The organism is Mesotoga sp. H07pep.5.4, from assembly GCF_003664935.1.
Taxonomy (GTDB): domain Bacteria; phylum Thermotogota; class Thermotogae; order Petrotogales; family Kosmotogaceae; genus Mesotoga; species Mesotoga prima.
The window spans coordinates 230,685-311,461 of record NZ_JFHM01000007.1; the positions used below are offsets into that span (position 1 = coordinate 230,685).

Annotated in this window: 65 protein-coding genes, 1 pseudogene and 1 riboswitch (1 of these 67 only partly in view); of the genes and pseudogenes, 27 read left to right on the forward strand and 39 right to left on the reverse strand. The window is 46.5% G+C overall.

Translation table 11 applies throughout. From position 1 onward, the window contains the following. Window positions 1-1,773: the 5' portion of an ABC transporter ATP-binding protein gene (locus Y696_RS05595; protein ID WP_121509881.1), read on the reverse strand. Its footprint begins 171 nt before the window's first position; only the first 1,773 of its 1,944 coding nucleotides appear in the window; the start codon lies at window positions 1,771-1,773; its stop codon lies off the left edge, out of view. 2 nt (window positions 1,774-1,775) lie between these two features. Then, on the reverse strand, window positions 1,776-3,506 hold the full coding sequence (locus Y696_RS05600) for an ABC transporter ATP-binding protein (protein ID WP_121509882.1): 1,731 nt from the start codon (window positions 3,504-3,506) through the stop codon (window positions 1,776-1,778). A gap of 164 nt (window positions 3,507-3,670) precedes the next feature. On the opposite strand from Y696_RS05600, the gene Y696_RS05605 reads away from it, so the two are divergent. Beyond that, entirely contained in the window at window positions 3,671-5,017 is a 1,347-nt protein-coding gene (locus Y696_RS05605; RefSeq protein ID WP_121509883.1) for a patatin-like phospholipase family protein, read from the forward strand. Here Y696_RS05605 and Y696_RS05610 read toward each other — a convergent pair. From Y696_RS05610 to Y696_RS05625, 4 genes are all read right to left on the reverse strand, one after another. After that, a complete protein-coding gene (locus tag Y696_RS05610) occupies window positions 4,935-6,146 on the reverse strand; it encodes a hypothetical protein (RefSeq protein WP_121509884.1) in 1,212 nt (403 codons plus the stop codon). The genes Y696_RS05605 and Y696_RS05610 overlap by 83 nt on opposite strands. A 51-nt stretch (window positions 6,147-6,197) precedes the next feature. Then, window positions 6,198-7,319, reverse strand: coding sequence for a sugar phosphate nucleotidyltransferase (locus tag Y696_RS05615; RefSeq protein WP_121509885.1), 1,122 nt, complete (start codon window positions 7,317-7,319; stop codon window positions 6,198-6,200). An 11-nt stretch (window positions 7,320-7,330) separates the two neighbouring features. After that, a complete protein-coding gene (locus tag Y696_RS05620; protein WP_121509886.1) occupies window positions 7,331-7,813 on the reverse strand; it encodes a hypothetical protein in 483 nt (160 codons plus the stop codon). Between the two features lie 175 nt (window positions 7,814-7,988). After that, window positions 7,989-8,462, reverse strand: coding sequence for a pyridoxamine 5'-phosphate oxidase family protein (locus Y696_RS05625; protein ID WP_121509887.1), 474 nt, complete (start codon window positions 8,460-8,462; stop codon window positions 7,989-7,991). 694 nt (window positions 8,463-9,156) lie between these two features. Here Y696_RS05625 and Y696_RS05630 point away from each other — a divergent pair. The 10 genes from Y696_RS05630 to lysA all read left to right on the forward strand — a co-directional run bounded on the left by Y696_RS05630 (window position 9,157) and on the right by lysA (window position 21,458). Beyond that, window positions 9,157-11,010, forward strand: a complete 1,854-nt coding sequence (locus tag Y696_RS05630; RefSeq protein ID WP_121509888.1) for an InlB B-repeat-containing protein — start codon at window positions 9,157-9,159, stop codon at window positions 11,008-11,010. A 948-nt stretch (window positions 11,011-11,958) separates the two neighbouring features. Further along, window positions 11,959-13,767: a DUF2207 domain-containing protein gene (locus Y696_RS05640; RefSeq protein WP_121509890.1), complete on the forward strand. Its 1,809-nt coding sequence runs from the start codon at window positions 11,959-11,961 to the stop codon at window positions 13,765-13,767. Between the two features lie 140 nt (window positions 13,768-13,907). Continuing rightward, window positions 13,908-14,074: riboswitch (Lysine riboswitch) on the forward strand. 79 nt (window positions 14,075-14,153) lie between these two features. After that, entirely contained in the window at window positions 14,154-15,119 is a 966-nt protein-coding gene (locus tag Y696_RS05645) for an aspartate-semialdehyde dehydrogenase (protein WP_121509891.1), read from the forward strand. Next, window positions 15,119-15,835: a diaminopimelate epimerase gene (locus Y696_RS05650; RefSeq protein ID WP_121509892.1), complete on the forward strand. Its 717-nt coding sequence runs from the start codon at window positions 15,119-15,121 to the stop codon at window positions 15,833-15,835. The genes Y696_RS05645 and Y696_RS05650 overlap by 1 nt, the downstream gene beginning before the upstream one ends. Further along, window positions 15,805-16,686 carry a 4-hydroxy-tetrahydrodipicolinate synthase gene (gene dapA, locus Y696_RS05655; protein WP_121509893.1) on the forward strand — a complete coding sequence of 294 codons (882 nt, stop codon included), beginning with the start codon at window positions 15,805-15,807 and terminating at the stop codon, window positions 16,684-16,686. Before Y696_RS05650 ends, dapA begins: the two co-directional genes overlap by 31 nt. Then, window positions 16,683-17,330, forward strand: coding sequence for a 4-hydroxy-tetrahydrodipicolinate reductase (locus tag Y696_RS05660; RefSeq protein WP_121509894.1), 648 nt, complete (start codon window positions 16,683-16,685; stop codon window positions 17,328-17,330). The genes dapA and Y696_RS05660 overlap by 4 nt, the downstream gene beginning before the upstream one ends. Further along, the gene (gene dapD / locus Y696_RS05665; protein WP_121509895.1) at window positions 17,315-18,022 is read left to right on the forward strand and encodes a 2,3,4,5-tetrahydropyridine-2,6-dicarboxylate N-acetyltransferase; all 708 of its coding nucleotides are present in this window, start codon (window positions 17,315-17,317) and stop codon (window positions 18,020-18,022) included. The genes Y696_RS05660 and dapD overlap by 16 nt, the downstream gene beginning before the upstream one ends. After that, entirely contained in the window at window positions 18,023-19,222 is a 1,200-nt protein-coding gene (locus tag Y696_RS05670) for an aspartate kinase (RefSeq protein ID WP_121509896.1), read from the forward strand. A gap of 9 nt (window positions 19,223-19,231) precedes the next feature. Further along, window positions 19,232-20,329, forward strand: coding sequence for an aspartate aminotransferase family protein (locus tag Y696_RS05675; RefSeq protein WP_121509897.1), 1,098 nt, complete (start codon window positions 19,232-19,234; stop codon window positions 20,327-20,329). A 1-nt stretch (window position 20,330) separates the two neighbouring features. Continuing rightward, on the forward strand, window positions 20,331-21,458 hold the full coding sequence (lysA, locus tag Y696_RS05680) for a diaminopimelate decarboxylase (RefSeq protein WP_121509898.1): 1,128 nt from the start codon (window positions 20,331-20,333) through the stop codon (window positions 21,456-21,458). A 155-nt stretch (window positions 21,459-21,613) separates the two neighbouring features. Here lysA and Y696_RS05685 read toward each other — a convergent pair whose 3' ends face one another. The 6 genes and pseudogenes from Y696_RS05685 to Y696_RS05715 all read right to left on the reverse strand — a co-directional run bounded on the left by Y696_RS05685 (window position 21,614) and on the right by Y696_RS05715 (window position 29,732). Further along, on the reverse strand, window positions 21,614-22,615 hold the full coding sequence (locus tag Y696_RS05685) for an alpha/beta fold hydrolase (protein WP_121509899.1): 1,002 nt from the start codon (window positions 22,613-22,615) through the stop codon (window positions 21,614-21,616). A 1,190-nt stretch (window positions 22,616-23,805) separates the two neighbouring features. Next, window positions 23,806-25,680 carry an ABC transporter ATP-binding protein gene (locus Y696_RS05695; RefSeq protein ID WP_006486308.1) on the reverse strand — a complete coding sequence of 625 codons (1,875 nt, stop codon included), beginning with the start codon at window positions 25,678-25,680 and terminating at the stop codon, window positions 23,806-23,808. Continuing rightward, the gene (locus Y696_RS05700) at window positions 25,677-27,902 is read right to left on the reverse strand and encodes an ABC transporter ATP-binding protein (protein WP_121509901.1); all 2,226 of its coding nucleotides are present in this window, start codon (window positions 27,900-27,902) and stop codon (window positions 25,677-25,679) included. Before Y696_RS05700 ends, Y696_RS05695 begins: the two co-directional genes overlap by 4 nt. Beyond that, complete coding sequence (locus tag Y696_RS05705) at window positions 27,890-28,363, reverse strand: MarR family winged helix-turn-helix transcriptional regulator (RefSeq protein ID WP_121509902.1); 474 nt, start codon at window positions 28,361-28,363, stop codon at window positions 27,890-27,892. Before Y696_RS05705 ends, Y696_RS05700 begins: the two co-directional genes overlap by 13 nt. A gap of 649 nt (window positions 28,364-29,012) precedes the next feature. Then, window positions 29,013-29,450: pseudogene (locus Y696_RS05710) on the reverse strand (putative toxin-antitoxin system toxin component, PIN family). 9 nt (window positions 29,451-29,459) lie between these two features. Then, window positions 29,460-29,732 carry an AbrB/MazE/SpoVT family DNA-binding domain-containing protein gene (locus Y696_RS05715; RefSeq protein WP_121509903.1) on the reverse strand — a complete coding sequence of 91 codons (273 nt, stop codon included), beginning with the start codon at window positions 29,730-29,732 and terminating at the stop codon, window positions 29,460-29,462. A 276-nt stretch (window positions 29,733-30,008) separates the two neighbouring features. On the opposite strand from Y696_RS05715, the gene Y696_RS05720 reads away from it, so the two are divergent. The 4 genes from Y696_RS05720 to Y696_RS05730 all read left to right on the forward strand — a co-directional run bounded on the left by Y696_RS05720 (window position 30,009) and on the right by Y696_RS05730 (window position 32,442). Next, window positions 30,009-30,293, forward strand: a complete 285-nt coding sequence (locus tag Y696_RS05720) for a DUF6922 domain-containing protein (protein WP_121509904.1) — start codon at window positions 30,009-30,011, stop codon at window positions 30,291-30,293. Further along, on the forward strand, window positions 30,257-30,442 hold the full coding sequence (locus Y696_RS14255; RefSeq protein WP_259459857.1) for a hypothetical protein: 186 nt from the start codon (window positions 30,257-30,259) through the stop codon (window positions 30,440-30,442). The genes Y696_RS05720 and Y696_RS14255 overlap by 37 nt, the downstream gene beginning before the upstream one ends. A gap of 17 nt (window positions 30,443-30,459) precedes the next feature. Then, window positions 30,460-30,900, forward strand: a complete 441-nt coding sequence (locus tag Y696_RS05725) for a nucleotidyl transferase AbiEii/AbiGii toxin family protein (RefSeq protein ID WP_259459858.1) — start codon at window positions 30,460-30,462, stop codon at window positions 30,898-30,900. A 1,146-nt stretch (window positions 30,901-32,046) separates the two neighbouring features. Further along, window positions 32,047-32,442, forward strand: a complete 396-nt coding sequence (locus Y696_RS05730; RefSeq protein WP_121509905.1) for a hypothetical protein — start codon at window positions 32,047-32,049, stop codon at window positions 32,440-32,442. 1,119 nt (window positions 32,443-33,561) lie between these two features. On the opposite strand, the gene Y696_RS05740 is transcribed toward Y696_RS05730, so the two are convergent. Together Y696_RS05740 and Y696_RS05745 are read right to left on the reverse strand one after the other, a co-directional pair. Continuing rightward, window positions 33,562-34,578, reverse strand: coding sequence for an SDR family oxidoreductase (locus Y696_RS05740; RefSeq protein WP_121509907.1), 1,017 nt, complete (start codon window positions 34,576-34,578; stop codon window positions 33,562-33,564). Next, the gene (locus Y696_RS05745; RefSeq protein WP_099771745.1) at window positions 34,575-35,060 is read right to left on the reverse strand and encodes a MarR family winged helix-turn-helix transcriptional regulator; all 486 of its coding nucleotides are present in this window, start codon (window positions 35,058-35,060) and stop codon (window positions 34,575-34,577) included. Before Y696_RS05745 ends, Y696_RS05740 begins: the two co-directional genes overlap by 4 nt. A 121-nt stretch (window positions 35,061-35,181) precedes the next feature. Between Y696_RS05745 and Y696_RS05750 the strand changes: the two genes are divergently transcribed. Next, window positions 35,182-37,272, forward strand: a complete 2,091-nt coding sequence (locus Y696_RS05750) for an RND family transporter (RefSeq protein ID WP_121509908.1) — start codon at window positions 35,182-35,184, stop codon at window positions 37,270-37,272. A gap of 1,301 nt (window positions 37,273-38,573) precedes the next feature. Here the strand turns inward: Y696_RS05750 and Y696_RS05760 are convergent. Continuing rightward, the gene (locus tag Y696_RS05760; RefSeq protein ID WP_183084179.1) at window positions 38,574-39,680 is read right to left on the reverse strand and encodes an iron-containing alcohol dehydrogenase family protein; all 1,107 of its coding nucleotides are present in this window, start codon (window positions 39,678-39,680) and stop codon (window positions 38,574-38,576) included. A 303-nt stretch (window positions 39,681-39,983) separates the two neighbouring features. On the opposite strand from Y696_RS05760, the gene Y696_RS05765 reads away from it, so the two are divergent. Continuing rightward, a complete protein-coding gene (locus Y696_RS05765) occupies window positions 39,984-40,529 on the forward strand; it encodes a GNAT family N-acetyltransferase (RefSeq protein WP_183084180.1) in 546 nt (181 codons plus the stop codon). Between the two features lie 885 nt (window positions 40,530-41,414). Here the strand turns inward: Y696_RS05765 and Y696_RS05775 are convergent. From Y696_RS05775 to Y696_RS05785, 3 genes are all read right to left on the reverse strand, one after another. After that, on the reverse strand, window positions 41,415-41,597 hold the full coding sequence (locus tag Y696_RS05775) for a hypothetical protein (RefSeq protein ID WP_006486329.1): 183 nt from the start codon (window positions 41,595-41,597) through the stop codon (window positions 41,415-41,417). A gap of 844 nt (window positions 41,598-42,441) precedes the next feature. After that, window positions 42,442-43,458 (reverse strand): NAD-dependent epimerase/dehydratase family protein, encoded by a 1,017-nt coding sequence (locus Y696_RS05780; RefSeq protein ID WP_121509912.1) that lies wholly within the window; start codon window positions 43,456-43,458, stop codon window positions 42,442-42,444. A gap of 11 nt (window positions 43,459-43,469) precedes the next feature. Continuing rightward, complete coding sequence (locus Y696_RS05785) at window positions 43,470-43,940, reverse strand: MarR family winged helix-turn-helix transcriptional regulator (protein ID WP_121509913.1); 471 nt, start codon at window positions 43,938-43,940, stop codon at window positions 43,470-43,472. Between the two features lie 121 nt (window positions 43,941-44,061). On the opposite strand from Y696_RS05785, the gene Y696_RS05790 reads away from it, so the two are divergent. Then, window positions 44,062-46,149: an RND family transporter gene (locus Y696_RS05790; protein ID WP_121509914.1), complete on the forward strand. Its 2,088-nt coding sequence runs from the start codon at window positions 44,062-44,064 to the stop codon at window positions 46,147-46,149. Window positions 46,150-46,971: 822 nt separating this feature from the next. On the opposite strand, the gene Y696_RS05800 is transcribed toward Y696_RS05790, so the two are convergent. Together Y696_RS05800 and Y696_RS05805 are read right to left on the reverse strand one after the other, a co-directional pair. After that, on the reverse strand, window positions 46,972-47,409 hold the full coding sequence (locus Y696_RS05800; protein WP_121509916.1) for a putative toxin-antitoxin system toxin component, PIN family: 438 nt from the start codon (window positions 47,407-47,409) through the stop codon (window positions 46,972-46,974). A gap of 9 nt (window positions 47,410-47,418) precedes the next feature. After that, entirely contained in the window at window positions 47,419-47,691 is a 273-nt protein-coding gene (locus Y696_RS05805) for an AbrB/MazE/SpoVT family DNA-binding domain-containing protein (protein ID WP_006486317.1), read from the reverse strand. 273 nt (window positions 47,692-47,964) lie between these two features. On the opposite strand from Y696_RS05805, the gene Y696_RS05810 reads away from it, so the two are divergent. The 3 genes from Y696_RS05810 to Y696_RS14265 are packed head-to-tail and all read left to right on the forward strand — an operon-like array spanning window position 47,965 to window position 48,857. Then, a complete protein-coding gene (locus tag Y696_RS05810) occupies window positions 47,965-48,249 on the forward strand; it encodes a DUF6922 domain-containing protein (RefSeq protein WP_147431770.1) in 285 nt (94 codons plus the stop codon). Then, a complete protein-coding gene (locus Y696_RS14260) occupies window positions 48,213-48,491 on the forward strand; it encodes a hypothetical protein (protein WP_259459859.1) in 279 nt (92 codons plus the stop codon). Before Y696_RS05810 ends, Y696_RS14260 begins: the two co-directional genes overlap by 37 nt. A gap of 21 nt (window positions 48,492-48,512) precedes the next feature. Then, complete coding sequence (locus tag Y696_RS14265) at window positions 48,513-48,857, forward strand: nucleotidyl transferase AbiEii/AbiGii toxin family protein (RefSeq protein WP_259459860.1); 345 nt, start codon at window positions 48,513-48,515, stop codon at window positions 48,855-48,857. 1,084 nt (window positions 48,858-49,941) lie between these two features. Here Y696_RS14265 and Y696_RS05820 read toward each other — a convergent pair. Genes Y696_RS05820 through Y696_RS05845 form a run of 6 tightly spaced genes read right to left on the reverse strand, consistent with a single transcriptional unit; the run spans window position 49,942 to window position 57,472 of the window. Next, the gene (locus Y696_RS05820; RefSeq protein ID WP_121509918.1) at window positions 49,942-50,958 is read right to left on the reverse strand and encodes a glycoside hydrolase family 15 protein; all 1,017 of its coding nucleotides are present in this window, start codon (window positions 50,956-50,958) and stop codon (window positions 49,942-49,944) included. Then, a complete protein-coding gene (locus tag Y696_RS05825; RefSeq protein WP_121509919.1) occupies window positions 50,959-53,268 on the reverse strand; it encodes a TIM-barrel domain-containing protein in 2,310 nt (769 codons plus the stop codon). A 12-nt stretch (window positions 53,269-53,280) separates the two neighbouring features. Beyond that, entirely contained in the window at window positions 53,281-54,474 is a 1,194-nt protein-coding gene (locus Y696_RS05830) for an ROK family transcriptional regulator (protein WP_121509920.1), read from the reverse strand. 51 nt (window positions 54,475-54,525) lie between these two features. Further along, on the reverse strand, window positions 54,526-55,761 hold the full coding sequence (locus Y696_RS05835) for a sugar ABC transporter substrate-binding protein (RefSeq protein WP_121509921.1): 1,236 nt from the start codon (window positions 55,759-55,761) through the stop codon (window positions 54,526-54,528). Between the two features lie 15 nt (window positions 55,762-55,776). Further along, on the reverse strand, window positions 55,777-56,604 hold the full coding sequence (locus Y696_RS05840) for a carbohydrate ABC transporter permease (RefSeq protein ID WP_121509922.1): 828 nt from the start codon (window positions 56,602-56,604) through the stop codon (window positions 55,777-55,779). Beyond that, window positions 56,594-57,472: a carbohydrate ABC transporter permease gene (locus Y696_RS05845; RefSeq protein WP_121509923.1), complete on the reverse strand. Its 879-nt coding sequence runs from the start codon at window positions 57,470-57,472 to the stop codon at window positions 56,594-56,596. The genes Y696_RS05840 and Y696_RS05845 overlap by 11 nt, the downstream gene beginning before the upstream one ends. A 631-nt stretch (window positions 57,473-58,103) precedes the next feature. Here Y696_RS05845 and Y696_RS05850 point away from each other — a divergent pair. Then, window positions 58,104-60,299: a hypothetical protein gene (locus Y696_RS05850; RefSeq protein WP_121509924.1), complete on the forward strand. Its 2,196-nt coding sequence runs from the start codon at window positions 58,104-58,106 to the stop codon at window positions 60,297-60,299. Between the two features lie 169 nt (window positions 60,300-60,468). On the opposite strand, the gene Y696_RS05855 is transcribed toward Y696_RS05850, so the two are convergent. Continuing rightward, window positions 60,469-61,299 (reverse strand): serine O-acetyltransferase, encoded by an 831-nt coding sequence (locus tag Y696_RS05855; RefSeq protein WP_121509925.1) that lies wholly within the window; start codon window positions 61,297-61,299, stop codon window positions 60,469-60,471. 251 nt (window positions 61,300-61,550) lie between these two features. Between Y696_RS05855 and Y696_RS05860 the strand changes: the two genes are divergently transcribed. The 4 genes from Y696_RS05860 to Y696_RS05875 all read left to right on the forward strand — a co-directional run bounded on the left by Y696_RS05860 (window position 61,551) and on the right by Y696_RS05875 (window position 64,310). Next, window positions 61,551-62,105, forward strand: a complete 555-nt coding sequence (locus Y696_RS05860) for a hypothetical protein (RefSeq protein ID WP_006486335.1) — start codon at window positions 61,551-61,553, stop codon at window positions 62,103-62,105. 571 nt (window positions 62,106-62,676) lie between these two features. Continuing rightward, window positions 62,677-63,258 (forward strand): hypothetical protein, encoded by a 582-nt coding sequence (locus tag Y696_RS05865; RefSeq protein WP_259459861.1) that lies wholly within the window; start codon window positions 62,677-62,679, stop codon window positions 63,256-63,258. A 40-nt stretch (window positions 63,259-63,298) separates the two neighbouring features. Further along, on the forward strand, window positions 63,299-63,652 hold the full coding sequence (locus tag Y696_RS05870) for a VOC family protein (RefSeq protein WP_006486337.1): 354 nt from the start codon (window positions 63,299-63,301) through the stop codon (window positions 63,650-63,652). A gap of 382 nt (window positions 63,653-64,034) precedes the next feature. Continuing rightward, window positions 64,035-64,310 carry a hypothetical protein gene (locus Y696_RS05875; RefSeq protein ID WP_006486339.1) on the forward strand — a complete coding sequence of 92 codons (276 nt, stop codon included), beginning with the start codon at window positions 64,035-64,037 and terminating at the stop codon, window positions 64,308-64,310. An 843-nt stretch (window positions 64,311-65,153) separates the two neighbouring features. Here Y696_RS05875 and Y696_RS05880 read toward each other — a convergent pair. From Y696_RS05880 to Y696_RS05935, 12 genes are all read right to left on the reverse strand, one after another. Then, window positions 65,154-68,627 carry a metallophosphoesterase gene (locus Y696_RS05880; protein ID WP_121509926.1) on the reverse strand — a complete coding sequence of 1,158 codons (3,474 nt, stop codon included), beginning with the start codon at window positions 68,625-68,627 and terminating at the stop codon, window positions 65,154-65,156. A gap of 41 nt (window positions 68,628-68,668) precedes the next feature. Further along, a complete protein-coding gene (locus tag Y696_RS05885) occupies window positions 68,669-69,646 on the reverse strand; it encodes a Gfo/Idh/MocA family protein (protein ID WP_121509927.1) in 978 nt (325 codons plus the stop codon). Continuing rightward, entirely contained in the window at window positions 69,647-70,657 is a 1,011-nt protein-coding gene (locus Y696_RS05890) for a Gfo/Idh/MocA family protein (protein ID WP_121509928.1), read from the reverse strand. It abuts the gene before it with no gap. 21 nt (window positions 70,658-70,678) lie between these two features. Continuing rightward, window positions 70,679-71,443: a PHP domain-containing protein gene (locus Y696_RS05895; RefSeq protein WP_121509929.1), complete on the reverse strand. Its 765-nt coding sequence runs from the start codon at window positions 71,441-71,443 to the stop codon at window positions 70,679-70,681. Between the two features lie 10 nt (window positions 71,444-71,453). Continuing rightward, window positions 71,454-72,563, reverse strand: coding sequence for an alkaline phosphatase family protein (locus Y696_RS05900; RefSeq protein ID WP_121509930.1), 1,110 nt, complete (start codon window positions 72,561-72,563; stop codon window positions 71,454-71,456). After that, window positions 72,560-73,327 (reverse strand): endonuclease/exonuclease/phosphatase family protein, encoded by a 768-nt coding sequence (locus tag Y696_RS05905; protein WP_121509931.1) that lies wholly within the window; start codon window positions 73,325-73,327, stop codon window positions 72,560-72,562. Before Y696_RS05905 ends, Y696_RS05900 begins: the two co-directional genes overlap by 4 nt. Next, window positions 73,315-74,415: an alkaline phosphatase gene (locus tag Y696_RS05910; RefSeq protein ID WP_121509932.1), complete on the reverse strand. Its 1,101-nt coding sequence runs from the start codon at window positions 74,413-74,415 to the stop codon at window positions 73,315-73,317. The genes Y696_RS05905 and Y696_RS05910 overlap by 13 nt, the downstream gene beginning before the upstream one ends. Window positions 74,416-74,429: 14 nt before the next feature. Next, a complete protein-coding gene (locus tag Y696_RS05915) occupies window positions 74,430-75,266 on the reverse strand; it encodes a carbohydrate ABC transporter permease (protein WP_121509933.1) in 837 nt (278 codons plus the stop codon). A gap of 2 nt (window positions 75,267-75,268) precedes the next feature. Beyond that, the gene (locus Y696_RS05920) at window positions 75,269-76,519 is read right to left on the reverse strand and encodes a carbohydrate ABC transporter permease (protein ID WP_121509934.1); all 1,251 of its coding nucleotides are present in this window, start codon (window positions 76,517-76,519) and stop codon (window positions 75,269-75,271) included. A gap of 44 nt (window positions 76,520-76,563) precedes the next feature. Continuing rightward, entirely contained in the window at window positions 76,564-77,808 is a 1,245-nt protein-coding gene (locus Y696_RS05925) for an extracellular solute-binding protein (RefSeq protein ID WP_121509935.1), read from the reverse strand. Between the two features lie 12 nt (window positions 77,809-77,820). Next, window positions 77,821-78,960 carry an ROK family transcriptional regulator gene (locus Y696_RS05930; RefSeq protein WP_183084181.1) on the reverse strand — a complete coding sequence of 380 codons (1,140 nt, stop codon included), beginning with the start codon at window positions 78,958-78,960 and terminating at the stop codon, window positions 77,821-77,823. An 81-nt stretch (window positions 78,961-79,041) separates the two neighbouring features. After that, window positions 79,042-79,863, reverse strand: a complete 822-nt coding sequence (locus tag Y696_RS05935; protein ID WP_121509937.1) for a hypothetical protein — start codon at window positions 79,861-79,863, stop codon at window positions 79,042-79,044. Between the two features lie 772 nt (window positions 79,864-80,635). Between Y696_RS05935 and Y696_RS14470 the strand changes: the two genes are divergently transcribed. Further along, window positions 80,636-80,777: transposase (locus Y696_RS14470; protein ID WP_147431771.1), on the forward strand; the 142-nt coding region annotated here is incomplete at its 3' end.

An 80,777-nucleotide genomic window follows, 5' to 3' on the forward strand; every position in this document is an offset into this window, starting at 1 on the left:
CTTTTCCTTTGATATCCTCTCCATAGCCTTCTGAATGAGCGCCTCTGTTTCCGTGTCGACGTTTGCAGTGGCTTCATCGAGAACAAGAATATCAGCATTGAAAACTACAGCCCTTGCAAGAGCTATCAGCTGTCTTTCACCGGCCGAGAGCGTTCCGCCTCTCTCCAGAATAACTGTGTCGTACTTGTCTTGCAAACGCTCTATGAAATGGTGTGCATAAACGTACTTCGCCGCTTCGATCACTTTTTCCCTACTGACGGTCTTATCGAAGAGGCGTATGTTGTCGAGAATACTCCCGGAAAAGAGGAACACATCCTGGAGAACAACGCCGACTTTCTTTCGAAAACTCTGAAGGTTGTAATCGTAGATGTTCCTGCCATCTATCTTTATCTTCCCCGACTGAATCTTGTAAAGCCCTGTGAGGATACTTATTATTGAAGTCTTTCCTGCGCCGGTTTCTCCGACGAAGGCGATCTTTTCTTTTGGACGAACCGAAAAGCTTATATCTTTCAAAACTTTGTGCTCCCCGTCGTATGCGAAAGTTACATTTTCAAACTCTACCGCGCCTTCGAGTGATTTGACTCCTGACTCGTTCGAATTATATTTCTCTTCCTCTTCGTCCATCAACTTGAAGATCTTCTCTGCAGAGGCCATTGCATTCTGCACGATGTCGTACTTCTCTGCGATGTCTTGAAGTGGCCGAAAGAACATGTCGATATATGAGATGAAGGCTACCAGTACTCCGAAGGCGAGAGTATTTCCAATAATGCTCTTCACCCCGAACCAAATAACAATCGCTATCGTTACGTAGTAGAGGAGGTCAAGCAGCGGTCTGAAAATGGCGAAGACCCATAGCTGCTCCATCAGGCTCTTGAAATGGCTCTTATTGACGGTGTCGAACTCCTTCTTCTTCCTCTCTTCTTGATTGAAAAGCTGCGTTATGGACATCCCGGAGATGTGTTCGGCAAGGAATGCATTGATTATTGCGAGCCGGGTTCTTACCTTTCTATATGCGACTCTATCGAAATATCTAAAGACAAAGATCGCGCCGGCAATCACCGGGAGAATTGCCACCGTTATCAAGCCGAGATACGTCGAGAGGTTGAGCATTATTACGATTATTCCGCCTAGTAAGAGAACATCCTTCACCATAGATGTTATAACACTGGTGAAGAACTCCGCAAGATTCTGTGTATCGTTTGCCACCCTTGTGGCAAGCCTTCCGCTGGGGTTGGTATCGAAGAATCTCATAGGGACTCTGATCAGGTGTCGAAAGAGATCGACTCTAATTCCGTGCGTGATCTTCTGCCCCATGTAAGATGTCGCGTAGACCTGTCCATAATTGACGAAGAAAAGCGAAAAGAGAATGAGACTCATGAAAATTGCGATCTGTCCTATCCCATTGAGATCTTCAACTCTTAGTTCGGTCAGCTGCTTTTCGGTAATTGGATAAGTGGTCGTCCCATCGGTAACGCTATACATTCCGGACTCGTCCTGTTGAAGATAAAAGGTACCCTCTTCCGACTGGACAAAACTGTATGAATCGCCCTCCTCGACAACGACGAGAGAATACTGATTGTCCATGTAATCGTCTATTGCCTTTCTCATAAGCAGTGGAGGCAGTAGGTCGAGAGCCGTCGAGGCAGCGATCAAAACCAATGCGAGAATAAGAATAGGAACGTATGGCTTTGTGTACTTCCAAAGTCTAAAGACTACCCGCCAGTCTTCAACTTTGAGTTTTTCTTCTATTTCGCTATAAACGTTTTCTGCCACGACTATTCCTCCTCGAGCTTTTCTTCGAGCATCTGTCTCTCGTACATCCTCTGATACAACCCTCCGGCCTCTACGAGATCCGCGTGGGCTCCCTTTTCCACGATTCTTCCGTCATGGAGAACATATATCTCGTCGGAATCCACAACGGCCTTCAGCCTGTGGGAAATAACGATTATCGACCTGTTGATTTCGGATTCTTTAAGGGACTTCAGAATCTCAGCCTCTGTCTCGGTATCTACGGCGGAAAGACAGTCGTCAAGAATTACTAGAGGCGCCTCCTTAATCAGGGCTCTTGCAATCGAGATTCTCTGTTTTTGACCTCCGGAAAGCGTTACGCCTCTCTCTCCGACAATGGTTTTGTATCCCTTGCTAAAACCTTCAATATCTTCATGAATCGAGGCAACCTTAGCGTACCTTTCGACCTCTTCATCCGAGATCTCCATATTTCCGAATCGAATGTTGTTTCCTACTGTCTCTGAAAAGAGGAATGTCTCCTGTGGAACATACGCAACGTTGTCTCTAATCACTTCGGGTCTAAGATTGTTGATATCTACACCGTCGATAAAAAGCATCCCCTCTTCAACGGGATACAGCCTAGCTATAAGCTTTGCCATTGTCGATTTGCCGGATCCCGTCGTTCCTACTATGGCTATCTTGGAGTCCGGTTTAACTTCGAAATCAATGTTTTCCAGCGCCGGTCTTGTACCAGTGGGATAGGTGAAGGTCAGGTTCTTCATCACGACGTGGCCCTCAAAGCTCACAACTTCGATTGGATCGTTCGTAGTAATATTGTTCTCTTCTTCAAGGACTTCCATAAGCCTTCTGTAGGAGGCCCTTCCTCTCTGGATGATGTTTATAACCCATCCAAACGCGGTCATAGGCCAGACAAGCATTCCAAGATATGATGTGAATGTTATGTACTCTCCCAGAGTTATCTGCCCGAGTATTACCATTCGTCCACCAAACAGCGTGGCCAGTACAGAGCCCAGCATCGAGAGGGTCTGAGTCAAAGGGAAGAACATTCCCCAGACTTTGACTAGATTCATATTCTTGTCTACGTAGAGATTCGACTTTTCCGTGAGAGTCTCGTTCCTCAGGTCTTCTATACCGTAGCTCTTTATCAGGCGAACACCCGAAATCGATTCCTCTATCGTATCGGTTAGATCGGAAAAGGAAGCTTGAACCAGTTTGAATCTTTTATGGATCATCTTTCCGAAAAACGTCGAAACAACTGCGAGAGCTGGGAGAGGGGCAATCGAGATCCATGTCAAACTCCAGTTCGTGAATAGTCCCATGGCGATGATTGTGACTGTAACCAGAAAGACAGCATCTATGATCATTACAATGGCCGGGCCCATAGCCATTCGAACGGCGTTGACATCGTTTGTGAATCTGGCCATCAGGTCGCCTACTCTAGTCTTGTCGTAGAACGTCGGTGAAAGCGTAAGAAGTTTCTCGAAAAGGGTCTTCCGAGTATAGTATTCGAATCTCCGAGCCGCCCCCATTATGAATATGCGCCAGAGCAATCTAGTTATGAACAGCCCAAAAGCTACGCCTATCACGGCCAGTATCAATAGCCCGACGAGGTTAAGATCTTGGGCGCCACCCCTGATCTCATCTACAATCATTCCTATCACTCTTGGAGTAACCAACATGAGCAGATCGACAAGAATAAGAAAGATTGAACCATAGAGGTACCTTGGCCAGTTGTGTTTCAAGAAGTCTCTTATCAAAACAATCGCCTCTCAAGTCCGCTAAACTAACTTAATATCATACAACATTTCAGGGGAAAGTGCGATGAATTTCCGAAAAGCATTTCAAGAGTCTTTCCTCTCCAATGTATAATAATATCATCAATTCAGCTTTTCCGAATCCAAACCAACACCGGAGAAGGATTATGAGAAAGATTGTTGCCATTATGCTCTTGTTTGCCGTTGCAAGTACTGCCATGCCCGTTGCAGTCGTCTTTTCAGGTGGCGGAGGTAGAGGGGCGTACGAGATCGGGGTTTATGGAGCTCTGCTGGACCTAGGACAGGATATCGAGGGGATCTATGGGGCCTCTGTCGGGGCCTTGAATGCCGCCGGATTGATAAGCGAAGGATTTGAGGCGGCCAGAGACTTGTGGTGCAGTATGGATTATGTAGAGCTCATGAATGCCTCTCCGCAACTATATGAACTGATTCAGGGAAATATTACGCAGCTTGACACTCTTGAACTGGCATCTGCAATGAGGGCTCTTACTTCGAACAATGGCATTGATATAGAACCGTTGAGAAACAAGATGAAGGAGCTCATTGCTGAGGAAGAGGTAAGAGAGAGCGAGATTGAACTTGGAATAGTCCTCTACTCACTGAGTGAAATGAAGTCCTATGCTCTTTACAAAGCCTCCATACCAGAAGGAAAGCTTGTTGACTTTGTTCTGGCAAGCGCAAACTTCCCAGCCTTCACAAGAGAAGAGATAGATGGAGAGGTCTTCATAGACGGCGGTGTTTACTCGAATTTTCCACTCTTCATGGCGAAAGAAAGAGGCCACCGGAATGTCGTAGCCGTTGACCTCATTGGCATGTACTTCGGAGACTCTCTAGCTTACGTGAATATCTTTACCGACGGAATGGATGTGACGCTCATTCAACCTTCCGAACAGTTTGGAACAGTCATGACGTTCGATTCCGAAGTCTCGAAGAATTATCTTATTTGTGGTTATCTCGATACGATGAAGGCTTATGAAGTCTTACGGGGCGAAAAATACTTCATATTCGGGGACGACGATCCGTTGCGGGACCATTTCCTGTCCCTTGACAGTGAGTCTCGAATCGAAGCTCTGAAACTACTGGGACTTGACGGAGTAAAAGGCGAGTGCGCCGAGTACCATTACTACCGACAATTCATTCCCTGGCTGGAGAGTACGTTGAAAAGGCCATACATGAAAACAAGCGAGCTAGTCTCATCGGTTCTCGAAGAGATGGCTGACTTCCTTGAAGTCGAAAGGCTGATCGCCTACTCGCCTTCGGGTCTGCTGGGGGCGGTCCTGGCAGCATACAGAGCCGGTGACTTTCGAGATGAGCGAGATCTGGAATACCTCACTATTTACAGGAGGCTTCTCGTTTTCCTTGAGTATCTTCATTGGCAGAAGCCTTTTGAAGCGCAGAGTTCCGCTGAGTTCAGATCCTTTCAAGAACTCTTTCAGAGTTCCGTTGGCCTTTTGGAACATACCTACTTGCCGCGGGGCCATATATCTCACTGAGAGAAAGGGGCCTCTTCAACAGACTCTTTCCGTAAACGATGTAATGCTTGTATTCCCTTCCGCCGGCGCGCCTCGCATTGGCAATCATGGTTAAATTCATGGAACTGATTGAGGAACCTTCTATCTCCTTGAAACCCATGTTCTGTATGTTTCTGTAAGCCCTCAAAAACATCGCCGAAGGTACTCCCTTGTTTCTGAAATCGGGAACTACGAAGAGGATGGCTGCCCTCGCTCGTTCCAGTGACTTCCGCAGCCTGAGAAATTTGTACCAGCCAAATGGGAGGAGTCTTCCTTCGATCTCTCTAATAATCGGGCTGAAATCTGGAAGCGCAACGAAGAAGCCGATCGGTCTCTCTCCTGATCTTGCAATAATCACCATTCTTCGATCGGCCACCAACTTAAGCGTCTTTGCCATGTCATATAGCTCGTCGTATGTAGGGGGCAGTATATCTTCCTCCCAGTTTGGAATCGATTCCTCCATAATCTTCTGAAGATCGGCCGAAACTTCCCTTATTCTTCTGAAATTTGCCTCTTCCACTCTAAACTTGTAGCGATCCATGGCGATCTCTGTGAACTTTATCTCTCGCTCTGAGATAACGTTTGCGAGGTCATATTGGAAGCCAAGATACTTCAGATAGATCTCGAAACTGTCGAAGAAGCTTGCGTAATAAGGAGGATTGTATGGCATCAATACGGCAGGAGGGTCATCGAAGTAGTCAACCAGGAGTCCTCTGTAGTCATCTCCGTTCGTTGGAGAAACGGGTCCCTTCAGATAGTTCATTCCTTTGTTCCTCGCCCAACTTTCGGCAGTCCTCAGAAGCGCCTCGGCAACCTCCCTGTCGTCTACCGATTCGAATAATGTGAAGTAAGCGTGTTTTACTGACTTTTCGTTGTTCATTACCTGTTCTATTCCAACGGCGATTCTTCCCTTAACTTCGTTATCATCCTTCGCGATGAAAAAAACATGAGGGCCATTTGCGAGAAGCTGTGAACCTCTGCTTTTCAGTAGGGCCTTCATTTCATGGCTAAAAGGCGGGACCCAGAGCGGATAATCTCTGTACAAACTCTCTGGCAGATCAGTGAATTCTTTCCTATCCAGCCGGCTAGTGACTCTGACAATCTTCAACATGTGGCTACTCCTCAAAAAAACGTATGGACAATTGTAGCATGAGAAACCTCTCTACTTGTCAGCGGGATTGGCCTCCATAGTTCTAACGTCAGAGACATAGCGCTTCAGATTGGAGTCGGCTATCATTCCGCCCTTTCCATCGGACCCAACATAATACTCCGGTGTAATAAGAAGATTTTTCGCCTTGAAACCCGGCTTTATCCTGATGTAATCCCCAAGGAAGACATTGCTTAGTTCAACATCCTCATGGATCCTGCAATTTGCGCCTATCATTACCGGACCTTCCAGTTTCACGTTCTTCTCTATTACCGATCCCGGTCCAATATAAACCGGAGTTATTATCTTTGTCGTTTTTTCGAGGAGCGATCCTGTACCTCTCCAAAGGCCCTTGGTCACTTCTTTTCCAGAAGGTTTGAATCCCTTGATTACTCCCTCAAGCGCCTTCGCGAGTATTTCGAGATAATCTGAATTGCGCCCGATATCGTACCAGTCTATCTTTGTATCAAGGGAGAAAACCCTTTCCTTTTTCTGGACGAGAAGTGGCAGCAACTCTCCCCCTATGTCGAAGAACCGATTCTTTGGAATGTACTCTAAAACCTCAGGCTCAAAGATATATATCCCCGTATTTGCAAGGTTGGATTTTGCTTTCTCTGCGGGCGGTTTCTCCTGAAAGGACTCGACTCGGCCAGAAGAGTCAGATACGATTATCCCGTAGTTAGAAACCTTGTCCATCTGAACCTCTTTGGAGATAATTGTGGCAACTGATCTGCTGGCCTTATGAAACTCGAAGGCTTCGGCCAGATCAAAGTCGACTATCGCGTCACCGCAGAGTACCACGAACGTCTCATCGAAAAAACCCGACTCTTCCTGGATCTTTTTCAGCCCGCCGGCAGATCCTACCGGCTCAGGGACGAGCTGCCCCTTTTCAAAGTGACCTTCGAATGAATAACCAACCCTCACCCCGAATCTATATCCACTCCTCACATAATTCTGAAGAACGCCTGCAAGGTGCGAGACATTTATCATGATCTCCTTTACGTCATACTTCGAAAGGAGCTCCAATATGAATTCGATAACCGGTTTCTCAATGATCGGGAGCATCGGTTTCGGTAGCCTGTTTGTCAACGGTCTCAATCTCGTTCCGGCCCCGGCTGCTAAAATCATGGCCTTCATGTATCTTCCTCCTATCTTTTGATTGTTCTCAGATTCTTATAAACTACCAAACCTCCAACTCCGAGCAACACTATCCCAATGAAAATTCCCAGTACTGTGGGTGCAACCGATATAAGCAGGAACAGTATTGACAAAGCAGACAAGAAAGAAGCTGCCGTCAGAACACCTTTGTCTTTCTCTTCTCTTCCGAAGTAAGATTGAAAAAGACCCACAGCAGGTGCGGCGATAAACAGTGCCCAACCGCCTTCGGTAATGAAACCCGGGAAGATAACATTTAGACTTAGAATTACCGCTATCGTAATCAGTACTCCCGCCGGGACGAAGAGATTCCTGTCCCTTCCAGAGAAGGCTCTGTACTCCATGAATACTGCGGGAATCCATATGAGTAAAAGCCAGAGATTCAAAGTGAAGGATTTTACGAATATTGTGAAAATACCGAGAAGAACCATTATTGCCCCAATTATTATTCTAATAATTGTGTCCCTGTTCATCATCCATCGCCTCCAGAGAGATCATTCATCGGAATTATAACAAGAAGATGGCTTCTTTAGTCAGAAGAATCGAAATACTCGAAACTGCGCAATCCGATCAAATCCCCAACTAGCAGTTCTCGAATTTACCGAACATAATTTCAGCCAGAAGGTATCTTGCTAATCCTTAATAGAAAAACTATCCATTTGCGGACTTTCCCGTCAAATGAAGAACATCTATTCTGATAATGGAAGTGGCTTCCAGAGAGTTATTAATTTCGTTGATTGCTTCATGTACATAGTCGGACGAGTACTTTGAAACCAGCTTCAGCAGGGCTTCGATCTTCTCTTTGTCATTATCAACAATTGAAGCCTTTCCGAAAGCAATTGCGCTGCGGAAGTTCGTAGAGAAACGCTCAGGAATCACCTTCGCGTATTCGACCACACAAAAGGAAACATGGCTGTTTTGAAAAATGTTATCGAGTTTGTGCCCGGAAGAAGCACAGTGAATGAAAATCCTACCGTCTTCGTACACATAATTTACCGGCACCCCGTAAGGCATTCCATTCATATCGGCAGTCGAAAGAACTCCAAACGAACCCTTTTTGAGCATTTCTTGAGCCTCGTTTTCGGGAACCTGCTTCTCCGATCTCCTCATCTTTCTAAATTCCAAATACCTCACCCCTAGCCTATACTCTGTATTTTACCTCATGTTCGAAATGATCCGCTCATTTTGCTTTGAAGACTCTGGAAGGTCCTTGTCAGTCATTGTCTAACCTAAAAACCGCTGGACGCTTGCTAAAATACGCTGATCGCTGATGAAAATCACGTTGTCCGTCAACGGTCCACCGTCCTCCGAGAAGAAAAAAAGATCCCGAAACAAGTTCGGGATGACAATGTGTGCTCTTTCGGAAACGCCGCATTCAGTCATGCTCGTGCTCTGAAACCCTAGTGGGCTTCGTGAAACCGGCACATTGCGTCATTCTGAACTTGGTTCAGAATCTTTCTCCCAAAGTTCTATAGAACCCATTAGCTTATATGCGTACCCACGGTTTCTCAAAGACACTAATCCCAAAACAAGTTCGGGATGACAAACTGAGGGACTTTCATAATCCTATGCAGGACAATAGCCTTTCTATTATTACTCCATAACACCTTAAGAGCAAACCGTTTCCTTTCACCAGACCCGAGACCCCATGGACGATACCCCGTTCTTCTACTGGTTTAAGAAGGTGACTTTCATTTTGTTGGACGTTAAACTCCACTGATGTATAATCACTTTGTTAAGCAGTCATTTGCTGTGTCCTACATTTTCCAACCTCGATAAATTCCTATCAAGCACTCACCAATTTGAAGGGGGTGCTATAATGCGCCGAATATTTCTTTTTCTGATTGTGCTTTCTTTAGCAATCATCTTTTTTACGAGTTGTCCAGCACTAAAGTACGCTCTTACAATTCAGATAGGAGGTAGTGGAACTACGGATCCATCTGAAGGAGTCCATGAATATAACAAGAACCAAATAGTGACTATCAAAGCATTTCCCGAAGACGATTGGGAATTCGACTCCTGGGAAGGTGAAGTAACCTCGCCCGATTCAACTACAACGACCGTGACTATGGACAAGAGCAAGACTATCAAAGCCGTCTTCGTTCAGGATCAAATTGGCAGTATCATTGATAAGCTGGACCCGCTTATCCCGTTATCCTTTAGACATGGTGAAGAGCTTATTCCTCTGGTTCCGAACAATATCCAGAGGTTCCTGGATCTTCTTGAAGACGATGATCCTCTGAATCGATGGGCAGCTGCCTATGCTTTTCAGAGAAATCAGCTCGATCAGTCAACTCTCGATGATCTGGAGGATTATCTCGATGACGAAAATCTAACTATCAGGGCTCTCATTGCTGTTGCATTTCTGCTGACCGGTAATGAATCTGGAAAGTCTGTTTTAGAGAATCTTTTGATTGAGGATACTGTTATGATGTACAGTATCCCGCCTGTCTTGCTTTCTAACTTTGCCGAAGTTATCCTCAACGCTTACTACCCTGCCGAATATCCGTTAACGAGTTTTTCACCACAAACAACCACTATCTCTGGCGGACCCTGCGAATACACTGTCACTGTGAAGGTCGTTTTTCATGGTGCGGGAGCCTCGGAAACACAGGTTGAAGCATGGGAGACTGATGCCGAAGCAATTTGGAATGGGGTTGACGGTTCCCGTGAATGGGGAGACGGATGCTGTACTGTGAATTTCGAGTTTGACTTTTCCGTCCTCGCAGAAGGTGCACAGCCGCCTCACGACGCCCATGTTGTGGAAGTTAAGAAGGTCAACGGCAGCCATACCTCTTGGGTAGCTACTCCTCTGCCCACTCCCGGATCGACAGAAACCACGACGGGTGAGTGGGACAGTCTCGACACAGGTCCCGTTATTGCCCATGAAATAGGACACATGATGGGTCTAGATGACGAGTATCATAACGACGATGACGGGAACTACGTCAATGATAATCCCCAACCGGAGGGCAGCCCTCCCAGTATAATGGCTCAAACCTGGGGTGGAGCCCAGCCTCTAACTGAACACTTAGACGCAATAATGGAGGCCGCAGACATTGAATGCGACTGTGATTACACACTTACTATCGATCCGCCATATGATATCAATATCTCTCCCGGTTCTCATACAGTCACAGTTACCGTCGTAAAAGAAGATGGGAAGCCAGCCAAGAACTGTGATCTCACCCTGAACATTACGGGTCTCCACCCGAAATCAGATGTTAAGCTCAAGACAGGCGACGCTGGTAAATCACAGTACACCTACCAGTGCGTTAGGCTAGACCATACTGGAATAGACAACATCAACGTAACGGGAGAATGTGGAGCATTAGGAGATGCAATAAAGGAGTGGATAGCTCTATGGGACTTATTCCCATTTGGGATCACGCCCTTTGACGGCCAGGAGGATTTTCCTTATTCAATTCCAATGGCAATTGTCTTTGGTATTGAACCAGATCTCGCCCTTGACGCAGAGAACCTAGCATTCAACGTCTCAGTAATGATGGGAACAGAGACACTCTATTCCACGAAGACGCATCAAACAGAAATCGAAACTGCTCTGCTTCTCGAACCTGGCTGCGATTTTACTTTGGAGATTGTACCTGTTTCTCTCCCGGATACTGAAGGAACACCGACAGCAATCAACTTTTCGACCTCGCCTCTTGAGTGATTTGCATCATTATAAAAGAACCGCTGGAGGCTTGCTAAAATACGCTGATCGCTGTGAAGACAACGTTGTCCGTCAACGGTCCACCGTCCTCCGAGAAGAAAAAAAGATCCCGAAACAAGTTCGGGATGACAATGTGTGGTCATTTCGGAAATGCCGCATTCAGTCATGCTTGTGTTTTGAAACCCTAGTGGGCTTCGTGAAACCGGCACATTGCGTCATTCTGAACTTGGTTCAGAATCTTTCTCCCAAAGTTCTATAGAACCAGCTACCCGCAATTCATAACCACAGTATTTCTAAGCCTAGATCCCAAAACAAGTTCGTGATGACAGAGTGAGGGGCTTCCCAAACCCGCTGCACGGATAACTTCATCAGGTGCATAGAAAACCCGAATTGTTAAGCCGGTTCTGTTCACGAGACCCCATACCCCTTAATCGATACCCTGCCCTTCGCGTCTGAACTTGTTTCAGCATCCCGATCTAGGAACTGCTGTACGCTTGCTAAAATACGCTGAACGCTGTGAAGAGCCGTCCTTGGTCCTTCGTCCCAGATCATGGACCCGTCCTTCGCTGAGACCCAAGCCCAGATCCTGACCAGGAGCATTGTCAGGATGACGTGAAGGAAAAGCATGCTCTGAAGCGCTCCTGTTCAGGGCTCCTGCTTGTGGTTTTTCTGTTCAGGGTGATTCCCTAATTTCGCCGCACTGTCATCCCGTAGTGCTCCTATACGGGATCTCGTATCTTCAGTCTCGTCCTCTCTTTCTCTCTCTTCTCTCCCGTTCTCTCTCTCTTTCTCTTTTCTTCTCTCTCCTCTTCTCGCTCTTCCTACCTCTTCCCTCTTGCCTCTTACATCTTTTTTTTGAGCGATCGTAACTTCCTGACGGAGTCTACATAACTTGCACATGATTTTCTGTGTGATAGTGTACAATCCAACCAAGGGAGGTGGCCTTTTGTGAAGAAGATTGTTACCAGAGTGATTATTGGTTTAATTATTGGGCTGATCACGTGGGGGATCGTTGTCATCGTTTTCAGCGGTGGTATTTCAGATACTTTCTCATCAATCACTTCAATAGAGAAGGCAGATGTGCTCATGGAAATAGATGAAAATGGTCTTCTGACGGTCACGGAGACGATCGACTACGTTTTCAAGAAACCATATAGAGGTATTTATAGAGAGCTGCCTGCCGACAGGGCCGGAAGTCAATACAGCGAGATAGAAGTAACTGCAGTTGGAAAAGAGATCAAATACATCGAGTCGTTTGGTTCTCAGGACGCTCGATCTGTAAGGATTTGGTTTGTCCCGTATAACACGGGTGCCGTCTCTCCTGTGAAGGGAGAAGAAAGAGTAAGCATTACTTACAAATACACGGTAAGAAGAGCTGTAGAAGTCGGTACAGATATAGCTCAGATTTTCAGGAAGATATGGGGCGAAGATACTGCAAGCTGGGTCAAAGAAATCACAGCTACAATCGTCTTTCCTGAGAATCTTGAGATCCTTGAATTCTATACCCATCCCGTTGTTGAAGTGGATAGAGAAGGAAATACATATGAGCTAGAAGCCACAAATGTGCCTCCACTGACATATGTCGAGTTTAGAGCAGTGATTCCTAAAGATCAAGCGATGGCCATGAATATGAGAAATGTTGCTTTGGGCGGAGCCTTTGACAAGAATTACATAGACGGGGTCGAGAGCGAAGTCAGGCGAAAGATCCTCTTTGGAAAATGGATAATCCCGATCGCGATCGGTTTGCTGACACCCTTTGTTCTCATTTTTGCTCACAGAAAGCTTGGCAGGGAAATAGACGTTGGATATTACGCGGAATATGAACGAGATCTGCCGACACAACACGCGCCCGATGTTATAAACGCAGCGGTCAAGAACCTTGCCGGTATGGTAGACAACGACGGGATAGGATCTACAATAATGGAGCTTTATCGGAGGGAGTACATCGATTTCGAGAAGGGCAAAGGCGACAAGGTTGAGGGAATTGTGATAAAGAACCGCAACGTTTCAAAGCTTAGGCCTACGGAAGCTGCATTTCTAGAGTTTCTAGACAAGTATGACACAGAAAACGTATTCGATTTCTCCGCAGTGAAGAAGACGGTTACTAAGAAGCAATCGGAAGCAAGGATCTTCACAAGCGATTTCTCAAAGTACAAGACCAAAGTACACGACTCAGTCAAGGGGATGCATCTTATTGATCTGAAGGGAAACGCAATCGTCAAAGGTTATTCCATCGTTATGTTCGTAGTCTGTGTGATTCTCCTCGCCTTCTATTCAGGCGCCGATCTTGCGCCTTTGAGAATCTTCTCTCTTATCTTCTTCGGTGCAATCTGGGTCCTCAGCTGGATAATGATGGTCCTGCCGAAGGATGTATTTGGTCGATGGACAAGGGAGGGAAGGCTCTTCTATCTGAAGTGGCTCGGGCTTAAGAACTATCTCGAAGACTACTCTCTGCTCAATGAAAAGCCGCCTGAGTCGATCATCCTCTGGGAGGAGTATCTCGTCTATGCAACCGCTCTTGGAATAGCGGACACCGTTAGAAAGAACCTGAACAAGATTGTTCCAGAAGATGTCTGGAACGAGCAGAGCAGACATCCATACATGTATTATCCCGTTACTGCCTATGCTGTAAGCTCTTTTACGGGTGTTACCAGAGCAGCCTATTCCGCCTCGAGCAAAGGCTCCGGAGGCGGTGGAGGATTCAGTGGTGGAGGCTCCGGCGGTGGCGGAGGCGGAGGCGGTACTGGAGGCTTCTAGCAGTCTCCGCTTCTTGAGATCAAGGCTAAGCATATTGCGATTTTTGATGCCGCATCGGACTTAAATGAGATGATCACTTAACGATATGTTTTCATTACGGGAGTTGAGCACCAGACCAGCGTGATATAATCAATCGAAAGCTACCCAACGGAGGAGCATCCGAGATGAGTAGACGTCCATCAGGGAATCGGGACGGATCGAAAGGCGAGGGTGCCGAAGAAGGCGGAAGCCCCAGCGACCGACTTCTGGGCATACGGGAAATACCTGTATGACTGTCACGAAGAATGCGTGGAGAGCCGGTGGGTTGGAATAAGAGATTATTTCAAACCATTGAAGTGTTCCCGTTTTCTTCGGGAACACTTTTTCGTTATTCAGGAGGTGGTTTAGTGAGAATTGCAATAGTCGGCGCAACCGGGGAAGTTGGCCGAATGATGTTAAAAAAACTCGAAGAAGAGAACATTCCAGCAGAAGAGATCGTTCTCTACGCTTCCAGCAGAAGTGTGGGGAAGAAGTTCACCTTCAAAGACAAAACTTTAGAGGTCGCCGAGCTTCGCGAAGACTCTTTTGACAAAGGCTACGACTACGTGCTCTTCTCGGCAGGGGCGTCGGTCTCGAGGCATTATTCGCCAATAGCTGCAGAAAAAGGGGCTCTGGTGATCGACAATTCGTCGGCCTTCAGAAGCGATGCGGAGATTCCTCTCGTTGTGCCTGAAATCAACGGTTTTCTCGTTAAGGGATACAAAGGAATCATTGCAAACCCGAACTGCTCTACTATACAAATGGTCCTTTCTTTAAGTGGCATATACAGGAGATACGGAGTCAAGACGATAGTCGTCTCTACTTATCAGGCGGTATCGGGTGCAGGCAACAAAGGAGTCGCCGAACTCGAAAAGCAGGAGGCCGGCGAGATTGTCCCAACCGTCTTCGTCAGACAGATACATAGAAACGTCGTACCTGTAATAGGCGATTTACTTGAGACCGGTTTTTCAACCGAAGAGATGAAGATGGTCAATGAAACGCGAAAGATTTTCGGCGACGATTCAATTTCCGTCTGGCCTACGACTGTCCGGGTTCCCGTTGCGCACGGCCACTCGGAATCCATATTCGTCGAAACGATCGAGCCCTTTACGCTTGACGGCCTGAAAAGCGAGATTGAGCACTCTCAGAACGTTGTTTACAGCGAAGATCATTTGACCCCCCTCGAAGTTGCCGGTTCTGATCTCGTCTATGTATCACGACTCAGGACCTTCGATTCCAGCAGATTCCTTTTCTGGAACATAGCGGACAACATCCGCGTTGGTGCCGCAACAAACGCGGTCAGAATTATGAAAGCCCATATGGGAGGTGCTTAATGATGAAAGGAGCATACTACACCGCAACGGGAAACACCTTTCTTGTAGTCGACTCTAGAGAGAGAAAACTGAGCGATATGGAGAAACGCCTTCTTGTGCTGAAGTATGTAGATGGAAGAGACGGAGCTATCTTCGTCGAAAGAGAGTTCATGGACTACTACAACTGCGATGGAAACAGAGCCGCTTTTTGCGGGAATGGGGCGAGGACCTACGTTTATTTCATTCACGAGAAAGAGAAGCGCAATTTGGTAGAATTCTCCTCTCACGCGGGCAACGTTTTGGGTAAAGTGGACGATCTAGTCAGCGTACGAATGCCGTCTCCCAGGTTTCTCGGTACCTTTGAAGAGGAAGATTATTCTGGAGAGATAGTCGTCGTAGGCGTCCCGCATCTAGTTATCGAAGGAGACACAGATAAAGTAGATTGGAACGCTCTTCTACCTCTGAGACATCTTTACGATGCAAATATAAACATATTCACCGTTAAGAAAGAAGGAAGCCTCAGAATACGGACATTCGAACGGGGTGTTGAAGGCGAAACCGGTGCCTGCGGAAGTGGTGCCACCTCGGTAGCTTGGGTCTACTCGCGGAGAACTGGCTGTGACAAAGTCATTCTACAGGCAAATGGCGGGGACCTTACCGTGTCATTCAGAGATGGATCCGCCTATCTTGGAGGAGGTGTGGAGAAATGTTCAGAGGAACTGGAACTGCAGTTATAACGCCCTTTAAAGACGGAGCCGTTGATTTCGACGCATTCAGGCGATTCCTTCGTTTCCAGCTTGAGAACGGAATAGAGGCTTTGATAGTTCTCGGCACGACCGGCGAATCACCGACTATAAATGAATCGGAACGAACCAAACTGATAAGAATTGCAGTGGACGAGGCAGGCGGGAAAGTGCCCGTAATAGTGGGTACCGGGACGAATTCGACGGAGAAGACAATAAAGAGGTCGCTGAAGGCTTTTGACGAAGGTGCCGACGGCGTGCTTGTGGTTGTACCCTATTACAACAAACCAACACAAGAGGGCCTTTACAGACACTTTGGAGAGATAGCGACGCGAGTACAGGGACCAGTTATCATCTACAACGTACCGGGGAGGACAGGGGCAAACATCCTGCCGGACACGGTAATCAGATGTCTAGAGTTCAATAACATCGTTGGTGTAAAGGAGGCGAGCGGGGACCAGTATCAGGTCGATTACCTCATCTCCGCCTTGCGATCAAAGGAATCTGACTTCAAAGTCTGGTCCGGAAACGACGACCAGGCCTTCCATCTCTGTTGCAGCGGGGGTGACGGAGTGATCTCGGTAATCTCCAACGTTGCGCCGATGAAGACATCCGCCATGATTCATTCGATCCTAAAGGGCGATCTTCATATAGCTAGAGGGCTCCATCTGGAGCTTCTGCCTTTAATGAAGGCACTGTTCGTGGAGTCTAATCCTATTCCTGTAAAATACGCGCTCAGCCTTATGAACTACTGCCAAAACGAACTTCGTCTGCCACTTTACGAGCTTTCAGGAGGAAACCAAAAAGTTGTCCGGAAGGCTTTGCAGGAGAGTGGTGTCCTGTGAGATACGGATTGATCGGTTCCACGGGCCGTATGGGAAAAGAGATTATCGAGGTCTTTAAAGGACATGATCTTGTTCTCGAAGTTAATGATACAGGGATCTTCCGGCACGGCGAACCGGAAGTGATCGTGGATTTTTCAAATCGCGAAGTACTTAAGACTACGATCGAACTGGCCGCGCAGTTCGGGGCAGGTGTGGTGATCGGTACCACCGCTCTTAGTCAGTCAGACTTTGCAACTCTCAAGACACTTTCGGAGAAGGTGCCTGTGGTCCAGAGCTATAACTTCTCCACAGGGATTAATATACTGAAGATGATTCTCAGAGAGTTCTCGCCACTTCTCGAAGGCTTTGAGGCAGAGGTAATTGAAACCCACCACAGCGGGAAGAAGGACGCGCCTTCGGGAACGGCCTTGATGCTGAAAGACGCTACCGGGAGGGATCTTCCCATTCATTCGCTGAGAGTGGGTGGAGTTCCGGGGGATCATTCCATAGTATTTGCAAACGAAGGTGAGGTAATTGAGATAACTCACAGAGCGATCTCGAGAAAAGTTTTCGCCATTGGCGCACTGACCGCGGCTCGATTCTGCCTGGAGCATGAGAAGGGTTTCTACTCCTTTGAGGAGGTAATAAAATGGACTCAGAAATGATCATAAAGATGATTAGAGACGCAAAGAAGAAGACCCCTGCGGTCTGCTACTTATCGGGCGATTTGAGAGGGCTGAAACATGAGAATGTCCGATTTGTCGGCGGAAAGGATTTCGGGATTCTCTTCGGCGATCTGAAAGAGATAGAAGCTATCCTCGAGTTACATTCAGAGAGAATTTCGGCTCATTACATCGAAGTAAAAGCGCGGAACTCCGCTCTTCCCCTGGCCGATCTGACTAAATACCACGCAAGGATAGAACCGGGAGCGATTATACGTGATCTCGTAGAGATTGGTGACAATGCGGTGATTATGATGGGCGCCGTTCTGAATGTCGGAGCTGTAATCGGTGAGGCCACCATGATAGATATGAACGTCGTAATCGGAGGAAGGGCGATTATCGGAGCGAACTGCCATATAGGGGCTGGAGCAGTTGTTGCCGGAGTGGTCGAACCGCCCAGTGCCACTCCCGTTGTTATCGAAGACAACGTGCTTGTCGGGGCCAACGCGGTTATTCTTGAAGGCGTAAGAGTCGGCGATCATTCCGTAATAGCTGCTGGTGCCGTTGTCACAAAGGATATTCCACCCTATTCCGTTGCGGTGGGAATGCCTGCAACGGTAGTGAAGCGGTTCGACGAGAAGACGGCGAGCAAGACGAATCTCGTCAAAGAGCTGCGTGAGATACAGGAGAGCTAGATGATCGTACAAAAATACGGTGGTTCATCTGTAGCCGATGCCGAAAGAATAAGAAACGTCGCAAGAAGAATAAAGAAGAAGGTCGACGCAGGAGAAAAAGTGATCGTTGTCGTCTCTGCGATGGGAAAGACGACAAATGAGCTAATATCTCTAGCAGAATCGATATCCAAAAATCCCGATCGCAGAGAACTGGCGATGCTTCTTTCTACCGGGGAACAGGTTTCGGCTGCTCTACTCTCGATGACTCTAATAGAGATGGGAGTTAGATCTATCTCGCAAAACGCCATGCAACTGGAGATCTCAACGTTTGGCGATTTCGATAACGCGAGAATCGCCGATCTTAATCTCGATAAGATATACGCCGAGCTTGAGAAGCACGATGTGATTGTTGTCACTGGATTTCAGGGTGTAGATCCGGAAGGGAATTTAACAACGCTTGGGCGAGGCGGCTCAGACACTTCGGCAGTTGCAATTGCGGCCAAAGCCGGTGTTCAATGTGAAATACTCAGCGATGTCCCAGGTATTTTCACCTGTGATCCGAAGTTTCACAAGGATGCGAAAAAACTGGACTACTTAACATATGACGAAATGCTTGAACTGGCAGCCCTTGGGGCTAAAGTCCTCCATTCAAGGTCTGTGGAAATAGCAAAGAAGTATAACGTTGAAATCCTGTGTTTGTCTTCATTCAGCGAAGAAGGAGGTACGAGAGTGGTGAACAGGCTACCGGAATGGCTTGAACAGCCTGTAGTAACTGGAGCGACTATTGACACAAACCAGTTGAAGATCGCAATCAACAAACTTCCCGGAAATACGGACATCGTAAGCAAGATCTTCCAGGCGGTTGCTGGATCGAGTTTCAACGTAGACATGATCTCGATAGTGAACGATGATGGGTATATTCATCTGGCCTTCACTGTGCTTTCAGCAAGTCCCGCTGCAATAAAGAAGACGATAGAAAGCGTCCTGGTCGATGTAGACAACTGGGAGCTTACTATAGATGAGGACGTTGCGAAGATTTCCACCGTGGGAGTAGGCATGAGGTCGAGTGCAGGAGTCGCTGCTCGGTTCTTTTTAGCCCTTCAGAAGGCCGGCGCGAAAATAATAGCAACGACAACTTCCGAAATAAAGATCTCTGTGTTAGTTCCAAAATCTCAGGCAAGCAAGGCCTTGAAGGCCCTGCTCGACGAATTCGAACTGTGAGATGATGAGATGCTGTCAAACGTGTATTCGCCATTTCCATTGAAAATCCGCAGTGCGCATGGAATTAGAATCGAGACCGATAATGGAGAGTTTCTCGATACCTTTGCCGGAATAGGGGTTCTTGCTTTCGGGCACACGGATAGAAAGACTGTCGATGCCGTTACTTCAAAAGTTCAGCGGTTCTCCCACACATCGAATTACTTCCTCGACGAAGACGCGATTACCCTCAGCAAATGCATCCTGGACTTCTCGAATTCCGACGGAGAAGTTTACTTCACCAATTCAGGAACGGAAGCCACAGAGGCCGCTATCAAAGCTGTAAGAAGGCTTAGAAAGGGCAAGCTGATTTCGTTCGAGGGAAACTTCCACGGAAGAACGATGGGCGCTCTGTCCCTAACACACAGCGAGCGGCTTCGCAAACCCTTTGAACCGCTCCTTGCCGACGTTCGGTTCATTCCTAAGAGTGTTCAGGATTTTGAAAAGGTCGTATTGTCTGATGAAATTGCCGCGGTCTTCGTGGAGGTCATTCAGGGGAACAGCGGTGTACATCCATACCCACCCGAGCTTCTTCAAGCCATAGAGAAGCTAAGAAAAGAGCGAGGTTTCTTGCTCGTAGCAGACGAAATCCAGAGTGGCCTCTGCAGAACGGGAGAGTATTTCGGTTATCAGAACTACGCGATCGAGCCGGATATGATAATACTGGGAAAGGCTGTGGGAGGCGGACTACCCTTAGGGGCCGCCGTGTTCAGAGGCGTATCGCCCTTTTCGCCCGGAGATCACGGCTCCACATTTGCACCGAATCCAGTCAGTCTCGCAGCAGGGCTCTCCGTTTTGAGTAGAATGGACTCGGCTCTTCTTGAAAGTGTTAGAATATGTGGGGCCCATCTGAAGGAGAATCTGGAGAGACTTGCCTGGGCAAAAGAAGTGAGAGGCATTGGACTCATGATTGGCGTTTCAACGGAGAACCCTGAAAGGATTAAGAGCCTTGCCTTTGAAAGGAAGGTTCTTCTCAATGTCACGGCTGGAAGCATAAGGTTTCTTCCGTCGCTAAATATTACGGAAGAAGAGATAGACGAGATAACGGAGCGACTGGATTTTGGAGGATGAAATGATTGATTTTCAGAAACTTGCAAATGAGTTTGGAACACCTTTATACGTATATGATGCTGAAAAGATACGAAAGAAGATAAAAAAGGCGAAGACCGTTTTCGAGGGTCTCGATGCAGAGATAGTCTTCGCCCTTAAAGCCAACAACAATCCCGCACTTCTCAAGATCATGGCCGAGGAGGAAATCGGAGCCGACGTCGTCTCGAGAGGCGAACTTCTTGCGTCGAAGATGGCCGGAATGAAGCGAATTCTATGGAATGGCAACGGTAAGACTGACGAAGACATTACATATTTTGTGAATCAGGGACTCAACATTGTCTGCATCGACTCGCTTCAGGAGTTGCCGCTCTGGGATGGCGTGAATGTGATCAAGCTCTTGAGAGTGAACCCTGATGTAGATGCCCGTACTCACCCGCATATATCGACAGGCTTGAGGGCCCATAAATTCGGCGTGCCCATGGAAAAGGTCTCGGAAGTTGCCGACAGAATAGATGGAATACATCTTCACATAGGCTCTCAGATTACGGATGTTGAACCCTTCTTCGATGCCTATTCTAAGGCCCTCGATTGTGCAAAGCAATACGGATTCAAGTATATCGATCTTGGCGGAGGCTGGGGAATAGACTACGAAGGAAGAGAGCTTGACATAGAAAGACTTCAAAAAGGAATATCCGAAATCTTTGCAGGCTTCGACGGTAAACTGATAGCCGAACTGGGGAGATTCATCATAGGCCCGGCCGGCTATCTGGTCACCAAAGTGGTCAGCGTCAAGCCTTCGGAAAAGATATTTATTGTCACCGACGCTGGAATGAACGCCTTGATAAGACCAGTGCTGTATGATGCCCATCACAGAATTCAGGTCCTTGCAAGCACAAAAAAGACCGTCACTGCCGATGTGGTCGGTCCGCTGTGTGAAAGCGGTGACATCCTTGCCAGAGGTCGAAAGCTCGAAGTACCGATTCCCGGAACCGCAATAGTCTTGGAGAATGCCGGCGCATATGGATTCTCAATGGCAAACAACTACAACGGAATGCCCTTCCCTGCGGAGGTGCTCGTGGACGGAGAAGAGGTCAAGCTCATTCGCCGCAGACAGAGTATTGAGGAGCTATTCACTAACGTAAAGATGTGAAGATCGAAATCAGCCCTTTCGATAAATCGCTGAATCAAACGAAAGCTCGCGATTTATTGGGTAGAGACTCAGATAAAGAAAAGCAAAAAGAGGGACTGACTCATTTCTTTTGTCCCTCTTTTTTGGTGACTTATCGCGCTATCGAAGAACGATTTTTACAGTGTTTTGCTAAACCAATCTACAGTGGCTTCTATTAGCTGATTGAATGCGGTCATATCTCCGGTGAATATATTGAAGGTGTGGTCTGCGCCCTCAATTATAAGAACCTTCGATTTCTCATTTTTAGATGCATCGACGATTCTCTGTGCATTCACAGGATCGACTACTGTGTCTTCCGAACCATTGATAGCAAGTACCGGTGCACTTGAGTTAGAGAAGACCTGCAAGACGTCCGTTCCGTAGGCCTCATCGAACCACTGAAGTCCCAGTTTAAGAGGGCTTCTCCACTCAAAGGTCAGCTCATAGTAACCATTCTGCTTCGCAATTTCGTAAGCTTCTAAGCTTCCAACGCCTGACAGGTCAGGAGCGCCAGCCCAGCAGAGAACAGACTTGTAAGCGGGATTCTGTCCTGCCGCAAGCAAAGCGATCGTTCCACCCTGGCTCCAGCCCATTATCCCTGCCCGATGACCGTCCACTCTTGGAAGACTTGCCGCATAAGCGAAGGCGATATTCGTGTCGTCTATGGCTGAAGTGAAATTGTAGTTAATGTAGTCGGCAGTACTCTCGCCGTTCCCAATGAAGTCAAATCGAACACTCGCAATACCTGCCTTTGCGAGCGCTGGAGCTGCCAGCAGGTAACCACCACCGGCCTCGTTCTTATCAGAGCCTGTTCCATGAAGCATAACAACTAAAGGAAATGGACCGTCACCGTTGGGTATGCAGATAACAGCGGGAATCTCATGATCGATATTGGGAATCATGACGGATAATTCCGTATAGGCTGCGGGAATCTTCAAGACCGTTCCCACCTGAAGTGCAAACTCATCAGTGATTCCGTTAAGTTCGGCAATTTCCTTCCAGTCGACGCCATACGCCTTTGCGATCTCCCATAGAGTATCTCCCTTTACAACAGTGTACTCGCTTCCGGCTCCGAAAAGCATACCACCAAGAAGCACAATCAAAAGAACAACTAGAGAAGCTCTCCTCGTAACTTTCAACGCTCTCACCCCTCGAAAAAGATATGGTTTCATTTTTAGTATACACCCGCTTTGTTGCCGGACTGATAATAAGCTCCTCTTGAAAACGCTCCTGCAAGAAGAGAGAAGAAGAGAGAAAGAGAGGGAGAGAAAGTGAGAGAAGAGAGAGGGAGAGAAGAGGAAAATCTGCAGCGGGTCTCGGGTTTTGGGTCTAGGATATCGCAAGAGCAGAAGTGAGGCTCGCTGGCGCGAGGAAGTGATGCCCGTAGGATCATCCCGGGAAGTGAGGCCGACTGCGTCGGGAAGTGATGCTGGCGCTTACGCGCCAGGAGGCAAAATAGAGCCAGTCTGCTAACGCAGGCCAGTCAGGCTCCGCCTGGCCAGTCTCACCTTCGGCGAGGCCAGTTCCGACTTCGTCGGCCATAAAAGCCGGTCCTTAGTTACACAGTCAGCAGTGAACTGCCTTTCACAGCGACCAGCGGGTTTCGATTCTTAAGCGTACAGCAGTTCTTTGGGCGAGATCACGCACAGGAGCGCTGCGGGATGACAAAGTGAGTGGATTCAGGGCGAACTTTACGGGGTGGTAGCATGGGGAAATCACGGGATGACAATTTCAGATGATTGTGCAGTTCTCTTGTAGGGGCGAACGGCCGTTCGCCCGAAAAAGGTCCTGGTTGGAATTTCTGCCTTTTACGCGAAAAAAAGACATACTATAGGAGTCGGTCAGTCTCTATTTTTGCTGTTGTCCTCTCGTGAGCGAAGCGAACGTGTCAAATTCGATCTTTCTCGGCTGTTCAAAGCCTTCAGCGTCCAGCGGGTCTTCGTTCTTAAGCGCACAGCGGTTCCTAGATCGGGATGCTGAAACAAGTTCAGATGACGAAATGCGGCGTTCCCGAAGTGACCACTCATTGTCATCCCGAACTTGTTTCGGGATCTTGGTGTTGATCTTATCCAAGGACGGGTCTATGATCTTGGACGGGCGACGAAGGACGGGTCTTTCCAGCGCATAGCGGGTCTTCGTTCTTAAGCGCACAGCGGTTCTTAGAACGGGATGCTGAAACAAGTTCAGCTGACGCAATGTGGAGTTCTCTAGCAAAAATTGGGTACAGACTTTAAGAGATTTATCAGTCCCTATTTTCTCGCGAAGATAGAAAAAGGCGGGCTTAAGGCCCGCCATGTTCGTCGATGTTACGATTTTGTCTTTCTCTTGCTTATACAGCCTCCACGAAGTCGCTTTCAAACTGGCTGGCGTAAAGTTCTGCATAGAAGCCGCCTCGCTCAAGAAGTTCTTCGTGAGTTCCCTGTTCAACGATGTCGCCTTCGTTCATTACGAGTATGAGATCTGCATCTCTTATAGTTGAAAGTCTATGGGCTATGATGAAGCTGGTTCTGTCTTTCATCAAGTTTGCCATGGCTTGCTGTATCAGGGCTTCCGTTCTTGTGTCGACTGAGCTGGTCGCTTCGTCTAGTATAAGAACTTTCGGATCTGCCAGTATTGCCCGGGCAATGGTTATCAGCTGTTTTTGACCCTGCGAGATGTTCGTCTGCTCTTCGTTCAGTACGAGGTTGTATCCGTCCGGGAGGGTATGGATAAAGGAGTCAACGTGAGCCGCCTTAGCCGCTGCAAGAACTTCTTCATCGGTTGCGTCGAGCCTTCCGTATTTGATGTTGTCCCAGACACTGGCGTTGTAAAGCCAGGTGTCTTGGAGGACCATTCCGAAGTTTTCCCTCAGGTCGTGTCGGGTGTATTCTTTTATGTTATGTCCGTCCAGAAGTATCTCTCCGGAGTTGACATCATAGAAGCGCATCAGGAGTTTGACTATGGTCGTCTTTCCCGCTCCCGTGGGGCCGACGATGGCAATGTTGTGGCCCTTGTCAACTTCGCAGGAGAAATCTTTTATGATTATCTTTTCCGGGTCGTAGCCAAATCTGACGTTCTTGAACTCGACGTGGCCGTGATGATCGACTCCTCTGACAGGATCGGTTGTCTCGGCAACTTCCTCTTCTTCTTCCAAGAATTCGAAGACTCTCTCCGCTGCAGCTGCCGTCTGTTGGAAGACGTTCATGATATTTGCGATTTGCGCGATGGGCTGAGTGAACGACCTCACGTACTGTATAAAGGCCTGAATGTCGCCGACTGTGATCATCTTTCTGACGGCAAACCAGCCGCCCACTATGGTTATGAGGACGTATCCAAGGTTGCCGACGAATGTCATTATGGGCATCATCATGCCGGAAAGAAACTGTGATTTCCAGGCGGAGTCGTACAGTTCGGCGTTGAGCTTGTCGAAGGTTTGTATGCTTTTCGCCTCTCCATTGAAGGCCTTCACGACTACGTGACCTCCGTACATCTCCTCCACGTGGCCGTTTACCTTTCCGAGATACTGTTGCTGCTTCTTGAAGTATCTCTGGGATAGTCTGACGACGAAAGCGATGAGCCCCATAGAAACAGGCAGCATTAGCAAGGCTATAAGCGTTAGCTGCCAGCTTATCGAGAACATCATTATGGTGACGCCGACAACTGTCGTGACGGATGTTATGATCTGGCTCAGACTCTGGTTTAGCGTTCTACTTATGGTGTCGACATCGTTTGTTACCCTTGACAGGACGTCTCCCTGGGAACTCTTGTCAAAGTATTTCAGGGGAAGCCTGTTTATCTTCTGGGAGATTTCCTGCCTGAATTTGTATGTGACCTTCGCGGATATGCCCGACATTATCCATCCCTGGATGTACATAAACAGGGCGCTGAGCACGTACAGTCCAAGAAGAATAAACATTGTTCTGGCGATCGACTCGAAGTTTATTCCTTCGCCGGTCCCGGTGATTTTGGCCATGATTCCCTCGAATACTTCAGTCGTCACCGTCCCGAGTATCTTTGGACCCATTATGGAGAAGAGAGCGCCGGCCGCCGCAAAACAGAGCACTACGATTATCAAAACCTGGTACTTTCTAAGATATTGAACGAGTTTCTTCAGTGTCCCTCGAAGATCTTTGGCCTTCTCTCCTCCTCGCATCATGCCGGGCCCCACTGGACCGCCCTGACGACCTAGATGGCCTCTTCCGTGTTCTCTACTATCCTTGCTCATGCTAGTTCCGCCTCTGAAAGCTGTGATTGTGCAATTTCTCTGTAAATCTGACAGCTTTTCATCAGTTCGTGGTGTTTGCCGATTCCAACAAGGTTGCCCTCGTCAAGAACGAGTATCTGGTCGGCGTTCTTTATCGTTGCAATTCTCTGGCCAACAATTATCATCGTGCTGTCCCCCGTTTCCCTTTTGAGCTTTCTCCTCAGCGCTGCGTCAGTCTTGAAGTCGAGGGCCGAGAAGCTATCATCGAAGAGGAGTATCTTCGGCCTCTTAAGAAGCGCCCTGGCTATGGAGAGCCTCTGCTTCTGCCCTCCAGACACGTTTGTCCCGCCCTGGGAAATTGGCGAGTCAAACCCTTCTTCCTTCGCCCTTATGAATTCGAGGGCCTGGGCGATCTCCGCAGCCCTTTTGATTTCTTCATCAGAGGCATTCTCATTGGCGTATCTGAGGTTCGATTCAATAGTTCCGCTGAAGAGGATGCCCTTCTGGGGGACGTAGCCTATCTTTTCTCTAAGCTCATGTTGATTTACTTCCCGGATGTCAATTCCGTCCACCAGCACTTGACCGCCACAGACATCGTAGAACCTCGGTATCATGTTCAGAAGCGTAGATTTCCCCGAGCCGGTCGAGCCTATGATCGCCGTCGTCTGTCCCGGCAGGGCCGTGAAGCTTATGTCGTTCAGAATGTTTTTCTCGGCACCAGGGAAGCGGTAGCACACGTTCTTGAATTCGACAGTTCCCTTGAAATCACTACCAAATTTCTTCGGTTTTTTTGGGTCTTTTATCTGGGGGTCGACCTCGAGGATCTCGGAGATTCTGGCTGCTGAAACGGAGGCCCTTGGGATCATTATGAACATCATTGTAAACATGAGAAAGGCGAATATGATCAACATGGTGTACTGGATATAGGCCATCATATCTCCGACCTGCATGGTTGAGGCCTCTATCTGGTGCGCGCCCACCCAGACGATGAGGAGCATAGTACCGTTCATCACAAACATCATCGCCGGCATCATCACTACCATCACCCGGTGAACGAAGAGGTCGGTTCTTGTCAAGTCCTTGTTCACTGTGTCGAATCGCTCTTCTTCAAACTCCTGGGTGTTGAAGGCCCTGACGACCATGAGACCGGAAAGATGTTCCCTTGTAACCAGGTTCAGCCTGTCTATAAGCTTTTGTATCTTCTTGAATTTAGGCAGGGCTATGGCGAACACGATTCCAATCAGGCCTAGCATTATGATGACGGCAAGTGCAATAATCCAGGACATGGAAGTACTCTTCTCAAGAGCCCTTACGATTCCTCCGACACCGATGATCGGGGCGTAGAATGCCATCCTAATCAGAAGAACAATCACGAGCTGGATCTGGGTTATATCGTTTGTTGTTCTGGTTATGAGCGAAGCCGTAGAAAACCTGGCAAATTCGGAGTTTGAGAAGTTCTCGACCTTCTCGAAAACGTCTCTTCTCATCCTTCTGGCCGAGGCGGCTGCTATCTTCGAAGCGATGAAGGCAACCATGATTGTGGACAGTGTGCTCAGCAGAGTCACGAGAACCATGACCAAGCCCGTGCTGAGCACGTAGGCGCTCTGGAGCTTAGTAGTGTCCACGCCGAGCTCTTCGTAGATTTCCTTCACGACGAGCGCAGCCGACTGGCTGACGATGTTTTCACCCATGACTTCGACCATGCTGTCGATCTGATTTAGCATTTCGAGCCTCTGAGCCTCGGGCATCAGCCTCATAAGGAGGAATACGTTTGCCCCCTCGGGGATGTTGAAGCCCTCAGGGGGCGCGAAACTACCGTTTGACCCAGTCATTCCGTTCTTGACTCCGGAGTAAGCCATGAGGGCTTTGCCGAAGATCAGACTGAGGGCCTGCCGGTCTTCAATCTGTCCGGGTTTCAGGACATAGACATCTTTGCTCTCCAGCGCAGGATACTTTTTGAGGTTTTCTGCGTAAGTGGCGGAGTCTTTTGTTATGAGATCGTAGTGGCTCAGAGCTTTTTGCTTATCTTCTCCGCTCATGAACAGCGAGACGTTATCAAAAGCCTCTTTGCTAATGGCCTCCGGGACTGCGTCTTCGATACCGCCCTGCTGGATTCCGACATTTACGATATTCGACATGTAGTCTGGAAGGGCCAATTCCGCCATCGCCTGAACGAAGAGCAGAGCCACTGCAACAATGATGAAGACAGTGTAGGGTTTAAGGTACCGAATCAGTTTGAGCATCGGCTTCGTCCCCTCTCTCTGGGTTCTTGCGATTCTTCAAGTATCTTCTCCAGCTTTTCGAGCCCTCGAATGATGGAATCAACGTCTTCTTCTGTCATGGTTGACAATGCTTTTCTCATCTTTTGCGCAAAGGCATTGAGGCCTTTCTTAACTGGTTGGCGGTACTCGTCCGCAAGACTTATCATCACGATTCGTCTATCTTCTTCACTTCTCTTTCTTTGGACGATCTTCTTTTCGACGAGCCTGTCGATTATCCCAGACACCGTGCTATTTGAAAGATCGAGTTCTTTACTTATATCGCTTACCTTCATATCGCCACGTAGGTTCAGCACTCTCATAACAAGGATCTGTGATTGGGTCACGCCCATCTTTTTGAAATCACTTTCGAAATTCTGCTTTACAACCGACATTATCCTCTTGACGAGCGTCAGCATCTCTTGTATTCTAGAGCTTTCCTCCAACAAAACCACCTTCTATGCATATCATTCGAACTTTCGCATACGAATACTTAGACTTCGAATATTTCGCATACGAAATATATTGTACAGTAGAAACACAGATGTGTCTATGACGAAAAAAAGAGAAGTCGTAAACTTTGTGGAACAAGCCAGATTCTTTGCTCCTACAAAGTAATTTCTAGGGTCTGGCAGAAGCGAGATCCGTGCAGAGTCTGGAAAAGCAAGATCCGGTGCAGGAGCACTAAGGGCTGACAGTTGGAGAGTCTTGAACAGGTCGTTTTCAGGGCAGGCTTTACGAGATGACAATTTCAGATGATTGTGCAGTTCTCTTGTAGGGGCGAACGGCCGTTCGCCCGAAAAAGGTCCTGGTTGGAATCTCTGCCTTTTACGCGAAAAAAAGACATACTATAGGAGTCGGTCAGTCCCTATTTTCGCTTACAGCGTTCAGCGCTTCTTTTATCGGGATCCCGTTTTGATCCTCTCGGAGGACGGTGGATTGTTGACGGACAACGTTGTCTTCACAGCGATCAGCTTACTTAACAAGCGCATCTTGTAGTAATCAATGGGAGACTATTTTGAAGCGCAAAATTTTGAGACTGATTGTCTCATTCTTTCTGTATGAGTGACTAAAATTGTTGTGCCTGCCCTGTGGTTAGGAATCATTTTGAAAGGGCGCGAATGTTCTAAGAAATCCCGCAGGCGTAACTATTACAGTTCCTTCGAATTTCTCGACATCAAGCAGGTGATGATCTCCAGATACAATGTATTTTGCGCCTGCCTGAACCGCGCATGAGATGAACTTGGTATCATCCGGGTCTTCGATAGCGATTGCAATATCTTCAGATGAGTCAACTACTATCGAGCTATTCCTCAAGTAAGATACTAACCTGTTTAACTCATCTTCATTGATTCCGGTGATGCGTAACATTTTACCACGCGACAGGACATTAATAAGCTACTGAAGAGTCTCTTCAGAAAAAACTAGATCAAAAGCGCCCTCTCTCCAGAGATCAAGGATTTTTGCAGGAGAACCCTTGCTAGATATGATCGCAGATATTAGAACATTGGTGTCAAGTACGACTCTTTCCATTCCTTTGACTCACTTATCTCTTCTTGACTCCTCTAATGCTTCGCGGATTTCTTCTTCAATTTCTTTTTCAGTCAAAGACTCGGTATTGGTTCTCACTCTCTGAACTAACTGAAAAAAATCTGACTTTGCTCTCTCCTTGTTAATCACTGCAACAGGCGTAAGAACTATTCTTCCTTCTTCCACTTCAACCTGTACATAGTCGCCTTCCTTTAATCCAAGAGAGTCGAATATCTGTTTTGGTATCGTGACCTGTCTACTTCTTCCCGCTTTAACTAATTCCATATAATCACCCTTCATAATATTACTGTATTAGTATTATTATATCATCTGACAGTTGTACAGCGAAAACGTGACCCTAGGAACTAGTTAGCCCCTGCGTTTATCTTTCAATGACTAGCAATGAAAGAGAATAGAAATGCTGAAACAGCTTCAAATGACAAAGCGACGCTGTTCTGATTTTATCGATCGACATTTCCATGCTTTTGCACAGGTAACGCAGTTCAAGTAAGAATCAAGGTTTGTAAGACTTCAAATGATAGAATTGATATGGTGAAGTATATGGCTCTGAAGCTAAGGACCACGTGTTTCTGGGATGTGGATATCATGAAAATGGACAAGGAGAAGGACAAGTTCTTCATTATCTCGAGGATTCTGGAATATGGGACGATGGAGGATGTTGTAAGTCTTCTTTCTGAATATGATTCTGAAGAGATTGCTGAGGTTGTTAAAAGAAGCAGGATAATCGGTCTGGCTACTGCGAATTTCTGGAGTCTCATTCTGAATATTCCTAGATCGGAGATAACTAGATGCTTAGAACCGGAAGACTTTCATCTCAGACGGTAAATCTTCTAGATACTCTTCAAAATAAACTGCCGGATTTTTACCTTGCAGGCGATACAGCTCTGGCTATGTACTATGAACACCGTGTGAGTTTCGATCTGGATTTCTTCTCAGCTGAGTCTTACAGGCCTGAAGTGCTCTCGAGTATTTGAAGCAGTTTGGTGTTTCAGTGGAGAATGTGAGGCTTCAGACAGGTACCCTTGAAGCTGAGATTGAGGGTGTCCGTACAAGCTTTTTTGAATACCATTATGCGTTGGTTGAACCTTTGGACAAGTATAGGTCTCTGGATGTGGCTTCGGTAATCGAAATCGCCGACATGAAGCTTAGCGCTATCGCAGCAAGAGCAGAGAAGAAGGATTATTTCGATCTCGCGGAAATCCTGAAGAGAGAGCCCTCGAAGAAAGTTCTTCAAGCTTTTGTCAAGAAGTATGGTAGAGAAGTTGATCTTTACCATATAATAAGGGCTGTAACTTTTTTCGATGATGTGGAGAACTCGCCCGATCCATTAGGAGCAGCCTTCACCTGGAAAGAAGTGAAAGAATTCCTGGAAGCGAAAAACATAGAGCTATTCGATGTAGCGAAGAGCTTAGTTAGGCTGGATCAAGATTAAACATTTACTTAGCATGAGCTTTGTTTCTCGCATTCAGCGATCATTTCTTTGTTTCAGAACCAGGACCTTGCTCCTAGCTCAATAACGGCAGATCCAAGTACCATTTTGCTAATTGCAGGACGCAAGGTATAAAAAAAGTTTAGCTATTTCTTACATAGGCTCCGATTCGCTCCGTGGAGTCAAATATCTGGGGAAGTGAGGCTCTCTGGCGCGAGGAAGTGATGCAGCTTCGCAGTAAGCCTATCAGGTAAACAGTAAAACGTCCACCGTCCTCCGATAAGAACGAAAAGCCGGATCTTGGGTTTAGAAAGAGCGAGATCCCGTGCAGAGTCATCACGGGATGACAGAAGAGGCGCTCATTGGGGCAGGCTAATCATGGCAGGCTTTACGGGATGACAATTTCAGATGATTGTGCAGTTCTCTTGTAGGGGCGAACGGCCGTTCGCCCGAAAAAGGTCCTGGTTGGAATCTCTGCCTTTTACGCGAAAAAAAGACATACTATAGGAGTCGGTCAGTCTCTATTTTTGCTGTTGTCCTCTCGTGTGCGAAGCGAACATCTCAAATTCGATCTTTCTCGGCTGTTCAAGGTCTTCAGCGTACAGCAGTTCTCTGGGCGAGATCGCGCACAGGAGCACTACGGGATGACAAAGTGAGTTGATTTGGGGCAGGCTTTCCCTTCACGTCATCCTGACAATGCTCCTGGTCAGGATCTCTGCCCCTCGCGAAAAAGGGACGTAAGGAGAATCGTCAGTCCCTGTTTCCGCACTCGTCTCTATACAGCATACCGATTTATCGGATCTACCTTTTATCGAAGTTGCAAGCGCTTCACGTGCTCCGATTGTTACCGGGAACGCAAAACATTTTCCCAAGGATTTGGTGAGAGTGATTAGTCTGCGTCATTATTAAAGACTATTCATAAAAAGATTAGAAGCAGAAAGAGTATTATGAGTCTGTCATAATAACTCCCATTCGGAGTACTATAGTAACGTCAAGTTCTGAATGCGCGGTTTTCGATCCGTCTGTTTCTGAGAAACGCTTAGAGATTCTAGATGCGCAAGCTGGTTTATGAATTCAGTTCGTTGTCGTTTGAGTCACTTTGATTCTTATCCAAGTTGTATCATTACTCTTTCTAGCGAGGTGTCGAGTATGAAACGCGTAACTTTTATGCTCCTTATAGCGATTGCAGTTGTCATTTTGCTCAGCGCGTGTCCATCGGTTGCGAAAACCAGAAGTCTTGTAGGCACATGGAATCTTTCAGTAATCAAAAGTGAATCAGAAACCTTCACGGCGTTCATGCAGATCACCACCCACGAGAAGGGCAATCTCTCCGGCTATCTGGGGAACGACGAGAATTATGGCACAATCTCCGGTACGACTTCGAAGGACAACATCAGCTTTCTCTATTCAAGCTATGAGGGAGGAGAGACGATTCAATTCACAGGAAAATTCGATTCAGTTGGGATGACCGGTACCGCGACTGTTTGTATCAACAGCAGTTACAAGTCGGGACCTCATGACTGGACGGCCCAGAGAACGGAATAGCGAAAAAGAGTCGTTCTTCGAGCCTACGTGTCTAGATTCTTGGTTAGTTAAGGAGCGGAAGAGCCTTCCTTGGTCCTTCCAGGATCATGAACCCGTCCTTCGGAGGAGCGAGAAGTGGAGAGGGCTAGACGGACAACGCGCGAAAAGCGGGACAGACCATAGGAACATTTGGGAGCCTGTCTGCTAACGCAGGCCAGTCAGGCTCCGCTTGGCCAGTCTCGCCTTCGGCGAGGCCAGTTCCGACTTCGTCGGCCATAAAAGCCGGTCCTTAGTTACACAGTCAGCAGTGAACTGGCTTTCACAGCGACCAGCGGGTCTTCGTTCTTAAGCGCACAGCGATTCTTAGAACGATGCTGAAACAAGTTCAGACACGAAGAGCAGGGTATCGAGTGTAGGGTATCGGGTGTCGAGAAGAAAAAACTCACCGTCTAGGTATTTTCACGTGTCAATGCAGAGACAGTCATCCAGGTAGCGCCTTCAGGAGGTCCCACACATTGTCATCCCGAACTTGTTTCGGGATCCCGTTTTGATCCTCTCGAAGGACGGTGGACCGTTGACGGACAACGTTGTCATCACAGCGTTCAGCGTCTCCTGGAAGCGTCCCGTGGTTCTTAGAACGAGATGCTGAAACAAGTTCAGATGACTGAATGCGGCGTTTCGGAAGTGACCTCACATTGTCATCCCGAACTTGTTTCGGGATCTTGGTGTTGATCTTATCCAAGGACGGGTCCATGATCTTGGACGGGCGAAGGACCAAGGACGGCTCTTCACAGCGGTCAGCGTCTTCTAGCCAGCGTCCAGCGGTTCTTAGAACGAGATGCTGAAACAAGTTCAGCATGACTGAATGCGGCGTTTCGGAAGTGACCTCACATTGTCATCCCGAACTTGTTTCGGGATCTTGGTGTTGATCTTATCCAAGGACGGGTCCATGATCTTGGACGGGCGACGAAGGACGGTTTTTTACAGTGTCCAGCGGTTCTTAGAACGGGATGCTGAAACAAGTTCAGACGTGATGTGATGTTGTTAACTGGCGCGAATAATAGTAAGGAGCTTCTCTTTTCAGAATAAGTTCTCGTGCATTCTGTCGTAATCAAATTACTGTTGCCAGATGAAAAGGGTTTATGTCGGACGCTGAGAGTCTAGCTTTGACTGCAGTTTGATCGTGCCGTAACCGGATAGCCACTCGACGGCATCTCTGATTGATTCAGAGACTTTCCTTGGATTGTGGCCCAATACTTTAGAGGCTTTTTCGTGAGAATACTTGTAGTTCCTGGTGAGTGTATGGACCGTATACGGAGTGAAACAGGCCTTCGTTTTTGAGATCATGTAATAGAGTGTACTAAAGGCCGAAAGCAAATAGGCGCTAGTGCTTTTCAAGAAGGTGCCGATTCTCTTTTTGCCTGTTATCTGGTGGAGTATGTCCGTAAGCTCCTGTATCGAGACGCTCTCTCCGCCGATAATGTAGACTTCGCCTGGCTTTGCCTTCGCGGAGGCCTCAATTTCCGATCGGACCACATCACGGACATCGACGAAATCGAAGGATCCGTCGACGCCAACTCTAAGCCTACCGGAGGCGAAGAGCCTTATCATGTTGCCCATCTCTGAAAGCTTGTAATCGAATGGGCCTATGATTCCTGTCGGGCAGAGTACAACGGCGTTCAGGCCTTCTCTGGCGGCCGTCAATACATTCAGCACGGCTTCTGCCTTGGATTTACCGTAGACGCCGCTAGTACGCGCTGGGTTGAATGGGACGTTTTCATCTATCACGCTACCCGGTTCAAGCTCAGTAAAGGCATGTATCGAGCTTGTGTAGATCATCCTTTCGACTTTCTGCTTCTTGCATGCGCGGATTACGTTTTCTGTGCCGCCAACGTTAACGCTCAGAACGCGCTTTTTATCGGTAGGCATAATGGATATGAGCGCTGCCAAATGATAGACCGTGTCAATTCCTTCGCAGGCTTCTATCACAAAGTCTCTGTCTCGAATATCGCCTCGGAGGATCGTTACACCCTCCAGCTCTATCATAGAGGTATCTTCTCCAGGGAGAGCAACGGCCCTTACGCTTTCACCTCTGCTGACAAGCTCTCTGACGAGAACGTTACCAACGTGTCCGGTGGAACCGGTTACCAGTATCATGACTTATCAGGTTTGCCTCCTTCATCGGAACTGACTAGTTCTTCGTCTATAACAATCCGGGTTATTCTTTCAAATCCGTCAGTGATTATCGCAAGGTCTTCGGCACCGACTTTTCTTATAAACGTTGAGATCAGTCTGGAGAAGTTCGTTAAAAAGCTTTCAAAGAAAGCCTTACCGCGTTCAGTAAGTGTAATCATGATGACCCTTCTGTCTTCTTCTGAACGGATACGGGCGAGATAGCCTTTGCTCTCCATATCGTCAACGAGGAAGGTGACATTGCTCTTTGTCATTGAAAATTCCTTTGCAAGTGAGGACATGCTCTGGGGCCCCTTGAGTGCAACGAACAAAAGAATGTAGAGCTCTATTGTCTTCATCTCTTCGGCCTCAACGTTTAAGGAAAAGAACTTCGTGAAGTTCCTTACCAGGTCGAACACCGCTTCCAGTATCTTGTCCGGGCCTAACTCTTTGGTTCTTACAGTCATTCCACACCTCCAACGAGATAATTATAACAGTTTAGCTTCTGAACTATCAACATCTTTTACTGTACATATACATTACTTTCCAAGAAATCGTAGTAAAATTCTGTAAAGGGGGCAATCCACTATGATTAATCGAAGGATCTCTATCTTTATAATAGCCTTGTTTGCCGTCGTTACGGTAGTGATGGGGCTCTTCATTCTTAGAGTTGAAATAAACGTTTCCAGCGAATTTCTTCTTCCAGAGAAGTCTCCCTCTAGAGAAAACATGAGAATGATGGAGGATCTATTCGGGAGTGAAAAGCAGATTATTATTGTAGTTGAGACGGATGGTCTTTTCGAGGAAGAGAACTCACTCAGGATTTACGATTTCCTCCAGAAGCTCTCTACGATAGAGGGAGTAGTCAGTTACAACTCTTATCAAGATGCGGCGAAGGTTAGTTTGATCGGCGGGACGAATGTCGAGCCATATTTTGAGAACGGGGTTGCGAAGGAGAACGCTCGCGAGATACTGCAAAACCCGCTCTATCTCGACAACCTTCTTGACGAGAACGGTGAAGTCGCACTGATTCCTATAAACGTAACTGAGAATGCAGATGTGAAAGCGATCCTGGAAGTTGCCGCTGAATCATTTGAGGGAATGGAGTTCTACGTCAGCGGCGAACCTATTATCGATGAAGAACTTTATGGTTCCATATTATCGCTTCTGGTAGTATATCCCCCCATTCTCTTCGGATTAATCTGCTTCATCTACTTCCTGAGACTCGGAAGTGTACGGGCGGCAATCATTCCTTCGATTCTTTCAATTATCGCGGCTATTTGGACCTACGGCTTCGGCGTGATGATAGGTTTGAATATAAACATTCTGACTTCAACTGCGGGCCTTTTCATAATTATAATCTCATCGTCTTATGGGCTGCACTTCATAGATAGGTACATCACAAACAGGCGATTTCTCGAAAGGAGCGCTGCGCTTAAGCGGACCGTACGCGAGGAACTGATACCAGTTTTTCTCTCGGCGCTTACAACGGCCGTAGGTTTTCTTACATTCTTAGTTAGCAGCTTAGAAGCCTTCCGGCAACTGGGCATAATGGTCTCTCTCGGGATAATGGTGAGTTCGGCGCTCGTACTCATAGCGCTTCCCGCCGTGCTCGTTTTCGTCGATCTGCCTGCGGTAAAAAGAAAGTTAAGGTTTAGAGCTCCAACACGAGAAGTCGCAAAGAACATCGACACAGTGGTGCTCGTAGTAATACTCGTCTTTGCAGTCGTCTCGCCTTTTCTGATTTCGAAAATCGATAGGAACTTTGACCAGTACGATTATTTCAAGAAGAGCTCGTCGATCGTCAAATCTGCCGAAACGATAAGAGAGGAGTTCGGCTGGAACATGCCCTTTTTAGTTATCCTAAATAAGAACGGCCTCTATACGGGTCCCGATGCTTCGGTCTTGTCTAAGCTCATCGCAGAAATAAACGAGCTCGAAGAGGTCACGGGAGTTTCATCTATAATGGATGTTTCAAGCGCTTTCGGCATTCCACTTCCGATACTTCAGATAGCGGCTCGTAACGGCGATCTGCCCGTCGAGCAATATATGGTCGAGAATTCAATACGGCTGCTGGTTAAGACTCCCAATACCGATGCGGTTAACTCTCAGCGTTTAGAAAACGACCTCAAAGAAATACTGGAGGGCTATCCACAGTATTCACCATACGTAGCATCGCCGCTGTTAATCATATCCGGTGTGAACAACGAGATACTTGGCAGTCAGGTCACCACAATTATCTGGGCCTTAGTAGTCATCACTCTGCTGCTTATTGTCGTTTTCAGGTCTTTCAAGCTGGCACTTGTGTCGGTTCTTCCGATAGCCCTGTCGGTATTCTTTAACTTCTCTTATATGTCGATACTGGGCATAAAGCTGGAAATCTCTACAGCAATCGTTGCTGGAGTACTTCTGGGAATGACAATAGATTACGCAATCCATCTGATCAACAGATTCATGGACACCAAAGACATCTACAGGGCGAGAGAGGAAGTCAGACCAGCGATACTCTCAAACACGATAGCTCTGGCTGTGGGATTCGCCTCGCTCCTCTTTGCACCGTTGAGACTCTTCTCTGGGCTCGGACTGCTGCTTGCGATCGGAATGATTACCGGAGCCATAGTAACTCTCACGCTAATACCAAAAATCGTCAGTAAATGGAAGATGTCCACTCATCGATAAAAGAGTGAAATAAAAGCCAGTCTCTTAGTTTGGCAGAGGTCGGTCACCTTTGGTGGCCAGTCTTTGCTTCGCAAAGGCCAGTTCCGCTTTACGGCCGAGAACACTTGTAAGCTCTAGACCTGAAACGGGATAATTCAACTGCTGTCATGAACTCGTTTCAGATCTATTTTGAGCCTGCCCCGACAAACTTTTCTTCCGTCATCCCGTAGTGCTCCTATACGGGATCTTGCACTTAGAGAACGGCATACGCTTAAGAGGAGCCTGACGCTTACAAGACCCGTCCATCGTTACTCGTCCCAAATCACGGACCCGTCCTTGGATAAGATCAAAACCGGATCCCGAAACGAGTTCGGGATGACGCTGAACAGAGGCATTTCAGGGCAAGCTCTGTGCGACGACGACGAGTGGTTATTCCGAAAACCACCCATTCAGTTATACTGAACTTGTTTCAGCATCCCGTTCTAAAAACCGCTGGACGCTTAAGAACCAAAACCCGCTGAACGCTGTGAAGACAACGTTGTCCGTCAACGGTCCTCCACCCTCCGCAAAGAAAAAAACAAAGATCCCGAAACAAGTTCGAGATGACAGAGTGAGGGACTTCCCAAACCCGCTGCACGGATAACTTCATCAGTTGCATTGAAACCCTGAAATGATTGCCAGTTCTCTTCACGAGACCCTATACCCTGTAATCGATACCCTGCTCTTCGTGTCTGAACTTGATTCAGCATCTTGTTCTTTGCTCTCAAACTTTTCAAATTCACGGATTCATCATCGTAGATGCGTTTGAAGAACGGATCCCGAAACGAGTTCGGGATGACAATGTGTGGGACCTCCTGAAGGCGCTACCTGGATGACTGTCTCTGCATTGACACGTGAAAATACCTAAACGGTGAGTTTTTTCTTCTCGACACCCGAGACCCTGTAATCGATACCCTGTTCTTCGCGTCATGAACTTGTTTCAGCATCCAGGTCTTGAATGCCGTTGGGCGCTTGGATGGAGACGCTCTCCGCTGCGAAGAGCCACCCTTCGCTGCCAGCCCAAAATCATGGTGCCGTTCTTCACTTGTTAGAATGAAAGAGTCATGGGATGCAAGATAACTCTGGCCCCTCGAGGATCACAGACCAGATACCGAGCAAATTTGGGTAATGAAGTAAGCGACATCGGAACAGCATCTTGCCGCGTGAGCAAAAAGGTGAAAAACGACTGGATGCGATCAGGCTCTCTTTCCGGATTTTGCGCAAGCGCGATTTGCAGGGACAAAGGCTGGTTGGGGAGTAAGTTAGCTATTGTCTCTTAGCAGTTACAGAGTGCGAAGTGATTTTCCTGCAGGAACTTCAGGATTTGCGTGAGATATGGCGTATTTGATTTCCGAAACTGTGTCGTCGAAGATTCTCAGGAGCTGATCATCATTGAGCGTATTCAGAATTGTATATCGCTTTCTTATTGAACGAGCCAACTTCACCACTTCTGCAAATATGTCTCTGTTAAATAACTCTTCGGGTACACAGGCGAAAAAGCCAAGATCGGAAAGAAATTCAAGAACCTTTTCGTACAGCTCGGTTCCATAGGCCTTAAGGATTACGCATGTGTAGAAGCCAGTCTGGTGACCATGAAGAAAGGCCATGTCGAAAATTACGTCTGCAGCATGAGATAGCATATGCTCGGAACCGCTAGCAGGTCGGGAATTTCCTGCGTACTCCATGGATATTCCACTTGTGATTAATGAGTTGACAAGAGTTTCGACGAAATCCTCGTCGGCGAAATTAGCGTTCTTGAAGTTGAGAAGACTTTTATAGCTCATAACTGACAACGTCTTTGCAAAGTAGTCAATTTGCTCGCCAGTCATATTGGCTGCGAGTTCCCAGTCGAGAATGGCTGTGACATTTGAGATTGCGTCACCCAGGCCAGCATATAGATACTTCTTTGGCGCATTGTAAATGACACCCGTATCTGCGAACAGGGCGAACGGCATTCTTGCTCTGAAGCTGTCGCTTCTACCGTTTTCGAGCTTTAGGGACACAACCGGGGAGCAAATCCCATCGTTTGAGGCAAGAGTGGGAACTAAAATCAATGGAATGTTGAGTATGTGAGCGAAAAACTTGACAGTATCAAGAACCGAGCCTCCTCCTATTCCGACGAGCGCATCGGGGTGTAGATCGTGAACTGAATCAAGTCTGTTCATTAGATGACTGAGATTCGGTCTCTCTTCTACGTAGAAAATGGAATAGTGATTGCGATTTATTACCTTTTGAATATCAGGCATTAGATCGACCAGATTTTCCTGGGTTGCGACACATACATTCTTGAACCTCATCATTTCAAGAAAAGGGACTAGTTCTTCAGTTGCTTTGTTCTTGACTATTATGTATTTGGGAATCTCTATGGATTTCGTCGAATGGTCGATCAATTCATCACCTTTAGTATTGGATAATGAGAAGATCAAATGTGCATGAGCTTCCAGAAAAATTATAACAGTCGGTATAGAAAAACGCGATTTCGATGATTTTTCCTTTTGCTAAAGAAGCTCCTCATAAGTGGAAAAAGGAGGCCTGACCAACGCATTTATGAAGCCTCGACACTCTTAGAAATTCTGCAAGTGCATAAAACTAATTGTATCGGATTTTTATAGAATTTTGCCTTCACCAGCGTATACAATTGAGTGGGCACAATTGTGCCCCTGATGCCCTATCAGATGAAAGGAGAGAGTCCTTTGGATGATTATCCGGAAATAAGACCAATAGCATTAAAGGATCTAGAAGATAAGGCTCTGGAGAGTTTTGATAGGTATCAGACTACGAGCGAAATCAAGCTTAAGGAGCCGGATGGGAGTTTTGTCTATATTCATGATGAGTTCATAGATGATTGGGATTCCGAGAAAAAGGTTGAAGTGGTACAGCGTTTAAGAAGCTGTATGGAATCTGGACGATTCGTTGCTGGTGCCTTTCTCCAGAATTCAATCGTAGGCTTTGCATCTGTGGATAACTCTTTCTTCGGAAGCGAGAATCAGTATTTAGAGATGCCGTTTATGCACGTCTCAAGCGAGATGAGAGGGAAAGGCATTGGCAGAAAACTCTTCGCGTTGTGCTGCGAAAACGCTAAGAAAAGAGGCGCAAAGAAATTGTATATTTCAACACATCCATCAATAGAGAGCCAGGGTTTCTATGAATCTTTGGGATGCCTTCCTGCTGCCGAAATAAACGAGGAGATCTATTCGCGAGAACCCTTCAATATACAGCTTGAATTCACTTTAGAGTGATTAGTTTGTGAGATATTTGAACTCCGCGCAGGTCATTAAAAAGTATCGAGATATAGTTGAGTGCATGGAGCGGCTAATCGACAAAGATTCGACGTCCATTGGAATAGGGATCCTGACCAGGAGCATTGTCAGGATGACGTTTAGGGGTGTCATCCCGCGATTCCCCCATATTGTCATCCCGTAATGCTCCTGTACGGGATCTTGGACTTAAAGATCGACAAACGTTTAAGAGCAGCCTGACGCTTACAAGACCTGTCCGTCGCTGCCGTTCAAGATCATGAAGCCGTCCTTGGATAGAAACGAAACCAAGATCCCGAAACAAGTGCGGGATGACAAAAGAGGCACACATTGGGGCAGGATAATCAGGGCAGGCTTTACGGGATGACGATTTCAGATAATTGTGCAGTTCTCTTGTAGGGGCGAACGGCCGTTCGCCCGAAAAAGGTCCTGGTTGGAATCTCTGCCTTTTACGCGAAAAATGGGACCTTAGGAACATTTGGGAGCCAGTCTGCTAACGCAGGCCAGTCAGGCTCCGCCTGGCCAGTCTCGCCTTCCGCGAGGCCAGTTCCGACTTCGTCGGGCAAACAAAGACCATTGAGAAACAGCGTTGTGGAGAGGTTCGCTGCGCTCACGAGAGAAGAGAGAGAGAGAAGAAACCAGTAAGATTGGTGATGAAACTTACCCCGCCACATTTATCTCTTTGATCTCACTTTGACTAACCAAGAACAGATCCTTTTTCTGCTCCGAAACAAAGAACAATGTTTCTTCTCTAAGACGCTGCTTTCGTCTCGGAGGACGGAGGACCGGTGACTGCGGACCTTTTTTGACTGAATGGAAAACTATATTACCGTAATGTAAATAATGGAGTCTGTCCCTAAAGGAAGGTCAGTATGTTAGAAGATAATCGACGATCCTGTTATTGCCATCCTCAATAACATAGACCGCCTCCTTTATCTTCAGAAGCTTCGCAAAATCTTCTTCCTTGTTCTTTAAAACTAACTTCTTACCCTGGTGCAAAAGATAACAGTAATGCTTCTTTCTTCCCCAATCAATTCCAACTATCTCCATAACTGCACCTCCGTTGCTTGTTTGGCAGTTTGTTGAGTGTTTCGTTTACCGCTGTTTTGGTCCTGAAGCATTCCTGCTCCGGATATTCTACTATCGTTCCTGAACACTCTTGGATGCAAGATGTTCTTGCCCAACTGGGCCTCGCAGGCTATAACCAAGGACTGGACTTATCTTGCATCCCCTGCCTCTCTTATTCTAACAAACAACGGAGGACCGGTGACTGCGGACCTTTTTTGACTGAATGGAAAACTATATTACCGTAATGTAAATAATGGAGTCTGTCCCTAAAGGAAGGTCTGCTGAATATTAATCAAGCTCCTCATTATACGGCAAAAAGAGGGTGCATTTGTATCTAATCCAATTTATTATTCTTACGAATGAATCATTCGTATACATTAGTAGCGCAATTTTCTTGACCCTTGGCTAGACCATTGGTAACAGACTCGATTATTGACATTTAGTAATGCACTTCTTTGTTGAATAGTAAGGCTAGACCATTGGTGACAGACTCGATTATTAACATTTAGTAATGCACTTCTTTGTTTAATAGTAAGAAATGTAAGTTACTGGATCCAAGGATGTCTTCGTCAGAATCGAGGCCGGGAAGACCATCCATGTAATTGAGAATAGCACCGCGAGAAAATGACGCTTGCTGTTGCCAGAGGAGGTGAAGAGTCAATTTAGGTCGAAAAGCTATCGGAATTGCCTAAACGGCAAGTACGGGATGAAAGAAGCGAGAAACAGAAAGAGAAACATATTTTTAGCAGCACAGTCTCTCTAGTGCATTCAACGCCGTAATTGCTATCTTAGCGCCTACATGATTCTCTTCCTAGCGGTGAAGTGTCTAAAACGGTCCTGCAGAGTTCAGCTTTGATTGCAGTCTGATGATCCCATATCCTGATAACCACTCGACAGCGTCCTTCAAAGACTCTGATACTTTTCGCGGACAGTGACCTAGAATTCTTGAAGCCTTCTCATGAGAGTACCTGTAATTTCTGGTGAGCGTGTGAACTGTGTAGGGAGTGAAAGCAGCTTTCGTCTTCGAGATCATATAGTACAGTGTCGACATGGCTGAAAGTACGTAAGCGGTGGTGCTCTTCAGGAAAGCATCTACTTTCTTTCGACCGGTTAATTGGTGAAGTATGTCAATCAGCTCACGGATCGAGATCACTTCGCCGCCGAGAATGTAGACCTCTCCGGCCTTGGCCTTTATTGAGGCTTCTATCTCCGATCTCACTACATCTCGCACATCTACGAAATCGAAAGACCCCTCGATTCCTACTCTCAACTTGCCTGTTGCGAAGAGCCTTATCATGTTTCCCATTTCGGAAAGTTTGTAATCGAAAGGACCGATGATGCCAGTCGGGCAAAGTACGACGGCGTTCAGCCCTTCTCTTGCTGCCGTGAGGACGTTTAGCACAGCTTCCGCCTTGGATTTACCGTAGACACCGCTTGTTCGAGCCGGGTTGAACGAGACGTTCTCATCTATCACGCTTCCCGGTTCTAGCTCCGTAAAGGCGTGGATGGAGCTCGTGTAGATTAGCTTTCCCACATGTTGAACCTTGCAGGCATGGATAACGTTCTCCGTACCGCCTACGTTGACACTCCTCACTTGCTTTTTCATGGTTGGCATTATGGAAATCAATGCTGCCAGATGATAGACGGTCTCTATTCCTTCACAGGCTTTGATCACGAAATCCCTGTCCCTTATATCGCCGCGAAGTATCTCTACTCTATCAAGTTTGAACATAGAGACATCTTCTCCTGGCAGGACAATTGCCCTTATTTTCTCGCCCCTATTAACTAACTCTCTGACTAGGACGTTACCGACGTGACCGCTCGCACCAGTTACAAGAATCATGCCTTATCACCTCAGTTCTTGCCACCGGAGTCGATGAATTTCTCATCGACAACTATGCTAGTAATTCTCTCGAAACCATCGGTGATGATCGCGAGATCTTCGCTTCCAACGTTTCTAATGAACGTTGAGATCAACTTCGAGAAGTTGCGTAAAAAACTCTCGAAAAAGCTCTTGCCGCTATCTGTAAGGGTTATCATGATCACTCTTCTATCTTCTTCTGAACGAATGCGGGCAAGCAATCCCTTACTCTCCATGTCGTCCACAAGAACGGTGATATTACTCTTCGTCATTGAGTATTCCTTTGCCAGCGAGGACATGCTCTGGGGGCCTTTGAGTGCAACATATAACAAGATGTAAAGCTCTATTGCCTTCATCTCTTCGGCTTCTATGCTGAATGAGAAGAACTTGGTGAAGTTCCGGATCAGATCGAATACCGTTTCCAGAATCTTTTCCGGACTGATTTCATTGCCTTCCATAGTCATGTTGCACCTCCCATTTGACTATTATAACAGTTAAAGTATTGAACGATCAACAAATTTTACTGTACATAAACATAACTTTTCCCGAGATAGTAGTAGAATTCTATCAAAGGGGGAGTTCAAAATGATCAACCGTAAGATCTCCATATCTATAATCGCCCTGTTCGCAATCATCACTGTAGTAATGGGGCTCTTTATCTTAAAAATGGAGATCAGCGTCTCCAGCGAATTCCTTCTGCCAGAGAAATCTCCTTCGAGAGAAAACATGAGAATGATGGAGAATCTTTTCGGAAGTGAGAAGCAGATTATCATTGTAGTCAAGACGGACGGTCTTTTCAAGAAAGAGAACTCACTCAAGATCCATAACTTCCTCCAGAAACTCTCCTCGGTCGAGGGAGTAGTTAGTTACAACTCCTATCAGGATGCAGCGAAGGTTAGTCTGATTGGGGGCACTAACGTTGAGCCGTACTTCGTGGAAGGACTTCCTAATGACAATGTCAGCGAGATACTGAATAATCCACTCTATCTGGACAACCTTCTGAACGAGAAAGGCGAAGTTGCACTAATTCCGATAAATGTGACCGATGGTGCAGATGTGAAAAGGATTCTTGAAGTGGCCAACGATTCGCTCGTAGGTATGGAGTTCTACGCCAGCGGTGAGCCAATAGTCGATCAAGAGCTTAACAGCTCCATACTGGCGCTTCTGGTGGTATATCCCCCCATCCTCTTCGGGCTAATCTGTTTCATATACTTTCTGAGGCTTGGAAGCGTCAGGGCGGCCATCATTCCTTCGATTCTTTCAATCATTGCCGCTGTCTGGACTTACGGTTTTAGCGTAATGATCGGTTTGGATATAAACATTCTCACATCTACGGTCGGCCTCTTTATAGTTATAATCTCGTCGTCTTATGGACTCCATTTTGTAGACCGGTACATTACAAACAGAAGATTTCTTGAGAGAAATATTGCGCTGAAACGTACAATACGCGAAGAGCTCATACCGGTATTTCTCTCGGCGCTTACGACGGCGGTCGGTTTTCTGACATTCTTGGTGAGTAGCCTTGAGGCCTTCAGGCAACTGGGTATAATGGTCTCGCTTGGGATCATGATGAGCTCGGCGCTTGTCTTGCTTATGCTTCCCGCTGCTCTCTATTTCATAGATCTCCCGGCAGTGAAGAGAAAGCTCAGGTTCAAAGGGCCAACACGAGAAAGAGCAATTAAGATCGACAAGGCAGTACTTCTAGTGATAATAGTCTTTGCAGTCGTCTCACCCTTTCTCATTTCTAGAATAGAAAGGAACTTCGACCAGTTCGATTATTTCAGAAAGAGCTCCGAGATCGTGAAATCGGCCGAGACTATCAGAGAAGAGTTCGGATGGAACATGCCTTTTTACGTTATCCTTGACAAGAAGAGCATCTACACCGGCGCCGATGCACAAATCATTTCGAACCTAATTTCCGACATAAACCAGCTAGAAGAGGTCAAGGGCGTTTCCTCTATAATGGATGTTTCCAGCGCGTTCAACATACCGCTGCCGATCCTACAGCTAGCGGCGCGCAGCGGAGATCTACCTGTTCAGCAGTACATGGTTGGAAACTCATTACGGCTACTGGTGAAGACACCTAATACCGATGCAGTAAGCTCCCAGCGTCTCGAAGATGATTTGAAGGAAATACTCGAGAAGTATCCCCAGTATTCTCCTTACGTAGCTTCTCCGTTGTTGATAATATCCGGTGTAAACAACGAGATACTCGGTAGTCAGGTCAGTACAATACTGTGGGCCTTAGTAGTCATAACATTGCTCCTGATAATCGTTTTCAGGTCTTTCAAGCTGGCTTTGGTTTCTGTTCTGCCAATTGCCCTGTCTGTATTCTTCAATTTCTCTTACATGGCGATACTGGGTATTAGGCTGGAAATCTCGACGGCAATAGTCGCTGGAATTCTTCTGGGAATGACAATAGATTATGCAATTCATCTGATCAATAGATTCATAGAGACTAAAGACATCTATAAGGCAAGAGAGGAAGTCAGACCAGCGGTACTCTCGAATACCATTGCACTTGCGGCGGGTTTCGCCACGCTTGTCTTTGCGCCCTTGAAACTCTTCTCAGGACTCGGGCTGCTTCTTGCCATAGGAATGGTTACCGGCGCCATAGTCACTCTCACCCTCATTCCAACAATCATCAGCAAATGGAAGATGTCTAAGCATTGATTCTTCTTACTAAGAAAGCGAGATGAGAATCAGTTTGAAGACGGACGGCTGTAGAGACTTTTTTGCAGGTCCGGGGTTCCGGGTTGGATAAGAAACTTTAGAACCAAAACCCTTCACTTTTTTTGCGGAAATGGACGAAGTAATATCACTGTTGCAGAAACTGTAGGCAGAATTAGTCACTTTCTGAGTAGAAATGCTAACATTGACTTGGTTGTTATTTTGTTTTTTTGAGAGCGGGTCTCTGGCAGGAGATCCGTTCTCGTTTTTTTCTGCCCGATCCATGGCGAATCTCCTTCCTTTCTTAAGTGCAGTTCCAAGTTCCAGTTGTTAGTTGCAGGCAAAAGAGCCGACTGCATAATAAACGCTGACCGCTTTACGATGTAGAAAACGAAGGATCGGGTTAGAAGAGCGGGTTAGGAAATACGGGTAACTATGAGCGGGTCATAAGAAGCAGGTTTTGAAGTGGGAGATCCCGTGCAGAACCATCACGGGATGACAATTTCAGATGATTGTGCAGTTCTCTTGTAGGGGCGAACGGCCGTTCGCCCGAAAAAGGTCCTGGTTGGATTCTCTGCCTTTTACGCGAAAAAGGGACATACTATAGGAGTAGGTCAGTCTCTATTTTTACTGTTGTCCTCTCGTGAGCGCAGCGGACTCTCGGATATCCTCTTTCTCAGCTCTTGCAAGCGTTAAGCGATTAGCCATTCTTAACAATCGCATCTTGTATTAATTAATAGGAGACTATTTTGAAGCCAGAATCAAGAATCTCATCGTGTCATTACTTCTGTATGAATGACTAGAATTGTTGTGCCTGCCCTGTGCTTAAGAATCATTTTTAAAGGACGCGAATGTTCTAAGAAATTCCGCTGGCGTAACTATTGAAGTTCTTTCGAATTTCCCGACATCAAGCAGGTGATGATCGCCAGATACAATGTATTTTGCGCCTGCCTGAAGTGCACATGAAATGAACTTGGTATCATCAGGGTCTTCGATAGCGATTGAGATATCTTCAGATGAGTCAACTACTATCGAGCTATTCCTCAAGTAAGATAGTAACCTGTTTAACTCATCTTCATTGATTCCGGTGATGAGTAACAGTTTAGGACGCGAGAGGACATTAATAAGCTCCTTAAGAGTCGCTTCAGAGAAAGCTAGATCAAAAGCACCCTCTCTCCAGAGATCAAGGATTTTTGCAGGAGAACCCTTGCTAGATATGATCGCAGATATTAGAACATTGGTGTCAAGTACGACTCTTTCCATTTCTTTGACTCACTTATCTCTTCTTGACTCCTCTAATGCTTCGCGGATTTCTTCTTCAATTTCCTCTTCAGTCAAAGACTCAGCATTGGTTCTCACTCTCTGAACTAACTGAAAAAAATCTGACTTTGCCCTCTCCTTGTTGATCACTGCAACAGGCGTAAGAACTATTCTTCCTTCTTCCACTTCGACCTGTACATAGTCGCCTTCCTTCAATCCAAGAGAGTCGAATATCTGTTTTGGTATCGTGACCTGTCTACTTCTTCCCGCTTTAACTAATTCCATATAATCCCCTTTCATAATATTACTGTATTAGTATTATTATATCATCTGACAATTCTACAGCGAAAATGTACCCCAGGAACTAATTAACCCCTGTGTTTGTCTTTCAATGACTAGCAATGAAAGAGAATAGAAGTGCTGAAACAGGCTCAAATGACAAAGCGACCTGTTTCTGACTTTAAGCTGAGCGGGTTCTTCGTGTATAACGGTCAAAGGCTATTTATAAGAAGAAAGGTTTGCCGGGCTTCAAATGATAAAATTGATAAGGTGAAGTATATGGCTCTGAAGCTAAGTACTACATGTTTCTGGGATGTGGATGTTAGAGAACTTAACAAGGAGAAAGACAAATTCTTCATTATTTCGAGGGTTTTGGAATACGGGATGATGCGGGATGTTGTGAATCTCCTTTCTGAATATGATTCTGAAGAGATTGCTGAGGTTGTTAAAAGAAGCAGGATAATCGGTCTGGCTACCGCAAACTTCTGGAGTCTCATTCTGAATATTCCTAGATCGGAGATAACAAGATGCTTAGAACAGGCAAACTTTCATCACGGACGGTGAATCTTCTAGATCTTCTTGAGAGTAAACTTCCCGATTTTTATCTTGCAGACGATACAGCTCTGGCGATGTACTATGAACACCGTGTGAGTTTTGATCTGGCTTTCTTTACAGCTGAGTCTTTCAGGCCAGAAGTTCTTCTCTACTATTTGAAGCAATTGGGTGTTTGCATAGAAAATGTGAGGATTCAGATAGGTAACCTTGAAGCTGACATTGACGGTGTCCGTGGAAGTTGTTTTGAATAGCATTATGCCTTAGTTGAACCTTTGGACAAGTATAGGTCACTGGAAGTGGCTTCGGTAATCGATATCTCTGCCATGAAGATTAGTGCTATAGCCGCAAGAGCGGAAAAGAAGGATTACTTCGATCTCGCGGAAATTCTGAAGAGAGAGTCCTCGGAAAAAGTCCTTCAAGCTTTTGTCAAAAAATATGGTGAAGAAGTCGACCTTTACCATATAGTACGGGCTGTAACTTATTTCAATGACGTGGAGAATTCCCCCGATCCTTTAGAAGCAGTCTTGACTTGGAAAGAAGTAAAAGAATTGCTGGAAGGGAAAAACAAAGAGCTATTCGTTGTAGCAAAAAGTTTGCTTAGGCTCGATCAAGATTAGCCATTTACCTAAGCATTAGCTTTGTTTCTTGCATTCAGTAATCAGTTCTTTCTTTCAGAACGAGGGCCTTGTTCTTCGCTCAATAATGGCAGATCCAAGTACCATTTGCCTTGCAGGACGCAATGCCCGCTTCGCGGGGAAAGAGCAGAGTCCAAGAGCGGGTTACGAGGATCGGGTTAAGAAAACCGGGTTATGAGAATCGGGTTTGAAGAACAAGATGCTTAATTGAGTTCAGATGACGGGATGTAACACATTCCTAAGAACCAAAGGCAGTCATCCTGACAATGCTACTGGTCAGGATCACGGTTCTTCGCGAATATCTTCGAGAAGCCTTACTTGTGAATAGACAGGGACGTCAGGAGATCGTCAGTCCCCTATTCGAAATGCTACGGGATGATAATGTCAGACGATTATGCAATTCTTTTGTAGGGGCGAACGGCTGTTCGCTCGAAAGAGGTCTTGGTTGAATCTCTGCCTTTTACGCGAAAAAGGGACATACTATAGGAGTCGGTCAGTCCCCATTTTCGCTCTCGTCCTCTCGTGAGCGCAGCGATCCTCTCAAAATGCTCTTTCTCGGTTTCTTACAGCGTTCAGCGATCAGCGAAAAGCGGTTCTTAGGTGCGAGATCGCGTGCAAAAGCATCACAGGATGACAGAAGAGGCGCTCATTGGGGCAAGCTCTCCCTTTAGTCATCCTGACAATGTTCCTGGTCAGGATCCGTGTCTTTCTCGTAAAATGGGAATTTAAAAGCATTTGGGAGCCAGTCTGCTGACGCAGACCAGTTCCGACTGCGTCGGTCAAGAAAAGACCATTGAGAAAGAGCATTGTGGAGAGGTTCGCTGCGCTCACGAGAGAATTGAGAGAGAAGAAACCAGTAAGATTGGCGATGAAACTTACCCCGTCACATGCATCTCTTTGATCTCACTTTGACTAACCAAGAACAGATCCTTCCTCTGGAACAAAGAGCAATTTTTTCCTCATTGACGGCTGCTCTTCTCGGAGAACGGTGGACCGCTGACGGACAACGTTGTCTTCACAGCGTTCAGCGGACCAATATTTTTAACAGCTGATTCTCTTCTAATGCTTACAGTACCATGTCGATGTAAGCTGCGTGTGACCATAGGAGGGGCGAGGCAATTTCTCCCCATTTCTGGACCCATGGTTCATACATCTTCGAATCGATCAGATGTTCTGGAATCTGCTCGGGTAGACCACCGCTATTGTCGACATTTTTCTCTATCCACTTTCTTATCTCTTCCGAGACTGTATTTGCGCCGTTCAATTTTAAATGACCTGCAAGATAGGCGCTGAGAAGTATCCAGCTTCCGCCGCCGTAATAAGTATCCCTGTTATATCTCTTCAAACCTCCATCACAATATAAGTCGTCGATTATCGCTTTTTCAGTCCTTTTCATAAGTAGCGAGTCGCTGTCGAAGATTCTGAATGGATACGAGGCCCAGATGAGACTCGAATCGAACGAATCCAGCGCCGTTGACTTCTTCAGCCGCCCATCGTATGTCAACTCTTTGAGTATGAAGTCAAGGATTCTCTTCCATTTAGTCTGTCTGTTGATTACTCCTTCTATCGACTTCAGCCCCGCAACTATAGAGATTAGTGTCGAGGTGTGTATCATTGTCGGGAATTCTTCCCAGACATCGTAACAGGGAATCTCCCATACACCCTCAAGGTACTTTGCACAAAGATCGCAGATTTCGAGGTCGCTTTCATCTAGAAGCTGTGGGTTCTCGGCAACTATCCAGAGGAACGTACCGTAACCGTCGCTCTGCGCATTCGTCCAGTCGTCTTCGCTGACAAAGCCATCAAGAGTGTATCTCGTCGGCAGCAGAATGCTTAAATCAGAACGGGGACCAAAAGCGGCCTCTTCAAGTGAATGTCGGTATCTCTTGAGAACATTCAAACCCCATCGGATGAACTTCTCTGCGCTCTCCTTCTTTCCGGCCTTCTGCATGGCATGAGCGGTGAACGATCCATCTCTGAACCAGCAGTAGCCGTACTGCGAGAAGTTTGGCGATGCAACGTAGCTTCCCGCTTTACTCTGGTTTTCTTCAATGATTTTTATCGATCTCTCTAGTAAGTCCATCTACTGTATATCTCTCCATTCTATTTTGATTATTCCCTGTTCTTTGCCGATTATCCTCGCCATCCGCGTTGCTTTGCCACTTCTTTTGAGCTCGTCGACATCCTTCGGCCATTCATTTCCGACGTGAAGCTGTCCCTTCTCTTCCTGAGACCAGTTTGTGCCGAAGAGACTTTCGTCAGAAGGAATACTCAAGGGTATTATCGATCCCTTTCTGAGGTAAACTTCGTTTCTCTTACCGTGAATACTGACAGTACCTGAGTATGTCTCTCCACTCCAGAGATTCACCCATTCACCCTCAGGAAGAATTAGTTTTCTTACTTTCATTTCTTCATCCACTGCCGGTGAAACGACTATTTCTCGACCAAACATGTAAGAGAGCTCTTCAGGATCGTTTTCCTTCTCTATGAGGAAGAGCGGCAATGTCAGGGGTCTGCCAGTCTGAGCCGCACGAATCGATTCTCCATAAATGTAAGGGGAGAGAGTCATTCTCAAAGATGCGAATCTTCTGTAGTAATCTATGATATTTTTGTCGTTGTAGGCTCTTGAGATATTCCACGGTGTTCTCTCGGAGGAGGGCACTGGATCTCCCGAGTCTTCCGAGTGGAGCTGGAATATTGGTGTGAAGACCGCCAGTTCAATAGATCTTTTGTAGAGCTCAGCAGAGGGAATTTCTCCGCTGAATCCCGCGATGTCCCATCCCCAGAAGGGATTTCCGGAAATGGAAACGTTGAGACCAGCAGTTATGTTGTCTCTCAGAGCCTCCCAGGTTGAATCCTCATCGCCGACCCAGAAGAGGGAGTAGGCGGGACTCCTGGTATAGCCGGCGCGACTGAAGAGCGCTCCGTCTTCGTTCAAGATACTTGCACTAGCCTGGAAGTATTTCTCTGGATAAGCGTTTCTGGTCATTGCCGCGCTGCCGGCAGCCGTGAAAGTCTCTCTTCCCCAGAGGTGTTCTCCGCCGTCGGTCTTGAACCCATCGACTCCCAGTTCTTTGATCAGATACTCCCTCTTGGAGGCCCACCATTTTGCAGCTTCATCATTGTAGAAATCGACTACTACGTTTTCCTCGTGCCAGCGTGCAGGGGGGATTTTGTAATCGGAACCATCATCCTTCTTCACAAAGTAGCCCTTCGAGCTCCCGTAGCGGATATCTATAGCGGGCTGAGGATTGGAGTCGTCAAAGCATTTCATAACTGGAATCTGCCAAAGTAGAAGTTTTATTCCTTTCTCGTGAAGCTTTCTGATCATTTCTGCCGGGTCTGGCCAGGGTTCGCGAAATCTGAAATTGGCCAGTTTGAAGTTCCGCTCACCTGGGAGTGGTTCATATTGTGCTCCATTAAATATGTAGAAGGTCTGCTCATCTGCCCACGCCTCAATAACCAGAGCCGTTGCCGGGAGGTTGTTTTTCACAGTCTCATCCAAGACTCCCATGACCTTTTTCTGACTGTTCCACTGGTTGGCCGAGAGCCAGGGCCCAAGAGCCCACAGAGGAGGGGTACAAGGTTTCGAAATGCTATAGATTTCCTCAATTGCTTTCAGTGGAGTTTCTTTCTTCCACAAATGAATCCTGGTATCTTCAATTGGGAAGCCTCTTGTGTAAACCCGCAGAGTAATCTCTGATCTGTCAAGCTTGACGGAAGTCATATAGCCCGTGTCCACGAAGAGGGCCTTTCCGTTGCTTGAGAAGATAAATGGAACAGGGGCGTATCCCCTGTCTTTCTGAACTTTGTACTGATCGTATACGTGGATGAACCTCTCCTGACCGTCGGGTATCGTGATTGCATCGAAATGTTCTCCAAGTCCATAGAACTGCTCGTTTTCATCCCTTTCGAGGGTTATTCTCAGATCAAACAGTTCCGTTCCGTCCGTCAGTATACTTGCTTCTTTGACTGATTCACATCCGGTTCGATTATCTCTGCTCACAGTTAGGGTTTCATTTTCTAGTGAAAGAAAATCACGCGCATCTATCCATTTGCATACAGTGTATTCATACCACTTTGAAATTACGTAGGTTGAAGGTCCGCGACCTGCAATGAACCTGTACTTAACCTTTGTTCCCGCACTCTCGGACTCTATATCTACTTCCCAGTGGGCTTTGCCTCCATGATTGAGCTGGTACTGAGCGCGTCTCTTATAAGTCCTGTCACCTGCTTGAACTTCGATCCATGCTCTCTGACCGACAGTCATCGGGTCTGTCACGAATCTTACTTTCACACAATCTCCCTCGAGAGGTTCACGCGGACTTCTTTCGTAACCCTGAACGATATAGTAAGGATCATCTATTCCAAACGGTGTATGAATAATCTCCATTATCTGCTCCTTTCATCTTCGAACAGTAAAGAGCTCGCTTTCGATCACTCTGTATATGCAGCCAAGCGTCCAGGCCTTCTCACCAATTCTGTCGATGTCAAACACCACATTGTCAGCCAAACTGGAAAACGCGTTTCTTCTTGCGTTATCTATCGAACTCTCGAGGAAGAATTCTGAAAACTCTAGTGCTTCCCCGCCTATGAGCAGGTAATCAGGCGCGAAAATATTGATAAGGTTTTTCAGGGCTGTCCCAATGTCCTCGCTGTATTCTTGGAAAACTCCTATAGTCGTCTCTCTATCGATTTCAACTGCTCTTTTCAGGTAATGTATCTCCGAAGTTTCCGTCGCCTTTACGGAGCTGTACAGCTCTTTTAGTTCTGAGGAGGCCGTTCTTGAAAAGACCTTACGCGCAAGAACTTCGAAGGAAGCTTGAGCTTCCAGGCAGCCCGTGCTACCACATGTGCATCTGTTGCCGTTCTGCGAGATTGTCATGTGGCCGAACTCTCCGCTTCCCGCGCCGGTGAGGTGGAGCTTCCCGTCGATTGCTACCGCGCCGCCTATCCCTACTCCCAGAGTTATGAAGACGCAGTTCTTGTGGTTATTCACATCGCCCTTCCAGAATTGGGCGAGAGCAAAGGAATCTACGTCGTTCATCACAAAGGTCTTCTTTCCGGATCGTTCCGAGATCAATTCCGCTATTGGTACTTCTTTCCAGTTCAGAAGGAAGGAATTCTTCACAACGCCTTTCAGGGAATCCACTATGCCCGAGACGGCGATGCCTATCCCCAGAAGGCTTTCGCCTATTACTTTACTCCATTCCTTAAGAACGGTTTCCGTTGCTGAGACAACCTCTTCTGGAGACTGATTGTCAAGGAGCCTTCGCTCACTTACAAGAACCGTACCGAAGAGGTCAGTCAATGAGTAGTCAAGATAACCCACGCCTATCTTCAGTCCTAGCACACAGAGCTTCTTCGGTTGGATGCTTAGTAGAATGGGCTTTCTTCCCCCTGTCGAGTCTGCGACCCCGGTTTCCTCCACAAGCCCGCTTTCGATTAGCTCTCCCACTACCTTCGTAACCGTTGCAGGACTCAGGCCGGTAAGCTTTGCCAGGCTCGCCCTGTCTATTCCTTCATTTGAATAGATTCCTCTCAGAAGCAGTTTTTCGTTTATCTCTTTCATTATCTCTTTACTGGCTTTGGTTGCCACGACAAACCTCCAGGGAAGGGGCCGGGAACGAATCCCGGCCCGATCTTTAGATCAGTCTAGCTTTATGGATCTCTCCAGTTCTGCCTGGGCATCATTGAGCGCCTGTTCCGGAGTCTTTTCTCCGTATCTAGCCGCTTCTAGATGTCTGTTCACTATGTCTGCCATCTCGTTGAACTGCTCAATAACCGGGGGCGTTACGAGATAGTCCAGAGACTTGAATACAACTTCTTTGCTCTCTGGAGGCGTGGTCTGCTTGTAGAGCTCAATTATCTCGGGGTATGTTACCGGTGGTAGCTCCCAGCCCGCTTCGATTCTGATCTTGGCGACATCTATGTCTCCTGATAGAAAGCTGATCCATCTAAAGGCCGCGTCAACCTTCTTTGAGTCCTTGCTAATTGCAAGACCGTTTGCGAAGAAATGTGTCGCCTTGCTTGTGTTGCCCGGCTCAACGGCGATGTCCCAGTTGAAGTCGCAGCTATCTTTGAATGTCGAGAAGGCCCAGGTTCCGGTCACTATCATTCCAATCCTCTCCACTTCAAAGAGATCCCAGTCTCCCATGCCTGCCATCTGCGCATCGTTCGGCATGACGTTCGACTCGAGGATCCTATCAACCATGTACTGAAGAGTTTCGATGTTCTGAGGACTATTCAGTGTGAAGGCCGTCTTGTCTTCGTTGAGAATGCTGCCACCGTTCTGCTGGACCATCTTGTAGAATTCCCAGAACTGTACTGGCTGGTAAATCCCAAAGGTCATCGCATCCAGAGCCCTGATCTTCTTGGCCGCTTCCAGTTCATCGGCCCATGTCCAGTCTTCTCTCGGATGTTCGGCGCCTGCCCTGTCGAAGAGGTCTTTGTTGTAGATCAGCACTACGTTGGAAAAACTGAACGGCAAGCCATACTGTACACCATTGTCTGAAAAGGCGTAAAGCGCTCTTTCATTCAACACGCTGGTATCGAAACCAGAGGTGGCAAGAAGATCGTTCAGGTCTAGTAGAACATCCTTTTTCGCATAGGTATAGAAGTTCTCGTAGTTCAGCTCAAAAGCGTCAGGGGCATTGCCGCCGGCTACGACGGTCATCAGTTTGGTGAAGTAATCGCCAAAACCTACGGTTTCGATTTCTACCTTGATATCCGGGTTCTGTTCCTCGAAGATCTCTTTCATCTCTTCAAGATACTTCGCGTTTGCATCTGCTGAAGAGAAGTTCATGAACTTGATAGTCGTTACACCGAGTAGAGAGGTTGTCAGTACCATTGAGGCAACCACTAGAACTACCAGAAACCTTTTCATTGAATCACACTCCTTTTAGCCTTTTATACCACCTACACTGAGCCCCTGTTCGAAGTATCTCTGAGCGAATGTGTAGATTAGCAGTATTGGAATCATAGATATTAGAGCCCCGGCCATAAGCATGTTGTAGTCGCTCTGGTGCTGGCCATTTAGCAGACTGAGACCGACCGGCAGGGTCATCTTGTTCTTGTCCGTTAGAACTATAAGCGGCCATAGGTAATCGTTCCAGGCTCCCATGAACGTGATAACGGTAAGTGTCGCAACGGCGGGCTTGGACAAAGGCAGTATCATTCGAAAGAAGATCCTGAAATGCGATGCACCGTCCAGTACGGCCGCTTCAACGAAATCATCCGGTATCGTTCTCATGTACTGCCTGATCATGAATGTTCCAAACGCGTTGAAGAGAGATGGGAGCATGATGCCCACGTAACTGTTAAGTAGCGAGAGATGCTTCAGAGTGAGGTAGTTGGGAATCATCGTGATATTGGCAGGAATCATCATAGTTGCGATGTAGATACCAAACAAGACTTCCCTGCCTCTGAATTTGATCTTTGAAAAGACGTAGGCAGCCATGCACGCAGACATTACCGTAACGAACGTGATCAGTGTCGATATGAATATGCTGTTGAAAATCGCACGTCCAAAAGGGAAGACGTCGAAGATCTTGACGAACCCGTCGAAGCTTATTTTTTCCGGAAACCATTGAATAGGTAGTACTGTTAGCGCCTTGGCTTCCTTCAGAGACGTGGAGACCATCCAGAAGAAGGGAAGCAGAATGAAAAAGGAAAACGCCAGCATCACAAGGTAATAGACGGTCCGTCTAGAAAGCTTCTTAAGATTCATAGTGCACCCACTTTCTTTGCATCTTCCACTGAACAAGGGTTACGACCAGAATGAAACAGAACAAGACCCAGGACAGAGCCGTTGCATAGCCCATCTTGTAGTAAGTGAAGGCGTAGTTGTAGATCCTCTCCATCATCACCTGCGTAGACCCATGAGGGCCTCCTTTAGTCATGACCATGACCTGGGGGAAGAGCTGAAAAGAGTTAATTATGGCCATTATGAGTACGAAGAACATAGTTGGAGAGATGAGAGGGATAGTTATGTGTCTGAACTTCTGCCATCTCCTAGCCCCGTCTATAGAGGCCACTTCATAATAGGTTGGGTTGATTCCTTGCAGACCGGCCAGAAAGATCAGGCCAAAGAAGCCCATGTCCTTCCAGACGCTTGCCAGTACAATTCCCGGCATTGCCCAGACCTTGTCGTACAGCCATGACGGACCCTGCAAACCGACTACTCCCAGAATCGAATTTATTGGACCGTAGTAAGGGCTGAGAAGCCATCGCCAGAGCATTGCAGCAGCGACCCAGGAGCTAAGAACGGGAATATAGAATATTGTCCGAAACACTCCTGTGAACCTAGTTTTGATGTTGAGAAGCATTGACAGGGACAGTGAAGCGATAATCATGAGGGGTATATACAGAACTATGTAATAAAGAGTGTTGATGAGCACTCTCCAGAACTCTTCGCTCCCAAATATCTTCTTGTAGTTTTCAAATCCCAAAAAATTGGCTTTGCTCAGAACATCCCAGTCTGTAAGGCTGAGAATGAAAGAGTAAACAATGGGGAAGACTTGAAAGAAGATGAACCCACAGATACTGGGCAAGAGAAACACAAGAATTACCAATCTCTTTCTTGTCTTTTTATTCATTCAGTCCGATCCTCCCAAACAACCACTTTTCTCGATTTCTGATCTCAATAAAACATCCCTTGTCGAATGAAACTTCTAAAAAAGCGAAACTCTTCAAAAGATACTTTATTCACTGACGAAACTAAGTTCATTATACTTTCTTCCTTCGCTCAGGCAATTACCCATGATGATGAATGAGCGACTTCTCTGAATGAATAGAACCGTTTATGTATCTCAAGCTTCTTATCTCTATGAAATTCGATAATATCCATTACAGGATCAAATAGTGAGATCGAAAATTCTGAAGAGCTTAAGATGCGGAGCAACCATCCGAGTGCTGAAGATCAAAATCCAATGAATTAATAAGAAGTGTTCCCTCGAAAAAGAGATTCGTAAGATCTCTGAAGGAGGCTTCCTCCCAATATGAGCATATTAACTAGAACTCAATTCAGTGATCTCCAATTGTTAGAAAAGCTTTCCTATACATGGACAAACTCTGCTTAACAGTGAAGTTTGTTTTATCAGGGTTGGGATAGATCAATTAATCCAGCGATTAGTTTTTTTTTCACATTTCTTCATCTCTTTGCATAACGCTGGAAAACGTACGATGTATTAATTTATATTGTTTTACTACACTTGCTAGAGGTGGTATATGAATAGAGAGACAGTAAAAGTGACCCTCCTGGCCGAGGCACTGGAGATGAGCAGGAATTCCTATATTGAATATCGTACTCTCGAAGGGCTTGAGTCATTCTTTGACGGAAACAAAGTAATAGAGTTTGCAAAGGGACTTAAGGATGGATTCTCTCTTGAAATACCCCTGGAAGTGATAATGAGCAACGGATTCTTCAGGGGTTATCTTGCCGGTCTTATGCTTTCGGACAAGACTACTTCACATGTTGTCAAGGAAAAGATAGCCAAGATCCTTCTCGAAGATCTTCTTCGCACGCTGAATGAGGCAGAGGAAACTTCACCCAGTCAAGAAGAGAGTTTTCAGTCAGAAAGAGACTTGAAGAAGAGATTCTATTCCTTATTCGAAGAGAAGGAGCGCGAGGAATCTAGAGGACTTGTAAGAGAGAATTTCTCACTTTTCAGACATTTCATGAATAGTAAGCATTTTATTCCTATTTACCTTTGGGGTAATGAATTGACGACTTTCATTTGCGAAAGCTTAGATTCGGAGCAGTTCGAGGGCTCCTTAAAGGAAGACTTGAGAAAGATTGTTCCTTTTGTGCTTGCATCATACTCGATGCCCGATACTATGGGTTCGTCAGTAGGACTTCGATTACCGTCGGTTGAGAGTTATTTGAGCTCGCAGTTCCCGATTCTGGCTTTGATAAGGAATCGAAAACTGAATCTTGATCAGGTGACTGAGTTCATCAAGAGCCTGTCTCACATTATGTTTGGGGATATCTTGTTGGCGCCGGTTAGCATGGCAGCAGGTGGAAAGACGGAAGAGAAAGCAAGGGCAAAACTGATTATCAACAAGATGTTCGCTTCGATGAGTGATTCTGAACTCGGTATTATGTTGAATTCCTCCAGCTACGAGTCGAGAGACGGTTTTCTTTACGAAGTTGTCGTGTGCAATGATTTCAGCAAAGTTTTCGATAGACTGAAGAATGTTTTGAAGGGGATAGAAAAGAAGGCTTCCCTATTTTCCAATATGGCTATTGCGAGCGCCCTCCTGGACAAGGATGAGGCAACTGATTGGGTGGTAGAGTATGTCGCATATCTGAAGACGCTGGAGCCGACAATCGCAGTTGTACGATCGGGACTCTTGTTATGCATGAAATACGACTTTGAAGACGAGGAGCTCTTCAGCGAGAAGTTTTCTGAGATAACAGATGAGAAACCAGATCCGCCTTTGATCCGATCTCTTCTTCGGGATTCATTCGGTGATCTTGATGTGATCTATGAAAATATGGCAGACGAGTATTCTCATAGAACGGCGATTGACGGTGTAATTTCGAACTTGAAATCGATTAAGGAACCTAATTTCATTTCGTTCGAGAAGACCGGCAGTCTTGAGTATTCACGAGTGCCGATGTATACGCTGATAAACTCAGCGATAAGTCAGAACGATATCGATTATGCATTCGATACCTTGGCAGCTTACTGCAAGAAGTACCGGTTCAACTTCGAGTTCATAAATACACTTCTCTTCCTTTCCACAAGAGAAACTGACGAACTGAAGAAGCTCCTTCACGTTGAGGGCGAGCTCGCTTTGAAAGTCCTTCACGATATCGTTGAAAAGGATAGATGGGCATCACTTATAGAGAACGAAGAGAGTCCATCCAACACAGAACTCCTGCAAGTCATCGAACATTATGTGGATAGCTTGATCGACCGGAAGGATTACAGGGAAGCATTGAGGGTTATCGAAGAAGTCTTTCCCCTTGTCGGCCCGGATGATTACGGCTACCTCTTGGCGAGCAAACTACTTGTGTGCTGGAGACTAAATATGTTCGATGAATTGGCCAAAACAATGGAGTCTAATAACCACAGTGGCCATCCGAAGGCTCTTGCAGTATTGGCGCTGAAGAACTATGCCTACAGGGAGCTAGACAAAGCGGAACAGATTCTTCTGAAAATTCTTCGCCAATGCCCTGACTTCATCAAGTATCTGCTGGAGGAAGAAGAAAACGATAAGAAGGCCTTCGAGAAAGCAGAAAGAGGCAACCTCAGGAGTCAGAAAAGAGTCGATTCGCTGACTCTTGCAGAAGAGTTCAGAGGGGATTGGCTTAACCTGAGGGGCGGAAAGGAATGGCTGAAGAGAGTTCAGAAGGTTTTTGAAGAAGTGAGGGACGGCAGTAATCTGCCGAAGAACCTTGACTCTTCAAGCTGGTAATGAATTAAAATACTCGAGTTCCCGAAAGTGCCATCCAAAAAGAAGGAAGCGATGAGAAAATCTCATTGCACGCCTGGCCGTACGCAGTGCGACTTGCCACCGAAGGCGACTGGCTTGTCATTATTGTTAAGTTAACGCAATTCAAATAATGGAGTCCGCAAAAGAGGCATCATGGATTGTTGTAGATCTTTTCTCCCGGCTTGAGCGAATGGACGAGCCAGACGTTTCCGCCTACCACGCAGTTATCTCCGACAACGGTGTTCCCGCCAAGCACAGTCGCTCCCGCGTATATCACGACATGGTTACCGATGTCTGGATGACGTTTGATTCCCTTTATCGGATTTCCATTCTCGTCGAGTTCGAAGCTTTTCGCGCCAAGCGTTACGCCCTGATATATCTTTACATGGTGTCCTATGGTGCAGGTTTCTCCTATTACGACACCGGTGCCGTGGTCAATAAAGAAGTAATTCCCGATTGCTGCACCCGGGTGAATATCTATTCCGGTCTTTTGATGAGCATACTCCGTCATTATCCTGGGGATCAGCGGAACGTCCAGTTTGTAAAGAATGTGTGCGAGCCTGTAAGTGCTTATCGCTTCGTAGGCGGGATAAGCGATCATGATTTCTTCCACCGATTTGGCGGCGGGGTCTCCTTCGTATGCGGCCCGCACGTCTGTGACTAGAGTCAAGGCAACGGAGGGTAGTTCAGCCAAAAACTCCTTCACAACTTGACTTGCTCCTTCTTCTCCCAATTCAGGTCGTATTTCCATAATCATTTCCCTTAGTGTATTCAAACCCTCCAACAGTAGTTCTTCCCCGTCAACGGGTCGGGTATGTGAAAGCTGCGGGCAGAAGGTTTTTCGAATAAGATGAATGAGCTCTACCGTCTTTAGCTTTATATGTCCAAGTGAGTAAGACTTTGATGAACAATGAGTCTTGGCGATTTGTTCGTATGCTCTTGCTACTTTTTGTGAAATCTCGTCTTTGTAATTATCATTCATAAGCATTATCTCCTAAAAAACTCAGTTGATTTCTTTCAGTATAGACGAGAAATCATGAGATTGCTCAACGAGTTTTGATCAATCAATGTCATTCTGAAACCTCGGTAGTCGATCGCGCCGAGGAGCGTCGACTTCAAAGGATACCAAAGTTGGCCTAACATAAGGTCACGATATTTGTGGTTACCCGAGCGCACATGGGGTATAAAATATGAGTCGAGAAGCGAAGAATTATTCATGGAGGATGAGGTTATATGAGAAGATTGCTCACGGTATGTTTCCTGGCACTGTCAATTGGATTGTTCGCAAGATTTGAGATTGGGCTACCGGTTTTTTCCATGCCCCAAAGCGATTCTAAGAACGGAATTGTTGAAGTCTTGACGGATTTATCTGAAGAGAATATGAATCTCGAGATAACTGTAGTCTTTACCGATGAGGATTACCCGTGTCCAGTTATCAATTTCCTTTATGATATCTATCGCTATTTCAAATATGGCCGTATTGAGGATATTGAGAGTTTCTACATCAGGTTCGATTCGGATGGGAAGATAATTGCTCTAGATTTCCCGGGTGTTTTTGCAGCTGATCACGCCTTTCATGACACGAAGAATCTACATGGGTCTGCGGTCCTGATGCCTGATGTAATAACATTTGTGGATGGAAGGCCCTTGATCTTCATCAATACTTGGAATCACATGTTCGGAGTAATCCCGTCCTTTGACAGAGCTAACGAGACTTTGCTGTCAGACTATCCCGTCACCGAAGGGACCAGGTCCGACGCGGAACATAAGTACTCCTGGCACCATTAGTGGTCTCGTTCAGGTTGAAGGGTTTTGCTCTCTTAGCTGAGTGAATTACCGTTGCTTTCATTGCTCTTGAAATGTTTCAAGAACAGCTGGACGATCGAAGTGCATTCTAGATTTTTTCTTGTGTCGACACAGCTTTGCGAACAAGGATATGCAAGCAGCGTCCAAGGGACCGCACGATTATAATCCGTTAAGTCAGCTTGAATGGCAGTTTCTTGATCTGAATTTCTGTTTGTAGAATAGTAATCGCTGAAGTCAAACTGTCAGAAGAATTGCAAGCTGGATTTTGCTTCCCTAGCGCTTAGAGTAATCATTCAGCTGCTTTTAAGTCACAATACCTCTCTAAGTCGCTGTCATTGCCATAAAGGAAAGGGAATAAGAAACCTGTGATGTCCGAACACTGATTGGTCGCAGAGAGTCAAATGGTTTGGAAGAGGTTCTTTTCCGGTTCACTGTACATTTCACACTCCCCACTTAACTTCGTTTTGATGCCCAACTAGATTTATAATCATTCATTCGGAAGAAAAACTAAAGGGTTATTGAATAATTAGAAAGTTTAGTTCACCCGATGGAGATGAAGAACTTGCAAAAGGCTACCTCTGCGGAAAAAAGAAACGAACTCGATGAACTACGCAATCTAGTCGGAAGTTATTCCCAGAGCGCGGATGATAATCATGTGCATCTCAACCTAAGGGGACCGGATCTTACGGGCGATGATGCGGAAAGAGCAATAGATGTGCTTGAAGAGAAAACCAAATATCTGCCTTTGAAGGGTAATTTAACTGTGATGGTCGACTGTGATTGCGGTGATCTGCACGATTTCTCGATAAAGATAAAAGACTCCATAAGAAAGCAGCTGATTCCTTTGCTTTACTATGTCGATCTTGATCTGAGGAGGCTTTCCAGAGTTAGCGTTGTCCTGATGATATTCGGTGTTCTAGCTATGGGGACGGCTTCACTGCTCTCCGAGCTTTCTTTCAACGCCTATGCGCTTCACGAAATACTCGTCATTGCGAGCTGGGTCTTCATATGGGCATCCGTCGAGACTTTCTTCTTCGACAGGAGAAGGCTGAAAAACAAAAAACACCGTCTTCAACGCATCTACTTTGCAGACTATGTGATTACTGATTGCCAAAGAGAAAATGACTATCACTAATACGCTGTAAAGCATTTCTAAATAAATGGGGGGAATTAAGATGGCAAAGAAAATGCCGGTTGTGTACTGGGAAATCAATGCAGTAGATGGGGAGTCGCTTTCCGAGTTCTATGAGGAAGTCTTTGAATGGGAAACAGAAGTTAGCGACACGGGATTTCATTCTTTCAAGAGCGGAGATCCCAAAGGCATAAACGGCGGAATATTCACCGGAAAAGGTGTACTTCCGACTCATAGGGCACTGTATATTGAAGTTGAAGACATGAACGAGATTATAAAGCGGGTTCAAGACCACGGCCAGGAGATACTTCAAGGCCCTTTCAAATCTGGTAACACCATTCTTGCCTTTTTCACCGATCCCGAAGGGCACATGATCGGATTGATTCAAAGAGAGTGATGCTCTCTGGAGCGAAGCTCCCTCTTGGTTACGCTCAACGTCTTGACAACACGAGATAAGAGCCAGAGAGAGAATAACGGTTCTTCCGCGCTACCATCGCAAGTTCTTCCTAAAGAGCGAAGATAATAGTTCCGGTGCTTCGCACCTAAGATTCTCGTTCCGACAGTTAGTCTCCAGGTTTTTGGTAAAAAAAGCTGTATGAGATCAGACGTAAAAACTCTGAAGAGCGTGGAAATCTTCTCTTCTATCCTCCTTCCTGGCACCTCTGACCATAATTGTGCCTCTTCAAATCTCTAAGCAATCTCTAAGCGGCTTTTAAGCGGGCTCCAAGAAACGGACCGTAGACTGAGAATGTACCAAAAATCATATGGAGGTGTAAGAGATGAAAAAGATAGTGTTGATTACGATAACGGTTCTTCTGATCGGTGGAATGACATTGGCAGTAGGTTACGGAACGAAGGCAATGCAGAGAGTTCAGGATCCTACAACCTGTGAGAACTTTGTGGATGCAGACGGTGACGGAATAAATGACAACTGTCCGAATGACGGTGTAAGAGAACTTAAGAATGCCCAGGACGGAACAGGCTACAGGCACGGAGCTTCTGGCGAAAAGGGACCGGGACTCGGCAGAGGATTCGGAAAAGCAGCACAGCTGTAAAATTAAACCCCTAGTAATTCAAGTCAAGGGCCCGAAAGGGTCCTTGTTCTTATAATGATGAAATCAGAATAACAGCCTTCCAAACCCACAGACTCCTCGTTTCTTCTGCTCTGTCACCCCGAAACGAGTTCGGGATGACACAGCGAGGGACTTCCAAAAGCCGCTGTCGGGATAATTTCCTCAGTTGCATTGAAACCTGAATTGATTGTCGCTCTCATCACGAGACCCAGTATCCTGTACTCGATACCCTGCCCTTCGCGTCATCTGAACTTGATTCAGCATCCCGTTCTAAGACCCGCTCTGCGCTTAAGTACGAAGACTCGCTAATCGCTGTGAGCGAAAATAGGGACTGACGGGCTCCTATGGTCGCATTTTTCGCGGAAAACCGAGATCCTGGCTAGAATCACGTCGGATGACGTTAAGCGAGAGCCTGCCCTGATTAGCCTGCCCCAAAGTGCTCGTGTTTGGGGTCACTGTTCAGGGGTCTTGCACGGGATTTGTTTCTTCTTGTTGCCTTGCTTTTCAAGCGATTAGCGTCTTCAAGCAAGCGGCCAGCGGCTCTTCCGCCTGACGCAGTCAGAACTGGCCTCGCCAAAAACGAGACTGGCCAGGCGTAGCCTGACTGGCCTGCGTTAGCAGACTTACAGTGAGGATCTTTCCCCGCGAAGCGGGCCTTGCGTCCTGGCATGATTTTTGCCAGCCCTGCGTCCCGGGATGTACTTCCCGGCCTTGCGTCCGCCGACGATCTTCGGCGCCTTGCGTCTTACAGTTCTTGTCGGAGAACGGGTAACCGATAACGGATAACCGTTTCTTATTCAAGTTGAAACTTGGTACTTGCAGCTTCTAGAAAATTACCGAGCTCTTCGGCTCAACTTCAACCAGTTCTACGATTTGGCCTTCCTTTACCACTATTCTTCTGTACGCAAGTGTGCCGTCAGTTTCCACTGCCCTCTTCGTCGTAACGGCAAGTGTATTAAGTGAATAGTCTATCGCATCGCTATGTCTATGACCAAAAAGAGCCAGGACGACACTGCTAGTGCTGAAAAGTTCTAGCATCTCTCTTCGCAGGGCAGTTTCTTCGAAGAAGATCCATCGATCATCGTAGAAGTTGTGATGGGCGAAAAGAAGGATCTTACCAGAGCCAATTCTGGCCAGTTCTTCGGCTATCCATTTCATCTGTTCTTCAGACACTACGCCGCTCACAAATCCATAATCTGAATCGGCCGTATTTAGACCCATGAAGTGCCAGGAACCCCATTGAAAGCTGTAGTAACAAGGACCAAATACCTCTTCCCACAGTTCGATCCCGCTAGTCTTCCCGGATCTTTGAGTATCGTGATTCCCTGGCACAGCAAATACGGGAAAGTCACAGTATTCAAGAACCTTCTTCTTTATGAATTCCCAGTCAGTTGTATATGCAAGGGCAGAGCTAGAAAGATCGCCTGTTATTAGCATCAGATCGGGGCTTTCTTCACGAATCTCACTAAGAAGTCTTTCAAACAAGAGCATATTCTCGGGTTTACCCGGCAGATCGAGATGGAGGTCAGTAATCTGAATGACTGTGAAGGAGTCATCCGTGTGTCCGATTCGAACCGAGTGTTCTTCCAGCTGATGGTAGAGACGACCGTTGTTCTCTGCGAAAACCTCCAGCGAATAAAGGCCTTCGGGAATGCGATCCGGGATAATGTAGGTGTTTTCACCGATTTGTGACAACTCATATGCGCTTCCGGCTCTGCTAAGCAGTCTTGCTCTCTTTTGTGAATAGCTTTCTTCTGTTAGTATTTCAAGGATGCGATTGTCACTTAGATAGGGGAAAGCAAATCTCGGAGAGACAATGAATTGGTATTCCTCAACTGAACTCTCAGATGGAGGCTTTTCTTCAGATGATGCACTCGCCTTAACTATATTCCATCCAAGATTTGTCTTCATTGTGAAACCCAGAGTGTTTTCATCCAACCAGAACGGACTTGTTGATGAGAAGAGATCCCTCGTTGCAGGAGAAATCGAATAGTCGAATAGATCCATAATGAACACTTCTACTTCCCCTCTGTAATCGGCAACAAATGCAAGCTTTGTGCCATGAGGCGACCAAAAGGGAGAAAACTCATTGAAAGAACTGCTTAGAATCCCAGTCTTCTTGCCGGTTTTCATGTTCAGGGTCACTATGTCCCAACTATTCCCGCTCCAGTACTGGAAAGCGACATCGTTGCCTGTCGGTGACAACGTAGGTGACCTCGCATTCTCAGCGACAAGTGTCCTCTCACCGGACGTCAAATCCTGTTTCACAACAAACCATTTGCCTTCTCTTCTTTCGGAGTAAAGCAAGAAGTCTTTCTTGGGAGAAATTACGGGTTCAATTTGGTCATATGATTCCGATGTCAGAGTCTTTATCTCTTTTGTTGACGTGTCATACGAAAATATATCCCAGTCACTGTCTTGATCATCAGGCAGAATTCTTCCTGCAAAGACCAGAATATTGTCTTTGAGATTTGGATATTCGGCTTCCCCGGGGAATGGTATCTTTGTTGAGACATTCCCCTGAACTAGTTCATAAATTGCGGGAGAAAAGTCCTTGGATCTTGTTCCCTTTTCCTTGTAAAGACTGGCAAAGACTTCTTTTCCATTTGACGTTCCAGCAATGCTCGAAGAAAAGAAATCATTGTCGGACGATAGCAGCCAAGTGATGGTTTCCACGTTCTCAGGAAGTACGAGATCTCTCGACTCTTCTTTCTTTGTGGTTTCAGGTTCTTCCTCTGTCGGAGTGAGTAGGTCCTTTCTTGCAATTGTAGTTAAGAACAAGATCCTGTTTTCTGTGTGCTCTCGAATGTCTTCGTTAATGGTGGGTCTGACATAGAACTCCCCTTCATTATCCTGGATCAGGACTCCCTGTACTGCAACGAAGCTTCCATCGCCTAGAGCAGATATGTCTATGCCGGCATAGTCATAGAACTTCACTTTCATTCCAGCAGATACGTTGTCAAAATCACGGTCTGAAGGTCCAGTTAGCCAGAAACCCCTGGAAATTGTTTCGTTGTCGTAAGCGCTTATCTTCCCGAAAATCATCACCAACGAACCTTCAAGGTTTATGAGCTGGCTCTTTGCAGAATCTGTAAAGATGATCACAGGATCGGGCAATGTCTCTCCTTTTCTGATTATCTCAATGTCATCGGGAGAGGCCGGTCTTATGACAAGGCTGTTTACATCTGTTGTATATCCAACCGTGGAGAGAGTACCTTTCACCCGTACAAGATCGTCTTTCTCTACGAGCGGCTCCTTGAAACCTTGAGCATAGATGAGAATGCCTGCGCTCTTGTCTGTTAGGGCGAAGTAATTCGCCGAGTCGTGCCAGAGGCCTGAGCTTACAACCGCTATTCCTTCAACCTCAACGATGTTGTTTAGAAGCAAGTACCTGCCTTCGGATCTCTGTCGAATATCATTGATAGTCATGGCTATTGGGTCTACGAGTTCGACCACTGGTTCTTTCTCAGCTACCGGTTCCTGAGGAGATGACAATGTGAAGATGTCGTAGCTTCCTGCTCCATCGGGTCTGTTCAATGCCGAGAAGTACATTATCTGTCCGTCGGTCCAAAGACTTCTTTCGTCGAGAAATGTGTTGATATGTTCTCCGGTGTGCTCGATACTCCTGGTGTAAGGATCCCAGCGATAAATGTCATATCCTCCAATAGAGTCATCCCTTGCCGAATCAAACCATATGGAGCCATCAGGATCAACGAATACCGACCATTCATCGCCGCCGGTGTTAAGGAAGCTGAGATTCTCTGGTGACGACCATTTCCCGTCGACTGATTCAGATCTCCAGATATCTCTTCCTCCGATAGGTTCCTTTCCGTCAAAAGTGCCTTCCGAAGTGAAATATACTACGGTCTCTTCCGAATTCACCCAGATATCCCACTCTTTTACGTCCGTGCTGAGTTCAGTTATTAGAGTACCTTCTGTCCAGCCACCCTTCTCTTCATCGAACACCGATCTGAAGAAATCATAGTCAGTATCGGCCGAGTATCTACCAAAATACATAACCAACACTCCATCATTTTCTATCACACAGGGATTGATCTCGTACTCAGACGTGTTGATTTCTCCTGGAAGCCATTGTGGTTCGGCCCATTCTCCGTTTTCAAGTGTTGTGTAGTAAATATCGTAGTTTGTCCCGGCGAAGTAGAGAATGCCGTCGTGAAGCCACGGCATCCTCTCTATTCCACTCGAGCAAAATGGCAGCATCTCCACTTCTATCTGACCGAAAGTCATGATACTCACGAGCGCAATTGCCAAAATGATCAATATTCTTTTCGCTTTCATAGTTTCCACCACCTTTAATTGTCTTTCAAAACAGCGAGCTGCTAATGATTCAGTTGAACCGGACGACCTACCTTTCCGCTTTCATATGCTGCAAGAGCAACTCTTAGGGCTTCAAGCCCATCTTCTCCTGAGGTCAAAGGTTTTCTTTCCTCGATTACAGAATCAGCGAATTCCTTAATTAGTGCCCTGTCGAAACTGTCTCCATAATTCTCCCAGAAGACTCCTCTCTTGTTTGAGAAGACTTTCAGCTTCGCATCAAAGGCGTTTATCCTCAGCGTACCCTCTGTGCCGACAACATTGAGAGTTACATCTCCCCAGTAAGGATAGGCTTCAGGTCTTGACCAGCTGCAATCGAGACTCATGAAGGAATCGTCGGAAAGACTTAGCAGGAGAAGGCCACAATCTTCAACTGGGATGTCGTAAATGAGTCTTCCATATTCGGCCGATACCTCGACAATCTCAACATCTAGAAGCCACCGGATAATATCCACGACGTGAACTGTGTGATCCATAACCGCCCCTCCGCCGGAAAGCTTCTCATCTGCGAACCATCCGCCTGGCATTCTTCCATGATTTGTCGCCGAAACCGAGAGAATTCTACCAAGCTTGCCCGTCTCAATTTCCTTTCTTGCTTGCTGAATAGAAGGAGCGTATCTTACGGGAAAGGCCATCTGAAAAACAACGTTGTTTTCTCTGGCCGTTTGCAGCATCGATCTCGCGTCTTCTTCGGTTGTGGCGATGGGTTTTTCGCACAGAACGTGTCTGCCTTTGTTCATGGCAAGTTCCGCATATTTCTTATGGAATGAGTTCTCGGAAGTAACTACTACCCCATCGGAGTTTTCGATTAGCTCTAGAGGATCTTCAAAAGCTCTTGTTCCGAATAGTTCTGAGGCCTTTTTTGATTTGTCTGCATCACGATCGAATACTCCTGTGACGATCATATTTGAGAAAGATTGAATTTGTCTTATGTAACTGTATCCATGCGTGTGTGCGATTCCAAGAAATCCTATCCTGAACACCTATACCACCTCCAGAAGCTTCACAGGTCTTCCGCTTTCTGCAGATCTGTTGGCTGCAAGGGAGATTTTTAGCGCCTCGATGGCCTCAGTACCATCGACTGGGACCTTTCTTTCTTCTCTCACCGCTTCTATGAACTTCTGTATATGTAATCCATAAGGATCATTGGCTGCGGGGGTGCTCTTTGAGAAAGACGGGTAATCGTTGGAGGCTGTCTGGACTCTCATAGTGAAATCCTCATCGCTATCGTAGGTTATCATTCCATCTCTACCAACGAATTCGAAAGAAGTTGCGAATTTTGAAGGTGCGTTATCCGGTTCTGCCCAGCTGCCCTCAACGTGAGCCAGCGAACCGTTCGCGAATTTAAGAATTGCTAAGGCATGGTCTCTGTTTCTGCCTGGATGGGAAGGAGTGTTTTTCACGCTTCTTGCGGTTATGGACTCTACTTCACCCAGGACCGTTCTCAAAAAGTCGAAGTCGTGAATGGAAAGATCAAGAAGAACTCCGCCGCTTCTACCGAGTTCGTCGAACCAGTTGTTCCAGCCGTGCTTTGGAAAGACTCCTCCGCGATAAAGCCTTGCCATTACTACCTTTCCGATTGTGCCCTCTTCAATAAGGCTCTTCGCCCTAGAGTAAGAGTCAAAGAATCTCACTACATGATCCACACCCAGCGAAACACCGTTTTGCCTGCAAACCTCAACCATTTCCAGAGCGTCTTCTAGAGTGCGGGCTATTGGTTTCTCGCAGAAGATGTGCTTCTTGCTTCTTGCAGCTTCTACCACAAGGTCTCTGTGAGTATCCGTGGGTGTACAGATGCTGACTATCTCTATTTCTTCATCGTTAAGTATCTCAGCTACTGTAGATGTTCTTGAAGAGGCGAGTCTTGCACATTCAAGTGTCTGTTCTCTTGAGAGACTCGCTACGGCTTTCACATTGACGTTCTCCAGACCGGTGTATGCAATAGAATGGACTCTACCCATCATTCCACAACCGATAATACCTACGTTTGTCATACTGGTTCCTCCTGAAATACTCTATGTTTTCGATCTAATCGTCTCGATGTCGAGAAAATCACTTTCCTTCAGATCGAGTTCCTGGATGACTCTCTTCAGATAACTTCTCTTCGACACTTGCTCAGGCATGTGGGAATCGGTTCCGTAAGAGAAAGCAACTCCGAAGCGTTTCATAATATCCAGAACTTCCAATCGTGGTGTTTTTGATGGCTCGTGTATTTCAAGTGCAATATCGTTTACCTCTAGATCCTTTGCCAATCGCGAGTACCAGTCAAGCGTGAAGTACTCTTCAATGATCTGCCGCTCGATCTCTCTTTTTTTGTCGAATCCCGGATCGCGATCAAGAAAAGGTAGAATCGGCAGATAGCCCTCGACGTGTCCCAGAATCTGAAAGCCTCCTCTTCGCGCATTATCAGAAATAATGCTCTTGTAAGCTTCCCAGTATTCTTCACTGCTTGCTCCCTGTAGAGGAACTCTATGAAGGCTCGCAATGACGTACTCAATTTCACTCATCATATGGGGTAACAGTATGCCGTTCTTTCCGAGTCCGGTCTCCACGCCGAGATGAGCGGAGATGCCGAGTCTTAGGGCCTTCGCTTTGAAAGCCCCGAAGGCCTCTAGATAGTCTTTTGTGAATTCTATGCTGCATGGATGGTTTAGCTCAAAGTGATCGGTCACACCACAGACATTCACATTTCCTTCCAAAGCTTCAAGAAGCTGGGGGAAGTTCATCTCTCCATCTGAATAGCTTGTGTGCAGATGATAATCAAGTTTTGTCAGAATCAATTTTCAAACCTCATTTCTTCAGTGATATTCCATCGAAATCGACAGATGATTGTATGTCCAGTAAATCTAGAGTTGTTGGTGCAATATCGACTAGGGTGCCCCTCTCAACACAGTTCTTTATCTTGTGAATATCTCTGAACATGAACACGGAGGGCTCCTCGTGATATGTTCCGTGATATCCAAAAAAGGAGCCGGGCCTTCTAGACTTCAATGAGTTTGAATAGCCTTTTTTCAAGCAAAAAGCTATGTCGGCGTATTCTGGGTTATGCAGCTTCTTCATTTCTTCTTTTGTATAGATTCTGTCAACTACACTGGTTTTCTTCAAAGCGTCCACGAGCAGAGCTGTCCTGTCTATTGCTTTTTCTGTCAGAGTGTAGACATTTACGGTGGGGTATTTTAGGATCAGAACGTCTGTCTCTTTTGAAACACTCTTTCCCTCCTTACCCAATTCTGCCTTGAGACCGATGCTTGTGATGACTTCACCCAGGTCAAACTCAGTGGGAGTGTCAGCCAATGACATTGAATGATCAGAAGTGATGACGATGGCAAACTCTCCAATCGTTTCTTCCAGAAAATTGACTACTAGCTTCAGTTCGTTGTCTATCTCTTCTAGTTCTCTTATCGTCTTAGCGTGCAGTGGTCCGTATTTGTGCCCTGCACTGTCTAGAGACTGATAAAGACAAAAGATGGCGTCATGCTTCTTCTCCTTCAACTCTCTTCTCAGTGCCTTGCGGATGTCACCGCTTCTATTTCCGTCAACCTGAACGTGCTTTACTCCATTTCTTCCCTGAAGCATGAAATGCTGTATGGAGAGAATACTATAGTTGTTCTCGTACAGACAATCTGTCACTGGCGGTCTTCTGAGATCCCGGAGTCTGCCCTCAACTTTCATCTCCTCTCTGTTCAAGATAGTGTTAGAGAATATGCCGTGCTTCTCGGGATAAACGCCCGTCAATATGGTGCTCATCATGGGTGTTGTCAGCGTGGGAAAACACGATCTCATGTCCTTAACCGTTGAACCGGTCTCGGCAACACTATCCAGGAAAGGAGTCCTGGCCCTCTTCAACACCTCCGGACCGAGTGAGTCGATAGTAACGAAAAGAAGAGGTATATTCTTCATTTCAGGACGAGCCTCGAAACGACGGGCAGATGATCTGACGCGTACGAATCGACGGTAAATGCGTCGATGATATCGAAATAGTGATTCACGAAGATATAATCAATCTGCTTGCCCGGTCTATCTGCCGGGATTGTGTGAAGGCTCTTGTCGAGCTCATGGTTCACCGATCTAAAGTGATCGAAAAACTCAGGAACACCATACTGGAGATCATACCATTCGGCGTTGAGATCTCCGGCGATAATTGCCGGAATCTCTTCGTACTCAAGATACACCTCAAGGATCTTCCTGAGCTCTGTCTGGACTTCCATGATTCCACCAAGACCGAGATGCGTCCCCATAACCAGGATATCCCGGCCGTTAACCTCAGTGACGATTGCGGCACATCCTCTATCCACGGCAAGCATCCATTCAGGTCTCGGAAGCACGAACCCAAATTCGGCCTTTATCGGGAATTTGCTGAGAACAGCGTTCCCGTAGTTGCTCTTGCCCTCTGCCAGACTGAAGAAGTAACTCATGTTGAGCTCTTCCGCAACAATCTCTGCCTGTCTCAGGCCTGCACTCCTTGGGTTTTCCTGATCTACTTCATTGAGGATGAGAATATCCGGATCCACACCCCTTATTGTCTCGAGAACTCTTGAGAAATCTAAGACATCATCGATTCCCAATCCATGCCTTATGTTGTATGTCATTACAGTCAAAGATGTTCCCATCAGCGTTCCTCCAAGTAATATCAGAAACAAAGAGAAAAACACTACTCTACGCATATAATCACATCCAATAGTGCGCAGATCTTTCGAGGAATTTCCTCTAAATGGTAGAATCCTGAGAAGGCCTGCGATCCTTTCCCATAGGCGATTATGGGTACATAGGCGGCTGTGTGGCCGTTACTGGACCAGCTCAAAGAAAAGTCTCCATCTGGTTTGCCATAAGGTACCGCGACCGCTCCGGTCTCGTGATCAGAAAGCACGATCAATAGATCCCTGTCCAGAGACAACCGGGTAAGCAGATAAGATAGCACGTCTCTGAAAGCACTCACTTCTGCCAGCACGGCCTCTGAATCGTTAACATGAGAAGCATCGTCTATTCTGCCGGCTTCAATTACCAGAAACTTGCTTCTCTCTTCAGTCATGAACACTTCGAAAGCTCTATCGACCATTTCGAGGAGAGTGGGTTCACCGGGAAGCAATTCGTTCTCAAAGCTCTTGTCTCCCATAGTTACAAATGCAACGGTCCCCTTCAGCTCTTCAAATTCCGGAGATCCGATCTCTTTGAAATTCAGTCCGAGGACCCTGTAGCCGCTAGCAATCAGTTCGTGTATTCTGCTTCTTGGAGTCGGCTTCTGAGTGAAGGGATTGATCCCCAGCTGCTCAAGACCACCGGCATAGAACAAGTCGAGAGGACTTTCCATGAGAAAGTCCGTGATTACTTCCGTTTCCCTCCTTTGGGCGTGAGCGTAAAGGGCTGCCGGAGTCGCGTCGTAGTAACGTGTGTTCGTTATCAGGCCGAGCCACCAACCCTGTTCCTTCAGGATATCTGCAAGAGTATTCACTTCTTCACCTAATGCATTCACTCCAAGATATCCAGTAATTGTTTTCACACCAGAAAAGATAGCGGTTGCGGCTGCCGCGGAATCGGTGACGAGATTATCTAAAGCCTCGTTTCTACCGATACTGACTACCGGACTGTGGCTTCCCATAGCTTCCCCCGTTACGAGTTCGGATATATATAGATGGTTGAAACCCATCCCGTCGCAGATCAAGATCACGATATTCTCAGGTCCACTGCCTTCCATTGAAAGAAAGACGGAAGATAAGAATAGGACAAAGAAAAAAGATGTCAAGAGCTTCTTCATATTATCACCCCTTACTAGCCCTTCAAACCGGTCATCGTAATGCCCTCGATGAATTGCTTCTGCAACAAGAGATACAACACCACTATCGGTATAACGGCCATTGCGGCTGCCGTAATCTGAAGATGCATCAAATCGCCGTAACGCTGGGTAAAATACTGCACTCCGAGCTGGACCGTCCTGTGCTCGTCATTGTTAACAACCAGAAGAGGCCACAGGAAAGCGTTCCAGGTCCCCATGAAGGAAAAGATCGCAAGAGCAGAGAGCGGCGCCCTTATGTTTGGAATCACAATGATTCTGAAGATCTGGAATTCGGAACACCCGTCTATCCTGGCAGCATCTATCAAGTCGTCGGGGATAGTGACAATGAATTGCCTCATCAGAAAGATTCCGAATATGCTTACCGAACCCGTGACGATCAGAGCCAAGTAGGTGTCTACAAGGCCCAGATTGTAGATCATGATATACAGCGGGATTATGGTGACAGGAAAAGGAATCATCATAGCGCCGAGCAGAGTCTTGAAAATGACATTTCTTCCTCTGAATTTGTATTTTGCAAAGGCGAAACCGGCAAGACTGGATGTGAGCAATGTGAGAGTGACAGCCACGGTAGTTATGAGTATACTGTTCAAATAATACCTCAAAAAGGGAACTGAACTGAATACCTCAACGTAATTCTTCAGCGAGAACTTGTCGGGCAGGAATTTAGGGGGAAATCTCATAAGCTCACTCTGGTCTTTGAATGTAGACAAGATCATCCATACAAAGGGCATGATCATAATTATGGAAAATGCTATCAACAGCGTGTATGAAATAGAATAGACAATGATGTTTGTCTTCCTCTTAGATCTCAAGGTCACTCCTCCTTGAAAATCTTTGTGACCCTCATCTGAATAAGAGTAATCACCAAGATTATTGCAAACAGAACGATCGACATTGAACTCGCGTACCCCATCTGCAATTTATTGAAACCAGTCTGCCAGATGTAGAAGACGGCCGTTTTCGTATCGGCGTTTCCTCCCGTCATCATGTATATCTCTGTGAAAACCTGAATCGCGCCGATCGTCGAAGTTATGAACACAAAAACCAGTGAAGGCTTCATTAGCGGGATTATGATGTTCTTGACCTTTTGCCAGCGCGTTGCTCCGTCGATGTCCGAGGCTTCCAGAATAATTCTTGGTATGTTGTTCAACCCGGCCAGAAAGATTATTATGCTGTATCCAACGGATCTCCAAACTGAAACGAGAACCACGGACCAGATGGCAATTTCCGGGTTACCCAACCAGTTAATCGGCTCAGCTCCAAATAGGCTAATTAGATAATTCGCAAGTCCGTAATACGGATGATATATCCAGGTCCAAATAACGCTTATAGCAACGACAGAAGTCACAGCCGGAAGGAAATATATCACCCTGAATACGCTCTTGAATTTCGGGATAGAGTATATGAGGAGGGCAAAGAAAAAGGAAATCACGATTTTCGTCGGTATAACGCCAAGAGCGTATTTGAAACTTATCCAGAGTGATCTCAGAAAATACTCGTCGGTAAGGGCTTTCCTGAAATTTGCAAGCCCCACAAATGGCTTGTTCGGCACGAGGATATTCCACCTGTGAAACGAGATAAAGAAAGCAAACATTGCCGGGAAGAAAGTGAGAAAGAAGACTCCAAATATTGATGGCAGAATGAAGAGATATGGAGACCTCTTCTTGTCCGGAATCAGTCTCACGACGGCGACGAGAACCGCAGCGCTGCCGATCAAAGAAATCCACCATCCGTAACCGGCAGCGCCCAGAAAATCTAGAAAGAACTTAGATCTAAGAACCTCCTGCCATTCGTTTTTCATGAAAATGACAGTGATGTTCAGTACTAACAAAGAAACAGCTGTTCCCAGTAGAAATGAGATCTTTCTAATCGCAAAGAACAACACAAAAAGGCAGACCAAAACAATATAGACGAACAAGAGATTCACTGTTCCCCAAAAAGAGAAGTCAAAAACCTCGAGCTGAACTTCTCCCGATGCGTAGGGCAGGAAGAAAGAGATAATTATCAGGAACAGGCCTGCAACTATTAAGATTTTACTCAACACATTCTTGGATAGATCGAACATTGAAAGACCTCCGCATTGGGCTTGGCGCCAGCCCTGGTTCAGGATCAGAATATTCCAAAAGTCTCTTCCAGATACTGGTTGATTTCGTCTAAGGCCTTCTTGAGCGCTTCTTCAGGATCTGCGCCTTTGTTGATTACGTTGTTGTACGCCGTCTCCCTGAGAAGAGCGGCCGGATTTCCCCAGCCCGCAGAGAACGTTGGAACAGCATAATTCAGTGAATCCAGAATCGGGCCCAACAAAGGATCATCCGAAAACTCGGGATCATTGATCACACTATAATAAGAAGGAAGTTCTCCTGTGTCCTTGAACCACAGTTTCTGGGCTTCGGGCGAGCTAATAAACGCTAGCCATTCCGAAGCAATTTCGGGGGTTCTGCAATCGCTCATGAGAACGAGGGCCCAGCTGGTCAAAACCGAGCTTCGATTTCCTGTCTCGGGGTGTGCCGGAGGGAGTGCAGTTCTAAATACAAGATCAGGATGCCCGCCGACCTGGAAAGAACCGACCATTGCTCCATGTCCGAATACCATCGCTTCCTTTATCTGCCTGAATCCCGTCCACCTCGAGCCGAATTCCGGTACATATACTTTATGTTCCAGTACTGCATCTGTCAGGAATTTCAGGCCCTCGAGCTGAGCATCTTCATAAACGACTTTCATTTCTTCATCGCTTACCAAGAACGTTGCACCCGCCTGTCTCATGAAACTCTCAATAACGGGTTCATAACCTTCGATTCCCAGTCCGGACTGAATCATTTTGTTCCCTTCCCAAATTGTCAGCTTCTTCGCGTACTCCAGGAGTTCGGTCCAGGTTTGAGGCGGGCTGTCGGGATCGAGACCTGCCTGTTCGAAAAGATATGGATTGTAGAATAGAACAATTGTCTGAACATCAGTTGGAAAGCCGTACAGCTGACCGCCGATGATTAGCTTATCAATGGCTGCATCTATGCATTTCTCTCTCATCTCTTCGGCTGTTGCAACACTGGCGGTTATTGGTTGTACCAATCCATAACCGAAGAACTCCTCCATTGCCGTGGCCGGAATCTGGGCGACATCTGGCCCACTTCCTGCAGCCAGAGCGGCCAGTAGCTTAGTCTTATACTCCGAATACGGTATTGTCTGAACCTTGATTTCTACATCTGGGTTTTCTTTCATGAATTCAGAAGCCATTTCCATGATGATCATTGCTCTGCTTGGCGAATGGTGCATCCAGTGAACGATAGTCGTTTTCGCAATTACAGAAGTGATCAAGAGCAATGAGGCAATAAAAAGTATAAGAACTCCCTTTCTCATAAAACACACCTCCTAAAAGACTTCCAGTATTCTCCCTATTGAAACCGCAAGGGGTGTTCTAAGGAGCTTCTGTTCAGTAACCTTAAGAATCATCATCTTGAGCTCAGTATGGCCCAAGGACATATCAAAAACTCTCTTTCTAAGGTAATCAACTGCTTTGTCTGAGAAGAAAGGATTGCGGCTGTTGAGCACTATAGTTTCCAGCCCCAGCAAGTCAACAACATTTGCAACAGCTGCTGCGAGTTTATCCAGTAGTTGCTGAAAAGCTCTCACATAATCTTCTGTGTCGTTTCTTGAGTACAGTTCATTCAGGAACTTCAGAAAGGAAGGATCGTTCAATTTCAAACTGCTGTTCGGAACCAATCCGGAAAACGTGTCGTGCAGGTTTTTGGGATCGAAAAAGGCAGCCACACAGCCCCTTTTGCCGCACCAGCATTCAGGACCGGAAGGATCAACCTGAATGTGACCAAATTCTCCGGCACCTCCATGCGGCCCTCTGAAAATCCTTCCATCAAGCACTAGAGAAGCTCCAAACTCTCTATCTATGTACAAAGCATCTCTTAAGGGAATAGAGCCGAGAAGCATTTCTGAAACTAGCAAAGCGTTAGCGTCATTCTCTATTTCGATTGTTGTGTCCCATTCGTCGCCGAGCCTTTTAAGATTGACCGTTTCACTCTGCGTATAGAAGCTCTTAACAACAGTCCCTGTCGATTCGTCAACTATTCCCGGTGTCACAATGCTGAAAACAAGGACTGAGGAGATATTTTCGTCAAAACCATTCCGTATGATCTTCGGAATTTCGTACAGCTTATCCAGAACGTCACTTCTCGAGTGATTCAGAGATCGTACATGCTTGACTCTGCCTGACAAGTCGCCCAGAACTACATTCATCGTCTTCGAATGTATGTGAACTCCGCCGACAAGCAGCTCTCCGTTGTTCACATTGAGTACCGAATACGGTCTGCCTTTGTGAGCAGAGGGCACCGGCGTGCTGTCAAGAACAAAACCCTTTTCGATAAGCTGTTGAGAGAGTCTGGAAACAGTGGCTTTGCTCAGATTCGTGGCCTTGGCTATAGATTTTCTTGACAACCCATTTTTATTTCGCCAGAGCTCGAAGAAGACTTCCTTTTCTGCCTTGGATAAACAACGCAAAGCCATCACCTCTCGAAATCTGAATGAGAGCCCGCCCACCATCCAGGACAATGAACGGGCTCAACAAAGAAGAGAAAGTCTCTATTCTAGTTCAGCCATGAAAATGTCGTAACCACCCACACCATTAGGTCTGTCAACAGTGGAGAATACGATAATTTTGCCATCTGTCCACATACTTCTTTCATCGTAGAAAGAGTTAATCATCATCTCGGGATGACCGATTTCTCCTGTGGAGGGGTCATAGAAATAGATATCGTAACCCCCTATGGAATCATCTCTGGATGAATCAAACCAGATCTTTCCATCAGGGTCGACGAAGACAGACCATTCATTGCCACTCGAGTTCACTTCATCTACTTTTGTAGGGGTCGACCACTTGCCGTTTTCCTTCTCGGAAACCCAGATATCTCTCACACCTGTTGGTTCTAGTCCACCAAAGGCACCCTTTGTAGTGACGTAGGCCTTTGTTTCATCGCCGTTTACCCAAATTTTCCAGTCTTGAATCTCTGTGCTCAGTTCTAAGATAACTTCGGGTTCTCCCCATTCGCCCTTACCTTCATCGAAAACCGATCTGAAGAAGTCGTAATCCCTATCTGAACCGGTATATCTACCAAAATACATCACCAGTTCGCCGATGTTGTTTCTCAAAACACATGGGCTGATCTCGTTCTCTGAGGAGTTCACAGCTCCCTTCACCGGTTCAGGTTCACCACAGTTTCCATCATTCCAGGTTGCCTGATAGATGTTGTAGCTCTGGGTAACAAAATAGATAGTGTCTTCAAAGACCCACGGCATTCTGTCTACACCAGAAGTGTTAATCGACAGCGGCTCTGCTTCGATCAAAGCAAAAGCCGATGTGAAAAGCATCAAGACAGCTAGCAAAACTAACATAGTTCTTGCCATTGAAAGCACCTCCCTAAAATTCATATTATTCAGTCGAAAATCTGCGGGCTTCATCAGAAAAGTGAGTAGAAATATTTTGTTTCACTATGAAACTAGTACAACTCCACTATATATAAGAAAAGAAGAAAAACCAAACCTATGGCAAACGAATAAGCCGTAGAGAATAAACCGGAAGTCTAAATATCCATGAATAAGCGACTATTTTGCAGTAAAGAAACGACTATATTTTGTTCCATTATGAAACTTAATACCGCTGATTGTTCAGAAGGGTGCATTTTGGCTTAATGTAAGAAGAACTGATGAGCTCCTTTCACACGTAAAAGATCGCCTGCACTCTTTGAACAGCCTAGAAAGTGCAAATCGAGATGTTCGTTGCGCTCACGAGAAGACGAGAGCGAAAATAGGGACTGACGGGGTCCTGGCGTCTGTCCCATTTTCCGCGTAAGAGGCAGAGATTCCAACAAGGACCTTTTTCGGGCGAACGGCCGTTCGCCCCTACAAGAGAACTGCACAATCATCTGAAATTGTCATCACGTAGAGGCTGACTTGCTTAACGCCTTTTCTGTCATCCCGTAGAGCCTGCCCCAAAATGCTCCTGTTTGGGGACTCTGCACGGGATCTCTCACCTAAGAACCGCTTTTCGCTGATCGCTGTGAAGACAGCGTTGTCCGTCAACGGTCCACCGTTCTCCGAGAAGAGCATATTTACCCCGCAAGGATATTGGAGATAAATAGAAGAACAGATAGGATAGAAGAGTAGAGAGGGGGTAAGTATGAAAGGGAAGAAGCAGAGGAGTTTTAGTTCTGAGTTTAAGATTGAAGTAGTTAAAGAATACCTAGAGACAGACAGGAGTTACAGAGAGTTAGGAAGGAAATATGGTCTTAGTTCTTCATCTATATGTAATTGGGTAAAGG

What these genes read in the sequence shown, in the direction of transcription:
- dapD (WP_121509895.1), top strand. Translation starts at nt 17,315, where the DNA reads ATGGACTCAGAAATGATCATAAAGATGATTAGAGACGCAAAGAAGAAG.
- Y696_RS05695 (WP_006486308.1), bottom strand. Translation starts at nt 25,680, where the DNA reads ATGAGCAAGGATAGTAGAGAACACGGAAGAGGCCATCTAGGTCGTCAG.
- Y696_RS05835 (WP_121509921.1), bottom strand. Translation starts at nt 55,761, where the DNA reads ATGAAAAGGTTTCTGGTAGTTCTAGTGGTTGCCTCAATGGTACTGACA.
- Y696_RS05675 (WP_121509897.1), top strand. Translation starts at nt 19,232, where the DNA reads ATGCTGTCAAACGTGTATTCGCCATTTCCATTGAAAATCCGCAGTGCG.
- Y696_RS05865 (WP_259459861.1), top strand. Translation starts at nt 62,677, where the DNA reads ATGAAGAACTTGCAAAAGGCTACCTCTGCGGAAAAAAGAAACGAACTC.
- Y696_RS14260 (WP_259459859.1), top strand. Translation starts at nt 48,213, where the DNA reads ATGCTTAGAACAGGCAAACTTTCATCACGGACGGTGAATCTTCTAGAT.
- Y696_RS05715 (WP_121509903.1), bottom strand. Translation starts at nt 29,732, where the DNA reads ATGGAATTAGTTAAAGCGGGAAGAAGTAGACAGGTCACGATACCAAAA.
- Y696_RS05750 (WP_121509908.1), top strand. Translation starts at nt 35,182, where the DNA reads ATGATTAATCGAAGGATCTCTATCTTTATAATAGCCTTGTTTGCCGTC.
- Y696_RS05650 (WP_121509892.1), top strand. Translation starts at nt 15,119, where the DNA reads ATGATGAAAGGAGCATACTACACCGCAACGGGAAACACCTTTCTTGTA.
- Y696_RS05935 (WP_121509937.1), bottom strand. Translation starts at nt 79,863, where the DNA reads ATGGCAAGAACTATGTTAGTTTTGCTAGCTGTCTTGATGCTTTTCACA.
- Y696_RS05900 (WP_121509930.1), bottom strand. Translation starts at nt 72,563, where the DNA reads ATGAAGAATATACCTCTTCTTTTCGTTACTATCGACTCACTCGGTCCG.
- Y696_RS05860 (WP_006486335.1), top strand. Translation starts at nt 61,551, where the DNA reads ATGAGAAGATTGCTCACGGTATGTTTCCTGGCACTGTCAATTGGATTG.
- Y696_RS05850 (WP_121509924.1), top strand. Translation starts at nt 58,104, where the DNA reads ATGAATAGAGAGACAGTAAAAGTGACCCTCCTGGCCGAGGCACTGGAG.
- Y696_RS05810 (WP_147431770.1), top strand. Translation starts at nt 47,965, where the DNA reads ATGGCTCTGAAGCTAAGTACTACATGTTTCTGGGATGTGGATGTTAGA.
- Y696_RS05790 (WP_121509914.1), top strand. Translation starts at nt 44,062, where the DNA reads ATGATCAACCGTAAGATCTCCATATCTATAATCGCCCTGTTCGCAATC.
- Y696_RS05855 (WP_121509925.1), bottom strand. Translation starts at nt 61,299, where the DNA reads ATGAATGATAATTACAAAGACGAGATTTCACAAAAAGTAGCAAGAGCA.
- Y696_RS05920 (WP_121509934.1), bottom strand. Translation starts at nt 76,519, where the DNA reads ATGTTCGATCTATCCAAGAATGTGTTGAGTAAAATCTTAATAGTTGCA.
- Y696_RS05740 (WP_121509907.1), bottom strand. Translation starts at nt 34,578, where the DNA reads ATGATACTGGTAACCGGTTCCACCGGACACGTTGGTAACGTTCTCGTC.
- Y696_RS05845 (WP_121509923.1), bottom strand. Translation starts at nt 57,472, where the DNA reads ATGAATAAAAAGACAAGAAAGAGATTGGTAATTCTTGTGTTTCTCTTG.
- Y696_RS05925 (WP_121509935.1), bottom strand. Translation starts at nt 77,808, where the DNA reads ATGAGAAAGGGAGTTCTTATACTTTTTATTGCCTCATTGCTCTTGATC.
- Y696_RS05700 (WP_121509901.1), bottom strand. Translation starts at nt 27,902, where the DNA reads ATGCTCAAACTGATTCGGTACCTTAAACCCTACACTGTCTTCATCATT.
- lysA (WP_121509898.1), top strand. Translation starts at nt 20,331, where the DNA reads ATGATTGATTTTCAGAAACTTGCAAATGAGTTTGGAACACCTTTATAC.
- Y696_RS05825 (WP_121509919.1), bottom strand. Translation starts at nt 53,268, where the DNA reads ATGGAGATTATTCATACACCGTTTGGAATAGATGATCCTTACTATATC.
- dapA (WP_121509893.1), top strand. Translation starts at nt 15,805, where the DNA reads ATGTTCAGAGGAACTGGAACTGCAGTTATAACGCCCTTTAAAGACGGA.
- Y696_RS05605 (WP_121509883.1), top strand. Translation starts at nt 3,671, where the DNA reads ATGAGAAAGATTGTTGCCATTATGCTCTTGTTTGCCGTTGCAAGTACT.
- Y696_RS14255 (WP_259459857.1), top strand. Translation starts at nt 30,257, where the DNA reads ATGCTTAGAACCGGAAGACTTTCATCTCAGACGGTAAATCTTCTAGAT.
- Y696_RS05875 (WP_006486339.1), top strand. Translation starts at nt 64,035, where the DNA reads ATGAAAAAGATAGTGTTGATTACGATAACGGTTCTTCTGATCGGTGGA.
- Y696_RS05870 (WP_006486337.1), top strand. Translation starts at nt 63,299, where the DNA reads ATGGCAAAGAAAATGCCGGTTGTGTACTGGGAAATCAATGCAGTAGAT.
- Y696_RS05785 (WP_121509913.1), bottom strand. Translation starts at nt 43,940, where the DNA reads ATGACTATGGAAGGCAATGAAATCAGTCCGGAAAAGATTCTGGAAACG.
- Y696_RS05800 (WP_121509916.1), bottom strand. Translation starts at nt 47,409, where the DNA reads ATGGAAAGAGTCGTACTTGACACCAATGTTCTAATATCTGCGATCATA.
- Y696_RS05805 (WP_006486317.1), bottom strand. Translation starts at nt 47,691, where the DNA reads ATGGAATTAGTTAAAGCGGGAAGAAGTAGACAGGTCACGATACCAAAA.
- Y696_RS05730 (WP_121509905.1), top strand. Translation starts at nt 32,047, where the DNA reads ATGAAACGCGTAACTTTTATGCTCCTTATAGCGATTGCAGTTGTCATT.
- Y696_RS05910 (WP_121509932.1), bottom strand. Translation starts at nt 74,415, where the DNA reads ATGAAGAAGCTCTTGACATCTTTTTTCTTTGTCCTATTCTTATCTTCC.
- Y696_RS05780 (WP_121509912.1), bottom strand. Translation starts at nt 43,458, where the DNA reads ATGATTCTTGTAACTGGTGCGAGCGGTCACGTCGGTAACGTCCTAGTC.
- Y696_RS05820 (WP_121509918.1), bottom strand. Translation starts at nt 50,958, where the DNA reads ATGGACTTACTAGAGAGATCGATAAAAATCATTGAAGAAAACCAGAGT.
- Y696_RS05840 (WP_121509922.1), bottom strand. Translation starts at nt 56,604, where the DNA reads ATGAATCTTAAGAAGCTTTCTAGACGGACCGTCTATTACCTTGTGATG.
- Y696_RS05670 (WP_121509896.1), top strand. Translation starts at nt 18,023, where the DNA reads ATGATCGTACAAAAATACGGTGGTTCATCTGTAGCCGATGCCGAAAGA.
- Y696_RS05745 (WP_099771745.1), bottom strand. Translation starts at nt 35,060, where the DNA reads ATGACTGTAAGAACCAAAGAGTTAGGCCCGGACAAGATACTGGAAGCG.
- Y696_RS05720 (WP_121509904.1), top strand. Translation starts at nt 30,009, where the DNA reads ATGGCTCTGAAGCTAAGGACCACGTGTTTCTGGGATGTGGATATCATG.
- Y696_RS05890 (WP_121509928.1), bottom strand. Translation starts at nt 70,657, where the DNA reads ATGACAAACGTAGGTATTATCGGTTGTGGAATGATGGGTAGAGTCCAT.
- Y696_RS05630 (WP_121509888.1), top strand. Translation starts at nt 9,157, where the DNA reads ATGCGCCGAATATTTCTTTTTCTGATTGTGCTTTCTTTAGCAATCATC.
- Y696_RS05615 (WP_121509885.1), bottom strand. Translation starts at nt 7,319, where the DNA reads ATGAAGGCCATGATTTTAGCAGCCGGGGCCGGAACGAGATTGAGACCG.
- Y696_RS05880 (WP_121509926.1), bottom strand. Translation starts at nt 68,627, where the DNA reads ATGAAAGCGAAAAGAATATTGATCATTTTGGCAATTGCGCTCGTGAGT.
- Y696_RS05610 (WP_121509884.1), bottom strand. Translation starts at nt 6,146, where the DNA reads ATGTTGAAGATTGTCAGAGTCACTAGCCGGCTGGATAGGAAAGAATTC.
- Y696_RS05905 (WP_121509931.1), bottom strand. Translation starts at nt 73,327, where the DNA reads ATGCGTAGAGTAGTGTTTTTCTCTTTGTTTCTGATATTACTTGGAGGA.
- Y696_RS05775 (WP_006486329.1), bottom strand. Translation starts at nt 41,597, where the DNA reads ATGGAGATAGTTGGAATTGATTGGGGAAGAAAGAAGCATTACTGTTAT.
- Y696_RS05620 (WP_121509886.1), bottom strand. Translation starts at nt 7,813, where the DNA reads ATGATGAACAGGGACACAATTATTAGAATAATAATTGGGGCAATAATG.